Annotated in this window: 75 protein-coding genes, 2 tRNA genes and 3 pseudogenes; 35 read left to right on the top strand and 45 right to left on the bottom strand. The window is 67.9% G+C overall.

Translation table 11 applies throughout. From position 1 onward, the window contains the following. Nucleotides 1–2: 2 nt before the first annotated feature. Genes C3E87_RS06140 through C3E87_RS06120 form a run of 5 tightly spaced genes read right to left on the bottom strand, consistent with a single transcriptional unit; the run spans nucleotide 3 to nucleotide 5148 of the window. Complete coding sequence (locus tag C3E87_RS06140; RefSeq protein ID WP_076060618.1) at nucleotides 3–1949, bottom strand: TIGR03960 family B12-binding radical SAM protein; 1947 nt, start codon at nucleotides 1947–1949, stop codon at nucleotides 3–5. Between the two features lie 45 nt (nucleotides 1950–1994). Then, nucleotides 1995–3029, bottom strand: coding sequence for a CPBP family intramembrane glutamic endopeptidase (locus tag C3E87_RS14870; RefSeq protein WP_143570918.1), 1035 nt, complete (start codon nucleotides 3027–3029; stop codon nucleotides 1995–1997). A 30-nt stretch (nucleotides 3030–3059) separates the two neighbouring features. Further along, nucleotides 3060–3467 carry a nucleoside-diphosphate kinase gene (gene ndk, locus C3E87_RS06130; protein WP_076060612.1) on the bottom strand — a complete coding sequence of 136 codons (408 nt, stop codon included), beginning with the start codon at nucleotides 3465–3467 and terminating at the stop codon, nucleotides 3060–3062. Then, complete coding sequence (locus tag C3E87_RS06125) at nucleotides 3464–3817, bottom strand: DUF4233 domain-containing protein (RefSeq protein WP_076060610.1); 354 nt, start codon at nucleotides 3815–3817, stop codon at nucleotides 3464–3466. Before C3E87_RS06125 ends, ndk begins: the two co-directional genes overlap by 4 nt. Further along, nucleotides 3814–5148, bottom strand: a complete 1335-nt coding sequence (locus C3E87_RS06120) for a folylpolyglutamate synthase/dihydrofolate synthase family protein (RefSeq protein WP_076060608.1) — start codon at nucleotides 5146–5148, stop codon at nucleotides 3814–3816. Before C3E87_RS06120 ends, C3E87_RS06125 begins: the two co-directional genes overlap by 4 nt. A 159-nt stretch (nucleotides 5149–5307) precedes the next feature. Here C3E87_RS06120 and C3E87_RS06115 point away from each other — a divergent pair, with 159 nt between their 5' ends. Both C3E87_RS06115 and valS read left to right on the top strand, forming a co-directional pair. Further along, on the top strand, nucleotides 5308–6111 hold the full coding sequence (locus C3E87_RS06115; RefSeq protein WP_076060606.1) for a thioredoxin domain-containing protein: 804 nt from the start codon (nucleotides 5308–5310) through the stop codon (nucleotides 6109–6111). A gap of 109 nt (nucleotides 6112–6220) precedes the next feature. Continuing rightward, the gene (gene valS, locus C3E87_RS06110; RefSeq protein ID WP_076060650.1) at nucleotides 6221–8779 is read left to right on the top strand and encodes a valine--tRNA ligase; all 2559 of its coding nucleotides are present in this window, start codon (nucleotides 6221–6223) and stop codon (nucleotides 8777–8779) included. Nucleotides 8780–8842: 63 nt separating this feature from the next. Here valS and C3E87_RS06105 read toward each other — a convergent pair whose 3' ends face one another. The 6 genes from C3E87_RS06105 to tig form a co-directional block, all read right to left on the bottom strand. Further along, nucleotides 8843–12070, bottom strand: a complete 3228-nt coding sequence (locus tag C3E87_RS06105; protein WP_076060604.1) for a S41 family peptidase — start codon at nucleotides 12068–12070, stop codon at nucleotides 8843–8845. A gap of 10 nt (nucleotides 12071–12080) precedes the next feature. Then, nucleotides 12081–14894: a VCBS repeat-containing protein gene (locus C3E87_RS06100; RefSeq protein WP_076060601.1), complete on the bottom strand. Its 2814-nt coding sequence runs from the start codon at nucleotides 14892–14894 to the stop codon at nucleotides 12081–12083. A gap of 111 nt (nucleotides 14895–15005) precedes the next feature. Beyond that, entirely contained in the window at nucleotides 15006–16286 is a 1281-nt protein-coding gene (gene clpX / locus C3E87_RS06095) for an ATP-dependent Clp protease ATP-binding subunit ClpX (RefSeq protein WP_076060647.1), read from the bottom strand. 140 nt (nucleotides 16287–16426) lie between these two features. Beyond that, the gene (locus C3E87_RS06090; RefSeq protein WP_369819256.1) at nucleotides 16427–17077 is read right to left on the bottom strand and encodes an ATP-dependent Clp protease proteolytic subunit; all 651 of its coding nucleotides are present in this window, start codon (nucleotides 17075–17077) and stop codon (nucleotides 16427–16429) included. Beyond that, nucleotides 17074–17670 carry an ATP-dependent Clp protease proteolytic subunit gene (locus tag C3E87_RS06085; protein WP_076060599.1) on the bottom strand — a complete coding sequence of 199 codons (597 nt, stop codon included), beginning with the start codon at nucleotides 17668–17670 and terminating at the stop codon, nucleotides 17074–17076. Before C3E87_RS06085 ends, C3E87_RS06090 begins: the two co-directional genes overlap by 4 nt. Nucleotides 17671–17844: 174 nt before the next feature. Then, nucleotides 17845–19197: a trigger factor gene (gene tig / locus C3E87_RS06080; RefSeq protein WP_076060596.1), complete on the bottom strand. Its 1353-nt coding sequence runs from the start codon at nucleotides 19195–19197 to the stop codon at nucleotides 17845–17847. 103 nt (nucleotides 19198–19300) lie between these two features. Here tig and C3E87_RS06075 point away from each other — a divergent pair, with 103 nt between their 5' ends. From C3E87_RS06075 to C3E87_RS06060, 4 genes are all read left to right on the top strand, one after another. Continuing rightward, nucleotides 19301–20212 (top strand): patatin family protein, encoded by a 912-nt coding sequence (locus tag C3E87_RS06075; protein WP_198928220.1) that lies wholly within the window; start codon nucleotides 19301–19303, stop codon nucleotides 20210–20212. A 50-nt stretch (nucleotides 20213–20262) separates the two neighbouring features. Further along, a tRNA-Gly gene (locus tag C3E87_RS06070) sits at nucleotides 20263–20333 on the top strand. A gap of 53 nt (nucleotides 20334–20386) precedes the next feature. Beyond that, nucleotides 20387–20462, top strand: a tRNA-Pro gene (locus C3E87_RS06065). 169 nt (nucleotides 20463–20631) lie between these two features. Continuing rightward, nucleotides 20632–21123 carry a TspO/MBR family protein gene (locus C3E87_RS06060; protein WP_076060591.1) on the top strand — a complete coding sequence of 164 codons (492 nt, stop codon included), beginning with the start codon at nucleotides 20632–20634 and terminating at the stop codon, nucleotides 21121–21123. Nucleotide 21124: 1 nt separating this feature from the next. Here the strand turns inward: C3E87_RS06060 and C3E87_RS06055 are convergent, their stop codons facing one another. The 3 genes from C3E87_RS06055 to C3E87_RS06045 form a co-directional block, all read right to left on the bottom strand. Next, a complete protein-coding gene (locus C3E87_RS06055) occupies nucleotides 21125–23335 on the bottom strand; it encodes an MMPL family transporter (protein ID WP_083665440.1) in 2211 nt (736 codons plus the stop codon). A gap of 50 nt (nucleotides 23336–23385) precedes the next feature. Then, nucleotides 23386–23856 (bottom strand): MarR family winged helix-turn-helix transcriptional regulator, encoded by a 471-nt coding sequence (locus tag C3E87_RS06050; protein ID WP_076060586.1) that lies wholly within the window; start codon nucleotides 23854–23856, stop codon nucleotides 23386–23388. A gap of 219 nt (nucleotides 23857–24075) precedes the next feature. Beyond that, the gene (locus tag C3E87_RS06045) at nucleotides 24076–24240 is read right to left on the bottom strand and encodes a multicopper oxidase domain-containing protein (protein ID WP_083665439.1); all 165 of its coding nucleotides are present in this window, start codon (nucleotides 24238–24240) and stop codon (nucleotides 24076–24078) included. A gap of 20 nt (nucleotides 24241–24260) precedes the next feature. On the opposite strand from C3E87_RS06045, the pseudogene C3E87_RS06040 reads away from it, so the two are divergent. Then, a pseudogene (locus C3E87_RS06040) lies at nucleotides 24261–24464 on the top strand (hypothetical protein); the annotation flags it as partial. Between the two features lie 100 nt (nucleotides 24465–24564). Here the strand turns inward: C3E87_RS06040 and C3E87_RS06035 are convergent. Continuing rightward, nucleotides 24565–27105 (bottom strand): HYR domain-containing protein, encoded by a 2541-nt coding sequence (locus C3E87_RS06035; RefSeq protein WP_076060583.1) that lies wholly within the window; start codon nucleotides 27103–27105, stop codon nucleotides 24565–24567. Nucleotides 27106–27394: 289 nt separating this feature from the next. Between C3E87_RS06035 and C3E87_RS06030 the strand changes: the two genes are divergently transcribed. Continuing rightward, nucleotides 27395–27880: a VOC family protein gene (locus C3E87_RS06030; protein WP_076060581.1), complete on the top strand. Its 486-nt coding sequence runs from the start codon at nucleotides 27395–27397 to the stop codon at nucleotides 27878–27880. Between the two features lie 4 nt (nucleotides 27881–27884). Here C3E87_RS06030 and C3E87_RS06025 read toward each other — a convergent pair whose 3' ends face one another. Then, nucleotides 27885–29078, bottom strand: coding sequence for a YihY/virulence factor BrkB family protein (locus C3E87_RS06025; RefSeq protein ID WP_255362907.1), 1194 nt, complete (start codon nucleotides 29076–29078; stop codon nucleotides 27885–27887). Between the two features lie 253 nt (nucleotides 29079–29331). Between C3E87_RS06025 and C3E87_RS06020 the strand changes: the two genes are divergently transcribed. Then, nucleotides 29332–33690: a multicopper oxidase domain-containing protein gene (locus tag C3E87_RS06020; protein WP_076060578.1), complete on the top strand. Its 4359-nt coding sequence runs from the start codon at nucleotides 29332–29334 to the stop codon at nucleotides 33688–33690. A 77-nt stretch (nucleotides 33691–33767) separates the two neighbouring features. Here C3E87_RS06020 and C3E87_RS06015 read toward each other — a convergent pair whose 3' ends face one another. The 8 genes from C3E87_RS06015 to C3E87_RS05980 form a co-directional block, all read right to left on the bottom strand. Continuing rightward, entirely contained in the window at nucleotides 33768–33980 is a 213-nt protein-coding gene (locus C3E87_RS06015; protein WP_076060576.1) for a hypothetical protein, read from the bottom strand. Nucleotides 33981–34113: 133 nt separating this feature from the next. Next, nucleotides 34114–34857 (bottom strand): SDR family oxidoreductase, encoded by a 744-nt coding sequence (locus C3E87_RS06010; RefSeq protein ID WP_076060574.1) that lies wholly within the window; start codon nucleotides 34855–34857, stop codon nucleotides 34114–34116. A gap of 44 nt (nucleotides 34858–34901) precedes the next feature. Continuing rightward, nucleotides 34902–35522, bottom strand: a complete 621-nt coding sequence (locus C3E87_RS06005; RefSeq protein WP_076060572.1) for a response regulator transcription factor — start codon at nucleotides 35520–35522, stop codon at nucleotides 34902–34904. After that, the gene (locus tag C3E87_RS06000) at nucleotides 35519–36745 is read right to left on the bottom strand and encodes a sensor histidine kinase (protein ID WP_143570917.1); all 1227 of its coding nucleotides are present in this window, start codon (nucleotides 36743–36745) and stop codon (nucleotides 35519–35521) included. The genes C3E87_RS06005 and C3E87_RS06000 overlap by 4 nt, the downstream gene beginning before the upstream one ends. Before the next feature lie 224 nt (nucleotides 36746–36969). Continuing rightward, nucleotides 36970–38265 (bottom strand): hypothetical protein, encoded by a 1296-nt coding sequence (locus C3E87_RS05995; protein WP_076060568.1) that lies wholly within the window; start codon nucleotides 38263–38265, stop codon nucleotides 36970–36972. After that, complete coding sequence (locus C3E87_RS05990) at nucleotides 38262–40739, bottom strand: glycoside hydrolase family 65 protein (protein WP_076060642.1); 2478 nt, start codon at nucleotides 40737–40739, stop codon at nucleotides 38262–38264. Before C3E87_RS05990 ends, C3E87_RS05995 begins: the two co-directional genes overlap by 4 nt. 26 nt (nucleotides 40740–40765) lie before the next feature. After that, on the bottom strand, nucleotides 40766–41479 hold the full coding sequence (locus C3E87_RS05985; RefSeq protein WP_076060566.1) for an HAD family phosphatase: 714 nt from the start codon (nucleotides 41477–41479) through the stop codon (nucleotides 40766–40768). Between the two features lie 73 nt (nucleotides 41480–41552). Then, nucleotides 41553–42365 (bottom strand): Fpg/Nei family DNA glycosylase, encoded by an 813-nt coding sequence (locus C3E87_RS05980; protein ID WP_076060563.1) that lies wholly within the window; start codon nucleotides 42363–42365, stop codon nucleotides 41553–41555. A 32-nt stretch (nucleotides 42366–42397) separates the two neighbouring features. Here C3E87_RS05980 and C3E87_RS05975 point away from each other — a divergent pair, with 32 nt between their 5' ends. Both C3E87_RS05975 and C3E87_RS05970 read left to right on the top strand, forming a co-directional pair. Then, nucleotides 42398–42559, top strand: coding sequence for a hypothetical protein (locus C3E87_RS05975; protein WP_158069051.1), 162 nt, complete (start codon nucleotides 42398–42400; stop codon nucleotides 42557–42559). 78 nt (nucleotides 42560–42637) lie between these two features. After that, nucleotides 42638–42811, top strand: a complete 174-nt coding sequence (locus tag C3E87_RS05970) for a hypothetical protein (RefSeq protein ID WP_158069050.1) — start codon at nucleotides 42638–42640, stop codon at nucleotides 42809–42811. Here C3E87_RS05970 and C3E87_RS05965 read toward each other — a convergent pair. Together C3E87_RS05965 and ligA are read right to left on the bottom strand one after the other, a co-directional pair. After that, complete coding sequence (locus tag C3E87_RS05965; protein ID WP_076060561.1) at nucleotides 42786–43232, bottom strand: ribose-5-phosphate isomerase; 447 nt, start codon at nucleotides 43230–43232, stop codon at nucleotides 42786–42788. The two genes, C3E87_RS05970 and C3E87_RS05965, sit on opposite strands and share 26 nt — an antisense overlap. Before the next feature lie 7 nt (nucleotides 43233–43239). Then, nucleotides 43240–45324: an NAD-dependent DNA ligase LigA gene (ligA, locus tag C3E87_RS05960; RefSeq protein ID WP_076060559.1), complete on the bottom strand. Its 2085-nt coding sequence runs from the start codon at nucleotides 45322–45324 to the stop codon at nucleotides 43240–43242. 163 nt (nucleotides 45325–45487) lie between these two features. Here ligA and pepN point away from each other — a divergent pair, with 163 nt between their 5' ends. Further along, the gene (gene pepN / locus C3E87_RS05955) at nucleotides 45488–48082 is read left to right on the top strand and encodes an aminopeptidase N (protein WP_076060557.1); all 2595 of its coding nucleotides are present in this window, start codon (nucleotides 45488–45490) and stop codon (nucleotides 48080–48082) included. 61 nt (nucleotides 48083–48143) lie between these two features. Here the strand turns inward: pepN and C3E87_RS05950 are convergent, their stop codons facing one another. Continuing rightward, the gene (locus C3E87_RS05950) at nucleotides 48144–48353 is read right to left on the bottom strand and encodes a hypothetical protein (protein ID WP_076060554.1); all 210 of its coding nucleotides are present in this window, start codon (nucleotides 48351–48353) and stop codon (nucleotides 48144–48146) included. A gap of 78 nt (nucleotides 48354–48431) precedes the next feature. On the opposite strand from C3E87_RS05950, the gene pyrR reads away from it, so the two are divergent. From pyrR to C3E87_RS05930, 5 genes and pseudogenes are all read left to right on the top strand, one after another. Beyond that, complete coding sequence (gene pyrR, locus C3E87_RS05945; protein ID WP_076060552.1) at nucleotides 48432–48965, top strand: bifunctional pyr operon transcriptional regulator/uracil phosphoribosyltransferase PyrR; 534 nt, start codon at nucleotides 48432–48434, stop codon at nucleotides 48963–48965. Next, the gene (locus tag C3E87_RS05940) at nucleotides 48962–49891 is read left to right on the top strand and encodes an aspartate carbamoyltransferase catalytic subunit (protein ID WP_076060549.1); all 930 of its coding nucleotides are present in this window, start codon (nucleotides 48962–48964) and stop codon (nucleotides 49889–49891) included. Before pyrR ends, C3E87_RS05940 begins: the two co-directional genes overlap by 4 nt. Before the next feature lie 3 nt (nucleotides 49892–49894). Continuing rightward, nucleotides 49895–51169 carry a dihydroorotase gene (locus tag C3E87_RS05935; protein WP_076060547.1) on the top strand — a complete coding sequence of 425 codons (1275 nt, stop codon included), beginning with the start codon at nucleotides 49895–49897 and terminating at the stop codon, nucleotides 51167–51169. A gap of 269 nt (nucleotides 51170–51438) precedes the next feature. After that, a pseudogene (locus C3E87_RS14865) lies at nucleotides 51439–52419 on the top strand (beta-galactosidase); the annotation flags it as partial. Between the two features lie 96 nt (nucleotides 52420–52515). Next, complete coding sequence (locus C3E87_RS05930) at nucleotides 52516–56934, top strand: beta galactosidase jelly roll domain-containing protein (protein WP_369819257.1); 4419 nt, start codon at nucleotides 52516–52518, stop codon at nucleotides 56932–56934. A 373-nt stretch (nucleotides 56935–57307) separates the two neighbouring features. Here C3E87_RS05930 and C3E87_RS05925 read toward each other — a convergent pair whose 3' ends face one another. The 3 genes from C3E87_RS05925 to C3E87_RS05915 all read right to left on the bottom strand — a co-directional run bounded on the left by C3E87_RS05925 (nucleotide 57308) and on the right by C3E87_RS05915 (nucleotide 60629). Continuing rightward, nucleotides 57308–58234 carry a carbohydrate ABC transporter permease gene (locus C3E87_RS05925; protein ID WP_076060543.1) on the bottom strand — a complete coding sequence of 309 codons (927 nt, stop codon included), beginning with the start codon at nucleotides 58232–58234 and terminating at the stop codon, nucleotides 57308–57310. Continuing rightward, nucleotides 58234–59181, bottom strand: coding sequence for a carbohydrate ABC transporter permease (locus C3E87_RS05920; RefSeq protein ID WP_076060541.1), 948 nt, complete (start codon nucleotides 59179–59181; stop codon nucleotides 58234–58236). Before C3E87_RS05920 ends, C3E87_RS05925 begins: the two co-directional genes overlap by 1 nt. An 89-nt stretch (nucleotides 59182–59270) precedes the next feature. Continuing rightward, on the bottom strand, nucleotides 59271–60629 hold the full coding sequence (locus C3E87_RS05915) for an ABC transporter substrate-binding protein (RefSeq protein WP_076060539.1): 1359 nt from the start codon (nucleotides 60627–60629) through the stop codon (nucleotides 59271–59273). Nucleotides 60630–60939: 310 nt separating this feature from the next. On the opposite strand from C3E87_RS05915, the gene gndA reads away from it, so the two are divergent. The 4 genes from gndA to C3E87_RS05895 all read left to right on the top strand — a co-directional run bounded on the left by gndA (nucleotide 60940) and on the right by C3E87_RS05895 (nucleotide 68909). Next, nucleotides 60940–62382 carry an NADP-dependent phosphogluconate dehydrogenase gene (gene gndA, locus C3E87_RS05910; RefSeq protein ID WP_076060537.1) on the top strand — a complete coding sequence of 481 codons (1443 nt, stop codon included), beginning with the start codon at nucleotides 60940–60942 and terminating at the stop codon, nucleotides 62380–62382. After that, entirely contained in the window at nucleotides 62382–66947 is a 4566-nt protein-coding gene (locus C3E87_RS05905; RefSeq protein WP_076060534.1) for a DEAD/DEAH box helicase, read from the top strand. Before gndA ends, C3E87_RS05905 begins: the two co-directional genes overlap by 1 nt. Then, the gene (locus C3E87_RS05900) at nucleotides 66940–67770 is read left to right on the top strand and encodes a DNA-formamidopyrimidine glycosylase family protein (protein ID WP_076060532.1); all 831 of its coding nucleotides are present in this window, start codon (nucleotides 66940–66942) and stop codon (nucleotides 67768–67770) included. The genes C3E87_RS05905 and C3E87_RS05900 overlap by 8 nt, the downstream gene beginning before the upstream one ends. A gap of 116 nt (nucleotides 67771–67886) precedes the next feature. Continuing rightward, a complete protein-coding gene (locus C3E87_RS05895; RefSeq protein ID WP_076060530.1) occupies nucleotides 67887–68909 on the top strand; it encodes a LacI family DNA-binding transcriptional regulator in 1023 nt (340 codons plus the stop codon). Here the strand turns inward: C3E87_RS05895 and C3E87_RS05890 are convergent. The 5 genes from C3E87_RS05890 to C3E87_RS05870 are packed head-to-tail and all read right to left on the bottom strand — an operon-like array spanning nucleotide 68852 to nucleotide 73943. Next, a complete protein-coding gene (locus C3E87_RS05890) occupies nucleotides 68852–69529 on the bottom strand; it encodes a YesL family protein (protein ID WP_143570916.1) in 678 nt (225 codons plus the stop codon). The two genes, C3E87_RS05895 and C3E87_RS05890, sit on opposite strands and share 58 nt — an antisense overlap. Continuing rightward, nucleotides 69526–70758, bottom strand: coding sequence for an arabinan endo-1,5-alpha-L-arabinosidase (locus C3E87_RS05885; RefSeq protein WP_076060525.1), 1233 nt, complete (start codon nucleotides 70756–70758; stop codon nucleotides 69526–69528). The genes C3E87_RS05890 and C3E87_RS05885 overlap by 4 nt, the downstream gene beginning before the upstream one ends. 1 nt (nucleotide 70759) lies before the next feature. Continuing rightward, nucleotides 70760–71608 carry a carbohydrate ABC transporter permease gene (locus tag C3E87_RS05880; protein ID WP_076060522.1) on the bottom strand — a complete coding sequence of 283 codons (849 nt, stop codon included), beginning with the start codon at nucleotides 71606–71608 and terminating at the stop codon, nucleotides 70760–70762. Nucleotide 71609: 1 nt separating this feature from the next. Beyond that, the gene (locus C3E87_RS05875; RefSeq protein WP_076060520.1) at nucleotides 71610–72539 is read right to left on the bottom strand and encodes a carbohydrate ABC transporter permease; all 930 of its coding nucleotides are present in this window, start codon (nucleotides 72537–72539) and stop codon (nucleotides 71610–71612) included. A gap of 60 nt (nucleotides 72540–72599) precedes the next feature. After that, on the bottom strand, nucleotides 72600–73943 hold the full coding sequence (locus C3E87_RS05870; protein ID WP_076060517.1) for a sugar ABC transporter substrate-binding protein: 1344 nt from the start codon (nucleotides 73941–73943) through the stop codon (nucleotides 72600–72602). A 259-nt stretch (nucleotides 73944–74202) separates the two neighbouring features. Here C3E87_RS05870 and C3E87_RS05865 point away from each other — a divergent pair, with 259 nt between their 5' ends. From C3E87_RS05865 to C3E87_RS05850, 4 genes are read left to right on the top strand one after another with little or no spacing between them, the layout of a single operon-like run. Then, the gene (locus C3E87_RS05865; RefSeq protein WP_076060515.1) at nucleotides 74203–75699 is read left to right on the top strand and encodes an alpha-N-arabinofuranosidase; all 1497 of its coding nucleotides are present in this window, start codon (nucleotides 74203–74205) and stop codon (nucleotides 75697–75699) included. Next, nucleotides 75696–76703, top strand: a complete 1008-nt coding sequence (locus C3E87_RS05860) for an arabinan endo-1,5-alpha-L-arabinosidase (RefSeq protein ID WP_076060513.1) — start codon at nucleotides 75696–75698, stop codon at nucleotides 76701–76703. Before C3E87_RS05865 ends, C3E87_RS05860 begins: the two co-directional genes overlap by 4 nt. 8 nt (nucleotides 76704–76711) lie before the next feature. After that, complete coding sequence (locus C3E87_RS05855; RefSeq protein ID WP_076060510.1) at nucleotides 76712–78223, top strand: alpha-N-arabinofuranosidase; 1512 nt, start codon at nucleotides 76712–76714, stop codon at nucleotides 78221–78223. Nucleotides 78224–78243: 20 nt separating this feature from the next. Continuing rightward, entirely contained in the window at nucleotides 78244–80601 is a 2358-nt protein-coding gene (locus C3E87_RS05850) for a family 43 glycosylhydrolase (protein WP_143570915.1), read from the top strand. Nucleotides 80602–80649: 48 nt separating this feature from the next. Here C3E87_RS05850 and C3E87_RS05845 read toward each other — a convergent pair whose 3' ends face one another. Then, nucleotides 80650–81498: a thioesterase family protein gene (locus C3E87_RS05845; RefSeq protein WP_076060506.1), complete on the bottom strand. Its 849-nt coding sequence runs from the start codon at nucleotides 81496–81498 to the stop codon at nucleotides 80650–80652. Nucleotides 81499–81502: 4 nt separating this feature from the next. Next, entirely contained in the window at nucleotides 81503–83338 is a 1836-nt protein-coding gene (locus C3E87_RS05840; RefSeq protein WP_076060504.1) for a long-chain fatty acid--CoA ligase, read from the bottom strand. A gap of 109 nt (nucleotides 83339–83447) precedes the next feature. Between C3E87_RS05840 and C3E87_RS05835 the strand changes: the two genes are divergently transcribed. The 4 genes from C3E87_RS05835 (at nucleotide 83448) to C3E87_RS05820 (ending at nucleotide 88285) form a co-directional block, all read left to right on the top strand. Next, nucleotides 83448–83903, top strand: coding sequence for a MarR family winged helix-turn-helix transcriptional regulator (locus tag C3E87_RS05835; protein ID WP_076060502.1), 456 nt, complete (start codon nucleotides 83448–83450; stop codon nucleotides 83901–83903). A 63-nt stretch (nucleotides 83904–83966) separates the two neighbouring features. After that, entirely contained in the window at nucleotides 83967–86753 is a 2787-nt protein-coding gene (locus C3E87_RS05830) for an FAD-binding and (Fe-S)-binding domain-containing protein (protein ID WP_083665436.1), read from the top strand. A 79-nt stretch (nucleotides 86754–86832) separates the two neighbouring features. Continuing rightward, a complete protein-coding gene (locus tag C3E87_RS05825; protein ID WP_083665435.1) occupies nucleotides 86833–87324 on the top strand; it encodes an RNA polymerase sigma factor in 492 nt (163 codons plus the stop codon). Beyond that, the gene (locus C3E87_RS05820) at nucleotides 87317–88285 is read left to right on the top strand and encodes a hypothetical protein (RefSeq protein WP_076060498.1); all 969 of its coding nucleotides are present in this window, start codon (nucleotides 87317–87319) and stop codon (nucleotides 88283–88285) included. Before C3E87_RS05825 ends, C3E87_RS05820 begins: the two co-directional genes overlap by 8 nt. A 69-nt stretch (nucleotides 88286–88354) precedes the next feature. Here C3E87_RS05820 and C3E87_RS05815 read toward each other — a convergent pair whose 3' ends face one another. The 5 genes from C3E87_RS05815 to C3E87_RS05795 all read right to left on the bottom strand — a co-directional run bounded on the left by C3E87_RS05815 (nucleotide 88355) and on the right by C3E87_RS05795 (nucleotide 95438). Continuing rightward, nucleotides 88355–88717, bottom strand: a complete 363-nt coding sequence (locus C3E87_RS05815) for a hypothetical protein (protein ID WP_143570914.1) — start codon at nucleotides 88715–88717, stop codon at nucleotides 88355–88357. A gap of 246 nt (nucleotides 88718–88963) precedes the next feature. Next, entirely contained in the window at nucleotides 88964–90643 is a 1680-nt protein-coding gene (ettA, locus tag C3E87_RS05810; protein WP_076060493.1) for an energy-dependent translational throttle protein EttA, read from the bottom strand. Nucleotides 90644–90712: 69 nt separating this feature from the next. Beyond that, nucleotides 90713–92323: a GTPase gene (locus tag C3E87_RS05805; RefSeq protein ID WP_076060491.1), complete on the bottom strand. Its 1611-nt coding sequence runs from the start codon at nucleotides 92321–92323 to the stop codon at nucleotides 90713–90715. Then, a complete protein-coding gene (locus tag C3E87_RS05800) occupies nucleotides 92323–94044 on the bottom strand; it encodes a GTPase domain-containing protein (protein WP_076060488.1) in 1722 nt (573 codons plus the stop codon). The genes C3E87_RS05805 and C3E87_RS05800 overlap by 1 nt, the downstream gene beginning before the upstream one ends. Beyond that, a complete protein-coding gene (locus C3E87_RS05795; RefSeq protein ID WP_076060486.1) occupies nucleotides 94041–95438 on the bottom strand; it encodes a PrsW family intramembrane metalloprotease in 1398 nt (465 codons plus the stop codon). The genes C3E87_RS05800 and C3E87_RS05795 overlap by 4 nt, the downstream gene beginning before the upstream one ends. Before the next feature lie 76 nt (nucleotides 95439–95514). Between C3E87_RS05795 and C3E87_RS05790 the strand changes: the two genes are divergently transcribed. Beyond that, the gene (locus C3E87_RS05790; RefSeq protein ID WP_076060483.1) at nucleotides 95515–96111 is read left to right on the top strand and encodes a 2'-5' RNA ligase family protein; all 597 of its coding nucleotides are present in this window, start codon (nucleotides 95515–95517) and stop codon (nucleotides 96109–96111) included. Nucleotides 96112–96118: 7 nt separating this feature from the next. On the opposite strand, the gene C3E87_RS05785 is transcribed toward C3E87_RS05790, so the two are convergent. After that, nucleotides 96119–96430, bottom strand: a complete 312-nt coding sequence (locus C3E87_RS05785; RefSeq protein ID WP_076060481.1) for a monooxygenase — start codon at nucleotides 96428–96430, stop codon at nucleotides 96119–96121. A gap of 152 nt (nucleotides 96431–96582) precedes the next feature. Between C3E87_RS05785 and C3E87_RS05780 the strand changes: the two genes are divergently transcribed. Together C3E87_RS05780 and C3E87_RS05775 are read left to right on the top strand one after the other, a co-directional pair. After that, nucleotides 96583–97470, top strand: coding sequence for a metallophosphoesterase family protein (locus tag C3E87_RS05780; protein ID WP_083665434.1), 888 nt, complete (start codon nucleotides 96583–96585; stop codon nucleotides 97468–97470). Nucleotides 97471–97489: 19 nt separating this feature from the next. Next, nucleotides 97490–98023 carry a DUF1697 domain-containing protein gene (locus C3E87_RS05775; protein WP_076060477.1) on the top strand — a complete coding sequence of 178 codons (534 nt, stop codon included), beginning with the start codon at nucleotides 97490–97492 and terminating at the stop codon, nucleotides 98021–98023. 105 nt (nucleotides 98024–98128) lie between these two features. Here C3E87_RS05775 and C3E87_RS05770 read toward each other — a convergent pair whose 3' ends face one another. Then, nucleotides 98129–98476 (bottom strand): TfoX/Sxy family protein, encoded by a 348-nt coding sequence (locus C3E87_RS05770; protein ID WP_076060475.1) that lies wholly within the window; start codon nucleotides 98474–98476, stop codon nucleotides 98129–98131. Between the two features lie 237 nt (nucleotides 98477–98713). Between C3E87_RS05770 and C3E87_RS05765 the strand changes: the two genes are divergently transcribed. Next, nucleotides 98714–99181: an NUDIX domain-containing protein gene (locus tag C3E87_RS05765; protein WP_076060473.1), complete on the top strand. Its 468-nt coding sequence runs from the start codon at nucleotides 98714–98716 to the stop codon at nucleotides 99179–99181. A gap of 254 nt (nucleotides 99182–99435) precedes the next feature. On the opposite strand, the gene C3E87_RS05760 is transcribed toward C3E87_RS05765, so the two are convergent. After that, nucleotides 99436–100239 (bottom strand): hypothetical protein, encoded by an 804-nt coding sequence (locus C3E87_RS05760; RefSeq protein ID WP_076060471.1) that lies wholly within the window; start codon nucleotides 100237–100239, stop codon nucleotides 99436–99438. A 352-nt stretch (nucleotides 100240–100591) separates the two neighbouring features. Between C3E87_RS05760 and C3E87_RS14860 the strand changes: the two are divergent. Together C3E87_RS14860 and C3E87_RS05750 are read left to right on the top strand one after the other, a co-directional pair. Beyond that, a pseudogene (locus C3E87_RS14860) lies at nucleotides 100592–100987 on the top strand (transposase); the annotation flags it as partial. 158 nt (nucleotides 100988–101145) lie between these two features. Beyond that, complete coding sequence (locus tag C3E87_RS05750; protein WP_198928216.1) at nucleotides 101146–101736, top strand: transposase; 591 nt, start codon at nucleotides 101146–101148, stop codon at nucleotides 101734–101736. The last annotated feature ends 48 nt before the right edge of the window (nucleotides 101737–101784 follow it).

The following is a 101784-nucleotide window of genomic DNA, read 5'->3' as shown; positions in this document are numbered from 1 at the left end:
GGTCAGGCCAGGTTGGGCTTGGCTACGGTGAGCGGGAGCAGCACCTTGCCGGTGGGGCCGATCTGGATCTCGGTGTCCAGCTGCGGGCACACGCCGCAGTCGAAGCACGGGGTCCAGCGGCAGTCCTCGACCTCGCGGCCGTCCAGCGCGTCCTGCCAGTCCTCCCAGAGCCAGTCACGGTCCAGGCCGGCGTCCAGGTGGTCCCACGGGAGCACCTCTTCGTAGCTGCGTTCCCGCTGGGTGTACCACTCCAGGTCGATGCCGAATTTCGCCAGCTCGTCATTGGCCGAGGCGACCCAGCGCTCGTAGGAGAAGTGCTCGCTCCAACCGTCGAACTTGCCGCCCTCGCGCCAGACGCGCTCGATGACGCGTCCGATGCGGCGGTCGCCGCGCGACAGCAGCCCCTCGACCACGCCGGGCTCACCCTCGTGGTAGCGAAGACCGATTGCGCGGCCGTAGTTGCGGTCCTGCTTGATGGTCTCCTTGAGGAGCATCAGCCGGCTGTTGATGGTCTCGGAGCTCGCCTGACCGGCCCATTGGAAGGGCGTGTGTGCCTTCGGCACGAAGCCGCCGATCGAGACGGTGCAGCGGATGTCCTTGGTGCCGGACGCCTGGCGCCCGGTCTCGATGACGCGGCGCGCGAGGTCTGCGATGGCCAGCACGTCCTCGTCGGTCTCCGTGGGCAGCCCGCACATGAAATAGAGCTTGACCTGGCGCCAGCCGGAGGAGAAGGCGGCGGCGACCGTGTTGATCAGGTCCTCCTCGCTGACCATCTTGTTGATGACCTTGCGCATGCGCTCCGAGCCGCCCTCGGGCGCGAACGTGAGGCCGGAGCGCCGACCGTTGCGCGAGAGTTCGTTGGCGAGGTCGATGTTGAACGCGTCCACGCGGGTGGACGGGAGCGAGAGCGAGACGTTGCTGCCCTCGTACCGGTCCGCCAACTGGCGGGTGACTTCAGCGATCTCGGAGTGGTCCGCCGACGACAGCGACAGCAGCCCGATCTCCTCCAGACCGGTGGCCTTGAGGCCGCCCTCCACCATGGCGCCGATGGTCTCGATGCTGCGTTCGCGGACGGGGCGCGTGATCATGCCGGCCTGGCAGAAGCGGCAGCCCCTGGTGCAGCCGCGGAAGATCTCCACGGAGTAGCGCTCGTGGACCGTCTCCGCCATGGGGACGATGGGTTTCTTGGGATAGGGCCACGCGTCGAGGTCCATGAGCGTGTGCTTGCGCACCTGGAACGGCACCTCGGGCCGGTTCGGGGCGACGCGTTGGATGCGCCCGTCGTCGAGGTAGTCGACGTCGTAGAACTTGGGCACGTAGAACGCGCCGGTCATGGCCAGGCGCAGCAGCAGCCCGTCGCGGCCGCCTTCGCGCCCCTCGGCCTTCCATTCCCGCACGATGTCGGAGATGTGCAGCGAGGCCTCCTCGCCGTCGCCGAGCACCGCGACGTCGATGAAGTCCGCGATGGGTTCCGGGTTGAACGCCGCGTGCCCGCCGGCCACGACGAGCGGCTCGTGCCCACTGCGCTGGTCGGCGTGCAGCGTGAGGCCGGACAGGTCGATGAGGTTGAGCAGGTTCGTGTACCCCAGCTCCGTGGAGAACGAGACGCCCAGCAGGTCGAACATGCCGACGGGGCGGTGGGCGTCGAGCGTGAACTGGGGGATGAGGTTGTCGCGCAGCACCTTCTCCATGTCCGGCCAGACGGAGTAGGTGCGTTCCGCGAGGATCCAGTCGCGTTCGTTGAGGATCTCGTAGAGGATGGCCACGCCCTGGTTGGGCTGGCCCACCTCGTAGGCGTCCGGGTAGGAGAGGCACCAGCGCACGCTGACGCTGTCCCAGTCCTTCACGACGGAGTTGTGTTCACCGCCCACGTACTGGATGGGCTTGCTGACGCTCGCCAGCAGCGGCTCGAGGCGGTCGAACACCGAGTGCGTGGGCAGAGTGGGCATCGTAGTCATAGCGTGGTCAAGGATATCCGCGGGGTGCGCTTTGGCCTAGCCCCGGCCGAGCGTCGCGAGTCGACGTCGCCGCGCCAACACGTCGAGCAGCACCACGAGGATCACCGAGGCGGTCAGCTGCCACAGGATCACGGGGCCGCCCGTGCCGACGGAGCGGTCGAACAGGCCGCTGACGTCCTGGAACGGCACGATGGAGAAGCCGATCATGTTGTTGACGATGTGGAGGGCGGCCGCCGCCTCCAGGCCACCGGTGCGCCACGTCAGCCAGCTCAACAGGGCACCCAGGCTGAAGTAGAAGACGTTGAGCCACGGGTCTGCCGCGCCGTGCATCACCATGAACAGCGCCGAGTTCAGGACGGCACCGACGATGAAGGCCACGACGGGAGGCCTGAACCAGGAGCCCACGGTGCGGAAGACCACGCCCCGCAGCAGGTACTCCTCTGCCGCTGCCTGGAAGGGCGTCACCAGCAGCAGCCCGATGAGCAGCCACCAGGTGTAGGGCCGGATCTGCAGCTCCAGGTCCGCGGTACCCGTCAGCGAGAGTTCGATGCCCATGTTGAGCCCGAGCACCACCAGCGACGCGGCGACGCAGATCCAGAACCAACCCCAGCGCACCCGTCCGACCACTGAATGCAGGAAGCCGGGGCGTTGTTTCACGAGGTGGCCGGTCAGCAGCGCGAATGGCAGCAACAGGCCGATGGCGATGCTGTTGGCCAGCACCAGGCCCGGCGTGACACGGCCCTCCTCGAGCATCCCCATGAGGTCGTCCGGGTCCACCGCCCCGGTGGCCACCTCGACGCCCACGGCAGCCAGCGTGGCGAGCACAGCGAAGCCGAAGAACGCCACCGCCAGGATGAGCACCACGACGATGGGGCGCCACGGGGCGATCCCCGGCGCGCGCCAGAACTGGTGGTACCCGACCGGCGTCGTCGGCATCGACGGCGGGGCCGGGATCCACGTCGGCGCAGGGAACGCCACGTCGCGTCGCTGCTCAGGCAGCGGCGGCGCCCATTGCTGTGGTGGCCCCCACTGGGGGGAGGGCTGCTGTTCGGGCGGGGGAAGCTGGCTCACAGCCCCACCCTAACCTCGTGGGGTTCCGGGTCAGAGGGCCGGGAACCAGAGCGCGATCTCACGCGCCGCGGACTCAGCCGAATCAGAGGCGTGCACCGCGTTGCGCGGGCCGCTGTCGCCGAAATCCGCCCGGATGGTGCCCGGCTCGGCCTTGGCCGGATCCGTGGCCCCGTTGAGCTCACGCACCTGGGAGACGCAGTCCGGCCCGCACAGGACGAGGGAGATCATGGGGCCGCTGGTCATGAAGGTACGCAGCTTCGGGTAGAAGTCGCGTGTCAGGTGCTCCTCGTAGTGCCGGTCCGCGAAGGCACCGTCGATGGTGCGCAGTTCCATGGCGACGATGGAGAGCCCGGCCTCCTCGTAGCGGGCCAGTACCTTTCCAGCGTTACCGGCCTCCACCACGTCGGGCTTGATGATGACGAGCGTCTTTTCGCTCACTGTGGGTTACCTCCATGCCGGTGGGCCTCAATCCTCTTGCCGAGGATCACACACGTCGCCCAGATCAAAGCGAAGATGATACCCATGGCGTACATCCACGGGGTGAGAACGCCCAATCCGATGAGGACGGCCTGGGCGGCCCATCCCGCCAGATAGCCCCAGCGCTTCCGAAGGCCGGCGAGGGCGCCGATGCACAAGAGCGTGGCCACTGCACTCCAGGCGGCCGCGACCGCGAGATCGACGCCCGAGACCTGGATCATGCCGATGTAGGCCAACCAGATGATGATCACCTCGAAGAGCAGCACCGACATGGCCGCGCTGCGCATGGGGTTGTCGGGCGCGAGGGTCACTGGGCGTCCCTCTTCTTCAACAGGTCGCGGGCCTCGCCCGCAGCGATGACGGACCCCGCGACGAGCACACCGGCCTGGACGCTGGCGGTGTCAGCCAGCATGACGGCCAGGTCCAGAGCCTCACGCATGCTGGGGGCGCGGTGCACCTTGCTGGTCTCCCACACCGTTTCGGCGACGGCGGCGAGGTCGTCGACGGGCCGAGCCCGGGAGGTCGAGGAGACCTGGGTGATGACCACCTGGTCCATCTTCTCAGCGAAGATCTCGAGCACCTCCGCGGCGTCCTTGTCCTGCATCATGGCCACGACACCGATGGTGGGCGCGAAGTCGAAGCTCTCCTCCACCGCGTCGATGGTGGCGCGGGCGGCCTGCGTGTTGTGGGCGGTGTCGATCACGATCGGCGGCGAGGTGCGCACCACTTCCAGGCGCGCCGGGGCCTCGACGGCGCCCAGCCCCTCGACGATGATCTCCGGGTTGAGCGGCTTACCGCCCAGGAACGCCTCGACCGCCGCCACCGCGAGCACGGCGTTGCGGGCCATGTGTTCACCGTAGAGAGGCAGGAAGACGTCAGCCACAGGGCCGCCGACGCTCTCGATGCGCAGCAACTGGCCACCCACGGCGAGGCCGCGCTCCAGCAGGCCGAAATCCGGACCCTCGGCCTTCATCGACGCGCCGGCCTCGACGGCGGCGGCCAGCAGCACCTTGGCGGCCTCGGGAGCCTGGCCGGCGAACACGGCGGTGCCGCCGGGCTTGATGATGCCGGCCTTCTCCCCCGCGATCTCCGTCAGCGTGTTGCCCAGGATGTGCGTGTGGTCCATCCCGATGGGCGTGACCACGGCGACCGCCGCGTCGGCCACCGACGTGGCGTCCCAACGCCCGCCCAGGCCCACCTCCATCACCGCGACATCGACGGGGGCGTCGGCGAACGCCGCGTACGCCATGCCGGTGATGACCTCGAAGAACGTCATGGCCACGCCGTCGAGCTGCTGCTCGTCCACCATGTCGACGTAGGGCTCGATGTCCGCCCACACCTCAGCGAAGCGTTCCTCGCTGATGGGTTCGCCGTCGATCACGATGCGCTCACGCACATCCGACAGGTGCGGGCTGGAGAACCGCCCGGTGCGCAGGCCCGCGGAACGCAGCAGCGTCTCGATCATGATGGCGGTGCTGCCCTTGCCGTTGGTGCCGGCCACCTGGATGACGGGATAGGCCCGCTGCGGTTCACCGAGGAGGTCCATCAGCGCGGCGACCCTGGTCAGGCTGGGCGCCACCCGGTGCTCGGGCCAACGGCTGGTCAGGGCCGCCGTCAACGCGGCGTGTGAGGTTTCAGTCATGGTGGGGCCAGCCTACTCGGCCGGGCACCGCCCAGGAGGATTCCGCAGTGTGTAGTAACTGATTCAACCACCTTGGGTGCGCTGGTTATCATTACTTCCGAAAGCGCAGCACCCCACGGTGCCCGCAGCCCCGCACTGGATTTCTGAAGGAGCACATACATGGCCAACAACTCGAACCTCAGCAAGCGCGCCGCGCTGCGGCAGGCTCAGGAGATGGACGAACGCAACAAGCGCAACAAGCGCATCATGGGGTTCGGTTTCGGCCTGGCGGCCCTGGTGGTCGTCGTGGTGCTCGCCATCGTCATCGTGCAGGCCATCGGCAACCGCACCTCGGTGGCAGAAGAACAGCTGACGCCGCCCGCCGCCACCGAGGGCTACGGCATCCCGCTCGAAGGTAATGCCCCCAGCGCGGACAAGCCGCACCTCGTGCTGTGGGAGGACTACCAGTGCCCCGCGTGTGCCAGCGCCCACGCAACCCTCGGCCCGATCGTGGAGCAGCTGGTCGCCGACGGCTCCATCACCACCGAGATCCGCACCGCCCACTTCCTGGATCAGGCCCGCGAGGACGGCCCCTCGTCCCGCACCGCCGTGGCGGCCGCCGCTGCAGCAGAGGTGGGTGCGTTCGAGGACTTCCACCGTGTCGCGTTCGACTTCCAGGACACCGGCTACACGGACCAGGTGCTCCGCAACGACATCCCCCAGGCCGCGGGCATCACCGGTGAAGACCTGACCCGCTACGTCGAGCTGTACAACTCCCGCTCGTTCCAGGAGTGGGTCGACAACGCGGACCAGAAGTTCCGCGACGACGCCGTCGACGCGACCCCGGCCTACGTCGTCTCCGGCCAGCGCCTGGATCTCGGCTCCATCGAGCCCACCGCCGAGGGCTTCCTCAACGCCGCGACCGCCGCCTGGGAAGAGGGCGGCAAGGAGATCGACGTCAAGCCTGAGCCCTACCAGCGCTGATCGCCTCACCCCACACACCAGCAGCCCGGACGTCCACCGTCCGGGCTGCTGCCGTTTGAGGCCCTTCCCCGGATCGGCACCAGTGGCGAATCTCGCTAAGATCAACCGCATGACTGACACCACCGCGCCCAAGGGTGCCCTGCCCGACAAGCCCGTCCTCGAAGGACTGGAGGCCAAGTGGGGCGAGGTATGGCAGACAGAGGGCACCTACGCCTTCCGTCGGCCGTCGTCGCGCGACGAGGTGTTCAGCATCGACACTCCCCCTCCCACCGTGTCCGGCTCGCTGCACGTGGGGCACGTCTTCAGCTACACGCACACCGACACCATCGCGCGCTACCAGCGGATGCGCGGCAAGGAAGTCTTCTACCCCATGGGCTGGGACGACAACGGCCTGCCCACCGAGCGCCGGGTGCAGAACTTCTACGGCGTGCGCTGCGACCCCTCGCTGCCCTACGACGCCGGCTTCCAGCCGCCCGCCAAGCCGGATCCGAAGCGGCAGATCCCGATCAGCCGCCGCAACTTCATCGAGCTGTGCCAGGAACTGACGCAGGTGGACGAGCAGGTCTTCGAGGACCTGTGGAAGCAGCTCGGCCTGTCGGTGGACTGGAACACCCTCTACACCACCATCTCGCCCGAGGCCCAGTCCGTGGCGCAGCGCGCGTTCCTGCGCAACCACGCCCGTGGCGAGGCCTACCTCGACCATGCGCCCACCCTCTGGGACGTGACGTTCCAGACGGCCGTCGCGCAGGCCGAGCTCGAGGCCCGCGACTACCCCGGCCACTACCACCGGGTCGCCTTCCACAAGCCGGACGGCGAGCCGGTGTGGATCGAGACGACGAGGCCCGAACTCATCGTGTCGGTCTGCGCCCTCATCGCCCACCCGGACGACGAGCGCTACCAGGACCTCTTCGGCACGACGGTGACCTCGCCCATCTTCGGCGTCGAGATCCCGGTGCTGGCCCACGCCGCGGCCGAGCCCGACAAGGGCGCCGGCATCGCCATGTGCTGTACCTTCGGCGACCTCACCGACGTGCTGTGGTGGCGTGAGCTGAACCTGCCCACCCGCACCGTCATCGGCCGCGACGGCCGTTTCCAGGCCGAGACGCCGGAGTGGATCGTCAACACGGAGGCCTATGAAGGGCTGGCGGGCAAGACCGCCTTCTCCGCCCGCGAGGCCACCGTCGCCCAGCTGCGCGAGCAGGGCGACATGCTGGAGGACCCCAAGCCCACCACCCGCATGGCCAACTTCTACGAGAAGGGCGACAAGCCCCTCGAGATCGTGGCCACCCGCCAGTGGTACATCACCAACGGCGGCCGCGACGAGGAACTCAAGGCCACCCTCCTGGAGCGCGGCCGGGCCCTCGAGTGGACCCCGGAGCACATGAAGCACCGCTACGACAACTGGGTCTCGGGCCTCAACGGCGACTGGCTCATCTCGCGCCAGCGCTTCTTCGGCGTGCCGTTCCCCGTCTGGTACGAGCTGGACGCCGACGGTGAGCCGCGGTACGAGAGCCCCATCGTGGCCGACGAGGCCTCGCTGCCCATCGACCCCATGACCGACACCCCGGAGGGCTTCTCGGAGGAGCAGCGCAACCAGCCCGGCGGCTTCATGGCGGACCCCGACGTGATGGACACCTGGGCGACGTCGTCGCTCACCCCGCACCTGGCCACCGGCTGGGAGCGCGATGAGGAGCTGTTCAACCTCACGTTCCCCATGGACATGGCCCCCCAGGCCCACGACATCATCCGCACCTGGCTGTTCAGCCGCGTGGTGCGCGCGCACTTCGAGAACGGCACGCTCCCCTGGAAGCGCGCCACCATCTCGGGCTTCGTCGTGGACCCGGACCGCAAGAAGATGTCGAAGTCGAAGGGCAACGTGGTGGTGCCCACCGACATCCTCGTCAAGTACGGCTCCGACGCCGTGCGCTGGCGCGCCGCCATGGCCCGTCCCGGCCAGGATTCACCGTTCGACGAGACCCAGATGAAGGTGGGCCGTCGCCTCGCGATGAAGATCCTCAACGCCGGCAAGTTCGTGCTGTCGATGCAGGACGCGCCCGCCACGCTGGACGCCGTGACGAACCCGGTGGACAAGGCTCTGCTGCGCGGCCTGGCCGTCGTCGTGGAGAAGGCCACTGAGGAGTTCGAGGACTACGACTACAGCGGGGCGCTCGAGGCCACGGAGACGTTCTTCTGGTCCTTCTGCGACGACTACCTCGAACTGGTCAAGGAACGCGCCTACACCGGCAGCGACGAGGGCAAGAAGTCGGCGCAGGCCGCGTTGGCCATCGCGCTCAGCGTGCAGGTGCGCCTGTTCGCGCCCTTCCTGCCCTTCGTGGCGGAAGAGGTGTGGCGCTGGACCAACGACTCGTCGGTGCACCGCTCCACCTGGCCCACCGCGGAGGAGTTGTCGATCGACGGCGACGCCACGCTGCTGGCAGATCTCGCGGAGGCGCTCATCGCCATCCGCGGCGCGAAGTCCAACGCGAAGGTCTCCATGCGGGCAGAGGTGGCGAAGGCTGTCTTCCGTGGGCCGGCGGGCTCCGTCGAGCGGTTGAAGACCATCGAGCCGGACCTGCGTGCCGTGGGCCGCCTGGTGGGCGACGTGGAGTGGGTCGAGGACGGCCAGCACATCGTCGCCGACATCGAACTGGCGCCCGTCGCCGGCTGATAGTTCCCTGCAGAGGAAGAAGGCCTCGGAGTCGCGCGACTCCGAGGCCTTCTTTACACCCGCTCAGAAGCGCGGTGGCGGGAAGCTGGGCGCCACCGCTGCCGGAGTGCCGTTGAGGCGCTGAAGCGCCTCGTCCACCGCCGCGTCGAGCTGCTTGTCACCGTCGGATTCCCAATCAGCCGGCCCCACCTCCACCACGATGTCGGGGTCGACGCCGTGGTTCTCGAGCCCGAAGCCGTGCTGGTCGAAGGCGATCCAGTAGCGCGGCTGTGTCACCTCGGTGCCGTCCACCAGGGTGAACCGACCGTCGATGCCGACCACGCCGCCCCAACTGCGCTCGCCCACCACCGGACCGAGGCCCAGGTTCTGTGCGGCGGCGGTCACGATGTCGCCGTCCGAGCCGGCGAACGGGTTCGTGAGGAACACCACGGGGCCGCGTGCGGCCTGGCTGGGGTAGGTGCTCGCCCCGTCGTGGTGACGGGCGCCGACCCAGCCGATGGCCCGGCGCGTCAGCCGCTCGATGACCAGTTCTGAGGTGTGGCCGCCGCCGTTGAAGCGCACGTCCACCACCACCCCGTCACACGCCATCGCGGCGTCGATGAGCCTGTGGAACTCCGCCCAGCCGCGGGCCACCATGTCCGGTACGTGCACGTAACCGATGCGTCCGCCGGAGCGTTCCCGCACATACTCCACGCGGCTGGTCACCCACTGGTGGTAGCGCAGCGGCGACTCGTTGCCTGTGGGCACGACGGCGACCCGACGCTTCTGGCGCCCCCTGGCCAGGGTCAACTCGACGACCTTCTCCGCCGCGCCCTGGAGCAGCGCTCCGATGTGCGGTGCGTCGGCGGTGGGCCTGCCGTCGACGGCGACGATGACGTCGCCAGGCTCAGCGGCGACGCCGGCCGCCCTCAGCGGCGACCGCGCCGTGGGGTCCGACGTTTCGCCGGGCAGGATGTCGGCGATGACCACTTCGCCCTTGGCATTGCGGGTGAAGGTGGCGCCCAGGTAGCCGACAGAGGGACCGTCGTCGTCAGGAGGCGACACATAGGCGTGCGAGGTGTTGAGCTCGCCGACGGTCTCCCAGAGCACGTCCAGGAGGTCGTCGTGCGTGGCCACGACGTCGAGCAGCGGCCGGTAGCGCGCCACCGCGGCAGACCAGTCCGTGCCGTCGAAATCCGGGCGCCAGAAGTGGTCGCGCATCAGGCGGGAGTTCTCCTCGAACATCTGCCGCCACTCGGCGCGGGGATCGATCTCGCGGCGCAGCCGGCCCAGATCGACGGCGACCCGGGCGTCCTCGTCGTCGCCGGGGGCCTGCTCGGCACTCTGCACCCAGACCTCGTCGCCGTTGCGGACGACCAGACGCTCGCCGTCGCCGCTGACGCCGGCCCCGTCGCAGCCCTCGACCACCGTGGTGACCTTGCGGGTCTTCAGGGAGAAGTGCTCCACGACGTCCTTGACCTCGCCTTCGACCCCGGCGCGCAGGGCGCCGAGTTCGCCCACGGAGCGAAGCGACTGCCACACGAACCCGTGCTTGGTCGCCTGGAGGTGCACGTAGCGGCCCGACGGCACGGGGAACGGGACCATCCGGTCCTCTACTCCCCCGACGTCGAAGACGACCGAGACCTGCTCGGACTCCTTACCGTCCTTGCCCTTCTTGCCTTCCTTGCCCGACTTCCCGGAGTCGTCATCCTTCTCGTCGTCCTCATCGGCTTCGCTGATGGCCCAGCCGTCCGGCGACGGGCCGAACGGGGCAGGCTCTGCCGCGCTCAGAGGCACTAGCCACGGACGCACGGTGTTGGTGAAGGAGAGGTCGAACGTCAACTCGTCGTAGGTGGGGTCGATGGTGCGGCTCGACAGGAACACGAGGTACTTGCCGTCGGCGGTGAACACCGGCGAGAAGTCGTTGAACTGGCCCCTGGTCAGCGTGAACGCGCGCTTCTCGGTGACGTCGTAGCCCACGAGCTGCCCGAGCATACCCTCCTGCGCGATGGCGTTGCGCCACACGAGGTAGCGGCCATCTGGCGACCAGGCGAAGCCCGACGCCTCACCGACGGTGGACCGGCCGATGTCCTTGACGTTGCCGCGCGCCACGTCGACGAGGTACACCGTGCCGTCGTGGCTGCCGACGGCGATCCGGGTGCCCTGCTCGTTGGGCTCCAGCGTCATGACGCGGCCGAGGCGACCTGCACCGATGCGGCGGGCCTTGTCGCCGCCCTCCAACAGGCGGATCTCGAGGGCGTCCTCACCCTCGGCGTCCGTCACCCACACCGCCTTGCCGCCCGTGTGGTCAAGGAAGCGCGGCTCCCTGACCCGGACGCCGGCGTTGTCCGCGAGGGCCCGGGCAGGGCCACCGCGGTGCGTGAGGTAGTAGGCGGCACCGCGCCATTCCAGCAGCGACCCGTCGCCGCCGTTGTCCGGCACGATCGCCTCGAGCCTGTCTGTGGGGTGCACCTGCACCGGCGACGGCGCCCCGATGCCGGTGGCCAACTCGATGAGTTGGGGCTCAGCCTTCAGACTGGCGAGGTGGAACAGCTGGCCGCGCGAGTGGTAGACGACGCCCTGGCCGTCGCTGGTGGCGTCGCGGATGTAGCCCTCCTCGGCGGTGTGGGAGGTGTGGTTGCGCAGGTCCATGCCGTTCAGGTCCACGGACCACACCTGCGCCTGCACGTCCGGCGCGTCGCCAAGATCCGAGGTGAAGACGAGGCGGTCCCCCACCCAGGTGGGGTGGTGCAGGCCGGCCTCGATCTCCGGCAGGACCCGGATCCAGTCGCCCTGGCCGTCGCCGATGTGGAGGCGCGCGGCCATGCCGCCGCGGTAGCGCTTCCATCCCGAGGGATCGCGGTGGTTGATGGACGCGACGGCCACCCTGCCGCTGCTGTGCACGGTCGCCGAGGTGGCGCCGCCCCAGGGCAGCCGGGTGAGCTCACCGTCGAGTGAGAGCGAATACATATAGGTGTCGACCCGGTGGAGGCCCTCGTGGTCCGAGCTGAGCAGGACGTGCTGGTCATCCAGCCACCCTGAGATGACCAGCCTGCGCGTCCCCAGCCAGGTGAGCCTCCGGGTGCCGCCGTCGAGGTCGACGACGTAGGCGTCCCACCGGCCGTGGGTCGTTGCCGCGTAGGCGACCTTCGACCCGTCCGGGGAGAACCGTGGGCTGCGGGGCGTGCCTTCCGCCACGGTGATGCGTGCGGCGCGGCCGCCCGAGAGCGGCCCCAACCACAGGTCGTCGTCTGCGACGAAGACGACCTCGTCCTGATGCAGGTGCGGGAAACGTCGATAACCTCGGCTCACCCGCCCAACCTTACGCGGCCCGGAACATCACTATGTTGTTGAACACCCACTGGTTGGACTGCGAGAAGGTGTATCCACCCCCAGCCCGTGGTGTCGCGGCGTAGACCGTTGCCAGGATGTAGCTGCGGCACCCGCCGCCGCCGGTCTGCGCAGTGTCGCAGTCGGTGCGCCACTGCCGCCCGGCGGAGGTGAAACCGGTCTCGTAGTTGTGGTTGGCCAACGGGTTGGCACCCCACTGCGTACGCGTCATGAACGGCAGGTAGGTGAGGTTGTTGAACATCCATCCGCTCTCCCGGATGAACTTCCCGTCCTCCATGTGGACGACGGTGGCCCAGATGTGGGTGCGGCACCTCTCTGTCTGCGAGTAGGGCTCACAGACCGTGTTCCAGTCGCGGCCGTTGAAGTCGCGGTGCAGGCCGGGCTTCGTGTACGGGATCGTGCGCACGTAGTCGTCGTCCACCGGGGAGGAACTCGGTGGCGGCGAACTGGGCTGGGGCGACGACGGAGCCGGGGAACTCGGCGGAGGCGACGACGGAGGCGGCGAACTCGGCGGAGGCGACGACGGAGGCGGGGTCACGATCGGCTTCTCCGCCTGCAGGGCCGCGGCGTACTGCCCCAGCGTCATGAACACGGCCCCTGTCCGCTCCGCGAGCGCCTCCAACTCGTCCAGCGTGCGCTGGAAGCCGGCGAAGGCCACGGGGTCGAGGGTTCCGGTGGCGAAGTCGGCGTCGTAGCTGGTCAGTTCGAACAGCACGCTGCAGACGCCGTAGCGCCCGAAGTCGCTTTCACAACGATCTGCCAGCGACGTGGCGGCGTGGGTCTCCCAGTTCGTGTAGTCCTTCCCGTCACGCGTCGGCATGCAGTCCGCCGGATCATCGCAGTCCACCCCCGAGTGCGAGGTCAGGCCCGTCTTCGCACCGCCCTGGCAGTCGGTCCAGGTGGCCGCACCGTTGCCGCAGGCGATCTGGGACCAGGGCACATGCACCAGGCCGGCGTCGTCGACGTAGGCGAAGTCCGGGCGCTCCGCCGGCTCGGCGTACCACGCGGAAGCCACCCACGAATACCCGAGCGCCCGGATGGCCTCGCTCGCCGCCGCGTCGAACGCGTCGGTCGGCGGGATGAACCCGGTGAGCTGATGCGAGGCAGTGTCCATGTCGAGGGCCCCGAGCATGGAATCCTGACCGACCCGCATCAGGTTGACCGACTCCGCGACGGGCATCCCGCAGTCGAACTCGGCGGAGCTGGCCCCGAACTCCTCCAGGTACGGCGTGTAGACGCACGCGTGGTAGGTGCCGTGGTTGACGACCTCGAAGTCGGGGTCGGGTAGCACGGTGTTCAGGTACTCGTCCGTGGCGGACGCGGTCAGCCTGGGCTCGTCCCAGGGTATGAGCGCCAGCGAGAACGGCAGGTCGCGGCCGAGTGCCTCGTTGGTCAGGGCCTGCGCGATCCCCGAGCGGTAGCCGGTGGACATGGCGTCGGCGCGCAGGACGATCACGGGCTTCTCGCCCCAGTCGATCCGCTCGGCCATCGCGTACTCGTACGACCCTTCTCCGGGCTCGCCGGGACGGTCGTCACGCGGATCGGCCGCGTCGCCGCGGGTGTCGCCGTCGACATCGGACTGATCCGGGTTGTGGGTCCAGGGGGCGTTGTCCGGCGCGTTGAGCACTCCGTCGCCGTCCCAGTCGTCGTCGCAGGCGTCGCCCGCGCCGTCGGCGTCCGTGTCGACCTGGACCGCGTTGACCTTGTCCAACATGATCGTGGCCGGGTTGGACACCGCCGGGCAGTTGTCGAAGGAGTCCGCCACCGCGTCGCCGTCGGTGTCCGGGCCGGTGCCGTGGATCAACGTCACGGGCGTGCCGATGTACAGGGACTGGAAGCCGCGGACGAAGTCCAGGCGGCCGTCGCTGTCCCAGTCCGTCGCGTCGACGGCGTTACTGACCAGGCCGGGCAGGTTCAGCTGCGTGCAGGAGTTGGTGACAGGAACCTCGCTCGTCCCGGTGTTGAGGCACTGGAAAAGCGCGAACTCGCTGACGTTCTCGATGCGCGAACCGGCGATCAGGAGGTCGAGCAGGCCGTCGTCGTTGATGTCGGCGACGGCGGGCTCGTAGTAGCTCTCGGCGCCGAGGCCGGTAGTGGCCTGGGAGACAAGCCACTGGGGCGCGGCGAAGGCAGCGCCGCCCACGTTCTCATAGAAGCGCACGCCCTTCTCCGCGGCGCTGGCGCCCGTGCCGATCAGCAGGTCGAGATCCCCGTCTGCGTCCCAGTCGACAAGGTCAGGCGACACGTAGGCGATACCCGAGACAGTGGTGGCGCCCACCAGGGCCCCCGCGCCGTCCCTGAGGAGGGTGCACGCGGCGGGGTCGATGGCGCCACCGTCCGGGTTGAGGCAGAGCCTCACACCGGCGTTCGACGACCAGGAGCCGAGCACCAGGTCTGCCGTGCCGTCGGCGTCGATGTCACCCACGGCGGGCCGCAGGTACGTCACGGCGGTGCCGGCGAACGCGGTGTCGGCGTTGCCGGTGCTGAAGATGCTGGTCAACTCCCCCAGCGAGCCTGCCTCGGCGCGCAGCGCCACCGCCACGCCCGAATAGAGACTTGAGTTGAGGAAGCCGACGATGAGGTCGTCGTCCCCATCACCGTCCCAGTCGGCCGCCACCGGAGCGGGAGCGTGGCCCTTGGTCAGCGGAACCAGGTCCACTGTGGCGTCGAACGTCCAGGGATAGGGGGCTGCCTCGGCCGGCGTGGACGCCGCCGGAATGAGGAGCGCTGCCGCCAGGGCGATCACAGCGGTGGCACTCCGACTGGTGGGACGCGTCGTGGTCATGGGGATCCTCCTCCGCCGACAACTCTGACGTCTTGGGGAGAATGTAACTCCTTAACACGGCGCTATGGAAGGACCCCTACGGGTGGTGGCCGGTTGCCCGAGGCGCCAGGATCAGGCCGACAGGTCCCGCCGACGCGCCACCTTGGCACGCGGGACGAGGGTGGGCGATTCCTCGCCGAGCACCGATTCCCTGGTCACGATCACCTGGGCAACGTCCTCGTCGGAGGGCACGTTGAACATCACGTCGAGGAGGAGCTCCTCGAGGATGGCCCGAAGCCCGCGGGCACCGGTACCGCGTTCCAGCGCCAGACCCGCGATGGCGGCGATGGCCCCGTCCTCGAAATCCAGCTGCACGCCGTCCAGTTCGAACAGCTTCTGGAACTGGCGCACCAACGCGTTCTTGGGCTCCACCAGGATGCGGGTGAGCGCCTCCTCGTCGAGGGGCGAGACGCTGGTCAGCATGGGCAGGCGGCCGATGAACTCCGGGATGAGGCCGAACTTGTGCAGGTCTTCGGGACGCACCTGGGAGAACGGGTCCGCCTCAGGCATGCGAGCCTCGGCCTTGTTGTTGAAGCCCAGCGGGCGACGACCGACGCGCTGGTTGATGATCTCGTCGAGACCCGCGAACGCGCCGCCGACGATGAACAGCACCTTGGTGGTGTCGATCTGCAGGAAGTCCTGGTGGGGGTGCTTGCGGCCACCCTGCGGCGGGACGGCGGCGACGGTGCCCTCGAGGATCTTGAGCAGCGCCTGCTGCACACCCTCGCCGGACACGTCACGCGTGATCGAGGGGTTCTCCGACTTGCGGGCGACCTTGTCGATCTCGTCGATGTAGATGATGCCGGTCTCCGCCTTGGCGATGTCGAAATCCGCCGCCTGGATCAGCTTCAGCAGGATGTTCTCGACGTCCTCACCGACGTAGCCGGCCTCCGTCAGGGCGGTGGCGTCCGCCATGGCGAACGGCACGTTCAGCATGCGCGCGAGGGTCTGGGCCAGGTAGGTCTTGCCGCAGCCCGTGGGCCCGATGAGGAGGATGTTGGATTTGCCGACCTCGATGTCGTCAGAATCCGAACGGCGACCCCGGCCGCCATGCTCGGCCTGGATGCGCTTGTAATGGTTGTACACGGCCACCGACAGCGTCTTCTTCGCGCTGTCCTGGCCGATGACGTAGGTGTCGAGGAAGTCGCGGATCTCGCGCGGCTTGGGCAGCTCCTTGACCAGACCGGTTTCGGGGGCGTCCGGGAACTCCTCCTCGATGATCTCGTTGCACAGCCCGATGCACTCGTCGCAGATGTAGACGCCAGGGCCGGCGATCAGCTTCTTCACCTGCTTCTGCGTTTTCCCGCAGAAGTTGCACTTGAACAGGTCGCCGGATTCACCGATACGAGCCACGACGTCCACCTCCCATCAACAGTTCCTGATTGTCTGCCTTGTTGTCACCACCCTACCCGGCAGGCGGGGCGGGAGAAGAGCGAACCGCCGGGCATCCGGGTCGCATTGACCCAGTTGCCCGGCGGCCCCGGTCTGAGCGGTCAGAGACCCTTCAGCGACGGCAGGATGTCGTCGATGATGCCGTACTCGATCGCCTCCTGGGCGGTCAGGTACTTGTCGCGCTCGATGTCCTTGCTGACCTTGGCCACTTCCTGGCCGGTGTCGACGGCGAGCATCTCTTCCATGAGGGCGCGGATGCGCAGGATCTCGCGGGCCTGGATCTCCAGGTCCGAGGACTGTCCGTAGCCGCCCTCGGTGGCCGGCTGGTGGATGAGGATGCGCGAGTTGGGCAGCGCCAACCGCTTGCCCTTGGTGCCGGCGGCGAGGATCACGGCGGCGGCCGAAGCCGCCTGGCCGAGACACACCGTCTGGATGTCGGGCTTGATGTAGCGCATCGTGTCGTAGATGGCGGTCAGCGCGGTGAACGAGCCGCCGGGCGAGTTGAGGTAGATCGAGATGTCGCGCTCGGGGTCCATCGACTGGAGCACCAGCAGCTGCGCCATGACCGCGTTGGCCACGTCGTCGTTGATGGGGGTGCCGAGGAAGATGATGCGATCCTCGAAGAGCTTCGTGTACGGATCCACGCGGCGGATGCCGTAGCTGGTGCGCTCCTCCCACTGCGGGATGAAGTAGTTCATGTCCGGGCCGACGGGGGCCGCGCCCTGGGGCAGGGCGAACGTGTTGTTGATCATTGGTTGGGGGCCTCCGTCTGGATCTGCGACGCGCGCTCATACACGTGGTCGATGAAGCCGTACTCGAGCGCCTGCTCGGCGGTGAACCAGCGGTCGCGGTCTGAATCAGCTTCGATCTGCTCGATGCTCTGACCCGTGTGCTCAGCGATGAGGTTGGCCATGGTCTTCTTGATGTGCAGCGACTGCTCCGCCTGGATGCGGATGTCTGAGGCGGTGCCGCCCAGACCACCCGAGGGCTGGTGCATCATGATGCGGCTGTGCGGCAGCGCGAAGCGCTTGCCGGGGGTGCCCGCCGAGAGCAGGAACTGGCCCATCGAAGCGGCCAGGCCCATGGCGACGGTGGCCACATCATTGCTGATCCACTGCATGGTGTCGAAGATCGCCATGCCGGAGTCCACCGACCCGCCGGGCGAGTTGATGTACAGGTAGATGTCCTGGGTGGGGTCTTCCGCGTTGAGCAGCAGCATCTGCGCGCAGATCGCGTTGGCGTTCTCGTCGCGCACCTCGGAACCGAGGAAAATGATGCGGTTGGCCAGCAACGAGGAGTACACGTTGTCTGTCATGCCGAGGCCGGCGCCTGCGGGCCCGGCCATCCGGATCGGGTGGATTGGAGTTTGAGTCACACCAATAACCTACCGGGTGATTCAGACAACCGAAGCGAAGCGCGGCCTGTTCGCGCACAGCGTGCACCGGCGGGAACAGCAACGCCGCCGGTCCCCTGCGGGACCGGCGGCGTTGGCGTTGCGCTTATCGCGAGGCGGCTGGGATCACTCCCCGGCGTCCTCGGTCTCCACGGAGGCGAGCGACGTGTCGACGGCGTTGCCCTCGGAATCCTTCACGGTGGCCGCGGCGCAGATCGAGGCCAGGGCCTTGCCGCGGCGGATCTCGTTCATCCACTCGGGCATGTGGTTGTGCTCCATCATGTGGTTGATCTCATCCTGGGGCGAGGAGCCGGACTGCTGCGCCTTGCGGAAGATGAGTTCGGTGAGCTCCTGCTGGGAGACGTCGATCGAGTTGGCCTCGGCGTAGACGTCGAGCACGATCTGGGCGCGCAGCGCATCCGTGGCGCGCTTGTCCATCTCGGCCCAGAACTCTTCGACCGTCTCGGCCTCTTCCTCTTCGGTCTGCTCCAGGTACTGGTCGACCGTCATGCCGCCGCGGGCGAGCTGGCGCTCGATGTCGGCACGGCGGGCTTCGAGTTCCTTCTTGAGGACGTTCTCGGGCAGTTCGAAGTCGACCTTCTCGAGGATCGCTTCGAGCACCTTGTCGCGGGCGTCGGCGATCTGGTCGGCGTTCACCTGCTGCTCGGCGCCGGAACGCAGGTCGGCCTTCATCTCCTCGACGGTGTCGAACTCGGAGATGAGCTGTGCGAAGTCGTCGTCGACCTCCGGCAGTTCCTGCTCGGAGACGGTGACGACGGTCACCTCGATCTCGGCCTCTTCACCGCGGTGGGCGCCGCCCACGAGGGTGGAGGTGAAGGTCTTGGACTCGCCGGCCTTCAGGCCGGTGACAGCCTCGTCCAGGCCGTCGAGCATGCCCTGGTCGTCGCCGACCACGTAGGAGATGCCTTCTGCGGTGGCGTCGTCGAGTTCCTCGCCGTCCTTGGTGGCCTTGAGGTCGATCTTCAGCAGGTCACCCTCGGCGGCGCCGCGCTCCACCTCGGTGGTGGTGGCGAAGCGCTTGCGGAGCAGTTCGATGCGCTCTTCGACGAGTTCGTCGACGGAGGATGCGCCCTCGACGGTGGCCTCGATGGTGTTGAAGTCCGGCAGCTCCACCTCGGGGCGGATCTCCACCTCGGCGGTGTACTCCACCACGTCCTTGTCTTCGAGCTTGGTGATGTCCACCTCGGGCTGCGCCATGGGGTAGATCTTGTGCTCGTCGATGGCCTGGTTGTAGGTCTCCGGGATGGCCTCGTTGATGGCCTCCTGCAGGACCATGCCGCGGCCGAACCGCTGGTCGATGACCGTGTTGGGCACCTTCCCCTTACGGAAGCCGGGGATCGTCACCTGTTCGGCGATCTCCTTGTAAGCCTTGTCAAGGTAGGGCTTGAGATCAGCGAAGGGGATCTCGACGGTGAGCTTTACCCGGGTGGGCTTCAGCTTCTCAACGGTGCTGGGCACGAGTGGACTCCTGAGGTGTCAATTTTCGAATCGCGCGTCAGTCTATCGGTCGATGCTCCGGCCACCAACACGCGGGCTCCCGCGCCCGGCTAAAGTCGGGGCCGTGAGCGAGCTGACCAGCAACGTGACCGACACCGCCCTCATTTTCGAGGGCGGCGGCATGCGCGCATCGTTCTCCTCAGGGGTTGTGAGCGTCCTGTTGGAGGCCGGGATCCACGCAGACTGGGTGGGCGGGATCTCCGCCGGTTCGAGTTGCGTGGCCAACTACGTCTCGCGGGACGCCCCGCGTGCAGAGAAATCCTTCGTCGACTTCGCGGCCGAGCCCGAGTTCGGCAACTGGCACACCTGGCTGCAGGGCAAGGGCATGTTCAATGCCGAATGGATCTATGAACGAACCTCCCTCCCCCATCAGGCGCTCCCCTATGACTGGGAGACGTTCCAGGGGAACCCGGCGCGCGTGGCGATCGGGGCGATGCGCTGCCACGACGGCGAGATGGTCTACTGGGGTCGCGAGGACATCCATCGCATGTATGACCTGATGAAGCGTGTCCGCGCCTCGTCGACGATGCCGTTCTTCATGCCGTTGGCCACCGTCGACGGCGAGGTCTACTGCGACGGCGCGCTCGGCCCCACCGGAGGGTTCGCCCTGGATGCTGCCAAGGCGGCCGGCTTCGAGAAGTTCCTCGTCGTCATGACCCGCACCCGTGGGTACCGCAAGCCGCCCGCCCGGTTCCCCCACGGCTATCGCCGGCTGTTCCGCCAGTATCCGTCCATCGCCCACGGAGTGTTGGAGCGGCCCGCCAACTACAACCGCACCCTCGGGGAATTGTTCGAGCTCGAACGGCAGGGGCGCGCCTACCTGGTGTTCCCGGAGCGGATGCCGATCAGTAACTCCGAGCGTCGGGTCCCGGTGTTGCGCTCAGTCCTCGACGCGGCCCGGGAACAGACCCAACGCGAACTGGACGCCATCCGGGACTTCCTGGGCCTGGAGGGCGCCGGAGACGGTGGCCGATGAGCAGGTTTCCAGGCTTCGGTCAGATCGCTGATACACTCGTCTGCGGTTCTGCGGATGTAGCTCAATGGTAGAGCCCTAGTCTTCCAAACTAGCTACGCGGGTTCGATTCCCGTCATCCGCTCGATGCAGTGATCCACCTGGCCGGAAGCTTCTGGCTAGGTGCTTCCCTGCTCACGGGGCGTAGCGTAGTGGCTAGCGCGCCTGCTTTGGGAGCAGGAGACCGCAGGTTCGAGTCCTGTCGCCCCGACCATTGTGATGTCTCAGGACATCGACGACCCTCCTCCCTCTACGCGAACGCTGAAGCTCGTTGGTCTGCCTCCGCACAGTGGCAAAGCGACCCGACGGTAGGGTGGAGGCAGCGGCCACGGCCAGCCACGGTGCTCCACTGAGGCATGCCGGGCCCCTCCGGAAGGACATCCATGGCGACGAGGAAATGGTTCGAACGACCCCTGGCATTGACCAGCGCGCTGACGGCCGTCACCGCCCTCTCCGGGTCGCTCGCGACCGACCCCGGTTCGGCCTGGTATCGAGCCTTGGACAAGCCCGGGTGGAAACCCCCGAGCTGGGTGTTCCCCATCGTCTGGACCGCCCTCTACACCGACATCGCGCTGACCAGCGCCAAGGTCATCGAAGACCTCGAGGCCCAGGGCGACCCTGCGTCCGCGGATCGATACCGAAACGCCTTGGTGCTCAACCTCGCCCTCAACCAGGGGTGGAGCTGGGCGTTCTTCCGGGCCCACAGGTTGGGCTCCGCGACCGTTCTGGCCGGGCTCCTGGCTGCCAGTTCGTGGGACCTGGCCCGCCGAGCAGGGCCATCCGGCAGCAGCCGGATGGCCGCGCTGGCGCCCTACGCGGCGTGGTGCAGCTTCGCGACATTCCTCACCGCGGAGATCCGCCGCCGCAACTCCTAGGTCAGCCCACCATTTCCGGTTCCCTCGGCTTCATGGAGTCGACCTGGCCACTGACGTCCGCCGGGGCGGTCGCCGGGTGAGGTGATCGCGTCCGCCGCGGCCACCAGAATGCGTCACCGAGGAGGACCGCAATCGCGGGGACCAGGACAGTGCGCACGAGCAACGTGTCCAGCAGGACGCCGACCCCGATGACGACACCGATCTGGGCCAGCACCACCAGCGGGAGAACGCCCAGCACCGCGAAGACTGCGGCGAGCAGGATCCCTGCGCTGGTGATGACGCCACCGGTGGCCGTCAGAGCCCTCAGCATTCCGCGCCTGCTGCCGTGGTGCCTGCCTTCTTCCCTGGCCCTCGTGACCAGGAAGATGTTGTAGTCGATGCCGAGCGCCACCAGGAAGAGGAAGGTCAGCAGCGGCACGCTGGAGTCCAGTCGTTCGAAGCCCAGCACCTCCACGAAGAGCACCCATGAGGCACCGAGCGCCGCGACGTACGTGCCGACGACGGTCGCCACGAGCACGAGTGGTGCGACCACGGACCTGAGAAGGACGAAGAGGATGCCCAGCACCAGCGCGAGGATGAGCGGGATGATCGTGCGTTGGTCCTCCGCGGCCCCGTCCAGACTGTCGACGGACTGGGCCTCCGTTCCGCCGACGAAGGTCGGCGCGAGGCCCTCGAGAGCCACCCTCAGGTCGCGAACGACCTGACGCGCTTCGTCGCTTCCAGGCTCGGGTTCGAGCACCACGCGCAGCTGGGTGAGGTTCTCTGCGGTCCCTGCAGGAGTGGCAGACACCACCCCGGGGACGCCCTCAGCAACTTCTGCCACGCGCGTGGCGTCCTCTTCTGTGATGACGATCGCGGGGTCGGACTGGCCCGCCGGGAACGACTCGCCGAGGCGCTCCAGCGCCACGATCGCCTCCGGCTTGCGGAGGAACTGGTCCGACGGGCCGAGGCCGGTCTCGATCCGGAACAGCCCGCCACCGAGTACGGCGAGCAGCGCGACGCTGGCCAGCACGAAAACAGTGGGGCGGCGGGCCACCTGGGCCCCGACCCGCGCCCAGACGGAGCGGCCGCTGTCGACCAGGGCCGGTTGCCCCACACGGGGAACGAGTGGCCAGAAGACCCAGCGGCCGAACAGGACGAGCACCGATGGCAGCACGACGAGTGCATAACCGGCCGCGATGACGATGCCGACCGCGCTGGCGAGACCAAGGCCCCGGGTTGCCGGGAAGACCGACAAGAGCAGCGTCAGCACGCCCAGCACGACCGTGGACGCGCTCGTGAGTACGGCCTCGCCGGAGTGTCGCAGTGACGTACGCATGGCCTGGAAGCGGTCCTCGCTGCTCCGGAGTTCGTCGCGGTAGCGCGAGATCAACAAGAGGGCGTAATTGGTGCCCGCGCCGAACACCAGTACGGACAACACGCCGATGGTGGATTCGTCCCACGGGACGCCGGTCAGGCGCAGGGTGTGCGTGGCCAGGATGGCGGCAAGCCTGTCAGCCAGGCCCACGACGACCAACGGGATGATCCACAGCACCGGGCTGCGGTAGGTCAGCAGGAGGAGGATGGCGACCACCGCGGCGGTAGCGGCGAGCAAGCGGAAGTTCGCCCCGCTGAAGACGGCTCCCAGGTCCGCGCGGATGCCCGCTGGCCCCGTCACCTGCACGTCGACGCCCTCCGCGGCCTCGTCGCGGAGTTCCGCGCGCAACACCTCGACATCGTCGCGATTTTCGGTGGAGGAGTCCGCCTCGACGCTGATCGTCCCGAAGGCGGCTGTGCCGTCCTCACTCACGAGGGGCAGGGGCGGAGGCCCCGAAGGTGGCCCCCCAGCAGCGCCGGCGTCAGAGCCGGTGACGCCGGGAGGTGGCCCGGCGCCGTCCGGAGCGCCCTCGCCGGGCTGCGGCCCTGCGGAACCCGCGTCCCCGGACAGGCGGCTGAGGAGAGACTCGCGGGCGGAGGCGATCTGCTGTTCGGTCAGCTTCCCCCCATCCGTGGACGTCCACAGGATCAGGGCTGTGGCGTCCCCCTCCTGCGGAAACTGCTCCGACAACTCCACCACGCGGGTGCTGTCGAATCCCTGGGCCAGGGAGTCGGTCGGTGAGGCGTCTCGTTCAGCCTCTGGGACGAGGCCGACGACAAGGCCTGCGAGGAGGACGAAGAAGATCGCCACTATCCACGAGCGTCTTCTTCCGATGTAGAGGGAGGGGATGGACATGGTGGTCTCCTGAGCTGGTTGGCGGCTGAGTGGCCCATACGACGTGGGGGTCACTGGGCGGATTCGAGGGTGGCGAGAGCTTCGAGCCGCTCAGCCAGGCAGGTGTTCATGAAGCGGAGGAACGCGCTCACGGCTCGCACTTCATCGGCGTTGAGCGCCTTCAGGTGGTCGTCGGTGGCGTCCATGAGCGGCCGCATCAACGCCATGATCCTGGTCCAGCCGAGAGGGGTGGTTTCGAGGGTCACCTGACGACGGTCGACCTCGCCTCGACGTCGCACTACGTAGCACGCGCGCTCGAGCCTGTCCACCAGAGCGGAGGTTGTGGCCGCGGAAGTGCCGAGGGCCCCTCCAAGGTCGCCCAGCGTGACGGCCTTGTCGCGAGGGAGCTGCTGGAGGGTGGAGAGCGCCCGGTAATCGGTCGCGTTCAACCCGAGCAGCCGCGCCAGTTCCCGCTCAAGGCCGTTCGACAGGGCGATGATCGCCTGCATCGCATACGCGTCGGGATGGTAGGCCTGCGCCATGGGTTTCCTTTCGTCGGTATGAATATTACTTCAACGGGCTGAAATGTCAATTGTGATTGACTAATCACCTGCACGGGTTGCCCCTTCGCAGCACCGGACACCGCCTCCGCCCAGCTGGCGATCGTTGCCGCCGCCCATCTGCGACCTTCTGATATGGCGTGCAAGGACTACGCCATGACTGGTGCCCGCACTATTCGACAGACTCGACGTCTCAAACCGCTACGAAGGGGCGTGTCCCATGAAGACGCCGGGGTGATCCGTGAGCAGGTCCAGTTCGAGGGTCTGCATCGGAGTCAGCAACACCGTGTATTTGCGTAACCCCCCGCTCCCTGGGAGCCCCCAGGTGTGGCCGTGGATGTGCATGGCGTGGGCCATCATGGTCATGTTGGTAGCCCACCGGGCAGCGAGCCTGGGTCACCAACCTTTACGACGATACGGTCTCGGTCATCGACCTCGGCGAAAACGCCACGGTGGCAACCGTGATCGTGGGCGACAAGCCCAACGGGATCAGCTTCAGCCCGCTGCCGCCTGCGGCCGGCCCGGCCACGGTTGAGATCAACGTGCCGGAGTACCCCAGCGGTGGAGGCGCCGGTCACGACCAGCATTGACAGGCCGCCCATGGACCGCCCTGGAGCCTCTGACCGCACACGAGCAGTGCCCGACCACATGCCGGGGCCGGGCACTGCTGATGTGCTATTCAGGGCCGATCTATTTGGCCAACTGGACGGTGACGGAGTGCTTGGACCCGTCGTCGAGGACGGCGGTCAGCGTCCACGTACCAGTCGTGAATGCCGTCACCGTGCTGGAGCCCGGGTTGGTGTAGCCCGCCTTGGTGCTGAGGTTGAAGATGTATTGCCCGTCGCTGTACCGGAAGAGATTGCCCGTGGTGGAAGCCGCAGTCGAAACAGCCTCATCCACCCCGGCGTTCGGGACGCCATCCGCCCTCTTCACGTAGAGCTTCGCAACCGCCGTCGAGATCGGCGTGCCGTCGCAGTCCAACCGGAACTTCACCGGGACGGTGCTGCCCAGCTTGAACCTGCTGAGTCCATCCATGTTGATGGGCTGTCGGAAGCCGCCCCACGCGCCGGAGCCGTAAACCACGCTGTAGGTGCGGGTCTCAGATGCCGTGTTGTCGGCCTTGTCGCTCGCCGAGGCGGTGTAGCTATAGGTACCCACCCCGGAGGCCGCTGACGGCTCGGCCCACGCCTCGCTCATGGTGGCCGGATCCACCCCGGAAAGGACGTCGCTGGGAGCGAAGGTCGGCTTCGTCGTCGAGCCTGCGGTGCAGAGGTCGACCGTGGCACCGTCAGCAGGGCCGCTGACGTCGAGCAGCGGCGCCGTGCGGTCGATCATGATCCCGGACTTCGTGTCGGAGGTCGCGTTGAGCGACCCGTCCGCGCAGGTTCCGGTGGCGGTCAGCGAACTGCCCTCCCCCGTCACCGTCTCCTCGACGGTCCATTCGCCGTGGACGATGTCGAGACACTCCCACACCACCGTGACGTCATCGTTGTGCCACCCGTGCGCATTGGGTACGGGTTCGGTGCTCCGCCAGGAGATCGAAGGTGCCGTGGTGTCCACCACGGTGATGCTGAAGCTGGCCGTCGACCGGTTGCCCCGAGCGTCCTTGGCGGTGCAGGTCACGACGGTTTCCCCCAGCGGATAGAGGCTGGGGTTGTCGCAGGTGACCAGCGGTTCCGCGTCCACCGTGTCAGTCGCCGTGGGCATGGTGAACGAGGTGAGTGCGCCCCCCAGTGTGTTGCCCTCGACGGTGAAGCTCTCCGGCACGCTCTCCAGCGTCGGAGGTGTGGTGTCCTCCACGGTGACGGTGAACGTCTGGGCAGCGGAGGCGTTACCCGCATCATCGATGGCCGTGCAGCTCACCGTCGTGGTGGCCAGCGGGAAGATGTCGCCCGACTCCGGGCTGCACGTGACGACAGGGACGGACACCGCGTCAGTCGCGGTGGCCGTGAAGGAGACGACCGCACCCGACGGCGAGGTGGCCTCTGCCGTGATGTTGCCCGGCACGGTGAGCTCCGGAGCTGTGGTGTCCGCCACTGTGACCACGAAGGAGGTTTCACCGACGTTGTCAGAGCCGTCCGACGCGGTGCACGTCACCGTCGTGAGACCGAGCGGGAACATAGCGCCGGAGGATGGCGTGCACGTGCCGATGATTTCGCCGGAGACCGCATCGGTGGCGACCGGCGGGGTGAAGGTGACCACGGCCCCTTCCGCGGAGGTGGCCTCAGCGGTGATGTCCGACGGCTGCGGGAAGTCCGGCTTCGTGGTGTCCGCCACGTTGATCTGGAATGGGGTTGTCTGGCTGTTGTTCGAGCCGTCCGTCGCAGTACAGGTGACCGACGTTGCACCCAGCGCGAAGATGCTGCCGGAGGCAGGTGAGCAATCCACTGCAAGGCTCCCCCAGACGACGTCGGAAGCCGTGGCTTCAGCCCAGGTGTATGGCGCGCCCGCCGCGGAGGTGGCCTCCACCGTCGTGCTGCCTGGCGTCCCGGTGATCACCGGTCCAGTCGTGTCGACGATCGTGACGGTGCCCGAGTCCTGCGTCGTCTGTCCTGCGGAATCGGTAGCGGCACACGTCACTTCTGTCGTGCCGAGTGAAAGGAGGGATCCGATGGCAGGGAAGCAGGTCACCGCCGGAGTGCTCTGCGCGTCGCTGGCCACGCCCACGTCCCCGAACTCGAGCGTGCGACCCCCCAGGGTGTTGCCCTCCAGCGTCACGTCGTCCACCGTGATGCTGGGCCCCTCGTCGCAGGAGATGACGCTTGCGGTCAGTGCAATCGCCTCGCTCTTCACAGTGAGGCCCGAGCCGTTGGCTTTCGTTCCCGTGGATGTGAAAGTGACGGAACCGGTGCTCGGCCCGACAACGGAGGCATTGAGAGTGATGAGCGAGGTCACGGGGGCTGTCAGGACGTTGTTGCCGAGGTTCTCCCAGGTGCCAGGGATAGCAATCTCATTTCCTTCGACGAAGGATGAGTCGTAACCGGAGCCAGAGACGTCAGCGGTGACCTCAGCCGTGGTTCCGTTCTTGAAGACGTTCGAGTTGTCGTAATTGCCGTTCCGCTTGATTGCCACACTGACTGTGCGCTGGGTAGCTGAGCCCACGCAGACCGTCCCGAAATCGATCGTGGAGTTGGAGATGACGGTGGTGGAGTCTCCGGCTGCGACGACCGCGTTGTCGGCGTGGCCCGCAAGCGGAACCGCCAGCATGAGGAGCGCCGTGGCGAACGCCACGGCAGAGCGCTGTAAACAAGTATCTTTCACGATTCCCCCAGGCAGGACAGCGCTCCCACCTGGCAGCGCTTTGGCCACATTGTGCCCGACCAGCACTTTTCCCGCACGAAATCCTGACAGAAGGCGGCTACCTGGAGCCCATTATCGGCAACTATCACGTCACAAGGGATGGTGGAATCTGATTCACGGAGCACGGCCTCGCCCCCAGCGCAGCCACTTTGGTCAGCTATTGCCGCGGGTGGAGAGCAGGGTTAACGTGACGCTCAGTCGACGTCGAAGGAGTCACACGATGGCAACCCCCAAGAACACGATCTGTCTGTGGTTCGACAAGGATGCGGAGGCGGCCGCAGAGTTCTACGCCTCCGTCTTCCCCGACAGCGAGGTGCTGGCCGTGGAGCGGGCCCCGGGCGACTACCCCAGTGGCAAGGAGGGCGACGTCCTCACCGTGGAGTTCACGGTCTGCGGGATCCCGTGCATAGGGCTGAACGGCGGACCCGAGTTCACGCAGAGCGAGGCCTTCTCCTTCCAGATCGCCACGGCCGATCAGGCGGAGACCGACCGCTACTGGAACGCCATCGTCGGCAACGGCGGCCAGGAGAGCGCCTGCGGCTGGTGCAAGGACCGCTGGGGCGTGTCCTGGCAGATCACGCCCACGGCGCTCAGTGACGCCATGAAGTCAGACGACCCCGGCGTGCGGGAGCGCGCTTTCGCTGCGATGCTCACCATGCAGAAGATCGACATCGCGGAGATCGAGCGCGCCGCCGCGGGCAACTGAGCCCTCAGCGCTCCTTGGACCGGCCGCGGCCGTTCTCGAGTCGTAGCTCCCTGCCCCGCGTGACTAGCTTGCTGTGCCTGTCCGCGAGCTTCTCCGACGCGCGGGTTTCGCGCGGGGGCAACTTGATCGTCTCCTCCGCCTCGATGCCACCCTGGAGTTGCCTGCCCCGCTCGATCTCCGCGTCGACCTCAGCGCCGAACAACAGCACAGTGTTGACGATCCACAGGCCCAGCAGCAGCACGATGAACGAGCCGATGATGCCGTACGTGGCGTTGTAGGACGCGAAGTTGGAGACGTAGATCGAGAAGGCGACCCCCGCCACGGCGGCCACCACGAGGGCCAGCACGGCGCCGACGCTGATCCAGCGCAACCTGGGCTGCTCCACGTTGGGGGTGTAGTAGTACAGCATCGCGATGACCAGCACCGCCAAGGCCACGATCACCGGCCACTTCGCAATGTTCCACACCAGCACCGCGGTGCCTCCGAGGCCGATCAGGTCCCCCACCGATTGCGCCAGGTCCCCGGACAGGACCATGGCGAAGACCATGACGGCCAGGATGATCACCAGGACGAGGGTCAGCAGCAGCATCTGTGGCTTGTGCTTCCAGAAGGGGCGGCCCTCCTCAACCTCATAGATCCGGTTCATCGCCCGCGAGAACGCCCCCACGTAACCTGAAGCCGCCCACAACGCCAGGACGAGGCCGGTCACCAGCGCGAAGCCGGCGCCCGTCTGCTCCGCCAGCCCGCTGACGGTGTCCCCCAACAGCCCGGCGAGTTCCTCGGGGGCGTACTGCTCGATGAGGGTCCGGATGCCCTGCGCCGACTGCTCCCCCTGTCCGAAGACACCCAGCAGGGACACCAGCGCCAGAAGCATGGGGAACATCGACAGGACGGCGAAGTAGGTGAGGCTCGCAGCCAGGTCCGTCACATGGTCTTTCGAGAACTCGGACAGTGCCCTCGTGAAGGCGTACTTCCAGGATGGCTTGTGCAGGTCCGGGGGAGAGTCCGGCTTACGCCCGTCGTTGGGCCGGGGGCGCTGGCCGCCTTGTCCCGGGTCTGCTCCACTGACTCTGTAGGTGAGGCACGTTCGGCTCCGTGGTTGGGCATCCTGCTGCTCCTTCCGCCGGGCCAGTCGCGAGGAGTCGGGTGCTATGCCCCGATTCCACCGGGAAGGTGGGAGCTCGTGGCCAGGTCTCACATCGTAACGGCCAACCCTTGACTATGGAATGGGTGACAGTTAGCGTCCCGATCAGACGCTCCGCGCCAACGACGACGCGGCGCGTCGCCCGTCCAGCGTGCGAGGTTCCCCCATCCGCAGCACGAAGACCGGCCTGCAGCACGCCCCAGCGCGAGGCTCGCCCGGCCCCACTTTCGTGGCCCACCCCTCGAGGCGACGCCGCCTTGAACCGTGCCTGCCACGCATCCACCCTGCGCTTTCACGGAGGAATCTCATGCTGTCTCGCCCACGGACGGCAGCGCTGGCTCTTGTCACGGCCATCCCGCTCGCCCTGTCCCTTTCCATGTCCCCCGCCTACCCTGCCCCGGACCCTGCTCCGGCGCAGGCTCCGGCGGCACCGGCGAAGCTCCCCGGTGATGCCTACGATGAGCTGAAGAAGCAGGCCGAGGAGGCCCGCGAACGGCGGATCACCCAGAAGGATCGGGAGCTTGCAGCCGCAGAGGCCATCCAGGCCGGTGAGGCCAATCCGCTGATGACCGGCGCGGCCGTGGCCATGGTGCCCGGAGCCGCACCCCACTACTTCAGCCATCCGAACTACGCCAACAGCCCGCTGCCGACGGTGGGAACCCTTCCGGGGGCACAGTCGACGGTCGGCAACGAACTCCTCGACCGCGAGTTCGCCTCCGATTACCCGGTCGCTCCCGGTGAACTGGCGCCAGTGTTCGTGGCGCTCCAGCAACCCCTCAGCGACGGATTCCTGACCGGATTCCTGAGCAGGAACCAGGCGACCACCGGAGGCAGTCCCTTCGCCTCCGCAGGAAACGTCTTCCACGCCTACGTGCTGCGCCCGACGGGGACGGCCAATGAATACACGGTCGTCTTCGATTCAGGACAACTGGTCGTCCCGCCGCTCACCACGGCAGGTGTCAGTGAGGACGTGAGCTACGGCGTGGCGAACTTCCCTGTCGTCGCAGGCGACCGCATCGCCTTCTACGGACAGGGCATCCCCCTGGACTCCACTGGCGGGACCGACTCCATGCAGTACCCGGCGGCCACGGCGCCGCTCCAGGACAGCACCATCACGCTCGGTTCGGAGGCGTTCCCGACGTTCCCCGCCGCGCGCACCTACTCATTCGCGGCTTCCGAGGTGACAGCTGACCAGACTGTGGTCACCGGGGGCATCCGCAAGTTCTTGGACCAACTCCCCACCGTCGGCGACGGGGTCCCCGCCGCGGTCGCCGACACCACTACGTACGCCGGCTCCGACTACTACGAGATCGCGCTGGTCGAGTTCCAGCAGCAACTGCACGCTGATCTTCCGGCGAGCACGTTGCGTGGTTACGTCCAACTCGACACCGCCGTCATCCCCGGCGACGGGATCCCGCTGACGACCATCGCGGGCGCTCCCATCACGTTGCCGAACGGCAGCCAGGCCGTGGGCGTGACCGCCCCGTCGTACCTCGGGCCCGCCATCGTGGCCAACAAGGACAAGCCTGTCAGGATCCTGTTCCGGAACCTGTTGCCCACGGGCGCGGCCGGAAACCTCATGATCCCCACCGACACCACCGTCATGGGCTCAGGGATGACTCCGGACGGGCACACGGCCATGGGGCCGGATCCCGTCCAGGCCGATCCGCTCAACCCGATGTGCAGCGGCACGGACAAGAACATGATGGTCGAGGCCGACCACTGTTACGCCGAGAACCGGGCCACGCTCCACCTGCACGGCGGGGTGACCCCCTGGATCTCCGACGGCACGCCCCACCAGTGGATCACGCCGGCCGGCGAGACCACCGCCTATCCCCAGGGCGTCAGCGTGGAGAACGTGCCCGACATGCCTGACCCAGGACCGGGCGCGCAGACCTTCTTCTACACCAACGCCCAGAGCGCGCGGCTGATGTTCTACCACGACCACGCTTGGGGAATCACCCGCCTCAACGTGTACGCCGGAGAAGTTGCGCCCTACATCATCACCGACGACACCGAGGCAGCCCTGGTCAACGGAGGCATCATTCCCGACGCCGCGTCGACGCTGGAACTGGTGGTCCAGGACAAGACCTTCGTGCCCGACGACGCCCAGCTCATGGAGCAGGACGAGACGTGGGACACGGCCCGATGGGGCGGCGAAGGCAGCCTCTGGATGCCGCACGTCTACTCCCCCGCCCAGAACCCCGGCGATCTCTCCGGCGTGAACGCCTACGGGCGATGGGCCTACGGGCCATGGTTCTGGCCGCCGACGAAGGACGTGAAGTACGGGCCGACCGACAATCCCTACTACGACGCCACCTGTGACCCGGACCTGACTGGATGGTGCGAGCCCCGCCTGATGCCGGGGGTGCCGTACCTCTCGATGGGCATGGAGTCTTTCATGGACACCCCCGTCGTCAACGGCAAGGCCTATCCCACAGTGACGCTCGACCCGAAGGCTTACCGGCTGAGGATCCTCAACGGCGCGAACGACCGGTTCTTCAACCTCTCGCTCTACAAGGCCGTGGACGCCGACGGTGTCCCCTGTGACGCGTCGAACCCGACGCCGAAGCCGGAATCGACCCAGGTGGCCTGCACGGAGGTCGCGCTGGATCCGCAGCTCATGGCAGACGCGCTCCTCGACCCGGCGGGTGTCTTCCCGACCCCGGTGGTGGGCAATGAAGGCCCCAGTTGGACCGTCATCGGTACCGAGGGCGGCTTCCTGCCTGCACCGGTCACCGTCGACCCGCAACCCATCACCTGGGTGTCCGACCCCACCGTGTTCAACGCCGGCAACGTCGACAAGCATTCGCTGCTCGTCGCCCCCGCCGAGCGCTTCGACACGATCGTGGACCTGTCGGCCTACGCCGGCCAGACCCTCATCCTGTACAACGACGCCCCTGCAGCCTTCCCGGCGAGGGATCCGCGGTACGACTACTACACGGGCAACGCGGACCTCCGCGATTCCGGTGGCGCGCCGTCGACCCTGCCCGGCTACGGGCCGAACACCCGCACGGTCATGCAGATCAAGGTCGCGGGCACCCCGCAGGCCGCCTTCGACAGGGCAGCGCTCGACGCGGCATTCAAGCACACCGCCGACGGCACCGGCGTCTTCGAGAAGGGCCAGAAGCCCATCATCGTCGGGCAGTCCGCGTACAACAGCGCCTACGGCACCACCTTCACGGGCGGCACCAACGGCACCGTGCAGATCTTCGACACCTCTGTGACGTTCGACCGCCTGGTCGACGACGACTCCGTGAGCAACCCCGGCGCCCCGTTCCGGACGTCCACGGCCACAGAGAAACTCACCGTCAACCTGAAGCCGAAGATGATCCAGGACGAGATGGGCGAGGCGTTCGAGCAGGAGTACGGCCGCATGAGCGGCATGCTCGGCGTCGAGACGCCCGACGCCCAGGCCGGCCTGCAGAACATGATCCTGCTGCCGTACACCTTCCCGCCCACAGAGGTCCTCGACGGCGTGGAGTTGCCGCCCGGCATGGAGGCATCGCCGATCACCCAGACCGACGACGGGACGCAGATCTGGAAGTTCACCCACAACGGGGTGGACACCCACCCCATCCACTTCCACCTCTACGACGTCCAGCTGCTGAACCGGGTGGGATGGGATGGCATCATCCGCAAGCCGCACCCCACTGAACTGGGCTGGAAGGACACCGTCCGGGTCAGCCCCCTCGAGGACACGATCGTGGCGCTGCGACCCATCATCCCGCCGCTTCCGCAGGGATGGGCCGGCCTGCCCAACAGCATCCGCCTGCTCGACCCCTCGATGCCTGAGGGCGCCAGCCTGGCCGACTCCACGGCGAAGGAAGCCGCGGGTCTCCCGATCACGGCGTTCGCGCCGTCGGGTGAGCCGATCGACGTGGTCAACCACTTCGTGAACTTCGGCTGGGAGTATGTCCTCCACTGCCACATCCTCAGCCACGAGGAGATGGACATGATGCGCACGCAGGTGGTGGGTGTGAGCCCGATCGCCCCGACGTTCGTCTCGGCCGTGCGCACCGGCAATGGTCGATCCCAGAGCTACACGGTCAACTGGTTGGACAACTCGAAGAACGAGACGGCGTTCGTCATCGAACGCAGGGTTGCGGGGTCCACTGAGCCCTGGGTCACCGTGGCCACCGTCCGGACTGAGGTGCTCGGCACACTGGATTATGTCGAAGGTACCGGCGCCGCCACCGGCCCGGCGAGCTACTCCGATCCCATCGGGAACACCAAGCAGCTGTTCGAGTACCAGGTGTATGCGGTCAACACGGTGGGCGACGTGTGGGACTACTCCAATCCCGCGTTCAACCAGATCCCGCCCGGCGGCGGCTTCCCGACGTTGACGCTGGACAGCCGAGGCGGCGCTGAGGCCACCCTCGCGGCTCCCACCGGGCTGACGGGCACGTCGACCGTCAAGAACAAGAAGACGGCCAGCGTGAACCTGACGTGGACCGACACGACCACCACCGAGGCCGGCTTCCTGATCCAGAGGGCTGACAACTTCACCTTCACGACAGGCGTGGTCAACGCGACGGCGGGGGCCAACACCACGTCGTTCAGCCAGCCGGTCACCCCCGCGAAGACCTACTACTACCGGGTCCTCGCGTTCAACAACACCATCCAGTCGCCGTGGTCGAACACCGCCACGGTCGTCGTCCCGTAACCCACGGGCCGGCACACGACGATGGACCCCGAAGCGTTCTCCGCTTCGGGGTCCATCGGGTCTGTGCCGGCCAACAACTACGCATACCCACCCGAGGGGCGGGGCGCGACGGGCGGCAGGGCGCCGCTGTGGACGCGTCGGATGAAGTAGGTGATCAGTGAAGCGAAGGAGCGCTTCGGCTCGGTCGGCGATTGTGGTCGCTCAAGCTCAAGGCGTCGGAGGGTGGCCTCCCGCTCGATCTCCGCTGCGCGTTCCTGATGGATCGCGTATGGAACGTGGTAGTCGTACATTGTGGTCCCCCGGTCTCGCGGACCCTGCTCCGGATCCGCGCTATTGCTGACAGGTCCACTGTCCGCCGGAGGGACACCCCGTCGCATCGGGCAGATGCCCTAACCGGTCTCCGCGCCCCATGCCTGGAGCCCATCAGTCATGCGGCACGTCCTCGTCGACCCCCTGCAGGAACGGACCCTGCGGGCCCACCCCCTCCGTGAGCGCGTTCACCGTCTGGCCGCTGTTCCGGCGCACCAGCGAGTCCAGCGCCAGCCCGACGGGGTGCACGCCGTCGCGGAACCTGATGGTGATGCCGGGTAGATCCGCCCGGCCGACGACGGCAGCGAGCACCTGGGCGACATTGCCGCGGGAGGTCAGCCCTGAAAGCACGTGGTCGCCGTACTCGATCTTCCCCGTGGCCGGTTCCTCCGTGAGCTGTCCGGGCGCGACGATCGTCCAGTTGAGCGACGACGCCCTCAGGTGCTGGTCAGCGTCGGCCTTGGCCACCGCATAGTGGTGGAAGGGGTTGTCCTCGGGTACGTCATCGACGCCGGAGCCCACATAGGAGACCATCACGAACCGCCAGACCCCCGCCTGCTGGGCGGCGTCGACCGCGCGCATGGCCGCGTCCCTGTCGACGGCGTAGGTGCGCTCCGGATTGCCGCCGCCGGCGCCTGCCGACCAGATCACGGCGTCGAAGCCGTCGAACTGGGCGGCCAGGGCGTCGGTGTCGAGGCTCTCCACATCGGCCACCACAGCGCGGGCTCCCGTGTCCTCCACGTCGCTCACCTGGGCCGGGTTACGGATCAACGCCGCAACCTCGTGGCCGCCCTGCACCAGGAGGGGATGCAGGAGCAGAGCGATCTTTCCGTGTCCACCGATGATGCAGATCTTCATGCCACCGACCCTACGTGGGTTCCGCGACGTCCGGAAGGGCCTTGTCAGAGCCAGCCGTTGTCGGTTGCGGTGCGGAGCGCCTCAGCGCGGTTGCGGGCGCCGAGTTTGCCGATGGTGGAGCTGAGGTAGTTGCGCACCGTCCCCTCGGACAGGTAGACGCTCTGTGCTATCTGGGCCGTGCTCGCGCCGCCGGCCGAGGCGGCCAGGACCAGGGCCTCCTTCTCCGTCAGCGGGGAGCGGCCGATGCTCAGCGAGGCGGCGGCCAACTCCGGGTCCACCGTGCGGAGCCCCTCCGACACGCGTCGGATGGATTCCACGAGCCTGTCGACGGGGGTGTCCTTCACCAGGAATCCCACCGCTCCCCGTTCCAGTGCCCGGCGCAGGTAGCCGGGCCGGCCAAAGGTTGTCACGACGATGATCCTGCTCTTGGGGGCGACGTCGAGCACGTGCGGGATGGCTTCGATGCCGTCGTCGACAACCAGCCCGCCGTCGGGCATCTGCACATCGAGGAGGATGACCCCAGGTTGTGTCTCCAACGCCCGGTGCACCACCTCTGCGCACGTGCTGGCCTGACCCACCACCTGCAGGTCGTCCTCCAGCGCGAGCATGGTGGCCAGCGCCGTCCGGATCAGCGTCTGGTCATCCGCGATCAGCAACGTGGTCATGCGGCGCCCTCCGGCACGGCCGGCGCCCCGCTGCGGGACTGCGAATAGGACTCGATCTTCGACAGACACGACGCCCGCAGGGACACGTCGGCCACGGTGGAGGACGGCCCTGTGGAGGCCACCACGGTGGTGCCCACTCCGTCGGCCACCACCTCGAGCCGACCTCCGGCTTCCGCCACGCGGGCGCGCAGACCGCTCAGGCCTGTGCCGTTCCGCTCCCGGTCGCCGATCCCACGGCCGTCGTCTGACACGGTGAGCACCCCGTCGCTGTAGCAGATGGTGCAGGTGGACGCTCCGGCGTGCCGCACGACGTTGGTCACGCTCTCCCGCACCACGTAGCCGAGCAGCTCCGACGTCCGGTCGTCCAGGGCAGGCAGGGCCGTCGGGATGACCGCCTCGATGCCGGCTGCGGTCAGCACCGAGCGTGCCGAGGCGATCTCGCTCGCGAGGCGCACCTTGCGCATCCCGGAGGCAGTCGCCCGGACGTCGGAAAGCGCCTGCCGGGCGATCTGGGCCAACTCGGCCACCTCCGCGCGGGCGGCAGTGGCGTCGCGGTCGATCAGGCGTTCTGCCAGGTCCGCTTTGACCGCCACCGCAGTCAGCGAGTGCCCGAGGATGTCGTGGAGATCACGTCCGATCCGCTCCCGCTCCGCCGCGACGGCCAGCACCGCGGTGCGCTGCTCCGACAGCCGCAGCCTGTCGCGGGTGCGGCTCGTCTCCAGCGCCAGCGCGATCACCAGGCCCATGGCCAGCGCCAGGGCGCCCATCACCACGATCTGGAGGTTCCGCTCGACCAGTGCCGTCAGGATGGCGACCGCGGTGGTCACGAGGATCACGACACGCGAATGCCGGAATGGGAGGAGCACGGCGGCCGTGGTGGTGATGTAGGGCACCTGGTAGATGGGCATCGTCTCCCCTGGCGACAGCGCCATCAGCCCGACGGTGCCGAGAACCGCCGCCATCCAGAGCCACCGGCCGCGAGCGTTCCAGTGGGCGATGGCGGTGGAACCCACCACGAGGAACGCCAGCAACAGGGACGTCGCCACCACGAAGAGCCAGATGTGCAGCGGCGCCCCGGAGGCGAACACAATGGGGATGAGGACGAAGGCGGCACCGGGCGCGATGTACAGGCCACCCTGCATCACCATGCGTCGGTACCACGGCAAGCCATCTGCCGCCGATTGGTGGGCCGGGGCCCGGCTTTCGTCGAGAACGCTATCCATTTACAACCTTCAGGGGTCAGGGCGCGACCTGCGCACAGCCTGACCGTAGCCGAGTCCACAGGGCGCGACGCGTAAGGTCATCATCGCGAAGCCGGTCATGCCCCCAAGGGCCGTGTGGCACTACATCACCGACGCCGCGACAACGAATGGACGTGCCCTATCTTCACGGCTGGCAAAGGCGGGCGCGAGGATACGATGTCACCACTCTGGGATGACATCTGTCATCAACCGACGGACAGCCAGGCCAGATCCACCGGCGACTGCTGCGCCGACAGCCAGCACAGGAGCCGGTGCTCGGCCATCATCGCGCACGACGAGGCGCGCAGGCCCTGTTCCGTCTCCCCCAGCCCGGCGGCGAACAACTTGGCCACCGCCACGTCACGGCCCCTCATCGGAGCACCGGCCGAGCGGACCCGGCCGTAGCCGATGCGCGACATCGCCTCGATCCCCAGCTCCCGGAAGTTGCCGACCGGCCAGGCTCCGCCGGCCAGGTCGATGGGCACCATGCCGTGCATCGTCAGCACGATCACCTCGTCGACGCGGCCCCGCGACAGCACCTGGGTGGCCGCCTCCTGCGCCTCCTGCTCCATCGGGAGGCCGAGCTGGGTGGCGAGGTGCGCGGCGACGGCGCCCCACGCCGTCGGCTTCTCGAGCACCTGCCCGAGCACGAAGTCGACGCGGTCCACCAAGTCATCCGGGGTCCAGCTCTCCATCATGTGCCGCACGGCGACATAGGCCCAGGCGTCGTCCACCAGACGCTCAGCGGCCAGCTTCTCGCGGAGCTGCGCCGGGTCGAGGTGGGAACCGATCTCCAGCATCGTCCGGCCGCCGGGGCCCCATACCCCCACCGTCGACAGCCCGGGCGGCGGGTACAGCTCGAACTCGCCGTCGGTGTCCGTCACCCGGACGCTCTCATCGGCGACCACCAGGCCGTCGGGGACGCTCAACTCGACGCCGTGCCCGACGCCGGGATAGCGGTCGAACGGGAACCACGACGGTTCCAGAGGCATGTCCAGGATGTCGCCCTCGAGGGCCTCATAGGTCCATGCCGACGAAAGGATGCTCTTCGGCCGCAGCAGCGGCTCCGCCTCCAGGAGGTATGCGGTGCCCGGCTCGGGGCCGTCGCTGCACAGCCCGCGTCGCTGCGTGAGCAGCCCAGGGCCGTGCTCCGACGGAAGGACGATCTCCCCCGACGCCTCGGCAAGCCAGCAGATGGGGTCCTGCTCCCCCACCACCCGCAGCAGGGGGCCGGGGACGGTAACGGTGTCGTCGATCTCCGAGGTGAGGTTGACCTGCAGCCGCAGGCGGGGCCCCGACGACAGCCGCACGGAGCCTGTCACGCCCGACGTGTGCCGCAGCTCGGCCCCCGCGTCGTCGACGGTGTCGTCGAGCAGGGTCCAGCCGTCACCGAATTCGACGCTCAGGTGACGCAGCCGGCCGTCCCCGCTCATCTCGAATCCGTCCGCCCTGGGGCGCGTCTCGAAGTGTTCGCTGGCGACCCCTGTGAGTTCCAGGCTCATGATGTCTCCTCGGCGATCTCCTGCGGGTGCGATTCCGGAACCACCGCCTGGACGACGGAACCGTCCTTGCGACGCCCGCCCACCAGAGGGTGACTCCCCTCCAACGATGGCAGGAGGGGGCCCTGCCCGTCGAGCGGCACCGCCACCGGACTTCCGGGCAGCACCGTCAACGGCCTCCCGCGCACGGCCAGTTCGACCGGTCCGCCCTCCTCCACGTCGAAAGCGATCGAGGTGCGCTCAAGGCGCACGCGCAGGCGCGACCCGTGCACGGTGATGGAGAAGGTCAGCGACGGCCAGTCCTGGGGCAGGCGTGGGTCGAACGTGAGTTGCCCGTCGTGGTCGCGCAGGCCGCCGAAGCCGTGCACGAGCGCCTTCCACACACCGGCGGTCGACGCGATGTGCACGCCGTCGCGGGCGTTGGAGTGCAGGTCCGCGAGATCCACGAACAGCCCGGACGTGAAGTACTCCATGGCCATGTCCTGGTACCCCACCTCCGCCGCGAGGATGGACTGCACCACGCTGGAGAGGGTGGAGTCGCCAGTGGTGATGGGGTCGTAGTACTCAAAGTTCGCCTTCTTCTGCTCCGCCGTGAACTGGTCACCCTGGAGGAACATCGCCAGCACCACGTCGGCCTGCTTCAACACCTGGAACCGGTAGATCACCAGCGGGTGGTAGTTCAGCAGCAGCGGCCGCTTGTTGTCAGGGGTGTTCTCCAGGTCCCACATCTCCGAGTAGAGGAACTTCTCGTCCTGCGGGTTGATCCCGAACGTCTCGTCGAAGGGGATCACCATGCCCTTGGCGCAGGCCTCCCACTCGAGCACCTCGTCGTCGGTCAGGCCCAGGTCCTCCACCACGCGCTGGTACGCCGCCTCGTCCATGTGGCGCATCTCGCGGATGAGGGACACCGCGTAGTTGAGGTTCGCGCGGGCCATGACGTTGGTGTAGAGGTTGTTGTTGACCACCGCGGTGTACTCGTCAGGCCCGGTGACGCCGTGGATGTGGAAGTTGTAGGCGCCCTCGGCGTCGGTGCGCCAGAAGCCGAGATCTGCCCACATGCGCGCGGTCTCCACCAACACGGCGGCACCGTCGCGGTACATGAACCTCTGGTCTCCGGTGATGTCGCGGTACTTCTCGAAGGCGAAGGCCACGTCGGCATCGATGTGGTACTGGGCGGTGCCCGCTGCGTAGTACGCCGACGCCTCCTCACCGTTGATGGTGCGCCACGGGAACAACGCACCACGCTGTGACAGCACCGCCGCCCTGTCGCGGGCCTGCGGCAACATGATCACCCTGGAGCGCAGCGCGTTGCGGGCCGCGCGCGGCGAGGTGTACGTGAGGAACGGCAGCAGGTAGATCTCCGTGTCCCAGAAGTAGTGACCCTCGTAGCCCGAGCCCGTCACGCCCTTGGCGGGGATGCCCAACTGGTCCGAGCGGGCCGACGCCTGCGCCAACTGGAAGAGGCACCAGCGCACGGCCTGCTGGATGGCCGGCTGACCCTCGACGACCACGTCGGAGTCGCGCCAGAAGTCGTCAAGCCAGCGCCGCTGTTGGTCGTAGAAGTAGTCGAACCCCTTGTCACGGACGCGGTCGAGCGTGCGGCGACAGCGGTCTGCGAGTTCCGCCACCGGCACCCCGCGGGAGCTGTGGTAGACCACCGCCTTGGAGATCCTGATGGGCTCGCCCTGCTTCGCGTCGAAGCGGTACACCTGCTTGCCCACGTCTTCGGTGGTGGAGATCATTGCCTCGTACCGGTTCCCCGTCTCGAGGTAGTGGTCTGCCGCCACCGCGAGCGTCATGCCGGAGCGCGCCGTCTGGAAACCGAGCATCATGCGGTCGCCCTTGCTCCAGTTGAGTTCCGGGTTGAGCACCCGCTCCTGGAACTTGCTCGTGCGCCGCGGGTCGAAGCCCTCCGCCTGCTCGGTCGCCCGGTAATCGGAGTACCCGTCCTGCCGGTTGACGATCTGCGAGCTGACCACGATGGGGGCCTCACCACCCTCGAGCAGGGTGATCTCGATCTGCATGAGGGCGAGGTGACGGTCGGTGAACGAGACCATGCGGCTGCTCCTGATCTCCACCACCTTGCCCGACGGCGTGCGCCACACCACCTTGCGGTTGAGGCGGCCGGAGCGCAGGTCGAGGACCCGCTCGTAATCGTCGAGGTCCGCCACCGTGAGCGTCAGCGGCTCGTCGTCGACGTAGACCTTGAGCAGCTTGGCGTCCGGCACGTTGACGATCGTCTGGCCGGTGTGGGCGAACCCGTAGGCAGCCTCGGCGTGCTCAATGGGCCACGTCTCGTGGAAGCCGTTGATGAACGTGCCGTTGGCGTAGCTGACCCGCCCCTCCTCCGGGTTACCGCGCATGCCGAGGTAGCCGTTGCCGACGGCGAAGAGTGACTCCGTGGTACCCACGTCCTGGGCGCTGGGCTCCACCTCCACCAACCGCCACGGGTCCACCGGGAAGCGCGAGCGGTTCATCGGGTCGCTGGTGATCTCCCGGGTCTTCACGCCGTCAGCTCCCGGAGGTCGTCGACGACGAGGTCGGCGCCGGCGAGGAGCAGCGCCTCGTGCCCGACGCCGCGGTCCACTCCGATGACCAAGCCGAAATCCCCCGCCGCACCCGCGGCCACGCCGGAGATCGCGTCTTCCACGACGACGGCGCTGCGGGTGGGCGCGCCGAGCATCTGGGCGGCGTGGATGAAGGTGTCCGGAGCCGGCTTGCCGGCGATGTGCGCCCGGGCAGCGACGTTGCCGTCCATCACCACGGGGAAGAAGGAGGCGAGCCCCGCGGCGCGGAGGATGGCCGGAGCATTCTTCGACGACGACACCACCGCGAGCTTGAAACCGCCGGCCGCGAGCTGCTCGACCAGGAGTTTCGAGCCGGGATAGGGGGCCACGCCGTCGCGCTCGATGATGGTGTTGAAGGCCTCGTTCTTGCGGTTGCCGAGCCCGCACACCGTCAACTGGCTCGGGTCGTCCGTCGGCCGGCCTTCCGGCAACACGATGCCGCGGGACAGGAGGAAGTCGCGCACCCCGTCGTAGCGAGGCTTTCCGTCCACGAAGGCGAAGTAGTCGTCGTCGGTGTACGGCAACTGGCCGCTGCGGGTACTGAGGAAGCCGTTGAACATGTCGGCCCAGGCGTGCATGTGCACCTCAGCGGTTGGGGTGATCACTCCATCGAGGTCGAACAGGACTGCTTGGTAGTCGCTCCACTCCATGGGCCCACCCTATGCGGCGCCGGTGGCCGCCGAGCGGATGCGCGGCCGGTCCCGGTATTTACCGCGCCGGTGCTCAGCGACCGACCCGCCTCCGGCGCTGACAGCGACCGCACCAGTACATGTTGCGACCCTCCAGCATGGCGGTGCGGATCTCCGAGCCGCAGACCAGGCACGGCTGCCCGGCCCTGCGGTAGACGTAGACCTCCCCGCCGTGCCGGTCCACCCGCGGGTCGCGGCCCTGGGCCTCCGGGCCGTGCTCGTCGCGCACCGTGTCGATGCGGCCGGCACCGACGGCGTAGTGCATCAGCTCGACCAGATCCGCCCAGATGGCGTCCCAGGTGCGGCGGTCGATGTCGCGGCCGGGCACGGCGGGGTCGAGGCGGTGCCGGTAGAGCACCTCCGCGCGGAAGATGTTGCCCACCCCGGCGGCGACTCGCTGGTCCATCAACAGGGCGGCGATCGGCTTGCCGGAGCGCCGCACTCGTTCGAAACCCCGAGACGGATCGGCGTCGGCGCGCAGCGGGTCGGGGCCGCTCGAGGCGACCACGGCGTCGCGCTCCTCCGGGGTGATGATCCGGCACCATTGCGGTCCCCGCAGATCCGCGACGGTGACGCCGTTGTGGACGCGCAGCCGCACCTCGCCGACCGGTGGGGCCAGGGGCTCGAAGCGGATCTTGCCGATCAGCCCCAGGTGGATGTGCACGACGTCGCCCGTGGCGAAGTCGAGGAAGAGGTGTTTGCCGACTGGCTCGCCGTGGTTGAACACGGAGCCGTCGAGCGGTGTCGCGTCGAAACGGCCCTGCGGGGAGGTGACGGAGACCTCGACCCCGCCGAACGTGGCGGTGTATTCCGACGCGAGCCGGTGAATGACGTGACCCTCAGGCATTTCGCCACCTTAGCTCTACGTACACTTCCGGCATGAGCGAAGAGCAGCGGCGGGAGTTCGGACGCGACGGCGTCTCCGGCCTGGTCGATCGGGAGCGGGCCCTGCGGGCGAAGTTGCTCCCCCGCCGGGACCGCAGCACAGAGGACCAGCAGAAGTACCGGCGGCTCAGGGACCGCCCCGCGCAGGAAAGTTGAGCGGTCAACGCTGTGACAAGGGTCGCCGCGCCCATGGACCTCTAAGGTTTTTGGACAAACTGCGCATAGACTCTGCACATGTCTCTGACCGACCCGACCAAGGGCGCACTGCGTAAGCCCCGGCGGGCCAACGTGCGCATCGACTCAGCGCTCGTTCTCCCGCGCCTCATCGAAGCCCAGCGACGGATGCGTCAGCAACGCGTCGCCCGGCGTCAACTCCGCAGGCTCAGCGGCTCTCGTATTCCGAAATGAGGTCGATGCGGCGCTGATGCCGGTCCTCCCCCGGGAACTGGGTGGTGACGAAGGTCTTGACGATGTCGTAGGACTCGTCCAGGGACTGCATCCGGCCACCCAGTGAGATGACGTTGGCGTCATTGTGCTCGCGCGCCAGCCTGGCCAACTCCACGTTGTAGGCCAGCGCCGCGCGCACGCCCTTCACCTTGTTGGCCGCGATCTGCTCACCGTTGCCGGAGCCGCCCAGCACGACGCCCAGGGAACCTTCTTCCGCGACGACTGCCTCTGCGCAGGGGATGACGAAGGGAGGGTAGTCGTCCAGCGCGTCGTACTCGTGCGCGCCGTGGTCGACGACCTCGAAGCCGTCCTCCTGAAGCCGCTCGACGAGGTAGTTCTTCAGCTCGAAGGCCGCATGGTCAGTGGCAATGTGGATTCGCATGGGTCAACTATCCCAGCCCTGCGGGGCCTCTGCTCAACAGGGTGACGAATCCGGCCTCGTCCAGGATGGGCAGCCCAAGCTCCTCCGCCTTGGCGGCCTTCGTCCCCGCGTTGGCCCCCACCACGACGTAGTCGGTGTTCTTGCTGACCGAGCCCGCGGCCTTGCCGCCGCGGCTGATGATGGCCTCCTTCGCGCCGTCCCGGGTGAAGCCCTCCAGCGAGCCGGTCACCACCACTGTGACGCCCTCCAGTGTGCGGGGCTGCGACTCGTCCACCTCGTCAGCCATCCGGACCCCGGCGGCCGCCCACGTGTCGACGATGGCGACGTGCCAGTCCACGTCGAACCAGTTCTTCACCGACTCCGCGATCACCCCGCCCACGCCCTCCGTCGAGGCGAGCTCCTCCAGCGAGGCGGCGCGGATGGCGTCGAGCGACGCGAACCTGGCGGCCAGCGAGCGGGCGGCCGTGGGGCCGACGTGCCTGATGGACAAGGCCACCAGGACGCGCCAGAGGGGCTGGGTCTTGACGGCCTCGAGGTTGGCGAGGAGCTTCTCCCCCACCGTCGACAACACGCGGCCGTTGCGGTTGGGCGCGTCGGCGTCTGCGGGCTTGGCCAGCCTCGTGTAGAAATCCGTGGCGAGCAGGTCTTCGGCCGTCAGGTCGAAGAGGCCCCCCTCGTCCGTCAGCAGGCCGGCGCTGAGCAGCGCGTTGGCGCCCTTCTCGCCGAGCGCCTCGATGTCGAACGCACCACGGGACGCCAGGCTGAACAGGCGTTCGCGGAGCTGGCTGGGGCAGGTGCGGGAGTTGGGGCACCGGATGTCCTTGTCGCCCTCCTTCTCCGGCCGCAATGCGGTGCCGCAGGAAGGGCAGTGGGTGGGCATGACGAACGGTCGCTCCGAGCCGTCGCGCAGCGCCACGACGGGCGCGACGATCTCCGGGATGACGTCGCCGGCCTTCCGGAGGACGACGGTGTCGCCGATGAGCACGCCCTTGCGCTCGACCTCGAACGGGTTGTGGAGGGTGGCCATCTCCACCGTCGAGCCACTGACGAAGACGGGCTCCATGATCCCGTACGGGGTGACGCGCCCCGTGCGGCCCACGTTCACCCGGATGTCGAGGAGCTTGGTGTTGACCTCCTCCGGCGGGTACTTGTAGGCGATGGCCCAGCGGGGCGCCCTCGACGTGGCCCCCAGCCTGTCCTGCTCCGAGAGCTTGTCCACCTTCACCACGACGCCGTCGATCTCGTGGGTCAGGCCGTGGCGGTGTTCGCCGTAGTGGGCGACATACTCGGCCACGTCCGCCCGCGATTCCAGCACCTTGTAGGCCGGCGACACCGGGAGACCCCACTCCTTCAACTGCGCATAGGCATCTGACTGGGACTCGAAGGCGGCCCCCTCCACGGCGCCGATGCCGTGCACGATCATCTGCAGCGGGCGCGACGCGCTCACCGCGGGGTTCTTCTGGCGCAGCGAACCCGCCGCGGCGTTGCGCGGATTGGCGAAGGGCGCCTTGCCGTCCTGGACCAGCGACTCGTTGAGCCGCTCGAAGCCGGCGACGGGGAAGAAGACCTCGCCGCGTACCTCCAGCACGGCCGGGGCCGCGCCCTTCAGCCGCCGCGGGATGCCCTTGATGGTCTCCACGTTGGGTGTGACATCTTCGCCCACGCGCCCGTCGCCGCGCGTGGCCGCGACTCTCAGGCGGCCGTCGAGGTAGAGCAGGTTGACGGCGAGCCCGTCGATCTTCAGCTCGCACAGGTAGCGGTCTGCCGGGGTGCGGGTCAGCCAGGCGGTGAGTTCCTCGTCCGAGAACACGTTGTCGAGGCTGAGCAGGCGACGGCGGTGCTCCACGGGCTTGAAATCCGTGATCCGCGCGGTACCCACGCGTTGGGTGACGGAATCAGGTGTGACCAGCGACGGGTGGGCGTCCTCGAGTGCCTGGAGTTCACGCATCGCCTCGTCGTACTCCGCGTCCGACATGGTGGGCGAATCAGCGCCGTAGTAGGCCTCCTGCGCCTCGGTGAGGCGCGTGTTGAGGTCAGTCCATCGGCGGCGCAACTGCGGGGATTCCACCCCGGCCCGGCTCTCTTCGCTCATGCGTTTTATCGTTGCATACGCTGGTGACACCGCCCAGATCTACGGTGGGGGAATCATTTGCTCCCAGGAGAGCCCAAATCCCACCGCTCTCGGCAGTTCAGTAGAAGAATGCAGGAAACCCTGATGAGGGCGGACAACATCGACACAGGAGAATAGACACCCCATGGCTACGGCGAACATCACGCGCGACGAGGCCGTCGCACGGTCCCAGATCATGACCACCGAGGCCTACCGTGTTCTCGTCGACCTCACCGGTCGTGAGGTCGAACAGCCCGCCCGGCAGTTCGTCTCGACCACGCACCTCACCTTCTCCTCCGCGGGCGGCTCGACCTACCTCGACCTCATCGCCGACGACGTGCGTGAGGCCACCCTCGACGGTGAGGCGTTCGACACCTCGTCCTTCGACGGCTACCGCCTCCCCCTCCCCGAGCTGGAGGAGGGCAGGCACGAGGTGCAGGTCGTGGCCACGTGCCGCTACTCCAACACCGGCGAGGGCCTGCACCGTTTCGTGGACCCCGCCGACGACGCGGTGTACCTCTACACCCAGTTCGAGACGGCCGACGCACGCCGCATGTTCGCCAACGCCGAGCAGCCGGACCAGAAGGCCACCTTCCAGCTGACCGTGCTGGCCCCGAGCGAATGGGTGGTGTTCACCAACTCCGCCCGCGTGGAGCCGCACGACATCGGCGACGGTTTCGGCCGCTTCGAGCACGAGCCCACGCCACCGGTCGCCACCTATATCACCGCACTGGTCTGCGGCGAGTTCCACGTGGTGGAGGGCGCCATCACCACTGACGGCAAGGAGATCCCGGCGTCGGTGGCATGCCGCCGGTCGCTGGCCCAGTACCTGGACGCGGACCGCATCCTCACCACCACGCAGCGCGGTTTCGAGGTCTTCGAGGACTCCTTCGGCGTGCCCTACCCCTTCTCCACCTACGACCAGATCTTCGTGCCGGAGTTCAACGCCGGGGCCATGGAGAACGCCGGCTGCGTCACCTTCCGCGACGAGTACCTGTTCCGCTCGCGGGTGACGTCGCGGGAACTGGACGCCCGCGACAACACGATCCTCCACGAACTGGCCCACATGTGGTTCGGCGACCTCGTCACCATGCGCTGGTGGAACGACCTGTGGCTCAACGAATCCTTCGCCGAATGGGCCTCCCACTACGCCAACGACGAGATCTCGAAGCGCTACGACACCGGCACCAACTCCTGGGCGTCGTTCAGTAACGAGCGCAAGGCCTGGGCCTACCTGCAGGACCAGCTCTCCACCACCCACCCCATCGCCGCCGACATGAGCGACCTCGAGAAGGTCGAGCAGAACTTCGATGGCATCACCTATGCCAAGGGCGCCTCCGTCCTGAAGCTGCTGGTGTCCATCGTCGGCCGCGAGGCGTTCCTCGCCGGCGTGCACGAGTACTTCCAGAAGCACGCGTGGGGCAACACCGAACTCTCGGACCTCCTCGTCGAGCTGGAAGCGGCCTCCGGCCGCGACCTGTCGTGGTTCTCCGCCCAGTGGCTGGAGACGGCAGGCGTCAACACGCTGGCCCCCAGCTTCGACCTGGACGACGAGGGCCGCTTCACGCGCTTCGACGTGGTGCAGACCGCCCACCCGGACTGGCCGACGCTGCGGACGCACCGCCTGGGCATCGGCATCTACGCCCTCGGTGAGGACGGCCTGCTCACCCGCAGCCACTACGTCGAGACCGATGTCGACGGCGAGCGCACCGCCATCGAGTACCTGGTGGGGGTGCACCGCGGCGACGTGGTGCTCCTCAACGACGGCGACCTCACCTACGCCAAGGTCCGCTTCGACGACGACTCGTCCGCCGCGCTCGTGGAGCACATCGGCGCGCTGACAGATCCCCTGGCCCGCGCCGTCTCGCTCACCGCCTTCTGGGAGATGACGCGCGACGCGGAGTTCCCGGCACAGCAGTACAAGCGCCTGGTGCAGGCCGCGCTCCCCTCGGAGAACGACATGGCAGGCGCCTCGACGCTGCTCGCGCAGGCCAGCAACGCCGCCCTCGCGTTCACGGCGCCGGAACTGCGCGACGACCTCAACACCCGCTGGGTGGCGGGCCTCGCGCAGCTCCTCAAAGAGACCGAGCCCGGCTCCGACAAGCAGGTGCTGGTCGCCAAGGCGCTCATCGGGAATGTGCGCTCCGCAGAGGGCATCGAACTGATCCGCGGGTGGCTCAACGGTGAAGAGGTGCCCGAGGGCCTGGCCATCGACACCGGCATGCGGTGGGCGATCACGGCGGCCCTGGCCAAGCTGGGCGCCATCGGCCACGACGAGATCTCCGCCGAACTGGACCGCGACAACACCTCCGCCGGCGCCGAACAGGCCGCCGGCGCGGGTGCCGCGCTCCCTGACGTGGACTCCAAGTCGCAGGCGTGGGCGCTGGCCACGGACGACCCGGACGTGCCCAACGAGACCCACCGGTCCATCTGCATGGGCTTCTGGCGCTACGGCCAGGACGAGGTGCTGGAGCCCTATCCGGCCGCCTACCTCGATCTGCTCGGCCGCATCTCGCGCCGCGAGGGCACGTGGGCCGACAGGGGCTACGCCACCGTCGGCACCGCGCTGCGTTGGCTGTTCCCGACGCCGCTGGTGACGGAGTCACTGGTGGCCACCATCCAGGCGTGGCTCGACGACAACGAGCCCAGCGAACAGGTCCGCCGGTCCGTCACTGAACGCCTCGACGAGGCACGCCGCTCGCTGAGGGCCCAGGAGCGCAGCCGCCTCGACGCGTCCTGAACAACGACGAAGGGGCCGCCGGGCAACAATGCCCGGCGGCCCTTTCGTCGTTCAGGTGCGGTCAGTTCGGACGGGTGTTCTCCAGTTCGGTGCTGCTGGCCTTCAGCTCGCGCTCGCGGCGTTCGCGCGCCAGCTTGGGGCCGAAGTAGAGCAGAGCCACGATGACGCCGAAGCCCAGCGGGCCTAGCACCATCAGGAACATCAGGAGCATGTCAGAGACGGGCTCCGGCTGGGGCCAGCCCGGAAGGACCTCGAGTGGGAGCAGGTTCATGGCAGGCACTCTATACGGAACTGGCGTGTGAGAGGAGTCAGTCCGTACGGTAGATTGAGCCGACCACGGGAGGAAACCATGGAGCCACGCGCCGTAGTAGATGGCGACGAGATGCAGTGGGCGTTGAACCGCATGACGCACGAGATCCTCGAAAAGAACCACGGCAGTGATGACGTGATCCTGTTGGGCATCATCACCCGGGGCGCCCCTCTGGCGGAGCGGATCGCCGCCATCGCCGAGGCGCAGGGGCACGCCATCCCTGTCGGCCAACTCGACATCACGATGTACCGCGACGACCTGCGCCGCAACCCCACCCGCATGCCCAGCCCCACCGTCCTGCCGGAGGAGATCGACGGCAAGGTCGTGGTGCTGGTGGACGACGTGCTGTTCTCCGGACGCACCATCCAGGCCGCGCTGCTCGCACTGGCAGACCTGGGCCGGCCACGCTCCATCCAACTGGTGGCGCTCATCGACCGCGGTGGACGCGACCTGCCCATCCAGGCGGACATCGTCGGCAAACTCATCCCGACGGCCCGCGACGAACGGGTCCGCGTGAACCTCACCGAGACCGACGGCCAGGACCTCATCACCATCGAACGGAGCGGCCAGTGAAGCATCTCCTCGGCATCGCCGATCTCAGCGAAGAGGAGATCTGGACCATCCTTGACACAGCCGAGGAAATGCACGACATCCAGTCGCGCCCCATCAAGAAGCTGCCCGCCCTGCGCGGCCGCACCATCGTCAACCTGTTCTTCGAGGACTCGACGCGCACCCGCTCATCCTTCGAGTTGGCGGCCAAATGGCTGTCGGCAGATTCCATCAACGTCGCGGCCAAGGGGTCGTCGGTGTCCAAGGGCGAGTCCATGAAGGACACGCTGCAGACCCTCGACGCCATGAGCGTCGACGCCATCGTGATGCGGCACGCCGGCTCCGGCTCGGTGGCGCAGGCGGCCGGCTGGGTCCGCGCGTCGATGATCAACGCCGGCGACGGCATGCACGAACACCCCACCCAGGCGCTCCTTGACGCCCACGCGATCCGTCGGCACCTGCGCGCCAACAACCTGGGCGACCTGTCGGGCAAGCGCATCGCCATCACCGGCGACCTGCTGCACTCCCGCGTGGTGCGCTCCAACGTGCTCCTGTGGGAGAAGGTGGGCGCCAGCGTCGTGCTGGTGGCTCCCCCGACGCTGATGCCGCCCGGCGTGGAGACGTGGGGCGTGGAGACCACCGCCACCTTCGACGAGGTGCTGCCGGAAGTGGACGTCGCCATGATGCTGCGCGTCCAGCGCGAGCGCATGCAGGGCGGGTTCTTCCCGTCCGAGCGCGAGTACATCGACGCCTACGGCCTCACCCCCCGCCGCCTCAGGATGCTGAAGGACGGCGCCTGCATCGCACACCCCGGCCCGATGAACCGGGGCCTCGAGATCTCGTCAGCCGCCGCCGACGCCGCGCGCTCGATCATCCTCGACCAGGTCTCGGCCGGTGTCGCGGTGCGGATGAGCGTGCTCTACCACCTGCTTGCCGGAGAGGAAAAGTAGTAGATGACCGCCACCACGCTCCGAGGGGTGCAACTGCCGGACGGCACCCGCACCGACCTCCACCTCACCAACGGCGTCATCGCCGAAGCAGCACCGGCCGACGCTCAGGTCATCGACTGCGACGGCCTCATCGCGCTGCCGGGCCTCGTCGATCCCCACACCCACCTGCGTGAGCCTGGCCGCGAAGACGCCGAAACGGTGCTGAGTGGCACCGAGGCCGCCGCCCGCGGCGGCTTCACCGCGGTGTGCGCGATGGCCAACACCCAGCCCGTCACCGACACCGCGGAGAAGGCCGAGCACGTTCTCGACCTCGGCCTCAACGCCGGTCTGGTGGACGTCGTCGTCATCGGCGCCATCTCCAAGGGCCTCAAGGGCGAGGAACTCGCCGAACTGGGCCTGATGAACCGTTCCCGCGCGCGGGTGACGATGTTCTCCGACGACGGCATGTGCCTGATGAACCCCCAGCTCATGCGCCGCGCGCTGGAGTGGGTGCGCCCCTTCAACGGCGTGGTCGCCCAGCACTCGCAGGATTCGTTCCTGGCCGGCCCCGGCGCCTGCTGCCACGAGGGCGAGTTGTCCGGGCGCCTCGGCCTGGGCGGCTGGCCGCCCGTAGCGGAGTCGACGATCATCGCCCGCGACGCCATGCTGGCTGAGGCCACCGGTTCCCGGCTGCACGTGTGCCACATCACCACCGCCGAGGGCGTCGAAGTGGTGCGGTGGGCCAAGCAGCGCGGCGTGCAGATCACGGCTGAGGTCACGCCCCACCACCTGCTGCTGGGCACCGAGGAACTCACCGGCTACGACACCGTCTACAAGGTGAACCCGCCGTTGCGCACCCCCGAGCACATCGAAGCCCTGCGCGCCGCGCTGGAGGACGGCACCATCGACGTGGTGGGCACGGACCATGCGCCCCATGCGCCGCAGGACAAGGACCATGCCTTCGTCGACGCCAGGCCCGGCATGCTGGGTCTGGAGCAGGCGCTGTCCGTCGTCATCGAGACCATGGTCAAGCCAGGGCGTCTCACCTGGGCCCAGATGGCCGAGCGGATGAGCCACGCTCCCGCCCGGCTGGCGTCCCTGGCGGATCAGGGGCGCCCGCTCCGGGTCGGCGAGCCCGCCAACATCGTGCTGGTCAACCCTGATCGGACCGCGACGGTGGACAGGGCTCAGTCGAGGTCGCTGAGCCGCAACAACCCGTACCACGGACGCACCCTGCCGGACCCCGTGGAGGCCACCTTCCTGAGGGGTCGCCAGACTTTCGCGCGCACCGATTCCTGAGGGGTCCCCGCGCTGGGGGGCCTGATCCGGCCGGGGCGTTCTCAAACGCTCGTTGAGAACGCGTGATCGTCAGAATTCTTTGCTACTGAACGCTCCGCCTTGCGACACTCACCGGACCTGCACTGTCGCACGGAAGGCCCCCCAGCGTGAATAACCGCTTGTCAAGAAGATTTCTTGCCATCCTCGCCGTGATCGCCCTCGCGATCACCGGCTTCGTAGCACCCGGCACGGCGAAGGCCGTCGACCCGCCCGCCCACCAGGGCAACAAGATCACGTTCCCCGGCAACGATGGCCAGGAACATGCCGTCTCCTGGGACGGCCATTCGTTCACGATCGACGGAGAGCGCCTCGTCATCTGGTCCGGCGAACTCCACCATTGGCGGGTGCCGCACGAGGACGGATGGCGCGACGTCTTCCAGAAGTTGCGCGCGGCAGGCTTCAACGCCGTCTCGCTCTACTTCTTCTGGGGCCTGCACCAGAACGAGGAGGGTGGCCCCTTTGATTTCTCCGGTCCCCGTGATCTCGACAAGCTGCTGACTCTCGCCGCTGAGGAGGGCCTCTACGTCATCGCGCGCCCCGGGCCGTACGTCAACGCAGAGATCTCGATGGGCGGCCTGCCCGCGTACATGGTCAACAAGTCGGCCTGGTCGCTGCGTTCCACCGATCCCTCGGTGCTCGAGCCCTCGAAGGAGTGGCTGAGCGCGTTCAACGACATCGCACGCAACCACCAGGTCACCGACGGCGGCGGCTCGCTGCTGCTCTACCAGGTCGAGAACGAGTTGATCTCCGACGACGCCAACCGGCGCGCGTTCCTGAAGGCCCTGACCGACCACGTCTCCGCGGACGGCATCGACGTGCCGCTGTTCCACAACGACTACGGCCTCGGGGGCAGGTTCCGCGACGTCGCGAACGTCGGCACCGACTTCTACGCCTACGACTCCTACCCGTTGGGCTTCTCCTGCGACGGGAACCGCGGTTCCATCAATGATCAGGAGGCGCAGTTCAGGAACTTCGCCCCCAACTCCCCGCACTTCATCACGGAGGCGCAGGGCGGCGCATTCTCCCCGTGGGGCGCACCGTGGACCGAGAACGACAAGTGCATGGACTACGTCGATCCCGAGTTCACCCGGCAGTGGGGTGTCAACAACATCGGCCAGGGCGTGACCGCGTTCAACTACTACATGATCATCGGCGGCACGAACTGGGGCTACACCGGCGCACCCGGCTCCGGTTTCACCAGCTACGACTACGGCGCGGCCCTCAACGAGGACCGCACGATCACCGGCAAGCTGGCCGTGCAGAAGGAGCTGGGCTACTACCAGCGCGCCCTGCCGGAGCTGGGCTCAATGGCGCCCGCCGCGCGGCCCACCGCCACGACCGTCGAAGGCTCCCCCGTCAACGTCTACCAGCGCATCGCCACCGACGCCTCAGACCAGGCCAACTCGGTCACCGGCAACGGCCCGCGCTTCATCGGCGCCCGACTCGGCAACTCCAACACCACCACCGACACCACCTTCACGTTCCCGCTGAGCCTCGGCGAGGAAACCGGCCCGGTGACGGACCAGTTCACAGACGACGACCGCTCGCCCCGCATCACCTACTCCACAGGCTGGAGCCAAGTGGCGGACGCGTCGGCCTACAAGGGCACGCTGACCCGCTCGTCGACGATGGGCGCGACGGCGACGATCACGTTCACGGGCACGGGGCTCGACGTCGTCGTCCCGACCGGCCCCAGCTACGGCAAGGCCACGCTCACGGTTGACGGAGGCACCCCCGTCCAGATGGACGCGTCCTACAACACCGAGCAGAACGCGCCGGTGCAGCAGGTGCGCGGCTCCGTGACAGGCCTGTCCGACGGGACCCACACCGCGGTCATCCGCGTCAGCGGCCAGCCCGGCGCCAACGCCACCGGCACCGCTTTCGCGATCGACGCCCTCCACGTGACCGGCTCCGGCACCCCAGCCAGCAGCACCGTCCACAACGACTCGGACACCAACTTCTTCACCTACACCCCTGCCGCGATGAACTACTCGCCCGCGGGCGGCGCGGAGTCCGCGCGATGGACCCACGCGTCCGGCTTCAAGTGGACCGCGGGTGACCTCCAGGGCGACGAGACCTACACGCGCACGAAGGGCGACTCGGTCGAGTTCACCTTCACCGGCACCGGCTTCGACGTCATCGCGGCCCACTCGGAGAACCACGGCCCGGCCGATGTTTTCATCGACGGCGTGCCCGCCGGCCAGACCAGCGAGGAGGTGGTCACCACCGGGGCGGTCCCGCAGCAGGTCATCTTCTCCAAGAAGGGCCTCACTGACGGCGAACACACGGTCAAGCTGGTTCACACCGGCGAGTTCTTCCCCGGCGCGGCCGACAGCCGCGGCGCCTACTTCTCGCTCGACGCGGTGCGCGTGTACACCGGTGGCACCACCACCGAGCCCACGCCGGCGCCGACCGGCGAGATCGCCTGGGCACGCATCCCGCAGCAGGCGGGCACGACCCTGCGGATCCACGGCCGTGACGCGCTGATGGTGACCGCAGACCTCAAGCTCGGCGGGGTCCACGACCTGTACTACACGACCTCGCAGCTGTTCGACCAGCCGCTGGCCACCAGCACGGGCCTCGTTCAGACCCTCGTGGGCCACGCCGGCGACGCGGGCGAGACCGTGCTCAAGGTCCCGGCCGGGTACACCGTCGCGGCACCTGCGGCCGTCACGCAGAACTACGACGCCGCCAAGCAGCAGCTGAGGCTGAACTACACCCACGGCGCATCGCCGGTGGACATCACGGTCACCCGCGCCGACGGCGAAAAGCTCGTGCTGCGCGTCATGGACCGTGCGACGGCGGCCACCACGTGGCACGTCGAGGGCGTCCGGGGCTCCGGCAACGACTCTGTGTTCGTGCGTGGTGCGTACCTCGTGCGCACGGTGAAGTTCGACGGCACCACCGCGCACCTGACGGGCTCGATGGCCGCGGGCGGCACGCTGCACGTCACCCTCCCTGAGGGCATCACCTCCTACACCTGGAACGGCCAGGCGCTGACCAGCGGCGCGGCTCCCGGTCCGGTCGCGCAGACCGCGCCGACACTGAACTGGGTGAAGAAGGCCGAGCCCCTGCCGGTCGCCGTCGACTACGACGACTCCGACTGGACCGTCGCCAACGCCCGTACCCCGCTCAATTCACAGCAGGGCCCCGGCAGCAACGGTGTGGTGCTCGACTCGAACCGCTACGGCTTACACAACGGTTCCGTCTGGTACCGCGCCGAGTACACGGCAGCCGACACTGCACCGACGATCCTGTCGTTCCGCGGTAACGCCGGCACGTTCGGCGCGCAGCGCAAGGCGCCGGGCTTCTTCCAGGTCTGGGTCAACGGCCAGTACGCCGGTGCCCGCACCCTCAACGGCTCCACCCAGAGCGTCCCGGTGCCTGCCGGGTCCATCGTCGGCGGCCAGGACGTCGTCGTCACTGTGCTGGCCAACAACCTGGGTCTGAACCTCGACTGGTCGGATGACGGCCTGTCGCGACAGAACCGCGGTCTCTTCGAGGCCAACCTCGGTTCGAAGGCCGGCACCGAGACCTGGAAGTTGCAGGGCTCCGCGGACGCGTTCGGCCAGTCCGACGCCATGCGTGGCATGTACAACACCGGCGGCAAGATCGGTGAAATCGAGGGCTGGCACCTACCAGGCGTCGACACCACTGGCTGGACCGCCGCGTCCACGATGAAGGCCACCGAGGCCGGCACCACCTGGTACCGGACCAAGGCCGACCTCAACGTGCCCGAGGGCCAGGACACCGCTTGGCGCCTGGTCATCGACGCCGACAACTTCGGCGGTACCGCCGCCACGCGCACCAACGGCAGCCAGGTCGACCTGTACGTCAACGGCTGGAACGCCGGCGTGTTCATCGGCGACGTCGGCCCGCAGTCCCAGTTCACCATCCCTGCGGGATGGCTGAACCCGCGCGGCGAGAACGAGATCGCCGTGTCCGTGGTCGCGAAGTCTGCGGGCCAGGGCCCCACCACCATCCGTCTGGTCCCGGTGCACTCCACCACCGGCGCCCCGGCGGACTGGCAGCCCTATACCGCCGCCAACCAGGCGCAGTACCTGAGCCGCATCCTCACCGCGCCGTCGATGACGGTCACCTCGGCCCCTGCCGAACTGACCTGGGGTGCCAGCAGCACCGTCAGCTTCGCCATGACCAACGTGCCTGCGGGCAGCACGTTCACCGTCGACGCCCCCGCGGGCTGGACGGTGACGCCTGCGACGCAGACCACCACCGGTGACACCGCGTCGGTGACGGTGAAGGCCCCGCTGGACGGTACTTCGGGCACCATCCGAGCGGTGGCCAGGCTCGCGGACGGTCGCACCGCCAGCGTCTCCACCGCGATCCGCTTGATCGACCCGTCGGTCCTGGACATCGCCGGCGTCGTGGCGTGGAACTCCGCCGAACCGAACGAAGGCGGCGGCAGCGGCTACGTCACGGCGTTGGCAGACGGCAACCCGAACACGTACTGGCACACCCGCTGGAGCGGCGGCACCACGCCCTTCCCGCACTACGTGGTGCTAGACCTGGGCGAGGTCAAGGACATCGCCTCGTTGACCTACCTTCCGCGCCAGAGCAGCACCAACGGCCTCATCGGTGAGTACGAGGTCCACGTGGCCGCCGCGGGCGACTTCGGCGTCCGCACCGACGAGCAGCTCAAGCAGATGGCGTACCCCGAGCCGGCCGGTGTCCAGTACACCAAGGTGGCCGAGGGTACGTTCAGCGACGGTCTGGGTCTGAAGACGGTCGAGATCCCCGACGGCCCCGTCGAGGCGCGCTACGTGAAGTTCGTCGCGGTACACCCCCTGATTGCGGGGCACAACTGGACGACTGTGGCGGAACTGACCGTCTCCGGAGATGCTCCGGTGGCGGTGGCCCCCACCCTCGCCGCCATCACCAACCAGACGGGCAAGGTGGGCACCGCGGTGTCCATCCAACCGACGGTGACCGGCACCGCTCCCTTCACCTGGAGCGCCAGCGGCCTGCCCACCGGCGTGACGATCAACACGACCACGGGTCTCATCACCGGCACCCCCACCGTGGACGGGGCGTTCCCCGTGATGGTGTCTGTGACGGACGGGACCGGGCTCAGCGGCTCCACCACGTTCACCCTGAGCGTGGCGAAGACCGCCACTGCCTCGCCTAGCCCGTCGGTGTCGCCTTCGCCGAGCGTGTCGCCGAGCCCCTCGAAGTCGCCTTCGGTGAAGCCCTCGGTGAAGCCCTCGGTGTCGCCTTCGGTCAAGCCGTCGGCGACCCCGACCAAGCCGTCCGACACGTTCGTCCGGACCGCGCCCTACACCGAACCCGGCAAGCACGACTTCAACGGCCGTCAGTGGATGACCACCTGCGAACCGTATTCGCAGACCGAGCGCTGCCGCACCGAGATCTGGGCCACCGTGGTCAAGATGGAGAACGGGCAGTTCGTCCGCAAGTCGGGGTGGGCCTTCAACAACCTGACCTACCTGCCGTACATGACCCGGCAGGCCTGGAAGGGCAACCCCCTCGGTGACCTGGGCTCCACCACGAACGGCGTGTTCACTTCGGCCGGTCGGCAGTGGAAGACCGAATGCGACACCGCCGCCACCGGTCGGGGCGCGTGCCGCTCCTACACCTGGACGACGGTGTACGCCGCCACCGCGAAGCCCGAGGGCGGCTACACCTTCAGCCAGGAGAACCAGTGGGTGTTCAACAACATCGTGATGTTCGGAGGACCCGAGAAGCGTTGATCCGTTCCCGAGCCGGGCGCGCAGTGCCCGGTCGAAGGGGCGGTGAGGTGACTCTCCGCTGAAGTGGGCCCCCGGGCTTCCAAGCAACCTGCTTGGAAGCCCGGGGGTTCTTCGCGTGTGCGCTGGTGCACACCGTGGGCGAAGGCAGCCAACGCGCCAGCTGGGTTGGACCCGCCGTCGTCCGGCAACGAAGCTGCGATTCCTGCTGGGTCGGCGCTGTGGACGGCGCCACACTCAGCAGTGAAACGGGGCTGGCTGTTCAATGCTGGGGTTGATGCCAAGGACGGCATCAAACCCAGCACCCACCCGCCAAGCACAACGACGCGGGGCCGGGCGCAATGCCCGACCCCGCGTCGAATGATCCGGTGGTGGATCAGCCCTTCACGGAACCAGCCGCCAAGCCGGCCTTCCAGAAGCGCTGGAGGAAGAGGAACAGCGCGATCAGCGGGATGACGCCCAGGAGCGACCCGAGCATGACGGCACCCCGGTTGGGGTCGAAGTAGCTCATCATTCCGTAGAGGCCCAGGGTGACGGGTTTCAGCTCCGCGGAGCTGATCATCATCAACGGCAGGAGGAAGTTGTTCCAGGTGGCGACGAAGATGAACAGGAAGACCGTCACCATCGCGGGTGAGAGGAGACGCAACACCATCGTGAAGAAGATGCGCGCCTCACCGGCGCCGTCGATGCGGGCGGCTTCGAGCAACTCCGTGGGCACCGACGTGGCGGCGTACACGTTGCCGAGGAACACGCCGAACGGCGACACCATGCACGGGATGAGGATCGACCAGATGGTGTTGGTGATTCCCATCTGCGTGAACAACAGGTACATCGGAACCGTCAGCAGAGCCACGGGCATGAGCAGGCCGGTCATGACGGCGCCCAGCATGATGCCTCGGCCGGGGAACGTGAACTTGGCCAGAGCGTAGCCGCAGGCCACCGAGAGGAGCGTCCCGACGGCTGCGGACACGGTGGAGTAGAACACCGAGTTCGCTACCCAGCGGGGAAACAGGTCCTGCGTCCACGACATCAGGGCGCTCCAGTTGGCCCCCCAGCTGACGTCGTTGCCGAACCAGAAGCCGAAGGTGCCCAGAAGGTCACCCTTGGTCTTGGACGACGCGAAGATCACCCAGACGATGGGCAGGAGGAAATACAACCCGATGAGGGCGAGGACCACCGTCGTGAGGTTGCGAGCCGTCTTGCTCGGCGCGATGGCACGCGGGGGCAGACCGTCGATCGACGGGCGGTACACCAACCCGTCCGGAGTGGTTTTCGTCTTGGGGTTCGTGACTCTGGTGAACATCACTTCTGAAGCCTCCGCTGCGCGAGGAAGTAGACGATGGCGAGTGAGCCGGCGATCAGGGCCATCAGGATGGAGATGGCGGACGCCATTCCAGCGCCGCTCGGGGTGATCTGACCCATCATCGTGTTGTAGGCCATCATCATCGGCGTGTAGCTGTTGGGCATCCAGGTGGCCAACGTCTGCACGACTGCGGGCTCGTTGAACAACTGCACCGTGCCGATGATCGACAGCAGCACTGCCAGCAGCGCTGCGCTGCCCACCATGGGGATCTTGATCTGCGTGGTGATCTTCCAACCCGAGGCGCCATCGATGCGGGCAGCTTCGTACAGGTCTCCGGGGATCGCCTGCAGAGCGGCCAGGAAGATCAGCATGTTGTAGCCCGTGTAGGTCCACGTGGTCATGTTGGCCATGGACCACAGCACCACTGGGGGCGACAGGAAGAAGGGGGATCCCTGAACACTGCCGAAGGCATCCGCGAAGGGCGACACCTCGGGGATGTAGAGGTATCCCCACACGATGGCGGCGATCAAGCCCGGGATGGCGTAGGGCAGGAAGTAGGACAGGCGCCAGAGGCCCGGGCGGCGAACCAGGTACGAGTCGAGGAGCAGCGCCAGGAGGAGCGCGACTCCGATCATGACGGGAATCTGCACCAGGCCGAACAGCATGACGCGTCCGACACCTTCCCAGAATGCAGGGTTCGACGCCGCGACCCGGAAGTTCTCCAGACCGACGAACTGCTCCGTCATCGTGCCACCACCGTAAAGGCCCCCGCTCGCCTTCATGGTGAACAGGGCCGAGCGGGCAGACGAGACGATGGGAGCGATGAAGACGAGGCAGAACGCCAGGAAGAACGGCAGTGCGAACGCCCAACCGCTGATCGCTTGATGCCTAGCCTGTCGGCTCCACCTTCTGCGTTTCGGCTCAGCTGTAGTGCTGGGCGAGGACATATTCTCTCCTATTAATCTTGTGCGGACGGAAACCGGGCCTGGGTGCGGAGGCTCCGCTCCCAGGCCCGGGTCCACTGGATCATCGACGATCAGCTGGCAACCGAAAGACCAGCATCCTGCAGGGCAGCGATGGATGCCGCCTGCGCAGCCACGAACACATCAGCGACCTTGCCGGAACCGTTGGCGGCGGCAGCAGCTGCCTCAGCCATCTTCGGACCCACGGCGGAGAAGCCCGGGATGTAGCCGAACTCGGTGCTCATGCGCTCGTTGGCCTTCACCAGTTCAGCCATGACGTCCTGGCCACCGAACTGGCGGCTCATCTTCTCGGGCGTCGCGGCGACGGCGGTGGCGGCGGGAACGAGGCCCTGCTGCGCGAGGTCATCGACCTGGGTGTTGAACCAGGCGTTGAACTCCATGGCCTCAGCCGGGTTGGCGCAGCCCTTCATGACCGCCACGCCAGAGCCGCCGTTCGGGCCGGTCAGCTCGGAACCGTTGATGGCGGGCATCTGAGCGACGCGCCACTGGCCCTCGAAGGCAGTCCCGTCCAGGGCATCGAGTGCGAAACCCGTCTCCCAGGCGGCGGCGATGTTGCCGATGAGGCTGCCGTCGACCAGGGCTGCGCCGTAGGCGTCGCCCCAACGGTCGTGCGTGAGGACGGCCTTGTTGTCCAGCAGTTCCTGCCACATGGCAGCGACGGCCTGGGATTCCGCGGTGTCGGTCTTCACGACCCACTGATCGTTCTCAGCCCCGTACCAGACGGCGCCGGCGCCGGCGGCCTGGCCGGACAGCCAGTACTGCGCCTCGTCAGGGGTGAAGTCAGCGATGTACTTGCCTGCGGCAGCAGCCTTCTTGGCGGCCTCGACGAACGACGCGGAGTCGGTCGGGACCTCGATGCCGAGCTTCTCGAACTCAGCCTCGTTGTACAGGTAGACGAGCGGGCCCGAATCCTGCGGCAGGCCCACCATGGTGCCTCCGACCGACATCTGGCCGAACGCGCCGCCGAAGTCACCCTCGTACTTCTTGGCCTCTTCAGTGACGTCCTCGACCAGGCCCTTGACGAACATCTCGGGAACTTCGGCGTAACCGAGTTGCGCGAGGCAGGGAGCGTTGTTCGCGTTGACGTCCGTCTCGAGCTTGGTGATCATCTCTTGGGCCTTGCCATCGAACTTGGTGGCGGTGACCTGGATGTTCGGGTTCTCGTCGTTCCAACGCTGAACGATCTCGCTGACCGGGGTCATGCCCTCGCCGTCGGGGAGACGGTGGAGGTACTGGATCTCCACGGGCTCGCCGGCAGGCTCTTCAGCGGGCGTGCTCTCCTCGGCAGGGGCGGTGCTGGCAGCGGGGCTTTCCTCAGCGGCGGGTTCGGTGGTGCCGGTGCCACAGGCACTCAGGCCCAGGGCTGCGACGGCCAGCACTGCGCCGGCCTTCATGTAACGCTTGAAAGTCATTAATCCTCCGGATCTACTTCGACAGGAGCTGTTCCTAGGGACAAACCGTACACTCGCTCACTCGGCGCCCCGCCATTGGACGCGGTAACGCTCATAGCAAACGACTGATTGATCGGTTAAGGTGAGCGATCCGTGATCAACCCGTGACCAAGTCCCTTGTGAGTGAGCGTGGGCAGTCGCAGGGTGACAGGAAATCATCTTGACGTCAAGAATTATCTGGAGTTCTTCGGAGCTGCGACCGCTCAGACGGGCTCCCCCTATTGGCCCCGCACCACTAGGCTCAAGGGGAACGAACGTGAGGAGAACTTCCATGAGCAATCTGGCAGCTGTCGGCGTCATCGGAATGGCGGTGATGGGCTCTAACCTGGCCCGGAACCTGGCACGCAACGGCCATCGTGTGGCCGTGTGGAACCGCACCCCCAACAAGACCAACGAACTGGTGGCCGAACACGGCCATGAGGGTGACTTCGTCCCCGCCGTCGAGCTGGCAGATTTCGTCGCCTCGATCGAGCGTCCCCGCCGCATGATCCTGATGATCAAAGCCGGCGCCCCCACGGATTCCACCATCGACCTGCTGGTCCCGCTGCTCGACCAGGGCGACATCGTCGTCGACGGCGGCAACGCCCACTTCGAGGACACCCGCAGGCGTGAGCTCAAGCTGCGCGACCTCGGCCTCCACTTCGTCGGCGCCGGCATCTCCGGTGGCGAGGTGGGCGCGCTCGAAGGCCCCTCGATCATGCCCGGCGGCTCCCCGGAGTCCTACGAAGCGCTCGGGCCCATCCTCGAATCCATCTCCGCCAAGGTCGACGGCGAACCCTGCTGCACCTACATCGGGCCGGATGGCGCGGGCCACTTCGTGAAGATGGTGCACAACGGCATCGAGTACGCCGACATGCAGTTCATCGGCGAGGCGTACGAACTCCTGAAGGCCGTGGGGTTCTCGCACGACGAGATGGCGGATGTGTTCGCCACCTGGAACACCGGCGACCTGGACTCCTATCTCATCGAGATCACCGCCGAGGTCCTCCGCAAGAAGGATCCCCGCACCGGCCGCCCCCTCGTCGAGGTGATCGTCGACGCCGCCGGCATGAAGGGCACCGGCACCTGGACGGTGCAGTCGGCCCTCAACCTGGGCACCCCGGTCAACACCATCGCCGAGTCCGTCTTCGCCCGCGCGATCTCGTCGGCCCCCGAACTGCGCCAGGCGGCGCAGGCCGCGTTGCAGGGTCCCGACGCGAAGATCCAGGTGGCGGACCGCGAGGCGTTCGTCGAGCAGATCCGCCAGGCGCTGTGGGCCTCCAAGGTGGTCGCCTACGCGCAGGGTCTCGACGAGATCCGCATGGCCGGGGCCGAATACGGCTGGGACATCAACGTCGGCGAGGTGGCCAAGATCTGGCGCGCCGGCTGCATCATCCGTGCGAAGCTGCTCGAGCGCATCCGCTCGGAGTACGCGGACAGGAAGCTCGCCACGCTGCTCGAGGCGCCGTCCGTGGCTGAGGGCCTGGCCAGCTCGCAGGACGCGTGGCGCGAGGTGGTGTCGGTGGCAGTCAAGGCCGGCGTCCCCGTTCCCGGCTTCGCGGCAGCCCTGGCGCACTACGACCAGGCGCGCGCACCCCGTCTCAACGCGGCTCTCACCCAGGGTCTGCGCGACTACTTCGGTGCCCACACCTACCGCCGCATCGATGCCGAGGGCGCCTTCCACATCAACTGGAGCACCGACGGCACCGAGGAGCCCGCGGACACCGCTGGCTGATGACCACACCTGACCCGCTGGCGAACTTCTCCGCTCCCACGCGCGAGTGGTTCGCCAGCGTGTTTTCGGCCCCCACTGCAGTCCAGGCCGAGGCCTGGACGGCGATCGCGCGGGGCGAGCATGCGCTCGTCGTCGCGCCCACCGGCTCCGGCAAGACGCTGTCGGCCTTTCTCTCCGCCATCGACGGCCTGGCGACGCGGCCCGAGAGGCTCCCGACGGCCGGGACCAGCGTCGTGTACGTCTCGCCGCTCAAGGCGCTGGGCGTCGACATTGAACGCAACCTGCGCGCGCCACTCACCGGCACCCGATTGGCCGCTGAGCGCCTCGGCGTCCCGTGGAGCGAGGTGTCGGTGGGCGTGCGCTCCGGCGACACACCGCAGCGGGAGCGCGCCGCCCTCATCCGGCGGCCGCCCGACATCCTGATCACCACGCCCGAGTCGCTGTACCTGATGCTGACGAGTTCGGCCCGGCGCACGCTGACCTCCGTCGAGACCGTGATCGTGGACGAGATCCACGCCGTCGCGGGGACGAAGCGTGGCTCACACCTGGCCCTGTCCCTCGAACGGCTGGACATGCTGGTGGGACGCGACGTCCAACGCGTGGCGTTGTCGGCGACCGTGCGCCCCATCGAGCAGGTCGCCTCGTTCCTCGGCGGCGACAGGGCCGTCACGGTGGTGGCCCCGCCCGCCCACAAGTCGTGGGACGTGACCGTGCGCACCGCGGTGGAGGACCTCACCGACATCCCGGATCCCGACGCAGGCGACGGCACCGCAGGCGACCTGTTGGACCTGCTGCGCGGCGGCCCGGCCACGAACGGCTCGATCTGGCCGCATGTGGAGCGGGAACTCTACGACGCCGTCAAACAGGGCCGCTCCACCCTGATCTTCACCAACGGCCGCCGCTCGGCCGAGCGCATCACCGGCCGGCTCAACGAGATGTGGGCCGAGGAGAACGACCCCGACACGCTCCCGCCCATCCCTGCGCGCCCGCCCGCCCAGGTGATGGCACCCGTGGACACGGTCAGGGGCGCGCCGCTGGTCATCGCGCGCGCCCACCACGGCTCGGTCAGCAAGGAGCAGCGCGCCGAGATCGAGGGCGCGCTGAAATCCGGCGAACTCAAGTGCGTCGTGGCCACCAGTTCGCTCGAACTCGGCATCGACATGGGGGCGGTGGACCGGGTCCTCCAGGTCGCCTCTCCCCCGTCGGTCGCCAGCGCCCTGCAGCGCATCGGGCGCGCGGGGCACGTGGTGGGAGCCACGTCCGTGGGCCAGGTCTTCCCGTTGCACAGGGGCGACCTCGCCTCGGCCGTCGTCACGACGGAGCGGATGCTGGCCGGCGACATCGAGGAGCTCCACATTCCCCAGCACCCGCTGGATGTGCTGGCCCAGCAGACGGTCGCCGCAACGGCCGCAGAGGGCGACGAGGGGCTGGACGTCGACGGGTGGTTCACCGCCGTCACGCGCTCGCGGCCCTACTCGGATCTGGACCGGTCGCTGCTCGATTCCGTGGTGGAACTGCTCACGGGCGCCTACCCCTCAGCCGACTTCGGCAACCTGCGCGCCAGGCTGGCGATGGGCGAGGACAACCGGCTCTACCCCAGGCCGGGCGCGCTGCGGGTGGCCGCCACCTCGGGCGGCACCATCCCGGACCGGGGGATGTTCGGCGTATTCCTCGCCGGCGAGGAGGCCGGTGCCCGGCGGGTGGGTGAACTCGACGAGGAGATGGTCCACGAATCACGGGTGGGCGACGTCTTCACGCTGGGCGCGTCGTCCTGGCGCGTGGAGGAGATCACGCGCGACCGGGTGCTCGTCACGCCGGCCCCGGGCAACACCGGCCGCTTGCCGTTCTGGCGCGGCGAGGATGAGGGGCGGCCCGCGGAGCTGGGCAGGAACATCGGCCGCCTCCAGCGGGAGGCCTCGCGCAATCCGGAGCGGCTGGACCGCCCCTTCCTGGACAGGAACACCCGCCGCAACCTGGAGCGCTACCTGGCTGAGCAGCGCACGGCGACGGGGTCGGTGCCGGACGAGCACACCGTCGTGCTGGAGCGGTTCCGCGACGAGCTGGGCGACTGGCGCGTGGTCATCCACTCGCCGCTGGGCCGACGGGTGCTGGGCGCGTGGTCGCTGATCATCGCGGACGCGCTGTCGCGGGAGGTCAGCATCGACGTGGTGCCCGTGGCCGGCGACGACGGCATCGTGCTGCGCCTCCCTGATTCCGATCTGGTCGAGCGCCTCCCCGAACTCCTCCTGACCGACCCCGACGACGTGGGCCGCATCGTCGTCGAGCAGGTGGGCGGCACGGCCCTGTTCGCAGCGCGCTTCCGCGAGTGCGCCGCCCGGGCGCTGCTCCTCCCCCGGCCCAACCCGGGCCGGCGCGCGCCGCTCTGGCAGCAACGGCAGCGTTCGGCCCAACTCCTGGAGGTGGCCAGGCACCACCCGAGGTTCCCCATCATCATCGAGACGGTGCGCGAGGTCACGCAGGACGCCTACGACCTGCCCGGTCTCGTCGAGCTCATGCGCGGGCTGCGCTCCGGCGCGGTGCGGCTCGTGGAGGTGGTCACCGATCAACCCAGCCCGTTCGCGGCCACGCTCCTGTTCCGCTATCCCGGGGCCTTCATCTACGACGGCGACGCGCCGCTCGCGGAGCGCCGCGCCGCGCTGCTCGCCATGGACCCGGAACTCCTCGCCGCCGCGCTCGGAACGCTGGACCTGCGCGAGGTGCTCGACCCGGACGTCGTGGCCGAGGTGGTCGCCGAGCTGCAGCGCACCGCGTCGAACCGACGGGCGGGCCACGACGACGCGGTGGCCGCGCTGCCGCGGGAACTGGGGCCGGTTCCCCTCGTCGAGCTCGAGGGGAAGGTGTCGCCTGAGTGGTGGGCCGCCTCCGTCGCCACCGTGGCGGAGCGGCTCAGCGAGGTGGTGGTGCTCAATCTGGCAGGGCGCCCGCACCTGGTGGCGGTCTCGGATCTGGCCCTGCTGCGCGACGCGCTCGGGATCCCGGTACCCGCCGGGTACGCCGCGCCTCAGGTGGAGGGCCGCGACCCGCTGACCCAGCTCATCGCCCGCTACGCCCGCACCCACGGTCCTTTCAGTGCGCAGGAGGTGGCCGACGCGTTCGGGCTGGGGGTGGCCACCGTCGGGTTGGTGCTGGAGCGGGAGCGGGTGGCAAAGCGCCTGGTGGCCGGGCGGTTCACCGCCACGGAGCCCCAATTCGTGGACCCGGAGGTGCTCCGCCGGCTGCGTAGCCGCTCGCTCTACAAGGCGCGATCGGAGCTGCAGCCCGTCTCGCAGGAGGGCTTCGCCCGCTTCTTGGCGGCATCACACCACGTCGACGACAGGCCTGTGTCCAGCCCCGACGAGGTGCTGCTCGCCCTGCAACGGCTCGCCGGAGCCGCGCTCCCCGCCAGCGCCTGGGAAACCCACGTGCTGCCCGCCCGTCTGGCGGGCTACCAGGCAGCGCACCTCGACGCGCTGCTCGCCGAGGGCGAGGTGGTGGTCCGTCTGCGTGGCTCCGCAGGGCCGAACGACCCGCTGGTGGCGTTGGTCCCGGCGGACGACCTCGACCTGCTCGGGCCACCGGACCAGCCGCCGTCGGAGGAGGCGCTCGCCGTGGCCGCCCGGCTCGCGGAGGGTGACGGTACGTTCGCGTCGATCCACGGCTCTGAGTCCGCTGTGGAACTCGCGGACGCACTCTGGCACGCGGCGGAGGAGGGCGCGATCGCCCCGGCGTCGATGGCTCCCGTGCGGGCCCGTATCGGCGGCGCCGCCCGGGGAGCGCACAAGGCCAGCCGCCCCTCGCCCCGACGGCGTGCCCGACTCCCCCGCCCGTCTCGCGCGCTGTTGAGCGGGCAGGGATCGCTGACCCCACCGCAGGTCTCGGGCCGGTGGTACCGGGTGCGGGACACCCAGCCCACCCCTGCCGAGGCGGCCTTGGCGTTGGCGTCCTCGTGGCTCGAGCGCTTCGGCGTGATCACGCGCGGTGGGGTGACGGCTGACGGCACGCCCGGCGGTTTCGCCGCCGCCTATCGGCTGCTGTCCAAGCTGGAGGAAGCCGGCAAGATGCTGCGCGGCTACCTCGTGGAAGGCCTGGGCGGCGCGCAGTTCAGCACGCCTGACCTCATCGAGCAGCTTCGCTCGCACGAGAATCGGGGCCCGGCCGTTCCCGAAGGGCTGGCGGTCGAGGGGCCCCGCAGCCTCCAGGTCCTGGCGGCCCTCGACCCGGCCAACCCGTACGGCTCGATCCTCCCTTGGCCCGCGCACCCGACGGCCCACCCTTCGCGCGCGGCCGGCGCCCTCGTCGTGCTGGCCGACGGCGTCTGCCTCGCCCACCTCACCCGCGGGGGCCGCATCCTCACCCTCTTCGGCGGCTCCGAGCACCGCGAACGCCACGCCACCCTGGTCATCCACGCCCTCGTGCGCGCCGTGGGTGAGGGAAGGATGGGCAGGCTCCGCATCGAAGAGGTCGACGGCGAACGGGTGGGTTCGTCGAGCCTCGAGGCCACGCTGCTGGCCGCCGGTGCACGGCTCACGCCGAAGGGCATCACGGTGGAGGCGCCCCGTGCCTGAGGGCGACACCGTCTGGCAACTGTCGCAGCGGCTCCAGCCCCTCGTCGGGCGGACGATCGAGCACAGCGACTTCCGCGTGCCCGCGCTCGCGACTCAGTCCTTGGTGGGCACCACGATCGACCGCATCTGGCCCTACGGCAAGCACCTCTACTGGCAGTGCGCGGACCGCATCCTGCACACGCACCTCCGCATGGACGGCACCTGGCGCATCCATGCGGTCGGGGCGAAATGGTCGGCGCCCGCCCATACCGCCCGCCTGGTGATCCGGGTCGACGGCGGGGTCGAGCTGGTGGGGCATTGGCTCGGCGTGGTCGAGCTCTGGCCCGCGAGGGAGTACGACCGACGCACCGCGCACCTCGGCCCTGACGTGCTCGCCGACGACTGGCACTCCCCCGGCCGCTGGGAGCCCACGGGGCGCGACGAGGCGGTCCGCCGGGTGTCGTCCCGCCCCGAGCGGACCATCGGCGAGGCGCTGCTGGACCAACGCAACCTGGCGGGCCTCGGCAACGAGTACCGCGTCGAAGTCTGCTTCCTGCAGGGCCTCCACCCGACGACATCGGTGGCCCTGTGCGACGTCCCCGCCGTCATCGACCTGGCCGCGAAACTGATGCGCGGGAACCTCACGAACCCCGTCCGGACGTTCACCGGGATCCACCGGCGAGGAGAGAACACGTTCGTGTTCGGGCGCCGGCACCGCCCGTGTCGCCGATGCGGCACACTGATCGAGGCCTCGGAACTGGGCGGCGGCAGGTCCGTCGCCGACGCCGACGTGGACCAGCAGCGTGTCATCTGGTGGTGCCCCACCTGCCAGCCCGCGCCATAGCGGGGCCATCGCTTTCCTATCGATGGAATGCGTGTGGAACAATGAAGTTGCGCTGAATTCATCCGCTCCTCCAGAGCAGAATCACCGCGGGGAAAGGACTCGAAGTGGCCGCTACGATGCAGGATGTTGCGAAGCTTGCCGGCGTTTCGGTCAAGACCGTTTCCAACGTCGTCAATGAATTCCCACATGTGCGTCCGGAGACCCGCAAGCGGGTTGAGAATGCCATCGAAAAGCTCGGCTATGAGGTGAACTTCACCGCCCGGAACCTCCGTCGGGGACGGACGGGCCTCATTGGGCTGGCACTGCCCGAATTGAAGCTCCCCTACTTCGCGGAACTCGCTGATTCCGTCATCGTGGAAGCTGAGAAGGCAGGCCTGCGCGTGCTGATCGAGCAGACCAACTCGGATCGGAACCGCGAGATCGACGTCCTGCATGGGCCGCTCCGCACCATGACCGACGGCACCATCTTCTCGCCGCTGGCCCTCGGGCCGGAGGACATCAGGCTGTTCACCGTCGACTTCCCACTCGTCCTGTTGGGCGAGCGCGTCTTCGGTTCCCCGAACGACCACATCACGATGAGCAACGTGGAGGCCGCCGCCGCGGCCACCCGGCACCTCATCGAGCAGGGCCGGACCCGCATCGCCGTCGTCGGGGCGCACCCCGGCGAGGTGGTCGGGTCCGCAGCACTGCGTGAGCGCGGGTTCCGCCGGGCCATGGACGAGGCCGGGTTGCCCGTCCGGGAGGAACTGATCCGGCCCACGGGGCTGTGGCACCGCAACACCGGAGCGGAGGCGACCGATGAACTCATCGAGTCCGGCGCGGAGTTCGACGGCGTCGTCGCCCTGAACGACACGCTCGCGCTGGGCGTGCTCCACTCCCTGCATTCACACCGGATCGACGTGCCCAGCCAGGTGGCGGTCATCGGCTTCGACGACATCGAGGATGCCGCCTTCACGCGCCCCACCCTCAGCACCGTGTCTCCGGGACGCCAGCAGATCGCCCGGGTGGCGGTGGCGATGTTGGAGGACCGCGTCCGTGAGGCAGCCACTCCCCTGAAGGACCGGCTGCCCGTGCGCCACCTCTATGCAGACTTCACCATCGTCGAGCGCGAGTCCTCCGGGGCGAAGACCCCGGTCTGATCCAGGCGCCGGCGCATCAACCACGCGGTGAGCAGCGCCAACAACCCCGGCACGGCCAGTGGGACCAGGACCGGGAAGCGCCAGGCGATGACGGCCAGGCCTGCGGCGCTGACCGCCCAGGCAGCCGCCGTCGCCGGCGACACGAGGCAGACGCCCAGCGCGGCACGCCACAGCGTGAGCACGGGGACGCGACGCCCGCGCTCGTCGGCCAGCATGGCCACGACGTAAGCCAGCCCCAGCGACAGGCACGCGGCGACGCACACCGTGACCACGGACATCGGGGCCATCCACGGCTCATCGCCGCGGCTCAGCACCCAGCCGTTGAAGCTCAGGACGACGAGGGCAAGCGTCGCCGGCCAGCCGACCACGGTGCTGCGGACCAGGGTGGCGCGCCAGGCGCGGACGAAGTCACCGAGCGGACGGGTGCTGGCGTCGTCGGTGCCCAGCCTGCCGAGAACCGACACGGCGGCCACGCTGGCGGGCAGGTGGCCGAACAGGATCAGGCCGAGCAGGGTCGCCACCCACCAGGCGAGGCTGACCTCCACCACCTGGGTGCCGGTGCCGAGCCAGCGCATGGCTGTCTCCGCCCACCCGCCGCCCGTGCGAGGCGACCGCTTCACGCCTTGATGCCCCACACCGTCACTCCCTGCTCGTCGATTCCCGCGAACGCGAGTTCCCCGTCATGGGCGAAGCACACCGCGTCGACGACCTGCCCCGCCAGCGACACGCTCCCGCGGCCCGCCGTGGCGAGTGCCGCCAGATCTGCACCGCTGAGCTCCACCCGCGTGGGGCGCACGGGAATGGGGGCCGACGCCTCCAGCCGGTAGACGAGCCAGTGGCCCGCCCACACGGCGCCCTCGGGCACGTCGTGCCCGGGTGCAGGCAGCGGGTTGGCCACCGGCCAGCCGCCGGCGGTCCACTTCAGCGCCCGGAGGTGCGCCGTGTGGCGGGTCGGGTCAGCGCCGTCGCGGACGTGGTGCACGAGGACCAGCCCCGAGGGCGTCACCAAGTGCGAACTGTGCCCGGGCGCGGCCCAGATGGTGCCGTCCGGCGCTTCGTAGCTCGTCAGGATCAGGGTCCCTACCTGAGCAGGCGGCTCCGAGTCGTCGATGAGGCCGGCTCCGGTGGCGTCCACGTACGGGCCGGCGATCGAATCCGAGGCGGCGACGCGAACGTTGTAGGTGTCGAAGAGCGAGTCGAACGAGCAGACCAGGAAGTACCGCCCCCGTGCGGCGATGATGTGGCCGCCCTCGACGGCGCCGTTGATCGACGCGGCCCGGTGCACGACGGGCTCCCCCAGATCACCGGGTTCCAGCGGGAACCCCGCTTCGTCCAGCGGGAGGATCCGCAGGCCACCGAAGAACGAGCCGTACAGCAGCCAGTCGTTGCCGTCGGCATCGGTGGTCACTGCGGCGTCGATGGCGTTGACATCGTCGGCGTCGTGCCGCGTCGACACGACGATGGCCCGGTGTTCCCAGGGACCGGCGGCATCAGGGGCCGTTGCCAACGAAATCGCCGAGGTACGGGAGCCGAAGGAACTGGCCGAGTAGTACATGCGGTACTCCTCGCCCCGCCGGATGACCTCCGGGGCCCAGATGCCGTGGGCACCCGACCACTCGGCGGCGGGACCGGGCACCCCGCTGAAGGCGTGCCCGAACCAGGTCCAGGTCTCCAGATCCCAGGATTGCCGGATCTGGACGCCGGCACCGGGAGAGCCGGCCACGGCGGTGTCCGTGGACATCATCAGCCACCGGCCGTCCCGGGCCCGGACGACGGTGGGGTCATGGGCGCCCCAGAGACCGGGATCGGTGTGGGAGACGGCCTTCACAGCCAGGTAGTCGGGTCCCATGTCAGCCCTTCGTCCCGGTGAGTGCGACGGATTCGATGATCTGCTTCTGGAAGGCGACGAAGATCACGAAAACCGGCACGAGTGCGATCACCGAAGCGGCCATGATCAACGGATAGTCGGTCTGAATGGCGTAATTGGCATTGAAGTTGGCAATGACCACCTGAAGCGTCTGTTTCTCCGGGCTGTTGAGGTAGATGATCGGCGCCAGATAGTCATTCCACACCGCCATGAACCAGAGGATGAATTGCGCGGCGATAGCGGGCCGAATAAGAGGCAGCACTATGGAGCCGAAGATCCGCAGATAACCGGCGCCGTCAATCTTGGCGGCCTCTATGAGGGAATCCGGCACGCTGTGCAGGTATTGGCGGAGGAAGAAGATCATCATGATGTTGCCGAACAGGCCCGGAACGATCAGCGGCAGCAGGGTGTCGATCCAACCCAGCTTCGAGAACATCACGAACTGGGGAATCATCAGGGTGGGGAACGGGATCATGATGCCGGCGAGCATGAACAGGAAGATCGCGTTCTTGCCGGGGAGGCGGAGCTTGCTGAAGGCGAACGCCGCCAGCGTCGAGGTGATCGAGCCCACGATGGTCACCGTCAGCGACACGATCAGCGAGTTCTTGATGCCACTGGCCAACGGGCCCGCATCCCACACCCGCAGGTAGTTCTGCCATTGCGGCAGTGGCGGGATCCACTCCGGAGGGAGGGAGAAGACGCCGTCCTGGGTCTTCAGCGAGGTCGACACCATCCACAGCAGCGGAGCCACCATCACGATGCCGCCGATCAGTAGCAGTACCGCGACGATGATGTTGCCGGTGCGATAGCGGGTCTTGGCTGTCGACGCCATGTCACTCAGCTCCTTCGTGGCCGTGCCTGGCGTTGAACCAGAACTGCAGGGCCGTGATGATGAAGACGAGCAGGCCGAGGAGGACCGCCATCGCCGACGCGTAGCCCATCTGCAGGTTGGCGAAAGCCTTCTGCCAGATGTACCAGACGATCGACGCCGACGAATATTCCGGGCCGCCCGTGGGGGTCATGATGTTGATCTCGGTGAAGATCTGGGAGCCGCCGATGACGCCGGTGACAACCAGGAAGAAGGTCACGGGCTGGACCATGGGCAGCGTGATGTGCCAGAACCTGCGGAAGGAACCGGCGCCGTCGAGTTCAGCCGCCTCCATCAGCGAGGCCGGCACGCTCTGCAGCGCTGCGAGGTAGAGCAGCATCGAGTAGCCGAGGCCCTTCCACACGGCCATGATGATGAGGGCAGGCTTGACGGTGGCGGTGTTCTGCAGCCAGTTGGGGCCGTCGATGCCGACGAGCTCCAACACCTGGTTGACGAGGCCGAAGTCACCGTTGTAGGCCCATTGCCACAGGATCGAGACGGCCGCGAGCGAGCTGACCACGGGCACGTAGTAGATCGAGCGGAACAGCGCCCGGCCGGGCATGCGCCGGTTCATGGCCAGCGCGAGGGTCAGGGCCAGCACCAGGCCGATCGGGATGCCGATCATGTAGAAGAAGGTGTTGCCCAGCGACGTGAGGAAGTAGGGGTCGTTGAAGGCGGTGATGTAGTTCTGGAGGCCGACAGGCTGGGGGTCGCTGAGCATGTTCCAGTTCGTGAACGACGCGTACACCGCGTACAGGAACGGCCCGATGGCGAACACCAGGAAGCCGAGCAGCGGCAGGGCGATGAAGGCCGCGGCGACCCAGTGCTCCCGTCGGTACAGATGGGTCTTTCGCGTGCCGGCCTTGTGGCCGGCGACGTTGACGCTGGTGTGCACAGTGCTCTCCCGTCATGGGGGTGGGACGGGGCAGGAGCCCCGCCCCACCGTCGAAGGTGATCAGATACCGGCGGCCTGGTTGGCGGCGTCGAGCTTCTGCTGCATGCGCGGCTGGACGTCCTTGCAGTAGTCCGCCGCGCTGATCTTCCCGTCGAGCACCGGCTGGATGCCCACCCAGAACTCGTCGTACCACTCGCCGGACCAGGTGGTGGCGGCGGGCAGGGCGCGGCCGTACTCCTCGGCGATCTGGACGAACTCGATCTTGTTCTCGGGCATGCCCTCGGACTCGGCGTATTCGCCGTGAGCCATGTCCACCAGGTTGGGGATCTGGACGCCGGCCTTGTACAGCTGGCGCTGGGTCTCCTCGTTGGCGGAGAGGAACATCGCCAGTTGGGCCGCGAGCTCGGAGTTCTTCGTCTTCGACGACACCGCGATGCCGAGCGAACCCACCCAGGTGGCGGTCTTGCCGGTGGAACCCACCGGGTAGGGGATGAGATCCCAGTCGAAGGGCAGCTTCGCGTAGGTGGAGACGTCCCAGGGGCCGACGGGGAAGAACCCGATCTGGCCGCGCATCCACCGCTGGTAGGTGTCCATGGTCTGGGCCTGCTCGACCGACGGCGTGGACTTGTCGACCAGCTGGATGTCGGCGAAATCCTGGAAGGCTTCGGCGAACTCGGGGGTGTCGACGGTGACCTTCCGGCGGTCAGCATCGGCCCAGTCGCCGCCGTTGGACCACACCCACGCCTGGAGGTTCCAGGTGACGTTGAGGCCGGTGCCCCACTGTTCGCCCGTGGTCAGTTGCTTGGCGACGTCGCGGAACTCGGCCCAGGTGTAGGGGGTGTCCTTGTCGGGCAGCGCGATGCCGGCCTTCTCGAACATCGTCTTGTTGTAGCCGAAGGAGAAGGGACCGATGTCCTTGGGCAGCCCGTAGAGGGCACCCTCGCCCACCTTGGACCCGTCGAAGCGGTAGGAGTCCACGCCGTACTTCCAGACCTTGTCCACCTCGATGCCGGCGGTCTCGATGTCGGCGGTGATGTCCTTGACGACGCCGTTCTTCGCGAACGCCATCACGGCGCCCTGTTCGAGGTAGAAGACGTCCGGCGTCTGGTTGCCGGTGATGGCGGCCTGCAGCTTGGTGCGGTACGAGTCGGCGTCGGTCACGATGACCTTCACCTTGGCGCCCGTCTCGTCTTCGAAGGCCTTGATGGCCTGGTCGTATGCCTTGCGCTCGTCCTCACCGCCACGGAACATGTAGGTGAGCTCGACGCCGGAGCCGGAGCTCCCGCCGTTGCCGCCTGAGCCGGAAGCCGAGTCGTCGCTGCCTCCGCAGGCGGCGAGCGTGGGGGCTGCGAGGGCTGCACTGGCGCCGAGAAGGAAGTTGCGGCGGTTGAAGTTGCCAAACATTTCTGGCCCTTTCGTCTCTTTTGGGGGCCGGGACCCACGCACCCTCGGTCGTTGAGAGGCGTCACGTTCCCACCCTGGAACTGGTAGCCAGGAAACTACACTTACATCGATGTACACGCAACCGCCGTTATCGAATCGTGACCTTTTGAGGACTCTCCACGCTTAGAAACGACAGTTGCGGCCAGGCCTTGACCTTCCACCGCGCCAGATGACATGCTGGATTTCTATCGATGTACAGTTTCAGCAAAGGGGCTCAGGCATGCATCATGCCCATGTCGTCATCAATCCAGCGTTCCGGGTCGGCCCGGTACGCCGACGGACATTCGGCTCGTTCGTCGAGCACCTCGGACGATGCGTCTACACCGGCATCTACGAGCCGGGGCACCCGACGGCCGACGAGAACGGGTTCCGGGGCGACGTCCTCGACCTGGTGCGTGAGCTCGGGGTGTCCACCGTGCGCTACCCGGGCGGCAACTTCGTCTCCGGGTACCGCTGGGAGGACGGCGTGGGGCCCGTCGAGGAGCGGCCGCACCGGCTGGATCTCGCCTGGCACTCCTCGGACCCCAACACGTTCGGCACCGACGAATTCATGGCCTGGGCGCGGCTTGCCGGGATCGAGCCCATGATGGCGGTCAACCTCGGCACGCGTGGCACGCAAGAGGCCCTCGACCTGTTGGAGTACTGCAACGTGCCCGGCACGTCCCACTTCGCGGAGCAGCGTCGGGCCAACGGCGCTGACGAGCCGTACCGGGTCCGGATGTGGTGCCTCGGCAACGAGATGGACGGTCCCTGGCAGATCGGTCACAAGACCGCCGAGGAGTACGGCCGCATCGCCACCGAGACGGCCCGCGCCATGCGGATGATCGACCCCTCCCTCGAGCTGGTCGCGTGTGGCTCCTCGCAGCGCTCCATGCCGACCTTCGGTGAGTGGGAGCGCGTCGTCCTCACAGAGGCCTGGGACCACGTGGACATGATCTCCGCGCACGCCTACTACTGGGAGGGCGGGCACGGTCTCCAGGAGTTCCTCGTGTCCGCCGAAGACATGGACCGCTTCATCAGCCAGGTGGGCGCGACGATCGACGCCGTCGGCGCCGCCCGGAAGAGTGACAAGAAGATCGGCATCTCCTTCGACGAGTGGAACATCTGGTACCAGGACCGCACGCCGTCGAGGCCGCCCACCGGCGACGACTGGCCCGTGGCACCCCGACTGCTCGAGGACAACTACTCGGTGGCCGACGCCGTCGTCTTCGGGAACCTGCTCATCTCGCTGCTGCGCCACACCGACAGGGTGTGGTCGGCCAACCTGGCGCAGCTCGTCAACGTCATCGCGCCGGTGATGAGCGAGCCCGACGGCCCCGTCTGGAAGCAGACGACCTTCCACCCGTTCGCGCTCACCTCCAGGTACGCCCGGGGCGAAGTGCTCCGCGTCGTCATCGACTCCCCCACGATCGAGAGCCACGCGTTCGGCGCTGTTCCCGCGGTGGACGCCGTCGCGACGTGGGACGAGTCGGCCGGTGCGCTGTTCCTCGTCAACCGCTCCGAGAGCGAGACCATCGAGGTGGTGGTCGATGTCCCCGCCGGAGTGTCCCTGACCGAGGCCGTCACCCTGCACCACACCGACCCCCGGTGGCAGGCCGGCGTTGACGACGACACCACCGTGGCACCGCGCCCGAACGAGAGCGCCACGCTGACCGACGGCTCCCTGGAGATCTCGCTTCCGCCGATCTCCTGGACGATGGTGAGGTTCGCCGGATGACCGTCAGGTGGGTCGCGGGCGTGGTGGCTGCCCTCCTGGTGGCCGGCTGCCAGGCGGGCTCGCCCGTGGCGGAGGAACTCGACGTGTCTGGTGACCTCCGCACGCACGATCCGGGCCTCGTCGTCGGCACCGACGACCACCCGTGGCTCGTGTTCTCCACCGGCGACCCGCGCGTCGCCCAAGGCGCGATCCAGGTCCGCACCTCGACTGACGGGCGTGAATGGCGCTACGCCGGTGAGGCGTGGGGGCCCGACACCGCGCCCCAGTGGGCCGTCGAGGAGATCGCCGGCGTGGAGAACTTCTGGGCTCCAGAGGTGGTGCAGCACGAGGGCACCTGGTACCTCTACTACTCCGCCTCAACCTTCGGCTCCAACACATCGGCAATCGGCCTGATGACCAACGACGAGCTCGATGCCGAGGATCCGTCGGCGGGCTGGACCGACCGCGGCCAGGTGGTCTCGTCCGACGGCTCCAAGGACTACAACGCCATCGACCCGGCCGTGCTCGTCGACGAAGAGGACCGGGGCTGGATGGCGTTCGGGTCGTTCTGGGGCGGCATCCAGTTGGTGCCGCTGGATCTCCCCTCCGGCACGGTCGTGGAGGGAGCCGAACCCGTGACCATCGCCAGTCGCCAGACCGCCACCAACGCCATCGAGGCGCCGGCGCTTCTGTACCGCGACGGCTGGTACTACCTGTTCGTCTCGTTCGACTCATGCTGCCGGGGTACAGCCAGCACCTACAACATCAACGTCGGGCGCGCCAGGTCACCTGAGGGGCCCTACCTCGACGCGGAGGGGGTCGATCTCGCAGAGGGCGGCGGCACGCTGCTGCTCGAAACCGTCGACAAGCGCATCGGCCCCGGCGGCCAGTCCGTCTCGGGTGACCACATCGCCTACCACTACTACGACGCCGACCTCGGCGGCGACTTCCAGCTGGCCATCCGCACCTTCGGTTGGCGCGACGGCTGGCCGATCCTCCGGACCGAGTCCGAGACCACGAAGTAAGGAGACCCATGCTCACCACCGCCGTCATCAACCTCGACGTCCCCGGCCCCAGGATCAGCCGACACCTCTACGGGCACTTCGCCGAACACCTCGGCCACTGCATCTACGAGGGGATCTTCGTCGGCGAGGATTCCCAGATCCCCCACACCCGCGGCATGCGCACGGATGTGGTGGAGGCGCTGAAGGCCCTGGACATCCCCAATCTCCGGTGGCCCGGCGGCTGCTTCGCCGACGAGTACCACTGGCGCGACGGCGTGGGCCCCCGGGACCAGCGCCCCACCGTGGTCAACACCCACTGGGGAAACGTGGTGGAGGACAACTCCTTCGGCACCCACGAGTTCATGGACCTGTGCGACCAGCTGGGCACCGAGCCGTACATCTGCGGCAACGTCGGTTCCGGCACCGTGCAGGAGATGGCTGACTGGGTGGAGTACCTCACCCGCTCCGGCGACGCCCCGATGTCGAAGCTGCGCCGCGAGAACGGGCGCGACGAACCGTGGCGCATCCCCTTCTGGGGCGTGGGGAACGAGTCCTGGGGTTGCGGCGGCAACATGCGCGCCGAGTACTACGCCGACCTGGCCCGCCAGTACTCGACCTACTGCCGCGAGCACGACGGCAACAAGCTCTACAAGATCGCCGGCGGCGCCAACGTGGACGACTACCACTGGACCGAGACTCTGATGAAGACCCTCGGCGACCTGGGCTGCGGCTGCAACCCCCGCCACTTCTTCGACGCCATCTCGCTGCACTACTACACCTACCCGGGCGAATGGCCGCCCACCTACAGCGCCACCGAGTTCAGCACGGACGTCTACTACGACACCATGCGCTCGGCGTTCCGGATCGAGGAACTCCTCACGCGGCACGGCACCATCATGGACGCCTACGATCCCGGCAAGCGGATCGGCCTCGTGCTCGACGAGTGGGGCACCTGGTTCGCAGCCGAACCCGGCACCAACCCCGGCTTCCTGTTCCAACAGAACACCATGCGCGACGCGCTGGTGGCATCAGTGCACTTCGACTCCTTCCACCGCCACGCCGACCGCCTGGTCATGGCCAACATCGCCCAGGTGCTCAACGTCCTGCAGGCCGTCCTCCACACCGACGGCGACCGCCTGGTCAAGACACCCACCTACCACGTGTTCGAGATGAACAAGGGGCATCACGACGCGGACTCGCTCGCGGTGTCCTGGATCGGCGAGCCGGTCAGCACCCGTGAGGTGGGCAAAGCCACCGTGCCGATGGTTTCGGCATCGGCCTCCACCAAGGACGGCGCGGCGCTGGTCTCCCTGAGCAACATCGACCTCGAGGCCGCAACCACGGTGCGGCTGGCCCTGCGCGGCCGGCCCGTCACAGCGGTGACGGGCCGGATCCTGACCGCCCCGTCGATCAGTGACCACAACAGCCCCGACGTGCCCGACGCGGTGGCCCCGTCGTCGTTCGAGGTCGGCCTCCCGGCCGACGGCGTCCTCGAGGTCGAACTTCCGCCCCACTCCTTCGTCACCCTGTCCCTGACCTGATACCCACCTGAGGAGCAACAATGTCGTCTCTCCGCTCTCCCCTGTCTATGTCCGTGGCGATGGTGGCCACTCTGTCGCTGATCGCCGCCTCACCGGCCGAGGCACGGCCGCCCGAGGCACCCCAGCTGCCCACGCCCGCGTTCGCGGACGCCACGGTGCACGACCCCGACCACATCGAGGTCGACGGTGTGCATTACGTGTTCGGCTCCCACCTCCAGGCGGCCTCGAGCACCGACCTGGTCCAGTGGGAGCAGATCGCCGCCGACGTGACCCCCGAGAATCCGCTGTTCGACGATGTCACCGCCGAGCTCTCCGAGGCGCTCACCTGGGCGGAAACCGAAACGCTGTGGGCACCGGACGTGATCCAGCTGGCCGACGGCCGCTTCTACATGTACTACAACGCCTGCCGTGGCGACTCACCCCGCTCCGCGATGGGCATCGCGGTGGCCGACGAGGTCACCGGCCCGTACGAGGACCTCGGCCTCATCCTGAAATCCGGCATGTGGGGCCAGCCCTCCGAGGACGGCACCATCTACGACGCCACGGTGCACCCGAACGTCGTCGACCCGGATGTCTTCTTCGATGCCGACGGCCGTCTCTGGATGGTCTACGGGTCCTTCTCAGGGGGCATCTTCATCCTGGAGCTGGACCCCTCCACCGGCTTCCCGCTGCCGGATCAGGGGTACGGCAAGCACCTCTGGGGCGGCAACCACGCCCGCATCGAGGGCCCTGCGGTCAGCTATGACCCCGCCACCGGCTACTACAACCTGTTCGTCACCTACGGCGGGCTGGATTCGACGGGTGGCTACAACATCCGCGTCGCCCGCGCCACCAGCCCGGACGGGCCGTACCTCGACGCGGAGGGACGCGACATGGCCGAGGTCAAGGCGGATCCGGCCAAGCCGTTGTTCGACGACGCCTCCATCGCGGAGTCGGCCGTGAAGTTGTTGGGCAACCACGAGTTCCAGCGGCTGCCCGGTGACCCGGGAGCGGGACGCGGGCTCGGGTACGTCTCCCCCGGCGGCAGTTCCCCGTTCGTCGACGAGGCCACCGGCCAGCAGTTCCTGGTCTTCCACACCCGCTTCCCCGGCCGCGGGGAGGAGCACCAGATCCGGGTGCACGAGATGTACACCGATGACGACGGGTGGCCGGTCGTCGCGCCGCTGCGCTACGGAGGCGCCACAGCCAGGGACGTCAAGAGGCACGACGTCGTCGGCACCTACGCGGTGGTGGCCCACGCCCCGCGCACCATCGACACCGACATCCATCAGGCCGTCTCCCTCGAGTTGACGCAGCAGGGTCAGGTCACCGGCGCCATGAGCGGCACGTGGGAACGGGACGGCCGGTCGCGCCTCATCCTGCGGCTCAGCGGAACCACGTACGTGGCAGAAGTGGCCCGCCAGTTCGACCCTGACCAGGGGCGATGGGTCACCACCTGGAGCGCGCTGGCACCCCACGGGGCGGCACTGGGCGCCATTCAGCAGCTGCAGGTCGAGCCGGACGAGGCGGTGGAGCGGGTGCTGGCCGACCTCACGGTGCCGGCCACCGCCATCAGCGACCTCACTCTGCCCACCGCCGGCACCCAGGGGTCGACCATCGTGTGGATCAGCTCGGCCGAATCGGTCATCGCCGCTGACGGTTCGGTCGTCCGGCCCACGGCCGGGGAACCCGACGCGACGGTGGAGTTGACCGCCACCGTCACCAACGGCCTCGTCACCGGCTCGCGGCAGTTCACCGTCGTGGTGCCCGCCCGCGTCGAGGGCGGGCTGGTGGCTAGCTACCCCTTCGACGGCGACCTCGACGCCGCCGACGGGCAGACCGCAGGCACGGTGAGCGGCCCGCGGATCGGTGCCACCGGCGGCAGCATCACGTTCGGCGAGGGGGTACAGGGCCAGGCTGCAATGTTCGACGGCGGCTCGGGCGTGCGGCTCCCCGATGGCCTCGTCTCCGGGCCCACCTGGTCGGTCTCCCTGTGGTTGAAGCCCACCGTGACCACGCAGTTCACCCCCACCTTCTTCGCCGCGCGCGACGAAACCTCCTGGGTGAGCCTGCTGCCGTCCGGACACGGCGGCGTGGGCGGTGGCTCGATGATCTGGTCCGGTTCGGCCTGGTACGACGCCGGCTTCGGGCAGAAGCTGCCCGTCGGCGCCTGGTCCCACGTGGCGTTCACCGTCGACTCCGGGAAGCTCACGGCCTGGGTGGATGGCACCCGCGTCTTCGAGGGCACCGGGTTCCCGGACGTGCTCACCACCACCGACGGGGTCTTCAGCCTGGGCGTCAACTGGTGGGACGTCCCCTACTCGGGCGCGATGGACGAGCTACGGGTCTACAACGCGCCGCTGTCCGACGCAGAGGTGGTGGAGTTGGCCGCGCGCTGACGCACCGCAGTGGTGGCTCCGCGAAAGGTTCGCGGAGCCATCATCGCGTCAGGACACCAGGCGGCTCTCCAGGTTCGTCCGCAGCGACCCGGGCAACGTCGACTTGTTCAGCGCCTGATCGGCCACCACCAGGATGGTCCGCGCCCGGTTGTGCACCGTGCCCGTCGCCGGGTCGACGATCTCCGAGGCCAGCACGATCGACGACGACCCCAGCTGCACGGGCGCGACTCGCACCTCGTACGGCGCCAGGCGGTGTTCGAGCTGCGCCAGGTAGTCGACGTCCTGCCGGGAGACGAGCCACATGTGCTCCGCGCCTTCCGAGCCGGCCCGGGCCATGGTCGGATCCCACTGCGTGGTGGCCTCGATGCGCGCCTGTTGCAGGTAGTCGTAGACCTTCGCGTTGTTGACGTGCCCGTAGCTGTCCAGATCCGTCCAGCGCACCGGCAGCGACACCGGGGTGCCTGCGCCCTCCAGCGACGGAGCCCTCAGGTCGCGCAGCGGCTCCACCTCCCTGCGGTGGGTGTCGAAGAACTCGCGGTACTCGGGCTTCAAGCGGATGGGCCGCTGCTCCTCGAAGCTGAAGGCGCACAGCATCGTGCGCGCCACGAGGGCGGCCTCACCGCCCTGGGACACCTCATAGGCCAGCTCCACCCGCGACGCCCCCAGCCGCGACACCCCCAGCTCGACGATCACCTCGGCGCCGTCGTAATGGAGGGGCCGGCGGTACTCCACCTGGTGGCTGACCACGACGATGCCCTCGTCGAGCAGTGCCGACGCGGCGCCGCCGCGCAGGAAGACGACGCGCGCCTCCTGCAGGTAGTCGACCGTCACGGCGTTGTTGATGTGCCCCTGCGCGTCCATGTCGGACCAACGCAGGGGGCACTTCCAGCGGAACAAGGGGTCAGTCCTCCCGCGGGTACAGGGTGTCGACGACGTCGGCGTACTTGTCGGTGACCGCACCGCGGCGCACCTTCATGTTGGCGGTGACGCCCGCGTTCTCGACGGTGAGCTCGTGGTCCAGGATGGCGAACTGCTTCACCGTCTCCCACTTCTCGAGCCGCTCGTTGACCCGGCCCATCCACTTCTCGATGGAGGCCCTGATCTCCGGCCGCTGTGACTGCTCGGCGTAGCTGAGGTGCCCGAGTTCGCGCTTGTCGGCCCACTTCTGCAGCATCACCGGGTCCAGCACGATGAGGGCGGCCACGAACTTGCGCCCCTCGCCCACGGCGATGGACTGCGACACGTAGGGGATGTTCGCCTGGATGGCGCCCTCCACCTTCTGCGGAGCCACGAACTTCCCGCCGGAGGTCTTGAACAGGTCCTTCTTGCGGTCCGTGATCTTGACGTGGCCGGTGGGGGCGATCTCGGCGATGTCGCCGGTGTGGTACCAGCCGTCGTCGTCGATCGCCTCAGCGGTCTGGTCCGGCAGGTTGTGGTAGCCGGGGGTGATGATGGGGCCGCGCAGCAGCAGCTCGCCGTCGTCAGCCAGCTTGCTCTCGACGCCCGGGACGATGGCGCCTACGGTGCCGAAGTGCGGGTCCGCCGGCAGGTCGACGGCGGCGATGGCGCTGGTCTCCGTCGCGCCGTAGCCCTCCACGATGAGGATGCCGGCGCCGTAGAACCACTTCTGGATCTGCGGGCTGAGCTTTGCGGAACCCGAGATCATGAACTTCATCTGGCCACCGAGGCGCTCCTTCAGCTTGGAGAACACCAGCTTGTCGGCGATCTTGTACTGCACCGCGAGCGCACCCTTGAGCGGGCGGCCGGCGAGCCGGTCGTCGATGGAGCGGTAGCCCACGGAGAACGCCCAGCGCGCGATCCTCCCCTTGACGCCGGTGCTGCTGGTGAGGACGGCGGCGCGCACCTTCTCGAAGATGCGCGGTGCACCGCACATGAAGGTGGGGTGCACCTCGCCCAGGCCCTGGACGATCTTGTCGATCCGGCCGTCGACCGCTGACGCGAAGCCGTAGTCCAGTTGCGCGGCGATCAGCGCCTTGCCGAAGACGTGGCTGAGCGGCAACCACAGGAACTGCAGTTCGTCGGGGCCGATGATGTCGAGGTACTTGGTGGCGGCCCCCTCGTACACCCAGGACAGGTGGTTGAGCCGCACGCCCTTGGGGCGGCCGGTGGTGCCCGAGGTGTAGATCAGGGTGGAGAGCGTGTCGTGGTTGGTCGAGGCGATGGATTCGTCCAGTGCGTCGGGCTTCTCCTTGAGGTGGGCCTCGCCCAGTTCCATCAGTTTGTCGTAGGAGACGATGCGGTCGTCGAAGGTGACGCCCGTGCCGTCGATCACGACGATGGTGTGGATCTGCTGGTCGAAGTCAGAGGTGTCCTGCACCTTGGCCAACTGTTCGGCGTTCTCGGCCACGAACACGCTGGAGCCGGAGTCGCTGACGATGTAGTGCACCTCGTCAGGGCCCGTGTTGGGGTACACCGTCGTGGTGGCTCCTGCCGCGACCGCGATGGCGAGGTCAAGGAAGATCCATTCGACGCGGGTGCTGGAGCAGATGGCCACGCGGTCCTCGTACTTCACGCCGCGGGCGAGGAGTCCGGCGCCGAGCTTCTCGATGATCTCGTTGGATTCGCGCCAGGTGAGGCGGCTCCAGGTGTTGGGGCCCTCAGCCTTGCCGTCGGGGTACATGAACGCCAACTTGTCGGGCGTCTCCGCCACACGCCGCCGCAGCATTGCGCCGACAGAATCGGCCGAGCGCGACATGATCTCTTCACGAAGTCCCATGGGATCCCTTTCAACGGTTGCAGGCAAGGTTAACGTGCCACTGCGGCGTCGGCTAGGGATTTGGCGGACCAACTACTTTAATTCTCAACCATTGTGCTATCCTGGTCACATGACAGAACCAGTTGCAGGCTGGCTCACGGAGAGCCAGCAACGTGTCTGGCGGAGCTACCTCCTGGCCAACACGCATATCAATGAGTATCTCGACGAGGCGCTGAGGCAGTTTAACCTCTCTCTGCCCGAATATGAGGTGTTGGTACGGCTCAGCGAGTCCCCCAACCACACGCTGCGCATGGGCGAGCTCGCCTCCTCGGTGGGCCATTCCCGTTCCCGGTTGACGCACACCGTCAAGAGGATGGAGCGGATGGGCCTGGTCTCGCGCAATTCGTGCGATTCCGACGGCCGCGGCGTGCAGGCCACCATGACGGAAGAGGGCTTCGACCTCCTCAAGCGGGCAGCGCCGCACCACGTGGATTCGGTGCGCCGGGTCTTCGTCGACGCCATCAACCCTGAGGATTACGCGGCCCTTGGCCGCGCGATGCAGTCAGCACTCGCCGTCACGGACTGATCCGCCGGGAGGCGTCGGTGGATACCTTTCGACATTCTTCTCCCGACGCACGAAACTAGGGGGGTGACCGTCGACACCGCTGCCCCCCACGCCCGGCTACTGAGTGAGCTGGGTGAGCTCGCCAGCATCGTCGACACCTCCACGCTGACGCGCGCGCTCTATTCCTCGGATGCCTCGCTGTACCGCGTCGAGCCGCTGGCCGTCGCCCACCCGCGCACCTCCGACGAGCTGATCGCCCTCGTGCGCGCCTGTCTGGCCACCGATACCCCCATCACCGCCCGCGGCGCGGGTACATCCTGCGCGGGCAACGCCGTCGGGCCGGGGCTGGTGATCGACGTGGCGAAGCACCTCCACACGATCCACTCCATCGACCCCGTGACCGGCACCGCCGTCATCGATCCGGGTGTGGTGCAGGATCAGCTCCAGATCGCCGCGCGCCCCTACGGCCTGCGGCTCGGGCCCGATCCGTCCACCTCCAGCCGCTGCACCGTCGGCGGCATGATCGGGAACAACGCCTGCGGCCCCCGCGCCCTGGGCTACGGTCGCATGTCCGACAATGTCGTCTCCCTCGACATCATCACCGGCACCGGCGAGCTACTGACGCTCGGGGTCGACGACGTGCCTGAGCTCCGCACGCTCGTCGCCGCCAACCTGGGCGTGATCCGCACGGAGTTCGGCACGTTCATCCGTCAGGTCTCCGGCTACTCGCCGGAACACCTCCTTCCGGAGAAGAAGTTCGACCTGCCCAAGTTCTTCGCCGGCACCGAGGGCACGTTGGGTGTGATCGTGCGCGCCACCGTGCGGCTGGTCACCGACGCCCCGGTCAGCGTCATGGTGGCGTTGGGCTACCCCACCATGCCGGACGCGGGCGACGACATCGCCAACCTGCTGCGCTTCCAGCCCACCGCGTGCGAGGGCATCGACAGGCGCATCGTCGACGTGGTCATCGCGAAGAACGGGCCGGAGGCCGTGGGCGAACTGCCTGCAGGCGACGGCTGGATGTTCCTCGAACTCGTCGGCGACGACCGCGCCGAGGTGCTGGAGCGCGCCCACGCCGTCGTCGCCGGATCCGCCGCGACGGAGGGCTGGGTCGTCGACGACCCCGCCCGAGCCATCAGCCTCTGGAAGATCCGTGCCGACGGCGCCGGCCTGGCCGGCGTGAGCCTCGAGAAGCCCGCCTACGGCGGTTGGGAGGACGCGGCCGTCCCGCCGCAGCACCTGGGCGAGTACCTGCGTCGCTTCGACGAACTCCTCGGCCGGTACAACCTGCACGGGCTGCCGTACGGCCACTTCGGCGACGGGTGCGTGCACTGCCGGATCGACTTCCCGCTCACGGAGCCGGACGGCGCCGAGCGCTACAAGGCCTTCGTCGAGGAGGCCGCACAACTGGTGGCGTCCTTCGGCGGCTCCATGTCCGGCGAACACGGCGACGGCCGCGCCCGCTCCGCCCTGCTGCACCACATGTACTCCCCCGAGGCGCTCGGCCTGTTCCGCCAGATCAAGAACGTCTTCGACCCGAAGGGCCTGCTCAACCCCGGCGTCCTCGTCGATCCTGCCCCCATCGAGGCGGATCTGCGGATGGTGGCGGCCAGCAGGTCGCCGTTGTCGCTGAGCGATGCAGATTTCGTTGAGGCCGTGCACCAGTGCTCCGGCGTGGGCAAGTGCCTGGCGAACTCGACGGCGGCCGGCGGCGTGATGTGCCCCAGCTACCAGGCCACCCGCAACGAGAAGGACTCGACGCGCGGCCGGGCGCGCGCGCTCCAGGAGATGGTCAACGGCTCCCTGATCACCGGCGGGTGGCGCTCCCCCGAGGTGCACGCCGCTCTCGACCTCTGCCTCAGCTGCAAGGGTTGCGCGCGCGACTGCCCCACCGGCGTCGACATGGCGGCGTACAAGGCGCGCGTGATCCACGAGACGTACAAGGGTCGCCTCCGTCCCAGGGCCCACTACGCGCTGGGTTGGCTGCCGCGCTGGGGTCGCCTCATCACGCGCGTCCCCGGCCTGGGCAGACTGGTCAACCTCGTCGGCGGGGCGCCCGTGCTGGGCCGGCTCCTGAAGTTCGCCGCCGGCGTCGACGGCCGCCGCCAGATCCCCCGCTTCGCCTCGAAGACCGCCCGAAGCTCCCTGAGCCTGGGCGCCGTCGAAGGCGCCAAGGGCCGCGTGCTCATCTGGGTGGACTCCTTCTCGGACTGCTTCGAATCCACCTCCTTCGCCGCCATGGTGCAGGTCCTCGTCCGCCTCGGCTACGAGCCCGAGGTCCTCGAGGAGACCGCGTGCTGTGGCCTCACCTGGATCTCCACCGGGCAACTCGACGGCGCCCGCCGCCAACTCACGAACGCCGCGGCCGTGCTCGCCCGGTATGTCCGCGACGGCGTGCCCATCGTCGGCGTGGAACCCTCCTGCACGGCGGTGTGGCGCAGCGACGCCCCTGAGCTGCTCCCCGAGGACGCGAACGTCGCCGCGCTCAACGGCAAGGTCCTCACCCTGGCGGAGTTCCTCACGGCAGACCCGGATTTCACGCCGCCGGATCTCAGCGGCCACACCATCGTCGCCCAGCCGCACTGCCACCACGCCTCCGTGATCGGGTGGGCGAAGGATCAGGCGATCCTGCTGCAGACCGGCGCGGACCTGGTGCAGGTGGGCGGCTGCTGCGGCCTGGCCGGCAACTTCGGCGTCGAACGCGGACACCACGAGGTGAGCGTCAAGGTCTTCGAGCACGATCTGGGCCCCGCCGTCGAGGCGCACCCGGACGCGATCGTGCTGGCCGACGGCTTCTCCTGCCAGACGCAGCTCACCTCGCTGGCCGGCCGCTCGTCGATGTCGCTCGCGGAGCTCCTCGCCACGCACTGATCGAAGCTGCTCCAGAATTGATGCAACCGAACTCAGGGGCCGTGCGTATTCACAGCAGAACACGCTGAGAGGAGGCGCCATGGACGAGGCACAGTTCGACCGGTTGTACACCGGGTCGTTCCAGAAACTCGTCGGCCAGATCTACGCGATGTGCGGCAATCTGACCGAGGCGCAGGACTGCGTCCAAGAGGCGTTCATCCGCGCCTGGGACCATCGCAGAAAACTTGACTGGGACCAGAACCCCGAGGCCTGGATCCGCACCACCGCGTACCGCCTGGCCGTCAGTCGCTGGCGCAAGGCCCGCCGGGGATTCCGCCAGGCCGACCGTGCCGTCGAACCGGAGCGCACCTACGAGCCGAGCCCGGACAGGGTCGCGATCAACAGGGCGCTCGACCAACTGCCCGACGACCAACGCCGCGCCATCGTGCTGTACCACCTCTGCGACATGAGCGTGTCCCAGGTGGCCGACGAGGTGGGCTCACCCACCGGGACCGTAAAGGCCCGGCTCGCCCGAGGCCGCGCCACGCTGGCGCGTCTTCTCAACACTGACTTGGAGGTCCGACATGCCTGATGGCATTCCTGAGCTGGACCGCCTGGCCGCCGATGCCAAGAAGGTCGACATGCTTCCCCCGTCCGAGATCCGCCGCCGCGGCAACCGCCGCCGCACCACCCGCCACGTGTCCGTGGCTGCAGGGGTCATGGCGCTGGTGCTCACCGCCGGTGTGGGTGTCTGGCAGAGCCCGCTGCTCGACCAGCTGCGCACCCCCCAGTGGGCCAACACCGCCATCCCCCAGACGCCGTCCCCCACGGCCTCCGACGGTGCCACCGAGGTGCCCACGGAGTCGCCGTCGCCCTCCCCGTCACCGACTCCCCGACCGGCCGGAACGGCCTCCGGTGAACCGGTGGTGCCGCCCACGGACCCGACGGTGGCCCCACCCTCGTATGCGAACCTGCCCACGGCGGAGATGCTGTTCCTCGACCAATCGCCCGGCGTGATCAAGAACGAGTTCGAAGGGCTGGGCGTCTCGTCGCTGTGCCTGCCGGGTGACGTCGGTACACCCATCACCGCCCTCAGCCGCGAATACGGCAGGGAGGGTGACTGGCCCGCCTACATCAGCGCCGCGGTGCTCGGTTACGCCACCCCGGAGGAGGCCTCGGCCGGGTTCGACCTGCTGAAGGCCGGGTCCCTGACGTGCGCCGACGTTGACCCCAAGTTCGGGGCCCCGTCGGAAGTCACCACGCGGGATCTGACTGAAGATGTACCGTTCGACAGTTCGGCGGTGGACGCCTCCCCTGCTCGGATGAGCTACGTCACCGGCCTCATGATCCTGACCGAGCCGGAGAAGGAGGGCTTCGGCGTCTTCACCGACACCGTCGTTGTCCAGGCAGGAGAACGCGTGTTGTTGCTCACTTCGGCATTCGAGGGCATGGACAACAACTGCGAGCCCAGCGGGGAGGATCCGGACATCGGGCAGTGCCAACTTCCCGCCGCCATTCCAGAGGCGATCCAGGCACTGGTGGAGCCCAGTTGACGGCAACCCCGCCCCCCGTGGAGCCCCCGGGCGCTCAAGCCACCCTTCTTGAGCCGCCTGGGGGCTCCGTCACACAGTGGGGGGCTTCCGCCACTTCCTGACGGCCCTCTCCCCCTCGACGATGATCGACGCCAGCAATGTGACGTACAGCACCGGAATGAGCCAGAACAGCACCGCCGACAGACCGTTGGCGAAAGCGCTGCCGAACAGCCCCATCAGCACCGAGGGATAGACCGCGCCCGGCCGCGACTCCGGCAACGCCAGGGCCAGCACCACCCAGGCCACGTAATAGATGAAGGACAACCGTGCCGCCACCGGCCCCAGCCAGTGCCGCCACTGCCGACGGCGATACGTCCAGGCCAGCATCCCCGCGATGACCTGCCCGGCGATGATGGCCGGCAGCCCGATGATGGTGAAGAGCGCGAACGTCATGTCTGCCGGAGCCGCCGCGAATCTCACCACCGCCAGCAAGAGCGGTAGGAGCACACTGCCCCACCACAAGCCCTGATACGCATACTCACCCAAGGGGTACCTCGGGACCGGCGTGTGCGAAGGCATGGATTCCAGCCTACCGCGGCCCCGTGCAGCCGCACCGATGACCGACCCGTCCCCAATGGGAAACGCCCCGTCGCGCATCGCGCAGACGGGGCGTCGCCCATGCTCGGGGGGAACCGACGATCAGCGGGTGAGGCGGCGGTGGGCCGTCGACTTCGGGCGCGACGCCATGGGGCCGAGTCGCTCGACCTTGTTGACCTCGTAGTCGGCGAAGTTGCCCTCGTACCAGAACCAGTTGGCCGGATCCTCGTCGGTGCCCTCCCACGCCAGGATGTGCGTGGCGACACGGTCCAGGAACCAGCGATCGTGGGAGATCACCACGGCGCAGCCGGGGAAGTCGAGCAGCGCGTCTTCGAGCGACTGCAGCGTCTCCACGTCCAGGTCGTTGGTGGGCTCATCGAGCAGGAGGACGTTGCCGCCCTGCTTCAGTGTCAGCGCCAGGTTGAGGCGGTTGCGCTCACCACCGGACAGCACGCCGGCCAGCTTCTGCTGGTCCGGACCCTTGAAACCGAACGACGCGACGTAGGCGCGCGACGGCATCTCGAAGTTCGCCACCTTGATGTGGTCGAGCCCGTCGGAGACGACCTCCCACACGTTCTTCTTCGGGTCGATGCCCGAGCGGCCCTGGTCGACGTAGCTGAACTTCACGGTCTCGCCCACCTTCACCGTGCCGGAATCAGCTTCCTCCTGGCCGGTGATGGTCTTGAACAGCGTGGTCTTGCCGACGCCGTTGGGGCCGATGATGCCGACGATGCCGGCGCGCGGCAGGGTGAAGGACAGGCCGTCGATCAGCACCCGATCGCCGAAGCCCTTCTTGAGGTTGCGCACCTCGAGGACCACGGAGCCCAGGCGCGGGCCCGGCGGGATGTTGATCTCGGACAGGTCGACGGCGCGACCCCGCTCGGCCTCGGCGGCCAGTTCCTCGTAGCGGGCCAGGCGGGACTTGCTCTTGGCCTGGCGGGCCTTCGGGTTGGAGCGCACCCACTCGAGTTCCTTTTCGAGGATCTTGGCGCGCTTGGCGTCCTTCTTGCCCTCGATCTGCAGGCGCTCGCGCTTGCTCTGCAGGTAGGTGGAGTAGTTGCCCTCGTACGGGTGCAGGCGGCCCCGGTCGATCTCACAGATCCACTCCGCGACGTTGTCGAGGAAGTAGCGGTCGTGCGTGACCGCCAGGACGGCGCCCGGGTAGTTCTTGAGGTGCTTCTCCAACCAGTCGACGGATTCGGCGTCGAGGTGGTTGGTGGGCTCGTCGAGGAGCAGCAGATCAGGCTCTTCGAGCAGCAGCTTGCACAGCGCCACGCGGCGGCGCTCGCCACCGGAGAGCACGTTGACCGGGGCGTCCGGCGGCGGGCACTGGAGCGCGTCCATGGCCTGCTGCAGCTTGGAGTCGAGCTCCCACGCCTCGCGGTGGTCGAGCTCCGTCTGGAGCGTGCCCATCTCTTCGAGGAGCTTGTCGAAATCTGCGTCCGGCTCCCCCATCAGGGCGCCGATCTCGTTGAACCGGTCCATCATCGCCTTGGTTTCGGCGACGGCCAGTTCGACGTTCTCGATGACGGTCTTGTCCTCGTCGAGCGGGGGCTCCTGGAGCAGGATCCCGACGGTGGCGTCCTTCTTGAGGGCGGCTTCACCGTTGTTGGGCCGCTCGAGGCCCGCCATCACCTTCAGGAGGGTGGACTTGCCGGCTCCGTTCGGACCGACGACGCCGATCTTGGCGCCTGGCAGGAAGTAGAGGGTGACGTTATCCAAAATGACCTTTTCACCGGCGGTCTTCCGGACGTTCTGCATGCTGTAGATGAACTCAGCCACGTGTATCGGTTTTCCCTTCGTAACGGACCGCGGGCCAGTCTATGCGGGAATGCGGACAACCCAGAAACGCTAGCTGAGCCGATCCAGGGCGGAGCGGGCCTGCACGTAGCGCTGGACCTCCGCCTCGGCGGGGGCCACGACGTGCTCACTGCCCACCTCCGCCACCGAGGCGTTGAGCGCCTTCCTCGCGCGCTTCGCCGCGCCCTTCGCAGCGGCGCTGATCGCGAGGCCGGACAGGCCCGACAGCACGATCCCGGCCAGCACTCCCCCGATCACCATCAGCGTGGGAACGGGCAGTTGGAGCCCGCCGTCGGGGCCCATGGGATACACGTCCACCTTCGGCAGCGAGAAGTAGCTCAGCACCACGTTGAGCGTCAACCACAGGGCACCCGCCACGACGGCGACGATCAGTACCCACTGCAGGGCCCTGATCAGCTGCCACCACACGGGCGTGCGGTCCACCTTGAGGTCGGTGGCGACGACGGCGCGGTCGAGCTGGTCCGGCAGCGTCGCCTCCGACGTGTGCACCGCGCGGCTGATGGCGTCGCGCCAGCCGGGGGGCATCCCGTCGCGGAGTTCGTTGGCGAGGCCACGCAGGCCAGTGGAGAGGTGCGACGACGCCGCGGCCGAGCGCGCCGGCAGCGAGCTACGCGTCAGCCCGCCCTGCGGTTCCAGCTCAGCCGGTGCCGCGCCGCGCTTCGCCCCGAGGCGCAGCCGCTTCAACGGATCCGGCTTCAACCTGCCGATCCACTTCACCAGCGGCCAGCCCGTGGCCAGGCGACCCCGGTGCTTCACCGAGTTGCGCACCGCGTCGACCACGATGGGCACCCCCGCCGCGGCGGACAGTTGGGCGTTGAGCCGCTGGACGGTGTCCTTGCTCACGCCGCGGGTGACGGCGCGGCCCATGGCCGCGTCGAGTTCCCGGGCGGCGACGGCGGCGTCTGCCTGGAGCCGGGTGGTCGTTGCGCGCTTCCCGGTGGCCAGCTTCGCCAGGCGGCCCCGGAGGTCGTCGATCCCCATGCCGGTGACCGCCGACGTGGCGAGGATGGGCACGTCGTGCAGCCCGTCGTCGTCCAACAGCCTGCGGATGTGCGCGAGGCAGCGCGCCAGGTCCTCGGGAGACAGCTTGTCGGCCTGGTTCAGCACCACCGTGATGACCTCGCGGTGCCTGGCCAACGGCCGCAGGTAGCGCTGGTGGAGGGCTGCGTCGGCGTATTTCTGGGGGTCGAGCACCCAGATGAACTGGTCGACGAGCGCGACGAGGCGGTCCACCTCGTCGCGGTGGGCCGTGGCGGTGGAGTCGTGGTCCGGCAGGTCGAGCAGGATCAGGTCCTGCATGCCGTCTGCGGGCGGCTCCACCTCGTGGCGGCGCGCCACCGCCAGCAGGTCCAGCAGCCGGCTGTTGGTGGCGGAGAAGCTGGCGGCCATGGTGAGCGCCGTCGTGGGCCTGCGGGGGCCCTGCTCTGCCAGGCGGGTGCCGGTGAGGGCGTTGAAGAGGCTGGACTTGCCGGATCCGGTGGCGCCCGCGATGGCGACGACGGTCTGGGCGCCGGCGGCCAGCCTGCGGGGGGCGTGCGCCAGGACGGCGCGGGCGCGCGCCTCCGCCTCGGCTGGGATGCGGCCCTGCGCGAGGTCGAGGACCTCGGTGAGTGCTGCGAGGTGGTCGGCGATCAGTGACATCACAGCTCCGGGGCGGTCAGGTCGTCGAACGCGCTGCGCGCGGCGTCCCGGAGGGTGACGGCGGCGCTCTCGAGTTGGGCGGTGGCGCCGTCGTCGACGGCGAGCGAATCGAGGATGGCGCCGTAGCGTGACAATTCGACGGACAGCACGCCCTGGACGCGGGCCTCGAGGTCTGCCTGGGCCTGTTCGGCGAGCTTCCGGACGGCGCCTTCGCCGAAGACGGCTTCGAGGAGTCGCTGGGCGAGCACCGAGGCGCCGCCGGCGATGCCCACCTCCGCTCCGGTGAGCCCGCCGGTGGCGGCGAACACGACGATCATCAGGGCCAGCGCGAGGATGTTGGTTCCCAGCGCGAGGAAGCGGGCCTTCATGCGTTTGCCGCGGCCCTGCTCCTCGACGAGGCGCATCACGTCGGACTGCCAGGCGCGGATGGCGGCGGTGGCCGCGGCGTCGAAATCCGTCGACGGGTGGGCGAGGCCGGGCTCGGCGACGATGATGTCGCGGCCCCAGCGGGTGCGTGACCACTTCACGGCCACCTGTTCCGCGGCCCACTGGCCCTTCTCCTGGAGGACGGCGGCGAGGTTGTCGGAGATGGCGACCTCGACGGCGTGCACCTCGGGTTCGCCGCGGAACCAGCCGGTGAGGCGGTCCCGGAAGGCGCTGATGCGTTCCTCGATGGAGCGCATGAACTCGCCGGTGCCGACGAGGTCCTGCCAGCGGCTGAGGATCTCGCCGCGCAGCATGGTGCCGTCGCCAGCGGCCTCGGCGACGTCGACGACGGCCTGGCGGTAGGTGCTGACGGACTGTTCCCGCAGCTCCTCGATGGCCTCGTTCTGGCGGTGGATGCCGCCGATGAGTTCGTGGAGTTGCGGGTCCAGCGAGCGCACGGAGCCGGCCAGCGACTGCACCGCCACCTGCGCCCGGGCCTCGGTCTGCGAGGCGAGCTGCCCCAGCCACTGCCGCAACCCGCCGACATCCGGCAGCGGGAGCATCCCGTCGTGCCCCAGGGCGCGTTCGACGATGGCGAACAGCTTGGCCGACGCCAGGCCACGCTCGGCGAGCATCTGGGCCAGATGCCCGGCCACCTGGGCGATCGCGCCCGGTGGGCAGCGGTTGACGACCACCGCCAGCATCGTGTTGCGCTCCTGCGCCTGGTGGAGGTAGTCCCAGGGCACGGCGTCGGCGTAGCGGGCGGCGGAGGTGACGAAGACCCAGAGGTCTGCCGCGAGGAGGAGTTGGCGGGCCAGCGCCCGGTTGGCGTCGTCGACAGAATCGATGTCGGGTGCGTCGAGCAGAGCCAGGCCGGGGGGCAGGTCGGGGAACGCGACGATGTGCAACGCCCGGGAGTCGTGGAGTTGGGTGTCGGTGCGCACCAGCCCGGGCAACACCTTGTCGGAGCGGAACCACTCCTCGTCGTCGGGGTGGCAGATCAACACAGGCGACTTCGTCGTCGGGCGCAGCACACCCGGGCGCGTCACCTCGGCCCGGAGGAGCGAGTTCACGATGGTGGACTTGCCGGCGCCCGTGGAGCCGCCGACCACGGCGAGCAGCGGTGCGTCGAGCCGGGAGGCACGCGGCAGCAGGTAGTCGCGGACCTGGTGCGCCAGCGAACCCGCGAGGCTACGCAGGGATTCGGCGCCGTCGAGGGGAAGCGGGAACTGCGCCGACGGCAGGGTGGCGTCGAGCAGGTGGAAGGCGTCGACGAGCTTCTGGGATCCGCTCATGAACGCACAGGATAGTTGCCGCCGACGCCGGCCGGGCCGGGCGCGACGGGTTGGGCGTAGTTACTGGTGAGCGGCCCACCCGGCCCCTCCTCGGGCGGCGGGGGCAGTTCGCTGGCCTTCTTCTTGCGCGGCGGGATCATGGGCTGGCCCGCGTAGTCGCTGAAGGTGATCTGCTGGAGCGAGTGGATCTCGGTGATGAGTTGGTGGGCGCGGTCGTCGCCGGCCTCCGAGACGAGGCCGCGCGTCATGGCGTTGCGCAGGTACGCCAGCTCCGTGACGCGACGCACCAGCTTCGATGTGCGCCACCAGATGCGGGGGCCGCGGAACAGGGCGTAGAGCAGCAGCTTGGCGCGACGGAGGGGGCGGCCGTAAAGCTCGACGTCGCGCTCGGTGAGCCAGCCGGCGTGCTGGTAGTCGCCCAAGCGGGCCCGGATGATCTGCGCATTGCCGACGATGCTGACGATCAGGGAGATGACGATCACGGCCACCAGACCCAGCGCCATGTACCACTGGATCATGAGGTTGTCGATGGAGTTGGTGGACGACAGGCCGTTGAACAGCATGTGGCCCGCGCAGGCGAGCAGGTAGCCGCCCACCGGCGCCATGACCCGGACCCACTTCGAGCGGGCGCCCAGCCCGACCGCGAGGCCGGCGGCGGTCATCATCGTGAACAGCGGGTGGCCGAACGAGGTGTACACGCCGCGCAGCATCACCAGTTCCATGAAGGACTCCGCGGGTTCCGCGATGGTGATGTCGTGCGTGGCCTGCATCCAGACGCGGCCGTAGTAGATGATGTTCTCGGTGAACGCGAAGCCGACGGCGGACAGCCCGGCGAGCGTGATGATAGAGAGCCGCGACACGATCTTGTTGCGCCAGAGGATCACCAGCAGCACCAGGATGGTGGCCTTGGCGAACTCCTCCACGAACGGAGCGGAGAAGATCGCGGCGCGCGACCCCGCGTCGGAGTTGGCCTGGGTGGTGGCCATGGCCTGGCCCATCCACGTGTTGACGTGGATGGAGAACCAGGTGGAGGCGCAGGCTCCCCACCCGAGCGCCAGTAACCAGACGACGGGGCTCGAAGCCCGGAACCGGTCGAGCAGGATGAACAGCGTCGTGTACGCGAGGCCGGTCCACATGGCCCAGTACGCGCCGAGCTTGAGGGCCTCGTTGCTGATGCCCAGCGAGCGGGTGCCGTCCTCGAACGTCTGCTCGGGGTGCAGCATCCAGTACTGGTCGTAGAGCGCCCAGAAGTACAGCGGAAACAGGATCAGCGCCAGCCAGAACAGTGGGCTGCGCAGGAGCCGCAGGTACCAGGGGCGCCTGGGCCCATCCTGCGGCAGGCCGTTCAGCCAACGGCCGCGCGTCGTGGGCTGGCTGATCTGCGCTGTACTCATAGTGCGCCCAGACTACCGGCCGATCGTCCTGCGCCCGAGGATCCGCCGCCCGCTTCCCATCGCTAGGCTCAGCGCCATGCGCAGCTTCTTCGAGCAGATGACCCCCTGGACCCAGAACGACGGGTCGCTCCACGTGTACGCCCTCCCCACAGACGACGTCCAGGACCGCCTCGACGAGGCCGCGTCCCGTCTCGACGGCCTGCCGAACCTTCCTCTGATGCCCGCCTCGTGGCGGCACTTCACCGTGCGCCGGCTGGCCCAGTTCGACGACCTGAAGCACGCGGACCTCAGCCGCCTCGCGCAGCACCTGACCGACGAGCTCGAGACCGTCCGCGCCTTCGACCTGAACCTGAGCGCGCCCCAGCCCCAACCGGTCGCCGTGGAATGCGTCGCGGACTCGACTTCGGCGTGGGTGTCGCTGGTCGAGGCCGTCGGCCGTGCGGCGGCCAGTTACGGCGGCGACGTCCTCGGGGCGCCGTACGGCCCCCACGTCTCCCTGGCCTACGCCACCGGCGAGGTCGACGACGCGGAGCTCCAGCGCCGACTCGAGGGCGCCCCCGAGGTGGGTCCCGTGCGCATCGGGTCCGTCCATCTGGTGTCCGTCACGGTGCGTCCGGAGTTGGGCTGGTTCGACTGGATCGAACTCGCCAACTGGACCCTCGACGCCAACTGAGGCCGGTTCAGACAGCCTGCAGGCTCGCCCGGTTCACGCTCGTGAGGGTTTCGTTGACGTCGGAGTAGATAACCTTTACATCCGTGATCCCGAAACCGGCGAGGCGCTCGGTGTGCATCGCGACGTAGGCCTCCGCGTGCTCGCGGGATTCGAAGAGGTAGATGCCGCCGGAGAGGCCGGCAGCTTCGTCTTCGATCCACACTTTCCAGATGAAGCCCGGCTCTGCGTTGATGGATTCGGCGAGGCCGCGGAACGCCTCTGCCATCTCCGCTCCCCACGGCCCGTGCATGGGGAAATTCACTTGTACCAATACAGTCATCGTTGTTCTCTCGGTCGGTGGTGACGATCAAGCTACGTCAGTGCAACGGCGACGCACAAGCACCGGCACGTCCACCAATCGGGGACGACGACCGCGTCACAGACCTATGATCGAAGAGAAGCCAGCGAAGGGCGGTGATTGCCGTGAAGACGATGACACGTCTCTCGGAGGCCTACAGGGAGGCCCGGGTTGAGCTGATCGACGACACCTCGCGCTACGTGATCATGAGCGACTGCCATCGCGGGGACGGCTCGAAGTCGGACGAATTCCTGAAGAACAAGAACACGTTCACGGCAGCGATGGACTATTACTGGCGCAACGGGTTCACCTATGTGGAGGCCGGTGACGGCGACGAGCTCTGGGAGCACGACTACAAGCACATCATCAGAGCCAACCGCGCCGTGTGGGAACAGGTGCTCCAGTTCCACCGTGCCGACAGGTACATCCGGATGTGGGGTAACCACGACATTGTGTTGAAGGAGCCCCACTACGTCCGCGAGCATCTGTGGACCGCTAAGGCTGTCGCCACCGGTGAGGTGGAGCCGTTCTTCGACGGCTTGGAGCCGGTGGAAGCGGTCGTGTTCCGGCACAAGCAGACGCACCAGGACATCCTGCTGGTGCACGGGCACCAGGGTGACCTTCCCAACGACCAGGCATGGCGATTCAGCCGGTTCATGATGCGCGCCTTCTGGAGGTATGCGCACGCCTTCGGTTTCCACAGCCCCACGAGCCCGGTGGCCAACGCGGACAAGCGGCACAAGGTGGAGCGCAACTACGCGAAGTGGATTCGTCAGAACCGGACGGCACTCATCTGCGGCCACACCCATCGCGAGAGGTTCCCCCGCGAGAACGGGGTGCCCTACTTCAACTCGGGCAGCTGCGTCTACCCGTCGCACATCACGGCCCTGGAAATCACTGGGGACACCATCGCTCTTGTCCGATGGCGCGTGGACCCGAACGAGGACGCGCTCCTGCAGGTCACCCGCCGGGTGATGGCGGGACCCGAACCGCTGTCGAAGTTCGATCTCCGCCACAGCTGAACGCGATGGGCACGTGAGCATGCAGGTGGCGTTCTTCCGGAACATGAACCTCGGCCAGGCGCGGAGCAGATCGCCGCGCAGTCCGGAGTTGCTGGATGCCTTCACGGCGGCCGGCGCGACCAGCGCCGTGAACTTCCAGACCAACGGCACCGTGATCTTCTCCGGCGACGAACCCGCAGCGCTCGCGGAGTCCGTGGTCGGGCGGCTCACAGCTGTCACGGGTTACTCCGACCTTGTTGTGGTCCGCTCGGCGGACTGGCTCATCGACACGGTTGGGCACCTCGATCCCGACCTACCTGGCGGCGAGTTCACCCTCTTCGAAGCCCTCAGCGTCCCGGAACTCGTGCTGCCTCACGTCGAACGCGGTCCCACCGGCGAGCTCGTCGTGCACGAACTCAGCTCAGGCCACGCGGTCACGAGCGTCACCGGTTCAGGAATCTCCGCCGGCCCGGAGCTGACCCGGTTGCTCGGCGTCCCGGTGACCTGCCGGGGAATCCCCACGATGCAGCGACTCGTCGCCCGGTTGACGGTCCTCGCCGCGCAGCAAACGTAGACCCACCTGCGGGACGCATTCATCGGCTACCCACGAACACCAAGGGCGTACGACACGGTTGCCCTGCTCGAATCAGAGCGTCGCCTCGAGCTCAAGGGCTGCGGCCTACTCCTTCGACTTCTTCGGTGCTTTCGCCGCAGCCCGCTCCACCGCCGGGACGACCCAGGCACGCAAAGCAGCTGCGTCTGGAATCTCTGCCGCGCCGACCAGCACCACGCCTCCCATGGTTCGTTCCCCCATCGTCGCTGGGGAGGCGCCCTTGTCAAGTGCCACGCCCATGCCGTCCTTGCCGACGTGAACCATCAAGTCACCATCGGTGACGCCCACGGCCATGTGAGTATTCACAGTCCAGCAGAGACCACCGAACATCTTGATCTCGCGATACCCGCCGGTCCCGGCCGCGGCTTCGACCGCAGCCCGGATCCGCTCAGCCAAGCCCTCGTCATACGCCATCAAACCCTCCGACCCTGCTGTCGCATATCCGCACGCAACCGACCCGTTGGCTCTCCATCCGATCGCCCGTGATCGGTCAGAAGCTCCGGCCCTCAATGCCCACACCATACTGGCCACCCGTGCCCAACGGGGTGTGCCCTTCTCTGGCCGGCTGCATCCCATTCGGCAGATCCGGACTTGAGCGTCAGCCCTCTGGCCTCGCACGGAACTGCCGGTAGTGCGCCCTACGATCGAACCATGAACCTCGGCGTGCACCAGCGGCAACGCATTGCGGCATACGGCCTTGCGCGCAGCGGCCACGAGGTGTTGTTGGTACGTGTGGCCGAAACGGCCGGGAGACCCAGCACCTGGTGGCTGCCCGGAGGTGGGCTCGAGTTCGGTGAGACACCCGAACAATGCCTCACTCGGGAGTTCGCGGAGGAGACCGGGACGAGTCCACAGATCATAGGTCTACTCGATGTTGTCTCTGACGTGAGCCGCTTGAGGAACGAACCGGTGGAACTCCACTCAATTCGGCTCATCTATGATGTGGAAGTCCGGGATCGCGTACTGAGGGCAGAGAGCAGCGGATCGCCTGAACAGGCAGAGTGGGTGCCGGTCAGCCACATTCACATCATGCACTTGGTGCCCTGGCTCCGAAACTGGCTCTCATCTCGCGACTTTGTGCCGAACGCCCGTGAACCCGGCGAAATGGACCGCCCCTGACAGCGGCAGATCCGGATGATCTTCTCCCATCAAGCCCAAGCGCCGACCGTCGACAGAGTCGAGTCCATTGCTCTGGCATCGCACAGCGTGGGTTCAGGGCTCACGCGCCCGCTACCTATGACTACGTCCGTCGCCATTGAGGCCGCACCGTTCGTCGATGCAGCTCAAGGAATACAGAATCCACGCCGATGGCAGTGTCTACTAGCCCACGTCAGAGCAGCTCACGTCGCATGGCCAGCGCGCGTAGGTCAGCCTTAGGCGGCGGGGCGCCATTCTTCGCTCTCCGTGTCCCCGTACGGCCACCACAGCGCCTCAAAGGCACTGTCGGCGTCGCTCGCTGCACCGGTCTCGGAGTCGAAGCCACCGGTATAGGCCGCCACCCATCCGGTCACTTCCTTCTCCAGGATGTCATTAACGACATAGTCATCGCCGTGCTGCTTGACGAACGCTTCGTAGGTGGAGATCGACTCCGCCAAGGCAATCTCCTTGTCCGTGACTATCTGGGCGATGAACTTATCGCTCCCGGCTTTGTGAGCGAGGTCTTGGATGATCGCTTTGGCTTGATCCCTATGGCCAGCAGCCGAGCCCTCAATCGCCGGCGTGTAGATCCAGTATTGGTCTAGCGCGGCTGGCCCTACTGCTGAGTCAACGACAACCACCTCGTAGTCTGGGCCCTCGTAGGTGTAGGTGTCCTCCGTCGTCTCCGCGGTCTGCTGTGACGGCGTACCCACGGAAGCCGTGACTACGGACGGCGTTCCCACGGCTGCCACAGTTGCCGCTGGCGCCGGTTCCTCTGCGCGATCATTCGGGTCCGCGCCCGGATTCATGATGCCAAGAGTGGCGATGCCAACCACCCCGACGGCGGCGAGTCCGCTCAGGAGGAGACACGGCGTCTTCGGCTTGACTCGACGAAACTCCAACTGCGTCCGCAACATCGGCAGTTCATCACGGGAGACGAACTGCCAGCCTAAATCTTCCCACTTCTTGATCGAGCGAGCTTCCAGTCCGCGCACTACGGTGACCATCTTCGTCACATACTCGTTGTCAACTTCAGCCATTGGTCCCCCAGTCATTAACGCTTCGCACAGCCTACGGGATGGCTGCTCCGGGGGTCTCGGACCTCTGATCTATGGCTACTAGTTTCATGGACTCTAGATCGGGCGTTGGCCGATGCTCGGTTCAGGTGTTCCGGGGTGGTCGCTCCCGTCGCGGCTATTCGCTCGAACAGGTGGGGTGTGACTCTCTCATGGCGTGCGCTGCCCCGGGGTGCCGACCGGGGCGGGAGAGGCTGAAGAAGGGAATGCTCTGCCAGTAGTAGCGGTGCCCTCCCGAGACCCCCTCACGTAGTAGGGAGAACTCGAGGAGACCGTCGTGAAACAGCAACAGCATTTACCTGCCGTGGTGATCGGCATGGACCCGCACAAACGCAGCGTCACGATCGAGGTGATGACCGCCGACGAGACCATCGTCGGGCACGCCCGCTTCGGCACCGACCGAGCCGGCTACCAGGAGCTACTGGCCTACGCGCGGCGTTGGCCGGAGAAGGTCTGGGCGATCGAGGGCTGTGAGGGCATCGGCCGCCCCGTCGCGCAACGGCTGATCGCCGATGGTGAGCAGGTGGTGGATGTACCGGCGAAGTTGTCGGCGCGGATGCGGATGTTCGCTACAGGACAGGGATGCAAGACTGACGACACCGACGCTCACTCGATCGCCCTGGCTGGCGTCCGAATCAGTGGTTTGCATCCGGTGATCGCCAATGACCAACTCGAACTCTTGCGGCTGCTGGTCAACCGGAGACGCCGCATCGGCGAGGAGCACACCACCAAGATATGCCAGCTACATCAGCTGCTGTTGGAGCTGATCCCGGCGGGGCGAAGCGGGACCTGTCCGCCGCCCAGGCCCGCAAACTGCTGGCAGGCGTTCGTCCGCGGGACGTGGCCGGGAAGACCCGCAAACGAGTCGCGATGGAACTCGTCGTCGATCTCGAGCGGATCTACCAACGCAAGAAGCAGGCCAACAAAGAGTTGGTCGAGGTCCTCAAAGAGACCGACACGGGGCTGCTCGGCCTACATGGCATCAGCCCCACCGGCGCCGCCAGGCTGCTGGTCGAAGTCGGCAACATCACCCGCTTCCCCGACCGGGGCCACTTCGCGTCCTGGACCGGCACCGCCCCGATCGACGTCTCCTCCGGAGACCGACAGCACCACCGACTCTCCCGCGGCGGGAACCGGCAGATCAACCGAGTCCTGCACACCATGGCCACCGTCCAACTCCGCAACCCGACCGAGGGCCGCGCCTACTACGACCGCAAACGCGCCGCGGGAAAGAGTCCGAACGAGGCCATGCGCTGCCTCAAACGGCGGCTCTCCGACATCGTCTACCGCGCCATGCTCAACGACTACGTCACGACCCAAGCGACAGGCCCGGGAGGACACCGGGGAGCGACACTGAAATCCAGCGCGGCCGGCTCACATCCCCACACCAGAACTTCGGAAAAGTTACTTCCCGGACCCATCAGCACCAAGCCTAGAACACCGGTCCAGAGAGCCTCTTGACACAGAAGGGAGCCATGAGCGCGCTTCCGTGTGTGTGGTGATCGGGAA

This window comes from Tessaracoccus sp. ZS01, from assembly GCF_022342445.1.
In the GTDB taxonomy this organism is placed as follows: Bacteria; Actinomycetota; Actinomycetes; order Propionibacteriales; family Propionibacteriaceae; genus Arachnia.
Note: the sequence above shows the minus strand (reverse complement) of the source record. Positions and strands in the feature narration are given on the sequence as shown.

Excerpts from the sequence above, each read along its gene's own strand:
- C3E87_RS06140 (WP_076060618.1), bottom strand. The coding sequence starts at position 1,949 with ATGCCCACTCTGCCCACGCACTCGGTGTTCGACCGCCTCGAGCCGCTG.
- C3E87_RS06120 (WP_076060608.1), bottom strand. The coding sequence starts at position 5,148 with ATGACTGAAACCTCACACGCCGCGTTGACGGCGGCCCTGACCAGCCGT.
- C3E87_RS06115 (WP_076060606.1), top strand. The coding sequence starts at position 5,308 with ATGGCCAACAACTCGAACCTCAGCAAGCGCGCCGCGCTGCGGCAGGCT.
- valS (WP_076060650.1), top strand. The coding sequence starts at position 6,221 with ATGACTGACACCACCGCGCCCAAGGGTGCCCTGCCCGACAAGCCCGTC.
- C3E87_RS06100 (WP_076060601.1), bottom strand. The coding sequence starts at position 14,894 with ATGACCACGACGCGTCCCACCAGTCGGAGTGCCACCGCTGTGATCGCC.
- C3E87_RS06090 (WP_369819256.1), bottom strand. The coding sequence starts at position 17,077 with ATGATCAACAACACGTTCGCCCTGCCCCAGGGCGCGGCCCCCGTCGGC.
- C3E87_RS06085 (WP_076060599.1), bottom strand. The coding sequence starts at position 17,670 with ATGGCCGGGCCCGCAGGCGCCGGCCTCGGCATGACAGACAACGTGTAC.
- C3E87_RS06060 (WP_076060591.1), top strand. The coding sequence starts at position 20,632 with ATGGCGACGAGGAAATGGTTCGAACGACCCCTGGCATTGACCAGCGCG.
- C3E87_RS06055 (WP_083665440.1), bottom strand. The coding sequence starts at position 23,335 with ATGTCCATCCCCTCCCTCTACATCGGAAGAAGACGCTCGTGGATAGTG.
- C3E87_RS06050 (WP_076060586.1), bottom strand. The coding sequence starts at position 23,856 with ATGGCGCAGGCCTACCATCCCGACGCGTATGCGATGCAGGCGATCATC.
- C3E87_RS06045 (WP_083665439.1), bottom strand. The coding sequence starts at position 24,240 with ATGACCATGATGGCCCACGCCATGCACATCCACGGCCACACCTGGGGG.
- C3E87_RS06030 (WP_076060581.1), top strand. The coding sequence starts at position 27,395 with ATGGCAACCCCCAAGAACACGATCTGTCTGTGGTTCGACAAGGATGCG.
- C3E87_RS06020 (WP_076060578.1), top strand. The coding sequence starts at position 29,332 with ATGCTGTCTCGCCCACGGACGGCAGCGCTGGCTCTTGTCACGGCCATC.
- C3E87_RS06015 (WP_076060576.1), bottom strand. The coding sequence starts at position 33,980 with ATGTACGACTACCACGTTCCATACGCGATCCATCAGGAACGCGCAGCG.
- C3E87_RS06010 (WP_076060574.1), bottom strand. The coding sequence starts at position 34,857 with ATGAAGATCTGCATCATCGGTGGACACGGAAAGATCGCTCTGCTCCTG.
- C3E87_RS06005 (WP_076060572.1), bottom strand. The coding sequence starts at position 35,522 with ATGACCACGTTGCTGATCGCGGATGACCAGACGCTGATCCGGACGGCG.
- C3E87_RS06000 (WP_143570917.1), bottom strand. The coding sequence starts at position 36,745 with ATGGATAGCGTTCTCGACGAAAGCCGGGCCCCGGCCCACCAATCGGCG.
- C3E87_RS05995 (WP_076060568.1), bottom strand. The coding sequence starts at position 38,265 with ATGAGCCTGGAACTCACAGGGGTCGCCAGCGAACACTTCGAGACGCGC.
- C3E87_RS05990 (WP_076060642.1), bottom strand. The coding sequence starts at position 40,739 with ATGAACCGCTCGCGCTTCCCGGTGGACCCGTGGCGGTTGGTGGAGGTG.
- C3E87_RS05985 (WP_076060566.1), bottom strand. The coding sequence starts at position 41,479 with ATGGAGTGGAGCGACTACCAAGCAGTCCTGTTCGACCTCGATGGAGTG.
- C3E87_RS05980 (WP_076060563.1), bottom strand. The coding sequence starts at position 42,365 with ATGCCTGAGGGTCACGTCATTCACCGGCTCGCGTCGGAATACACCGCC.
- C3E87_RS05975 (WP_158069051.1), top strand. The coding sequence starts at position 42,398 with ATGAGCGAAGAGCAGCGGCGGGAGTTCGGACGCGACGGCGTCTCCGGC.
- C3E87_RS05970 (WP_158069050.1), top strand. The coding sequence starts at position 42,638 with ATGTCTCTGACCGACCCGACCAAGGGCGCACTGCGTAAGCCCCGGCGG.
- C3E87_RS05965 (WP_076060561.1), bottom strand. The coding sequence starts at position 43,232 with ATGCGAATCCACATTGCCACTGACCATGCGGCCTTCGAGCTGAAGAAC.
- ligA (WP_076060559.1), bottom strand. The coding sequence starts at position 45,324 with ATGAGCGAAGAGAGCCGGGCCGGGGTGGAATCCCCGCAGTTGCGCCGC.
- pepN (WP_076060557.1), top strand. The coding sequence starts at position 45,488 with ATGGCTACGGCGAACATCACGCGCGACGAGGCCGTCGCACGGTCCCAG.
- C3E87_RS05950 (WP_076060554.1), bottom strand. The coding sequence starts at position 48,353 with ATGAACCTGCTCCCACTCGAGGTCCTTCCGGGCTGGCCCCAGCCGGAG.
- pyrR (WP_076060552.1), top strand. The coding sequence starts at position 48,432 with ATGGAGCCACGCGCCGTAGTAGATGGCGACGAGATGCAGTGGGCGTTG.
- C3E87_RS05935 (WP_076060547.1), top strand. The coding sequence starts at position 49,895 with ATGACCGCCACCACGCTCCGAGGGGTGCAACTGCCGGACGGCACCCGC.
- C3E87_RS05930 (WP_369819257.1), top strand. The coding sequence starts at position 52,516 with ATGGCGCCCGCCGCGCGGCCCACCGCCACGACCGTCGAAGGCTCCCCC.
- C3E87_RS05925 (WP_076060543.1), bottom strand. The coding sequence starts at position 58,234 with ATGTTCACCAGAGTCACGAACCCCAAGACGAAAACCACTCCGGACGGG.
- C3E87_RS05920 (WP_076060541.1), bottom strand. The coding sequence starts at position 59,181 with ATGTCCTCGCCCAGCACTACAGCTGAGCCGAAACGCAGAAGGTGGAGC.
- C3E87_RS05915 (WP_076060539.1), bottom strand. The coding sequence starts at position 60,629 with ATGACTTTCAAGCGTTACATGAAGGCCGGCGCAGTGCTGGCCGTCGCA.
- gndA (WP_076060537.1), top strand. The coding sequence starts at position 60,940 with ATGAGCAATCTGGCAGCTGTCGGCGTCATCGGAATGGCGGTGATGGGC.
- C3E87_RS05905 (WP_076060534.1), top strand. The coding sequence starts at position 62,382 with ATGACCACACCTGACCCGCTGGCGAACTTCTCCGCTCCCACGCGCGAG.
- C3E87_RS05895 (WP_076060530.1), top strand. The coding sequence starts at position 67,887 with ATGCAGGATGTTGCGAAGCTTGCCGGCGTTTCGGTCAAGACCGTTTCC.
- C3E87_RS05885 (WP_076060525.1), bottom strand. The coding sequence starts at position 70,758 with ATGGGACCCGACTACCTGGCTGTGAAGGCCGTCTCCCACACCGATCCC.
- C3E87_RS05880 (WP_076060522.1), bottom strand. The coding sequence starts at position 71,608 with ATGGCGTCGACAGCCAAGACCCGCTATCGCACCGGCAACATCATCGTC.
- C3E87_RS05870 (WP_076060517.1), bottom strand. The coding sequence starts at position 73,943 with ATGTTTGGCAACTTCAACCGCCGCAACTTCCTTCTCGGCGCCAGTGCA.
- C3E87_RS05865 (WP_076060515.1), top strand. The coding sequence starts at position 74,203 with ATGCATCATGCCCATGTCGTCATCAATCCAGCGTTCCGGGTCGGCCCG.
- C3E87_RS05860 (WP_076060513.1), top strand. The coding sequence starts at position 75,696 with ATGACCGTCAGGTGGGTCGCGGGCGTGGTGGCTGCCCTCCTGGTGGCC.
- C3E87_RS05855 (WP_076060510.1), top strand. The coding sequence starts at position 76,712 with ATGCTCACCACCGCCGTCATCAACCTCGACGTCCCCGGCCCCAGGATC.
- C3E87_RS05850 (WP_143570915.1), top strand. The coding sequence starts at position 78,244 with ATGTCGTCTCTCCGCTCTCCCCTGTCTATGTCCGTGGCGATGGTGGCC.
- C3E87_RS05840 (WP_076060504.1), bottom strand. The coding sequence starts at position 83,338 with ATGGGACTTCGTGAAGAGATCATGTCGCGCTCGGCCGATTCTGTCGGC.
- C3E87_RS05835 (WP_076060502.1), top strand. The coding sequence starts at position 83,448 with ATGACAGAACCAGTTGCAGGCTGGCTCACGGAGAGCCAGCAACGTGTC.
- C3E87_RS05825 (WP_083665435.1), top strand. The coding sequence starts at position 86,833 with ATGGACGAGGCACAGTTCGACCGGTTGTACACCGGGTCGTTCCAGAAA.
- C3E87_RS05820 (WP_076060498.1), top strand. The coding sequence starts at position 87,317 with ATGCCTGATGGCATTCCTGAGCTGGACCGCCTGGCCGCCGATGCCAAG.
- C3E87_RS05815 (WP_143570914.1), bottom strand. The coding sequence starts at position 88,717 with ATGACGTTCGCGCTCTTCACCATCATCGGGCTGCCGGCCATCATCGCC.
- C3E87_RS05805 (WP_076060491.1), bottom strand. The coding sequence starts at position 92,323 with ATGTCACTGATCGCCGACCACCTCGCAGCACTCACCGAGGTCCTCGAC.
- C3E87_RS05800 (WP_076060488.1), bottom strand. The coding sequence starts at position 94,044 with ATGAGCGGATCCCAGAAGCTCGTCGACGCCTTCCACCTGCTCGACGCC.
- C3E87_RS05795 (WP_076060486.1), bottom strand. The coding sequence starts at position 95,438 with ATGAGTACAGCGCAGATCAGCCAGCCCACGACGCGCGGCCGTTGGCTG.
- C3E87_RS05790 (WP_076060483.1), top strand. The coding sequence starts at position 95,515 with ATGCGCAGCTTCTTCGAGCAGATGACCCCCTGGACCCAGAACGACGGG.
- C3E87_RS05785 (WP_076060481.1), bottom strand. The coding sequence starts at position 96,430 with ATGACTGTATTGGTACAAGTGAATTTCCCCATGCACGGGCCGTGGGGA.
- C3E87_RS05780 (WP_083665434.1), top strand. The coding sequence starts at position 96,583 with ATGACACGTCTCTCGGAGGCCTACAGGGAGGCCCGGGTTGAGCTGATC.
- C3E87_RS05775 (WP_076060477.1), top strand. The coding sequence starts at position 97,490 with ATGCAGGTGGCGTTCTTCCGGAACATGAACCTCGGCCAGGCGCGGAGC.
- C3E87_RS05770 (WP_076060475.1), bottom strand. The coding sequence starts at position 98,476 with ATGGCGTATGACGAGGGCTTGGCTGAGCGGATCCGGGCTGCGGTCGAA.
- C3E87_RS05765 (WP_076060473.1), top strand. The coding sequence starts at position 98,714 with ATGAACCTCGGCGTGCACCAGCGGCAACGCATTGCGGCATACGGCCTT.
- C3E87_RS05760 (WP_076060471.1), bottom strand. The coding sequence starts at position 100,239 with ATGGCTGAAGTTGACAACGAGTATGTGACGAAGATGGTCACCGTAGTG.
- C3E87_RS05750 (WP_198928216.1), top strand. The coding sequence starts at position 101,146 with ATGGAACTCGTCGTCGATCTCGAGCGGATCTACCAACGCAAGAAGCAG.